Genomic DNA, 115343 nt, shown 5'->3' with positions numbered 1-115343 from the left:
TGTAGCTCGTGGCGCATGGAATACCTCTCTTCCCTCAATGAACCCCAGTACGAAGGTGTAGTCAATACCGAAGGACCTTCAATGATTATTGCAGGTGCCGGTTCGGGTAAAACGCGTGTGCTTACTTACCGAATCGCTTATTTGATTAAAGAGAAAGGTGTAGATCCGTTCAATATTTTGTCACTGACCTTTACCAACAAAGCGGCAAAGGAAATGCGTCACCGGATTGAACAAGTGGTCGGCAATGACGCGCGCAATCTTTGGATGGGCACCTTCCACTCCGTATTTGCACGAATCCTGAGGTCCGAAGCAGATAGACTAGGTTACCCTAGCAACTTTACCATATACGATGCGGATGATTCAAAATCACTAATCAAGACCATCGTTAAAGAATTTGGTCTTGATGATAAGGTTTATAAACCCAATGTGGTTTTCAATAGAATATCTGGTGCAAAGAACCGCCTCGTCTCATGGCAGGATTATTTAGCCAACCCACTTTATGAGGCAGATGATACTGCTGCGCAGAAACCTGAGATGGGCAGGATTTATAAAACCTATTGCCTAAGATGTTTTAAGGCAAATGCGATGGATTTTGATGACTTACTCTTCAATACCAATGTATTATTCAGAGATCATCTGGACGTTCTGAATAAGTATCAGCACAGGTTCAAATACGTTTTGGTCGATGAGTTTCAAGACACCAATGTTTCTCAATACCTAATTACCAAGAAATTATCGTCTGTTAGCCAGAATATCGCAGTGGTTGGTGATGATGCACAATCCATCTATGCCTTCCGTGGCGCCAACATTGAGAACATTCTCAATTTCGAGAAGGACTTTCCCGATCTGAAGGTGATCAAGCTGGAGCAAAACTATCGCTCTACTCAGAACATTGTTAATGCCGCCAACTCTGTTATTGCGCGGAACAAAGGTCAATTGAAGAAAACCGTCTGGACTTCCAATGATCAGGGGAATAGAATAGAGCTTATCAAGTCAGTTTCTGACAATGAAGAAGGCCGGTTTGTGTCATCTGCCATTTTTGAGCAGAAAAGTCAAAACGGCTATCAGAACAGGGATTTTGCTATTCTTTATAGAACCAATAGCCAGTCTAGAGCCATTGAAGAGGCTTTGAGAAAAGCTGGTATTCATTATAAGATTTTTGGTGGCCTTTCTTTCTATCAAAGAAAGGAAATCAAAGACCTCATGGGCTATCTACGATATGCCATGAACACGGAAGATGAGCAGTCCTTTAGGAGGATCATCAACCTGCCGAAGAGGGGTATTGGAACAACTTCGGTAGAAAAAATTGTAGTGGCTGCTTTCGAACATGACATTCCCCTTTGGGAAGTGCTCACCAATGTCGATGCCTTCTTGCCGGGAAGAGCAGCCAATGCGGTGAGAGATTTCGTGACCCTCATTAAGAGTTTCAAAATCTATGTTGAAAGCAAAGATGCTTATGAAGCTGCTAGTCATATCGCAAAAAATTCCGGTTTACTCAAAGAGCTCTATGAGGACAAAACTGTTGAGGGTCTCAATCGTTACGAAAACGTCCAGGAACTCTTAAATGCAATCAAAGAGTTTGTTGATACTCCAGAAGTGGAGGACAAAAGCCTTGGGGCCTTTCTTCAAGACATCGCTCTGCTTACCGATCAGGATAGCGATGATAAAGGCAACGATGACTATGTGTCGTTAATGACCATCCATTCATCCAAGGGGCTGGAATTCAAAAATGTATTCATTGTTGGGTTGGAAGAAGACCTCTTCCCCTCGCAAATGATGCTCAGTAGTAGGGACGACTTAGAGGAAGAAAGACGCCTTTTTTATGTAGCCATTACTAGAGCTAAAGAAAACTTATACTTCTCATACGCCTTATCGCGTTATCGTTATGGCAGACTGATCAATTCTGAGGCAAGCCGCTTTATCGAAGAAGTGGATCCAAGCTTTATTTTCGTGAATACAAGGTACGGAAGCCGAGAGCCTAAACTTGGGAGAAGCGATGGGCCTCCGGGCTTCAATTCAAGCTTTGCTCGGAATTTGATGGCAAAAAAGAAATCGGCTCCTAAAAAACCGATGCAATACCATAAACCCTCGGCCGATTTTAAACCCAGTGATACCTCTGGGTTGCAAGAAGGAATGAAGGTTGAACACCCCAAGTTTGGATTTGGCAAAGTGTCAAAAATGGACGTGGAAGGTGCTAATAAAAAAGCCAAGGTGATCTTTGAAGATTTTGGAGAGAAAACACTCCTGCTCACCTTTGCCAAGTTGAGAATCGTGGATTAGGATCGCTGTCATAGCCATCCTTTGAGATAATTATTGTTAATTTGACCTATACTTTAAGAATTAATGGGATTAGAATATAATACAGAAAGAACTGATGTAAGGCTGAAAGAATACGGTCGTAACATTCAGAAGCTAGTAGATCATATCAGAACTATTGAGGATACCGAGAAGAGAAGTGCATACGCACAGACGCTAACCGACCTCATGAAACAAATCAACCCGAACCTCAAAAGCGGTCAGGACAATGATCAAAAGGTATGGGATGACTTATACATCGTTTCCAATTTCGACCTTGAAATTGAAGCGCCTTTTCCAATGCCAGAAAAATCTGTGATCGGAAAAAAACCTCAGCGTATGGAGTATAAAAACTCCAAGATCAAGTACATGCACTATGGACGTAGTGTTGAACATATGATCGAGCAAACGATCAAAATGGAAGATCCTGAGACTAAGAAATCTGCTGTGATCCACATTGGCAGACTTATGAAAGGGTTTTATAACACTTGGAATAAGGACAATATCGATGATGAGATCATCCTAAAACAAATCAAGCAGCTTTCAAACAATGAGCTTGACATCGATATTGCTGAAGTAAAAGAGTTCGGTCTATTTGATAACAATATTCGTGAGAAAAGGCCTCAGAATAGAAGCAATAGAGATCGCGATAAGAGAAATAACAATCGTAGAAGAAACAATAACAGACGCAGAAACTAAATGTCCTCATTCGTCATTGAAGGTGGCACCAGGCTTTCAGGGGAAATAATTCCTCAAGGTGCCAAAAATGAAGCGCTTCAAATCCTATGCGCAGTTCTACTGACTTCTGAACCCATTACAATCAATAAAGTCCCTGATATCAGGGACGTCAATAAGCTCATTGAGCTATTGGCAGATTTGGGCGTTGAAGTTACCCACCTTGGTGGCGAAAGCTATAAGTTCTGTGCCAAAGATGTCAATATTGACTATCTGGAAACTCAAGAGTTTCGTACAAAGGCCTCTTCCCTTAGAGGCTCAATCATGATCCTCGGTCCATTGTTGGCTAGGTTTGGCAAGGGTAAAATCTCCAAACCCGGGGGCGATAAGATTGGACGAAGAAGACTTGATACGCACTTTTTGGGTTTTCAAAAACTGGGAGCACGTTTCCTTTATGAAGCAGAGACTGGCATGTACCATATCGATGCTTCTGATCTAAAAGGCACCTACATGCTCTTGGATGAGGCCTCAGTAACTGGTACGGCCAACATTTTAATGGCTGCTGTACTTGCCAAAGGCAAAACCACCATTTACAATGCCGCCTGTGAACCCTATCTGCAGCAACTTTCTAAAATGCTAAATAGGATGGGCGCCAAAATAACAGGCGTAGGTTCCAATCTATTACACATTGATGGTGTGGAGCAACTCTCTGGCACTGAGCACACCATGCTTCCAGACATGATTGAAATTGGTTCATTCATTGGTATGGCGGCAATGACTCAATCCGAAATCACCATCAAAGATTGTCAAATCAAAGAATTGGGCCTTATCCCTGAAACCTTTAGGAGACTTGGTGTACAAATGGAGTTCAGAGGGGATGATATTTACATTCCAGCGCAAGAGCACTATGAGATAGAAACGTTCATTGACGGATCAATTATGACTATTGCTGACTCAATTTGGCCAGGATTAACACCTGACCTTTTGAGTATAGTACTTGTCATGGCAACCCAAGCCAAAGGAACTGTCCTTGTTCACCAGAAGATGTTTGAAAGCAGACTTTTCTTTGTAGATAAACTCATTGATATGGGTGCTCAAATCATACTTTGCGATCCACACAGAGCTACCGTGATTGGACTTGACAGAATTCAAAAGCTGAAGGGTATTCGTATGACCTCCCCAGATATCAGAGCTGGTCAAGCGCTTCTAATTGCTGCCTTGTCTGCGGAAGGCACCAGTGTCATAGACAATGTAGAGCAAATCGATAGAGGTTATCAAAACATCGATGGTCGATTAAACGCACTTGGGGCTAAAATTGAGCGAATAGAATAAAAAGACGATGTCATGCGATTGAAAAGGCTATTAAAAAGTCAAAATCTCAAAGTATATATTATGGAGCTATTCATAGTGATACTGGGAATATCAATCGCGTATCAACTTAATATCGTCAACGAGCGAAGAATCAATAATCGGCTCGAGCTGAATGTTATAAAGAACTTAAACAAAGAAGTTCAAATCAACATTGCTGAATTTCAAAGCCTTGAGCGTTATCGGGAAAGAATAACCAAAGACGCTGAACGCCTGCTTCGGTTGCTTGACAAAGCACCGATCTCTATAGATAGCGCCAACGAATATGTGTTTCGTTTGGTGCAGACGTCCACTCCAGATCTCCAAAGGCAAGCAGCCAATTCATACTTAAGCAGTAATTATGGAGAGTCTAACACAGCACTAAAAAACGAATTCCTAAGCCTAGAGACATACCTTCAGGAGTTGCTCGAAATGTCCGATGGATATAGAATAAGGAAGGAACAGGACTACATGCGATATCTGAGAAACAGTGTTGACTTTGCTCGAAGAAAAGTGACAGACATTGAAATGATTAGAGCATTAGCCTTCAAAAATATCGTTTGGAACATGGTGGCCGATGAATATGAATTGAATAGGCTATACAATCAGGCATCAGCTCAGCTTTACAAGATCGACAGTCTGATTGATGAAATTCTTTTGCCTGTTGACAAATAGACTAGTCCAGATGTCAGATTTTGTAAAAACCGAAAGCTTAAGCATCTTTAGGGCCAGCTCAGTCGTCTTTAATTTAACTGGGCATATTAAATGGTAAAATTCGGCACTTCCAGACGACTCAAACGCAATGACATTTATACCTATCTGATGGAGATCTTCATCGTGATATTTGGTATTACAGCAGCCTACCAGCTTAACGTTTACTATGAGGATCAAAAAGACCTGAAGCTAGAAATGGCAGCTATCAAACGCGTAGCTGATGAAAATGCCAATAACATGCACGTGTTTGAAACCTTGATCGGTAGTAGAAAGAAACTGGAGGAGGATACAAGACAGCTAGCACGATTCTTATTTGTTGGAGAAGATCTCGAAGTAGATAGCATCTCACACTATCTGTTCGATATTAACAGAACACATAAACCCATCACACAGATGGAAGCGCTTAACTTCTATCTCAACTCTAATTACACCAACAAGAATTCTGATCTCAAAAGTGCCTTAATACAAATCAAAGCTTACTATTTAGAATTAAGAGACGTTGTAGACTACTACGTACGTATGAAGGAAAAGTACTACAGCGACTTTCTGGTGTCTGATGTGGACTTTGGAGAAGAAAAAATAATCTCTCTCGAGAAAATACAGAGTGTTGAGTTCAAAAATTTGGTAGTGAACCTCCTTTCGAATGAACTCGAACTTAACTCCCTTTTCGATCGGGTTTATGATCGAGCCATCACCCTCGATGAGCTTATAGATGAGAGGCTCAACTAACCAGCAAAGCCCACTCCCACCGTATTATTAGTGAACTCATCGATCAAGATGAAAGCTCCATTGGCTCTGTTCTTATTATAAGAGTCAACTAAAACAGGTTTTGAAGACCTCAGCGTTACCTGACCCACATCATTCAAATTAAGTTCGGTAGCAGTTTCGTCCTTGATAAGGTTAGATGTCTCTACCCGATAGTTGATACCCGAGACCTTTACCCTAGATTCATTGATGCCATGTTGAAGCTTGTATGTTTTACCATTTACCAATGGTGTGTTATCCATCCAACAGATATTAGAAACCAATTCCTTGGAGCCAATAAGCGCTTCATCTTTAACCAACATGTCTCCTCTGCTGACATCAATATCGCGATCTAGCCTGATTGTAACTGATTGGGTTGCTTCGGCATATTCAAGCGAGTCTTCGAACTGATCAATAGACTCAATTCTGGCTGTCAAGCCTGATGGTAAGGCCCTAACAGTATCTCCCTTTGAAAAGACACCACTGGCTACTTTTCCTGCATAACCTCTATAATCATGAAAGTCTTCAGATTTAGGTCGAATGACTAATTGTACTGGAAAACGGGCAGGTTTATTATTACTATCGGGGTGTACCTCAATGGACTCCAAGATATTCAGTAAGTGGTCACCTTTGTGCCAGCTCATTTGCTTGTTATGATTGGCTATGTTTTCCCCATGCAACGAACTTACTGGGATAAAGTCAATTGTGAGGTTTTCAAAGGTCTCGTTATCTAGCAATGCCTTGAAATCCTCAACTACCTCATTGAATCTCGCTTCACTATAATCGACCAAGTCCATTTTGTTCACACAGACTATCACTCTTGGCACCTTCAAAAGGTGAGAGATATAAAGGTGTCGATGTGTTTGTTCAGCAAGGCCGTTACGGGCGTCCACCAGTACAATGGAAACATCAGCATTAGAAGCTCCTGTTACCATATTGCGCGTGTATTCGACATGGCCAGGAGTATCGGCAATGATAAATTTTCTCCTCGGTGTAGAAAAGTATATGTGTGCCACATCAATGGTAATCCCCTGTTCTCTTTCTGCAACCAGGCCATCAGTAAGTAATGATAGATCGGTATAACCGAGCCCTTTTCTACGGCTACTTTCCTCAATAGCCAAGAGCTTATCTGTCGTAATCGAATTGGTCTCATAAAGAAGTCGACCAATTAATGTACTCTTTCCATCGTCTACGCTTCCTGCAGTAGCAATTCTTAAAACTTCCTTGTTCTTAGAAATAGCCATTGTTCTTCCTTTTTTCCATTGCTGCCTCTGAACGCTTATCATCAATTCTTGCGCCTCGTTCAGAAATTGTAGCGCTTAGTATTTCCTCAATTACCCTGTCTATATGCTTTGCTTCAGATTCCACAGCTGCGGTACAGGTCATATCACCTACCGTTCTGAATCGCACCACCTTTTTGCTCACTGCCTCATTATCAGATTTGTTGATAAAGGGAGAATCTGGCCAAATCATACCGTCACGCTCGAAGATATCACGCTCATGTGCATAGTAAATCGAAGGAATCTCAAGTCCCTCCTCTCTGATGTAGTTCCAAACGTCAATCTCAGTCCAGTTAGAGATTGGGAAAACGCGTACGTTCTCACCCACATTGATTCTGCCATTGAGCATATCAAAAAGTTCAGGCCGCTGTTTTTTTGAATCCCACTGACCGAAATCATCACGAACAGAAAAGATTCGTTCTTTAGCTCTAGCTTTTTCTTCGTCTCTTCTGGCTCCTCCAAGACATGCATCGAACTTCAATTCTTCAATGGCATCCAGTAAAGTCACCGTCTGGAGCGCATTTCGACTTGCATACTTTCCTGACTCTTCCTGTACCTTTTTCTGATCAATGGCATCTTGTACATAACGCACAATAAGTTCTAAACCCAACTCCTCTGCCAGACGATCTCTGAAAGCAATGGTCTCCGGAAAGTTATGACCGGTATCCACATGGAGCAGTGGAAATGGAATCTTACCAGGGTAAAAAGCCTTCTGAGCCAACCGCACTAGGGTGATAGAGTCCTTCCCTCCAGAAAACAGAATCGCAGGTCGCTCAAATTGTGCAGCTACCTCTCTCATGATATAGATTGCCTCATCTTCCAGTTCTCTTGGAAACTGGCCGTCAAATATTTTCATGCTTGTGTTGTTTAGACTTTAACTTGATGTAATCCACATTCTTTTTTGGAGGTCTCCCACCACCAACGCCCGGCACGAGCATCTTCTCCGGGTTCAATAGCTCTGGTGCACGGAGCACAACCGATGCTGATAAATCCTTGATCATGTAGCTTATTGTAGGGAACCTTATTTAACTTTAGGTACTCGATCATTTCATCATATGACCAATTGAGTAAGGGATTAAACTTGATGACCTGATTCCCTTCATCCCATTCAAGCATGTTGAAGGACTGTCGATTATCAGATTGCCCAGCACGTAATCCGGTAATCCATACCTTTGCACCTTTTAAAGCTCGCTTTAAAGGTTCTACTTTCCTTATATAGCAGCACTCCTTTCTATTCTCAATTGACTCGTAAAAGCTGTGCATACCTTTCTGAGAAGTCAGTCCTTCCACAGCTTGAGTATTCGGATAGTAGACCTTGATATGTTTTTTGTACCTCGACCTTGTCTGATCGATCAGATCGTAGGTCTCTTTAAAGAGTCTACCAGTATCTAAGGTGAAGACTTGGATGTTGAGATCATTTCGAAAAATTGAATCAGTAATCACTTGATCTTCCTGGCCAAAGGCCGAGGAGAACGCCACTTGACCTGAAAACATTTCAGCCAAAAAAGCCAGTGACTCGTTCAGAGGTTTTCCCTCAATTTCTTTGTTAAAAAAATCTAAATCCATTCCTACTTTCTGAGTTTTACGTTAGCCCATGCCCGCTCATGGAGATAATACAAGATCATTTTGGAGACTACTTCTACCGAACCGATCGATAGGGCCATTGCTACCTCACCTGTCACAAAATAAGCTATGAGCATGGTATCAATTGTACCTACAATACGCCAACTGATGGTTTTGGCGATGCTTTTCAGGTTACTATCACTCTTATTCGAGATAGTCTCAATCCTTCTGTTAATGGTCGTATCTAATAGCATATTTCGTCACGTCAATAGACTTACATTTGCAAATCTATGTATTCCCTACCTTTTTTGTAGACTAATAACGCAAAAAAAATCTATCGGTTCCTTAAAATGTCTTTAAGTGTCTTGTTTTCTAGAACTTTTAGGGTGTTGTCACGCACATCTGCCATAACACGATTTAAACCGCAGATCTCCTCCTGGCAGTTTTCGCACTTCTCATAATAGTTAAGGCTGACACAGGGTAACAAAGCGATTGGCCCGTCTAGGACTCGAATTACTTTTGCCAATGGAATCTCTTCGGCTGATTTTATCAGGTAGTATCCTCCCCCTTTTCCTTTCTTACTTCCCAATACACCAGACTTTTTAAGTTCAAGTAAGATGTTCTCCAAGAACTTTAATGAAATCTGCCGCTCTTGAGAAATCTCTGAAATTAGGATAGGCCCTTTGCTGTGATTTTCTGCCAGATAGGTCAAGGCATGAAAGGCATATTGGGTTTTTTTGCTTAGCAAATTCTGATCTTTTGTAATTCTAAGTTATTCAATTTTTCCAACAAAAAAGGAGCCGAAGCTCCTTAGATAAATTTCATTGATTGATCGCCTAGTAGTTATTCAACATAACTGGCATTACTAGCATCAAGATGTCCTCGCTTTCGTCCTTCTCTCCAGGTACGATTAGTCCGGCTCTATTCGGTGCAGACATCTGCAGCGTTATTGACTTAGAGTGTAGGTTACCCAACATCTCTACCAAAAACTTAGCGTTGAAGCCAATTTCCAGATCCTCACCTTCATGCTCACAAGCCAAAGTCTCTTTCGCTTCGTTAGAGAAATCTAAATCCTCTGCTGAAATCGTCAACTCACTGCCTGTAATCTTCAATCGGATTTGATGAGTGGTTTTGTTAGCGTAAATCGAAATCCTTTTCAATGAACCCAAGAACTCATTTCGATCGATGGTCATCTCAATCGGGTTCTCACTCGGGATTACATTCTCATAATCTGGGAATCGCTCATCGATCAAGCGGCAGATCATTTTAATATTATTGAAGTTGAAGTATGCATTTGATGCGTTGTACTCCAAGATCACATTTGAATTCTCTGATGGAAGAGTCGACTTCAACAGGTTCAATGCCTTTCTCGGTATAATGATCGACATTCCAGAATCGGTAGCGACATCCACTCTTCTGTATCTTACCAATCTGTGACCGTCTGTTGCCACAAAAGTCGTATTTGTATCATCTAGCTTAACAAAGACTCCAGTCATCGCGGGTCTTAGCTCATCGTTACTCGTTGCAAAAATCGAATTATTAATGGCGCTGCTCAAAACGTCTGTTGACATGTCCACAGAATAAGCATCAGTTACATCTGGCACTTTTGGAAAGTCGGTGGCGTTTTCACCAGCCAACTTATAGCGACCATTGTCAGAATTAATTTCGACACTATAAGTATCACCATCTATGCTGAAAGTCACCGGTTGCTCCGGTAAATTCTTTAGGGTATCCATCAAAATCCTCGCAGGAACCGCTATACTACCATTTTCCTTTGCTTCAACATCTATTTCAGTGATCATTGATGTCTGAAGATCAGAAGCTGTGATGGTCAAAAGCCCATCATTAATTTCGAATAAAAAGTTTTCTAAAATAGGTACCACAGGGTTGGTGGTAATTACTCCATTAATGTTAGAAAGTCGCTTGAGAAGCTCGGCTGAAGAAACAATAAACTTCATAAATGGTCGATTTTTGAGATGGTTTTATTAAGCGGATAAAATTAACAATAAAATCTATACATAGAACTTTATTACCCCTTTTTGAAGCGCCAACATGAGCTTCTTTTAATGTCAGCCGCGCTACCCATTCCAAAGCAATTCTTCACGTTTTACATTAAGATGGAACCTTTTGAATATTATTACCCTACTTAATTGGTAGGTTTTATATCCTTTTCATTTACTTTGCGTTCAATTCTTCGCATCAGGCAGATCAAATAGTATTAATTATGTCATTAAGCGTTTCAACTAAAGTCAGCAAGACAGCCAAAAAAGATATTCTCGAACTCCAAAGCAGGATTGATAAATTCAACAGAGGAGAAATCGAAGAGGACAAATTCAAACTGTTCCGACTAACCCGTGGGGTCTATGGGCAAAGGCAGCCAGGCGTACAAATGATTCGTATCAAATTGCCTTATGGCAAAGTCACGGCACAACAGCTCATTAAGATCGCGGATACGTCTGATAAGTATGCAACAGGTAACCTACACCTCACCACGCGGCAAGACATCCAGTTACATTACGTAAAGCTAGCCGATTCTCCAGCACTATGGTCGGAACTTGAAGAAGAGGATGTTACACTTCGGGAGGCCTGCGGCAATACTGTTCGAAATGTGACCGCATCACCAGATGCTGGTATCAACCCAAACGAACCTTTTGACATTAGCCCTTATGCGCATGCCTTAACCCACTACTTTCTGCGGAATCCAATCTGCCAGGACATGGGCCGAAAAGTAAAAATCGCTTTTGCCTCAGATGAAAAAGATACTGCCATGACCTATTTCCATGATGCGGGTTTTATTCCAAAACTAAAATATGAAGGCAATCAGAGCATACGTGGTTTCAAAGTAGTTATTGGAGGTGGTTTAGGCGCGCAGGCCATACCCGCTCAAACGGCCTATGAATTTCTCGAGGCTGATCAAATCATCCCTTTTACGGAGGCATTAATACGCGTATTTGATCGCTATGGAGAACGAGCTAACCGAAGCAAGGCTCGTATGAAATTCTTGCTCAAAAAGATAGGCTTTGAGCAGCTAATGGAACTCGTAGAAGCAGAAAGAAAAGCACTCGCTAATCAAAGCTTTGTCGTGGATGACGACTTGGTTCCTACGATTATACCTGAGGAAAAATCAGTACCGAAAGTAGAAATAGAAGACTGGGAAACCTTTGAAGACTGGAAACGGACCAATGTATTTGAGCAGAAGCAAAAGGACTACTTTGGTGTCTGGATTAGGGTACCTCTTGGAGACATCCATTCGAAATCGGCCAGGTCTCTTGCCAAACTGGTGAGACAATACGCAGCAGATGATATACGGGTCACGGCCAATCAAGGGCTTCTATTGAGGTATGTTAGGGCTGAATACCTACCCTGCATCTACAGAACCTTGTCTGAGCTAGACTTGAGCAAGCCTGGTTTCGACTCTACCCATGACATAACCGCTTGTCCGGGAAGCGATACCTGTAATCTAGCAGTGACAAACAGCACTGCCCTGACTACGAAACTAGAGGAGATGCTCAGCACAGAATTCAAGCACCTTATTGATGAGTCCTATATCAAGATCAAAATTAGTGGTTGTATGAATGCCTGCGGTCAGCATATGGCAGCCAACATTGGCTTTCATGGAAGTTCCATCAAGAATGGAGCTCTAGTCATTCCAGCAATGCAAGTAGTGATTGGTGGCGGACTCTCACCCACGGGAGAAGGATTTATAGCAGAGAAAGTGATCAAGATTCCTACTAAACGGATTCCGTCAGGTTTGGCCATGGTACTTCGGGAATATGAGGCCAAATCTGAAGCCGGTGAATACTTCAATGACTTTTATCAAAGACTCGGTAAAATACACTTCTACCATCTGCTCAAGCCGCTAGCCAATGTCCCTTCATTGGCTAGAGAAGATCATATGGACTGGGGAAAAACCGAAGACTTTATTCCGGAGATTGGTGTTGGTGAATGTGCCAGTGTGATGCTGGATGTAATCGGAACCATAATCGAAGAGTCTCAAGAGCGACTTGATTGGGCCAAGGAAGGATTGGAGCAAGCTGCTTGGGCCGATTCCATTTATAACAGCTATAGCAGTTTCGTGATTGGTGCAAAAGCTTTACTGCTCAGTGAAGACATCAAATGCAATACTCAGATCGGTATAATCGAGAGTTTTGAAGAACACTTTGGAGATCATGAATTCTTCAAACTAGCAGATGGATTCAAAGCATTTGTGCTAAGAATGAAAGTAGAGCAACCGAGCTCCGAATTTGCTCAGGGGTATTTCAAGGATGCAGGAGCATTTCTTGAGCGCGTCAGGTTATTCAGAGAGGTTCAATTAAAAGCATCTGACAACGAAGAAAAACTAGTGATCACAGACTTCTACAAAGCTTAAAATGAACACATACCCTAAACTCACCCTAGTGGGTGCCGGACCTGGAGACCCTGACTTGATCAGCTTGAAAGGTATAAAAGCCATTGCCGATGCCGATGCGATTCTCTATGATGACCTGGCAAGTAAGGAACTGCTCACCTATGCCAAGCCAAAGGTCGAGAAGATCTATGTAGGCAAGCGTGTGGGCAAGCACAGCCATACGCAAGATACAATCAACGAATTGATCGTGCATTTTGCCAAAGAAAAGGGGCATGTGGTCCGCCTAAAAGGTGGAGACCCATTCATTTTCGGTAGGGGTTATGAAGAGGTCGAGTATGTGAGAGATCACAATATCGAAACTGCCATAGTCCCTGGTATCAGCAGTGCTCATGCGGTACCCGCTTTACAGGGAATACCACTAACCAGTAGAGGTGTGAGTCAAAGTTATTGGGCAGTTACAGCCACCTCTAAGGACGGTACGATGACCAAAGACATAAGCCTCGCAGCACAATCCACCGCCACAGTAGTCATCTTGATGGGAACGAGGAAGCTTAAGGAAATCTGTGAGACATTCTCTGCATATGGTAAACAGGAAACTCCTGTTGCTATTATCCAAAACGGCACCATGGCAAATGAGAGAATAGTAATAGATACGGTCGACTCAATTTATGCTAAAGCAAAGGCAGAAAGCATATCTTCCCCCGCAGTGATCGTCATTGGTGAAACAGTGAGTCTGTCCGATATATCGTGGAAAGAACGCTTCAAGCTCAACCAATACTTTGGATAACATGGCCAACGAATTATACCCAGTATTTTTAAAAGTTCAACAATTCGACACGCTTATAGTCGGAGGTGGTGAGGTCGGACTTGAGAAACTCACATTCCTATTGAAGAGTAGCCCCAAGGCTAAGGTTACCCTTGTCGGAAAAGAAATTAAGACAGAGATCAAGTTGCTAGCTGCTAATCACGACCATGTTACGCTATTGGAACGTGAATTCTTCAATGAAGACCTGACCGGAATGCAAATGGTAATCATCGCCACTGAAGATCATGAAACCAATGTTAGCATAAGGAACGAGGCTAAGTCCAGAGACATCTTAGTTAATGTAGCAGACACACCTGACCTCTGTGATTTCTATTTGGGTAGTATTGTCACGAAAGGGGACTTGAAAATCGCCATTTCGACAAATGGAAAATCACCAACTATCGCCAAACGACTAAAACAGGCATTGAACGAGGCTCTACCACATGAGATGGATAGTCTTCTGCAGAATATGAGGGTGATTCGCGATCGGCTTGGTGGAAATTTTGGATTTAAAGTGAAAAAACTGAACCACATCACCCAATCCTTAGTTTCTCAAAGACAAAATGATAACCCTTGCCCTGAAGGTTGCCCTTTAGCACAAAAGGACTAATATTGACAACATGAAAGAAGTTACCGTTAAAGAACTTGAAGCTCTAAAATCATCTGGCACCGATTTTCAATTGATTGACGTGAGAGAACCCAATGAATTTGAGATTGCAGAAATCGGTGGTGAGTTAATCCCCATGAACTCAGTTCCACAAAACGTGGATAAGTTCTCTAAGGACAAGCAGGTGATTGTGCATTGCCGAAGTGGCAAACGTAGTGGCGATGTGATCAGCTGGCTAGAAGCAAATCACGGCTTCGAAAATCTCTATAACTTAAAAGGTGGCATTCTTGCTTGGGCAGATGAAATAGACCCTAGCGTTCAGAAATACTAGTCACTATCGCTCATAGAGAAACACCTCCGTAGAGGTGCCATTTCTCATTTGAAATGAGAAAGCCTTTTTCGCTTGCCAGCCTGGCAAATCAAAATCATGTGTGACGATTCTGGCCCCAGGTTTAAGCTCATTTTCGAGCTTCATAGATAGTGTGCCCAAAACCCCTCTATTCAGGTATAGGATGAAGACGTCACCCTTGCTAAAATCAAAGTCCATCATGTCTTCTTCAATGATCAGAATCTCATTGGTCAGCTCACTTTCCTTAATCTTATCATAGGCTAAGGCCAAAGCCTCCGGCAGTATTTCAAGGCCTATGCCCTTCGCTCCATACTGCTGATTTGCTCTAATAAGAGACATTGCATCACCGCAACCTAAATCGACAACGATATCTGTAGACTTCACTTCTGCCACTTTGAGTTTAAAATCAATTAAGTCAACAGGTGTTAATCCAAATATTTCGCGATTGACTGGTGTGTTTAACATCTTAGCTGGTATTAGCCGTTAGAAAACCTACTGTATTTCCGTTTCCGGAGAACTCCTCTTGCAACACCGAAAAGAACGATCAAGATGATCGGCCCGACCAAGTTGAGTACTTGCCAATAAGCTCTTTCGGCATTAACCTTTACCTTATTTAAAGGACGAATTTGAACTTCTTTGGCACGTGCGGTTATCAAACCGTTTTCATCGGTGAGATAGGTTAAGGCATTAAAGAGAAAGTCTTTGTTTGCGTATCGAACTTTGTCTCCTTCTTCCCGAAAGGGATTAAAGCCTAATTCCATTGGAGCACCATTCCTCAGGTCTAATTCATTCCGAATCATATCACCATCAGAAACTACAACGATCTTACCATCCTCACTTTCTCCTTTGAATCTAGCCTTTTCTTCATTCGACAACACACGGTTTTTGAAAAGCGAAGTGAAACTACCTTCCAATAGATAGGCGATCGGTTCTCTCCCATGGTCAAAACTAGCCGGGTCCGGCTGATTGGCGTAGTCTTCAAAGGCGACTCGGGCGGGAGCGGCCATTACTCTGGTGAAATCAGAAGTAAACATGAGAGGTGTCTTCTTGACTCCATCCGCTTTTACAGTATCTATGGTGCCGAAAGTTCTGGCGTAAACCGCATCCAGATTTTTTGTAATTGGGTGATCCGCAAAATCATTGACAGCGGCATAGAAAGGCCAAGGCAGATTGATAATATTCTGATTATCATCAACCACAACAGGGTATCGACCAAAATTCTGAATGTCTTGAACATAGTTCTTGTTCAGCCGAACACCATAGCGAAATAACATGTCGTCCAGACCTGTTTCAACAGGTAGCCCTAATGTCCCCGCCCCTGCGGCTCTTGCCATATCAGCATTCAAGGCATCAATCAAAAACAGGGCTTTACCACCATGCATGATGTATTGATCCAGCTTGAACTTATCGTCTCTTGAATATGCTTCCCGCGGTTTGGAGATGATTAATGCATCAAAACCTTTAATGCGATCTTGTGCCGATAAATCCACATACTCTAGGTCGAAATATTGGATCATCTCAGCATTGAATCCAGCGATATTCACAGAATCTAGTTCTTGATGCCCTCTCACCAGTCCGATCTTTTTTCGATCGACCTTAGCCAATCGCTGAATACCTACTGCTAGATTGAATTCTAAGTTTTCAATGGACTGGTTAATCGCTTCATCAGGGGTTAAGCCGATTTTTGCCCCATCAGAAAGCAGGATTGCACCTGCCTGATCATTGTAACTTATAATAACATAGGGGAAAATGAAGCGTCTTACCTGATTACCATTTTCATTAAAAATGGCCTGAGTCGGTGACAGTCTCAGTCGGCTGGTTAAGTAGTCGAAGTTTTCTTGCCGTTCCTGATCGGTTTCTGCATCATTAAAATCTGTGAAGAAATAATTGAGCTGACTACCCGACTTATTTTCAAACTCCTTTAGTGTCTGCACCAAAGACTTTTGTAATCTGAGATATTGTGAAGGCAAATCTCCTGCTAAAAGGATCTCGATGGAGAGCGGTTGGTCCAATTTCCTCAATAACTCACCTGTTGCAGGCTTTAAGGTGAAGCGCTTATCGGCCGTTAGATCTATCCTCAAATAGGCATTGGCTGCTGCAATATTGAAAACAAGAATGACGATTATACCAATCGCAAAACCTCTCAAAATCTTACTACGAATAGGTTTAAAAGAGAAAAGCCTTGTCGCCATTTTCAAATGGGTCAACAAAAGCACAATAGCCGCTACACTCACAAAATAAGCTACATTTCGGGTATCAATTAGTCCACGCCCCATGGCTTCGAAATGATAACTCAGACTTAATTCTTCTATCAAAGTGGACAACTGACCAGAGAACAAACCTGCTAAGGACTCTACCCCTGCAAACATGAAAAAGCAGAAGAAAACAGCGATAATAAAGGCAATGATTTGGTTTTCGCTAAGGGATGAAGCCAGTATACCGATCGCGGCAAATACACCTCCCAACAATATGAGTCCCAGATAAGAGCCAGCAATACCGGGCACGTCCAGGTTACCCACAGGATTACCCAACTCGGAAATAGAATAACAGTAAATAAGCGTTGGAAGAATCGAGAAGATCACCAAAGTAAATGCTGCGAGGAACTTGCCCATGATGATCTGAAAATCGGTCAAAGGCCTGGTCAACAACAGTTCGATAGTTCCCGTTTTGTTTTCTTCTGCCAGCATACGCATGGTAATGGCTGGAATCAGAAACATGAAAACGAAAGGCCCCATGGTGAAGAGGGTTTCCATATCCGCATAGCCATAGGTGAGGATACTGGTCTCTGGAAATACCCAGGTAAGTAAACCAATGCCTGTTAGAAAGACTCCTATGACCACATAAGCGATCAAGGAATTTAGAAACTGCCTGATCTCCTTTTTATAGATCGCCCACATCCGAAGTTTGGGTTAAGTTTCTAAATACTTGTTCCAGGTCCTTTTCTTGCTGTTGCATGCTCAGAATGACCCAGTCATTCTTTTTGGCCAACTCGAAGATTTTTGGCCTCAAATCTTCTTTCGAGGTATGTGTAATTTCAAAAGTGTTTTCGCTAATCGATTCTACCGATCCAAAAGCTTCGAACTCCTTTGCGTCAACTGATGACTGCAACTCTACTCTCAGCACTTGTTGACTTTCAGTAAGGTTCTCGACCGTATCATTTGCGACAATATTACCCTTATCGATAATGATCACGCGATTACAAAGTGCTTTGACTTCTTGCATGATGTGGGTCGAAAGGATAACCGTCTTGTTTTTGCTGATCTCCTTAATAAGATTTCGAATTTCAACCAGTTGGTTGGGATCCAAACCTGTTGTGGGTTCGTCCAAGATCAATACACTTGGGTCATGGATTAAGGCTTGTGCCAAACCTACGCGTTGACGATAGCCCTTACTCAGGGTTCCTATCTTCTTGTTTTGCTCGACAGTCAACCCACACAGTGAGACCATATCCGTAATGCGCTCTTTTAAAGCCGGACCTTTTAGGCCATGCAACTCTCCGATAAAGGCAAGGTATTCATGAACATACATATCCAAATAAAGTGGATTATGCTCAGGGAGATAGCCAATTTGCTTGCGTGCATTAACCGGGTTTTGGGTCACATCGATATCAGCCACTTGAACCGTTCCGCCAGATGGCGGAATAAAGCCAGTGGCTATCTTCATTGTCGTGGATTTACCAGCGCCATTGGGCCCCAGAAAGCCTAATATATCACCCGGATTTACTTCAAAAGAGATATCATTTACCGCTTTCTGACTTCCGTAAACCTTAGTGAGTTGGCTGACTTTGATGGACATTGAAAAATTAACGTATTGCCGACTTATTTATTGGGCCTGCCCTTTGGCATTAGTGGCCTAACCTCTACATCCACCACGTGGTAATTCGGATGAGTTTCAAGGCTCTGCAATATAGTCATTGCAATGTCTTCCGGACGCATCATATTTTCATTTGCATTGGCAAATTCTATGCTGTCAAAAAAGTTTGTATTGGTAGAACCAGGATATATGGTGGATACTTTGATACCGTGTTGTCGCAATTCCTTGAAAATGGACTGACCGATGCCCCTAACCGCATGTTTTGTGCCCACATAACCAGACATTGTCTCTACCCCGTTCGTTCCTGCGATAGACGCAATATTCACGATATGACCTTCTTGCGCTTCGATCATATCGGGTGCTACCATTTTTGTACAATAGAAGAGACCATGAACGTTCACATCAAACATAGCTTTCCAGTCTTCTACTTCCATCTCATGGATAAGTCCCTGAACACCAAAGCCAGCATTATTGATCAACACTGATGCATTCCCAAGCTTTTCTTTTGTCAACCTGAAAGAGCCTTGCACGTTCTCCCAATTGGCCACATCGGTACCAAAGAAGTGATAGTTTTCATGATCTATCTCGGGATTAGTTCTTCCCCAACCAGCTACCACCATTCCGGCATCGAGCAATACTTTGACCGTTTCCAATCCGATGCCTTTGCTTACACCAGTGACTATTGCGAGTTTTCCTTTTAATTCCATCTTACTTTAATACTTTTTGCTTGGTTTTGGTTCGGCATTTGAGGCAAGTTATACAGTTTTTTTAAGCCAGAGCAGTGCCTATCTCCACCCCCAGCCCCCGCCAGCGGGGGACATCATCAATTTCCTCTATTGCGGGAGGTGCCAGAATGACGGAGGGTGACTTAAAATCACCTTAAGAGTCTAAAACTTCATTACTGCTTTGCAACAAGCTCTTTGATAATTGTAGTCATTCCTTTTTCTGCCTTAAAAGCCGCTTCGAGTATCTTGCTGATCTCAGCTTTTTCAAGGTTATCCGGATCGCAAAGATCTGTGATGGCGGAAATAGCAAATACCGGAAGATCCATATGTCTCGCGACAATCACTTCCGGGATGGTAGACATACCCACGGCATCGCCACCAATTCGACCAATGAAGCGATACTCAGCTCTAGTTTCGAGGTTTGGCCCGCTCACTCCGGTGTAAACTCCTTCATGGCATCGTATATCATTGGCCTTCGCGATCTCCAAAGCCTCATCAATCATTTTTCTTTCATAAGGCTCACTCATATCTGGAAAACGGCCTCCGAAATCATCCAGATTAGCACCCGTCAATGGGTTTTCTTTGGTCAAATCGATATGATCTTCGATGATCATCAAATCGGCCACTTGATAGCTCAAATTGACTCCTCCAGCCGCATTGGAAACGAAGAGCTTCTCTATTCCCAGCTTCTTCATAACCCGAACCGGGAAGGTTACCTCCTTCATATCGTAGCCTTCGTAGTAGTGAAAACGTCCTTGCATCGCTACAACTTTTCGACCTGACAGTTTTCCGAAAATGAGTTTTCCGCTATGGCTCTCTACAGTCGATACCGGAAAGTTGGGAATGTTGGCGTACTCCAATTCTTGTTCTATCTGAATGTCATTTACCAAGGCACCCAGACCGGTTCCCAAAATAATTCCGAACTCAGGTTCATAGTTGCATTGTGATTTTATAAAGTCGACTGTTTGGTAAACCTTTTCAGTATAAGTCATAGCTAGAATATCAATGGAAGTCTATATCAGGTAAACAAATATGGCTTGTAAAGATGCAAAGTTTTTAAATCTTCTGAACCTTTCACAATCCAATTTGCTTTATATGTCGTGACATTTATCGATCAATTGAAATTTCGACAAATGCCCTTAATTTCGCAGCTAAATTGAAGCCATGATTACCATTGTAGTAGGAACTAATCGTAAGCATTCCAACAGCAGAAAAATTGCTGATTACTATCAAACCATCCTTGCGTCTAAGGGTGCTGAAAGCCAAGTAGTAGACTTAGTAGACCTTCCCGAAAATTTCCTAAGCAATGCCCTGTATGAAAACAATGGCAAGAATGAGGCTTTCAATGAAATTAGAGAGCAAGTACAATCTGCAGACAAGCTAGTGTTTATAGTTCCCGAGTATAATGGTTCCTTCCCTGGTATCCTTAAGACCTTTATTGATGGCCTGAAATATCCTGAGGGGGTTAGAGATAAGAAAGCAGCCCTAATTGGTGTTTCTTCTGGTGTTCAAGGGGGCGTATTTGCCATGTCTCACCTTACAGACATCTTCAACTATTTGGGCATGCATGTTTTAGCATTGAAGCCTAAGCTTGCTGGCATTGAAAGGAATTTTTCCGAGGGTAAAATCACGAATGACCTTTACAATCAGTTACTCGAACAGCAAGCAGAAAAACTGATTGAGTTTTAGGAATTATTTCAAAAACTCGGGCGCTTACAACTTCTCCTTTCTCCTTTGCATGCAAACTGCTTTTCAGCGCAAAAGCAGCACTCTCTTTTCTTATCGCGACAATAGGTTAAATACTTATCAAGTTAAGACCATTGCCATGAAAAGAAACGTCAATTTTTTAATAATCCTGATGCTAATAGCCATCGCATTTAGTTGTGAAAACGAGCCATTAAGCGACATTGACGACACGGATATAACAGAATCATTTGACTTCCATATTTCTAGCGAAGACCTGACAGGTATAATTGAATTACCTGAAGCCATTAAAGGGTCAGAGGTCGTCAACATCGAAGTTCTAAATGATCCAACAGGCGAATACGAAGTACTCACACAGACCTTCAGCTCACTATTGGAGCGGGGGGAAAACTACCATTACATCGTATATACAGCTCCTGATCTCAGTCCGGAAAGCGATGAGCTTATCATAGAATTGAAAACCTCGGATGGAGAAAAGACTCAGGTTTTAGCTAAGCCAGTAGTACTTGACCACAGCTGTTCAGGCCCATCTAACTATAATTTTGCCATTAAAAATTTCAGCTTCGATGTAAAAGCCGGTGATGTAATAGAGGTCCCTGCGGTTCAGGCTAGATATTCTTTGAGTGGCGGACAATTCTCCAGTATTCCCTGTGAATCTGTAATTGAAGAGTCTAATACCAATCCCATACCCAATAGAAGAAGTGAGCTAAGGCTTTACCCTATCGGAGAAAATCTTATTACCATACCTGATGGTCGCTGCTGTACATTTTTAGGACCAGGCCATAGTCCGAACATCGATATAAAACGGTACAATGCTGATGGCACAGAGCAAATCAGTTCTAGTTCAAACCCTAACGCTCCTGCCACACCCTTCAACTGGATATTCACAATTCCTGAAGGCAAAACAGGGACCTTTAGATTCTTGAAAAGGGAGGTAACCTGGAAAACAGAGGTTGAAGGAAGCCTAACAGGCCTGTCGGGTCAGAGGCTACCGAACTATACACCTGAATGGTATTCGAGGACACAATTCCACAGCTACAGCATTATCACATTTCATGTAAATAACTGATAATAAGCTCAAACCATTCTTTACCTAAAATGCATATGACTATTGAAGAGTAAGTATCAGAATGACATCTACCCTTCAAGGCCATTCTTCCACCCAAAAGTTTCCAATGAGCGGAAGCAGCGTTTTCCTGTAGCAAGCCGACTACTCCAATAACCAGCATCTTCATGTTGAAAAACCTAACCTACTTATTAGCCATAACAGCGACTCTAAGTATTCACTCTTGTGGAGATATAACACTTTCGGATGGTCCAGATCCAACTGAGTTCGAAGTGGACCAACTCTTTGAATTTCCTGTATCAAGCACAGACGGCACTGGAATCATTCAACTACCATTATTTTTTAATGGTGATAGTGTGAGCAGTTTTAAAGTAACCAATACTCCTAGAGGAAGTATCGAAGCCTACTCCTTCAAAATGAGTACTGATTTCAATAGGCCTCATCATCAATTCAGGCTAATCAAATACGTTATCCCAAATGAAACACCACCTGGCACACGACTAGAAGATGACGTTATATCCATTGAACTCACGACCCTAAATGGAAATATCTACAGACTAGGTGCAAAGCCAATAGTTGCCGATGCTTTCTGCGACCAAGGCAACAACAACTTTAGTCTGATTCTAAAAAACTATCACTATGAAGTAAAAAAAGGCCAAGTGAATGCCTTCAACATATTCAACGATATCACTTGTCAACCTGGAGTAACGCTAAGTATTGCTAGTGCAGGTAGTTATTGGGTGCAATTGGGTAATACTCCTTACAATCAATCCCACCCAGATCATTTGGACCGCGCTATTGCCCACGGACGATCAAACTATTTGGCAAACAACAATCAACTCACGGGTGTATGGTCAGAGCTTCCTGATAATCATTACGGTATGATAGTGCCTGACAATACACCTGTAGGTACAAACTTCCAGTTCGCCTACGCCATGTTTTTGCCAAAAAGAGCCCACCCCAATGATCCCCTTTACACTTTTTTTGATCAGTACGGATTTCTGGGATTAACGGAATGGGAGATCAGACTAGAATATGTTCAATACGGCATTATGACATTCACCGTAGTGGACTAAAAGAATGCAACAGAATAAAAATACTCGACAAATGTCAGAGACAAAGATGAATAATTGAAAGATGGAGCTCTAAGCCTAGAGCTCCTCATTTATTATTAAATGACCACTAAAACACTGATAAAAAAATGTCAAGCGGGCGATCCAAAGGCTCAGAAAAAGTTGTACGATTTGTACAGTGGAATGGTGATGTTCATCTGTAGCCGCTATACGAATGATTCGGAAAGTGCTAAGGATATTTTTCAAGAGGCGTTTATTCGAATCTTCGAGAGCATTGTCAATACAAAAAAGATTGACTCCCTGAAAAATTGGGTGTATACAATCGCAGTGAGGACCTCCATAGATGCACTCCGAAAGAAAAAATTGACTTTGGCCGAGCATAACGGTGATTATGATAATGTCAATACCCTTACCGATGACCACCTCGACATTCTAGACAAACTAGAATATCAAGAGATCATGGACGTGGTTAGAAACATGCCTGACGGGTATCGACTTGTCTTTAACCTCTATTTAGTGGAAGGTTATAGTCATAGGGAAATAGGTGAACTCCTAGATATATCTGAGAGCACCTCCCGATCACAATTGACAAGGAGTAAGCAATTACTGAAGAAATACTTAGAAGAGATTGGAGTAAGAGGATATGAGAAGGCAGTCTAAAATCAAGCTCTTAAGAGACATACTCTCGAAAAAGATTCGGAATAATTCTGAAGCACCACCAAGTGGTGCCTTTATGGAAATTCAGAAAAAGTTATCTACCAATTCCAGGTTGAAAGAAATTCTCAGTGAGAAATTTAAAAATAAATCCTCACGACCTCCGATAGGTGCATTTGAGGCGATTCAAACCGGTTTAAGCAACAATGGACAATCCCCGTTCTGGTCGAGATACAAGGTGCATACTGCAGTCGTCCTTTTGATTATTGTTTTGGTGAGTCTATTGGTCATACCGGGTGAACTAAGAACTAACTCACTATCAACATCCGATGATACGCTTTCTCCACCTCAAGCATTAGATGCATATGAAAAATCTCAATCAAAAAAGTATGGTACCACGTCAATGGATGTCGCAAAAGACAATACCTCATCAATTACGAATAAAGTAAAAAGGTCAACTCTAATGGTTGTAGAAGGAACTGATAAAACAGCTCTTCCAAGTATTGAATTAAACAACACTGATTTTAATGATGGACGAAGTAAAACTCAATTGACTTCTAAAATTTCGGTGGTTAACTCCCAAGCCAATAGCAATATTGGTCTTAGAGCAATCGTGACTCAAGGGCCAGGTGTAGACTTCAACAGAGGTATTCAAAAAGCCCAGATGAAACCTTATCGCGGAAGGGTCTCCATCCCCCCACTGTTTCTTGCCGATTGGAGCAAGGACTCTTCAGAGCATGTCACTTATTTTCAAAAAAGGATCAACAAGTTCTTTTTTGAAGTCCAACCACTCTACAATCAACTAATGATTGAAAATGGTACGGGTAGTGTATTAAAGTTATCGGACAATCAGCAGAACTTGTCCCAAAAACCAGGTTTCAAAGTTGGAGGTGGGGTATTACTACAACTTTCAGATAATCTAAGGTTGAAAACAGGCCTGTATTACCTACAATTTTCCAAGCAAATCGAATACAGCTTGTTTCGAAGTATTCAAGGTCTGGGTAATGGGCAGAATCCTTTGTTTTATTTTGAAGGCGATGTCAATGAATCAATAGAATCAAAGCTGATACTCGGGAACATCGGTTTCGAGCTAGACTTATACAAGAATCACTACATCGGAATAGAGTACGATGCAGGGTACTCAATCGGGTCAACCGAAACTCGAGCTTCCAATATTGGTCTCTATTTTAGCCTTGCTCAGTTCAAATTAGGTAACTTCAGATACATACTTGAACCTCATGTAAGCCATCCCTTAACATCAAGTAATGCCGATTTCTATAGCTTCCGATCCAATTTAGTTGGCTTCAGTTTAAAGGTTATTAGATAGTCATTGGTAAAGTTTCGGGGTATTTCAGCATATAATTTCATAGACCCTGAAACAAGTTCAGGGTGACGTCAGTCGGAGGAACCTGCACTATTTCTTCTCGAGTTTTTCCAATCTTTTCAAGAGATCATTTATCAGCTTATCCTGTTTCTTGATTCGTTTTTCCTGATCAATAGTATATAAAGTTAGTTCTTCAACTTTCTTTAATAGGTTCATGTTCATCTCAGATAGCTCTATTCCATTGAGCTCCATTTCTTTGGCTGAAGGTATTTCAGGCAGATGTCCTTTTTTAGCTATGAACGTCTTCACTTCATCTAGTGTTCTTAAGGTATAATTGTTGTCAAAGACATAGTCCGGTGGGTTTACAACCTGGACTTTCACTTTTTCTGCGAGAATATTACCATCAACGGTGAGCCCCCCATTAATACTCTGCAGACCATGACTATGTAGAACTTTTGCCCATGTGCCGTTTCCTTGAACATCAGTACTCCGAAAATACATAGTAGGGCTCTGATGGCTGTTTTTAATTGCAATCTGACCGTTATACCTATACTCATCATGGTTAGAACTATGATTCATATTAATACCCCAGAACCAATTACCATTGTTTGGCTCAGGAGCATTCACAGCATTATAGCTTTGGTAAAACCCACTCTTCCATAAATCATTCCAATCAGTAGTACTAACTGGATCATCCAAGACAATTGAATTACCTGTAAGATCTCCACCTACGGCAAGGTCACCACTTATTGTATGGCTGCCCACGCTATGTATCACCTTCGCCCAGACCCCTAATCCATTAACATCAGTGCTTCGAAAATACATAATTGGATTCTGATGGCTGTTTTTTATTGCAATCTGACCGTTATACCTATAGCCGCTATGATTACTACTATGGTTCATATTTAGCCCCCAAAACCAGTTTCCATTATTCGGCTCTGGCGAATTTGATATATTGTAGCTTTGATAAAATCCACTCTTCCAGAGAAGATTCCAATCTGCAGTTGTCACTGGGTCATCAAACTCTTGACCCAAGAGGATTTGAGGACTGATAACAATAATGAGGTAATAGAAATATTTCATAATGTGCTTGTTTAATTTTTCTTCTCCAATTTTTTAAGACGTTGCATTAAGTCCTTAATCATTACACTTTGTTTTTTGATTTTCTCATTTTGTATGTCAATTCGTTTTTTCTGATCAATAGTGTATAGTGTCAACTCTTCTACTTTTTTTAGTAGTGTAGCATCCATGGCTCCCAGGTCAAGCCCCTTTTCTTCCATTTCCTCTGCAGATGGTACTTCAGGAAGGTGTTGATTCTCTCTAATAAATGATGCTACCTCTGCCAAGGGTCTTAATTTAAAATTTGAAGCAAAGACATAGTCTGGCCAACCCGTTGCTTCTACTTTGACTTTTTTAGAACGGATAGTTCCATTGACTTCTAGTTTTTCGCCAGGAGTACTTGTACCTATTCCGACATTACCGTACGGCATTACCACTTTCCCACCGTATTGATCAAATTGGCTCAAGCCAATTACGATTTTATTACTCCAACCAGCTCCTAGAATTAAGTCCCGACCGGCTGCCATAAGGTACCCTTTCAAATCGTCTCCTTGACTCAAACTCACACCCCATGAACTCTGCTCGTTCGAATGCCTGATCTTAATTGTTGGTGCAGAAGAATTTACGAGTTCCAAAAGTTTGCCTGGAGTGGTAGTACCAATACCAACTCTCATGCTAGCAAAATTAAAAGTAGCCAACGCCCCTTTGCTTGTGTCTAAGTCTCCTGAAAAGGAGCTATATGGATAAACAAATAGTGAACCTCCATTCCAAGCACCAATTTTGGGACTGTTCACATCTGACCTCATCATTAAACCCCAATTATTCCCATTGTTGATATGTAAAAACGCTTCTTGACCAATTGGTCTAAAGGCCAGTTGACCATCGTCCGTTCCTGAGGAAACAATTCTAAACTTGTAACTCGCAGGGTCGACTCCAATTCCTACATTCCCATTATACTGAATTCCAGTCGAGGTGGTAGTCCATTGCGCAAAGCACGAAATGGAAACGAAGAGGAGAAAGGTTACTAATAATGGCTTTTTCATGTGAACTTATTTTTAATTATTCATTGATCTATTTGACTAATTAAATTAATGAATAAGAAAATCACACACTAACCCTTTATCAAGTTTGTGCCAATTTGTACTTCCCAAAAAAGATGTTCTGCCGTGCTCGATCGATCCGACCGCTCTAAGCGGTCGGATCGGTCAGTCTCTTCGGCTTCGCTCAGAGTAGGAAAGAGGAGTGGTTAGACTTTGAGAAGCCTAAGGAATGAATTAATCAGGAGATTGCTTCACTGCACCTGTCTGCTGACAGGCAGTCTCGCAATGACGAAGTGATACAACCCGCAATGAAGTATAAAAAAAGACAGCCCATGGCAGTAGGCTGTCTTAATCACATGTCTCTTTTAACCCGTAGGCTAAAAAAGTAATTAATCTACATTATCATGTAGAAACTTATTGTCTCCCATAATCTCATCATCATCATTGAGATTGAATCTAGAAACAGATCTTTCGGAGGACGGAAGGTTATCCGTCAACCTTACTTGCTTTCTTTGATAAGCTGGTATCTCGAGTTTTTCCTTAAAGTCACCCTGATCAATTTGCTGACCACTGGTACCCCTAAGTCTTTCCTCGCGAATTCTTGCTTGTTCCTGGAGCTTCACACGTTTCATTTCCAAGAAGTTCTTATTTCGTTCTTCTTGAAAATCATTATCCAAAGCCTGATTTCGCTCCTCAATTTCTGGCTCCTGAGGGGTTGCAGGAGGAAACTCTTCTATCTCGTACTTCTCTGCCAAGCGACTTAAGAAAGAGTATCCTGAGGTCATTTCTTCAGGCTCATCTTGAGGTTCTTCTTTTGCTTCAGGTTGAGGCTCCTCACTCTTGACTTCTTCCGTAGTGTCAAAAAGGAGTGTCTGCGATTCGTGTTTAGGTGAAAGGGAGTCATCGTGACTAGATTCAATCTCTTGATTGCTCTCAAGATCGATTACCTTTTTCCTTACAACGGTTTCTGCTTTGAGCTCTGGAGTCTCAAAACCTGTAGCAATAACTGTGACGCTGATGCTCTGGCCATGTTCCTGATCAATGCCATGCCCGAAAATAACCTCGGCATCATCACCAGCTTTTTCTTGAATGTATTCTGTAATTTCTGTCAACTCATCCATCTGTAGCTCGGCTTCCTCGCCTGAGACAATGGATAGTAATATTCGCTTAGCGCCATGGATATCTTTACTATTCAACAATGGAGAAGAGATAGCCATTTCTGCGGCACGCAGTGCCCGACCTTCGCCTTCTGCCAATGCAGATCCCATAACGGCTGCTCCGGCACCTTTCATCACTGTCTGAACATCCATAAAATCGACATTCACATAGCCTGGTACTGTAATAATCTCTGCGATACCCTTAGCTGCCGTAGTGAGTACATTGTCGGCTTCGCCAAATGCACTGCTAATCGGAAGGTTACCATGGATCTCTCTGAGCTTATCATTCAAAATGACCAGTACCGTATCACAATTCTCTTTCAATTCAGCAATACCCTGATTGGCCGCTGCTGTCTTTTTCTTTCCTTCAAAACTGAATGGAGCTGTTACGATACCTACCGTCAACAGGTCCATATCTTTGGCAATTTTAGCAATCACCGGTGCGGCACCCGTACCGGTACCTCCACCCATACCCGCTGTGATGAATACCATTTTGGTGTCATCACCGAGCATCTCTCTGATTTGATCTTTGCTTTCTATTGCCGCGTTTTTTCCTGTGTCAGGATTTGCACCTGCTCCAAGTCCTTCGGTAAGGCCTATTCCAATCTGTAACCTGTTTGGAATTGGACTACTTTTTAATGCCTGTGCATCTGTATTGCACACTACGAATTCCACATCTTTAATTCCTTGATTAAACATGTGATTTACTGCGTTGCTTCCGCCACCGCCAACGCCAATCACTTTGATAATTGACTTGTGGTGAGAAGGAAGCTCAAACATGTATGAATCTGCCATGATCTTTGTTTTTAAGTCGAAAGAGACAAGCCTCAAAGTTCAAGTCTCAATCTTAGTTTCTTTTTCTTCTTTGGTTTTGGATTAGGTTAGACGCCATGCCTTCTTTAGCCTCAATCCTTCAACCTTTCTACTTATTTCAATACTCGTTTTTATCATGAAAATCGTCCATGAGCAACCCTTTCGTACGATCGATTAGCTTACTGAAGAATTCGGAACCCTTCTTTTCACTTTTTGTCGGACGTTTTCCTGCACCATGACTTTCCATGTACCTGTTTTCTCTTTCATCGATCGCTCTGAAACCTGATAGTACCAGACCTACTGTGGTCGCATACATTGGGCTCTTGATTGCTTCGATTTTCGATTTCCCTAAATGCTCGTTTGGATAACCAATCCGAGCATCCATACCAGTCATATACTCAAACAGTTGTTTGATATACCCCAATTGAGAGCCACCACCAGTAATTACAATACCGCCAGCCAACTTGCTCCCATAACCTGAGGTTATGATTTCGGCATGTACTAATTCAATAATTTCTTCCATTCTAGCTTCAATAATGTGCGCTAGGTTACGGATCGAAATCTCCTTTGGAGGCCTATTTCTTAGCCCAGGGATCGATACAATCTCATTAGGGTTAGCCTCTTCAGCGATTGCTTTACCGAACTTAGTTTTTAACAGTTCTGCTTGGTTTTGCATCACTTTTAAACCTTCCTTGATATCGCTAGTAATAATATTACCACCGAAAGGAATTACTGCCGTGTGCCTGATAATGCTGTCATGAAATAGTGCCACATCAGTAGTACCACCTCCAATATCTACTAGACAAACGCCCGCTTCTTTCTCCTCGTCAGAGAGTACCGACATGCTTGATGCCAATGGCTCAAGAATCAAATCGTCAATCTCAAGGTTGGCACGCTTTACGCATTTGTTGATATTACGAATCGCATTTGTCTGTGCTGTGATCACATGAAAATCGGCTTCGAGTTTTACGCCCGACATACCAACGGGATCTTTGATACCATCTTCATAATCCACGATGTAGTCTTGTGGCATTACATGGATGATCTCACAACCCGGAGGCATTACGATTTTGTGAATATCATTGGTAAGTCGATTAATATCTTCGACCGTAATTTCATCATCTACTCTATCTCTGGTAATACTTCCATGGTGGATTGAGCTCTTGATGTGCTGACCGGCAATTCCGACATTAACCACATTGATTTCGATTCCTGACTGCTCGCTAGCTTCAGCAATCGCCTTCTCAATGGCCATTACGGTTTTGTCGATGTTGGTTACAATTCCTCGGATAACCCCGTCAGAAACGGCCTTACCCATCCCGAGTACCTCAAGTTTTCCGTACTCGTTTTTGGTACCTACAATGGCACAAATTTTCGTTGTTCCAATGTCGAGTCCTACTACAATTTTATCGTGTTGCATGGCATTAATTAGTCACAGATTATCTGGTCTTTGAAAGCAACATTTACCTTCTTCTGATAGGCATCCCATCCTTTTGTCGGTAGTATTTGCTTAAAAAATATTTCTAGTTTTTTGAATTTCTTTTCAACGTCTTCGATCTGCCCAAACTCCATTCTGAGCTTACCCACTTGCGGGTACATCACTACATATCCCTTACTATCGATATCTATCTGACCCACCTGCATGGTCCAGAATTTATTCGCGTTGATATAGTTGATCAGGTCATAGACTTTTACATCATACTCTCCCTCATGCACGTTGCTGAGCTTCATCATTTCATTGACATAAGCTCCGGTTACTACAGGCACTCTAGCGGTATACTTGCTGGACACAGGCAGTAAGTCTCCGTCTTCACCTACATAGGCATTATTACCTCTCGTTCCCATCAACCTAGCGATCGGCTTATTCTGTTTTGCTTTGACCACCAAGTGGCCCTTCAAATCGCGATATACCTCGGCATCTTTCACAAAGCTGTGTGACTCGATACGTCTTTCGATCGCCTTTAGGCTGACTCTACCGAACTGATCTCCCAGTATGGAGTCCCCTTCATTTTCCATGATCAGAGACATCACATCGTCTTCGTCTACAAAGAAATTTTCGAAGGCATTTTCGATCTCGACATCAATGTCATCGATTCGATATCCCAGCTCTCTCTTTTCGACAAAACTGATCATCAGAAAGAGTACTACGCATCCTCCTATGATTCCTGCAATTCTTAAAAATGTTTCTTTGGCTTTCATGACAGTGCGTTTTTAATGGGTTCAACTAATTTGTCAATATCACCTGCGCCAATCGTCAATAAGACCTCTGGCGTCCACTCATTTATCTGATCAATCAGATTTTCCTTACTCGTTTTTATTTTTTTGTCTGTGTTTATACCATCCAATAACATATCAGATGTAATGCCCTCGATGGGTAATTCTCTAGCTGGGTAGATATCCAATAGAATAACTTCATCGGCCAATGAAAGACTCCTTGAAAAGCCTTCGGCAAAGTCTCTCGTTCTGGTAAAAAGATGCGGCTGAAATACTGCCGTGATCTTCTTATTAGGGTATAAATCTCTTGCCGATCTTAACAGTGATTCAATTTCCACTGGATGATGCGCATAGTCATCGATGAAGGTGATCTCCTCGCTTTTAATAATGTATTCGAACCTTCGTTTCACCCCCTTATAAGAGCGAACTCCTTTTTTGAGGCTCTCATCATCAGCACCAAGTGATCGGCATACAGCAATGGCAGCAAGCATGTTTTCCACATTGTGGTAGCCCGGTACATTGAGTTGTATACCATCGATATCCCTTGAACCGTTTCGATAATCGAATACAAAGGCTGAACCTTCAATTCTTAGATTCTCCGAACGAACACCCCCTTCGGTCAAGCTGTATCCTGTATGACCTAGAATGGTTTTACCAACTAACTCTTGAGACAAGTCATTCTTGACGAACAAATGTCCATCTCTCTTAATCTGTTTGATAAAGTCTCTAAACGACTCCTTCAATGCATCTTTATCACCATAGATATCCAGATGATCTGCGTCTGCGGCTGTGACCACCGCTACATCAGGATGGAGTGTTAAGAAAGACCTATCGAATTCATCAGCTTCAATGACAGCTATACTTCCCGGCTTGTCATTGAGCACCATATTGGTTTCATAATTGGCAGAAATGCCTCCCAAGAAACCCGTACAATCAATTCCTGCTGTTTTAAGCAAGTGTACAATCATTGAAGATGTTGTGGTTTTACCATGCGTTCCTGCAACCGCAACACTCTTCATATTTTCGGTGATAACACCCAATACTTCAGATCTTTTGAGGACTTGATATTTGTTATCCTTTAGCCAATTGAGGCCAATATGTGATGATGGAATTGCTGGTGTATAAACCACCAAAACCCCTTCAGTAGATGCTTTGATTGACTTGTCAATAGCGTCCAGTGTATCTTCAAAAGATATGGATATCCCTTCCTCTGCTAGTTGATCCGTGAGTACAGTTCTTGTCTTGTCGTAACCAGACACAGCCCTGCCATTGTGCTTAAACCAACGGGCTAAAGCACTCATTCCGATCCCTCCGATCCCTACAAAATAGACGCTATGGATTTTGTCTAGGTTCACGCTATCAGTTTGACAATTTCTTCTACTATATCTTCAGCGGCATTGGGTTTAGCCATTGCCTTAATGTTCTTAATTAATCTATCCTTTTGGGCTTCGTCTCTAATGAGCTCTATCGCTCTCTGGATGAGTTTTTCTCTGGCCTCATTATCCTTCACCAAAACGGCCGCATCATTATCGACCATCGCCTTGGCGTTCTTAGACTGATGATCCTCTGCCACATTTGGTGATGGCACAAAAATCGTTGGCTTGCCTGCTATGCTCAGCTCTGACACTGACAATGCACCAGCTCTACTGACGACAACATCTGATGATGCGTATGCCAGGTCCATTTCCTTGAGAAATTCAAAGAGGTGAATTAGTCCATTATGCTCCGTCTTAGCCAGTTTCTCAGTCATCTCTTCGAAATAGAATCGACCGCATTGCCAGATCACCTGAATACCAGCGTCAATCAATTGAGGCAAACTCTCGATCATGCTATCATTGAGTGTTCTTGCACCGAGGCTTCCACCTAAAATCATTAGCACTGGCTTGTTATCATCGAGCTTAAAATGCGAAAGACCAGCGTTTCTCTTTCCAGACAAGTCTGTGATGTCCTTTCGTACCGGATTTCCTGTGACCACGAGTTTTCCAGCAGGGAAGAACTTCTCCATATTCGGATAGGCCACACATATTTTCTGCACGCGCTTTGCAAGTATTTTATTAGTCAAACCGGCATAGGAGTTCTGTTCCTGAATGACGGCCGGTACGCGCTTACGTGTCGCAACCCTAAGCAATGGGCCAGAGGCATAGCCGCCCACACCAATCACTGCATGCGGTTTGAATCTGCGAATGATTTTTGCACTCCTATTAAGGCTATTGATCACTTTGAATGGGAAAGAAAGATTATCCAGCGTCAGTTTTCTTTGAAGTCCGCTGATCCAAAGCCCCTGGATTTTGTAGCCAGCCTCAGGAACCTTCTGCATCTCCATCTTGCCCTGAGCTCCCACAAAGAGGATCTCGGTGTCTTCAAACCTTGACTTGAAGGCATTAGCAATGGCAATAGCCGGATAAATATGTCCGCCAGTCCCGCCTCCGCTGATGATGATTCGATATGGTTCTTTCTTTTCTATAATTATATGGCTCTTGCCGTATTTCTTAATTCTCCATTAATGGCAGACATATCTTCTTGCTCTCCACGGCTTACACTTAGGATAATCCCCAAGGAAAGTCCGGTAAAAAGTAGCGATGTGCCTCCCATACTAATCAGTGGTAATGTCTGCCCTGTTACAGGCCCTAAACCCACCACTACTCCAATATTTACAAGTGCCTGAATCACTATCGCGAAACTCAGGCCTGCTGATAAAAGTCCTCCAAATGCCCGGTCGCTATTAGCGACCACCCGCATACCCCGGTAGAGTAAAACCAGGTATAGAAATAGCACGAAGACCCCTCCAATAATTCCGTATTCTTCTATGATAATGGCAAAGACAAAATCCGAAAATGCCTCTGGCAAGAAGTTTCTCTGAACACTGTTTCCTGGCCCTTGGCCCAAGACACCACCTTTTGCAATAGCGATATAAGATTGCTCTACTTGATAAGGGACTTCACCGTTGAAGAAATTGGTCATTCGACTCATTCCTGTTCCGCCTCTTTGCCCAAATTGAATCGCCAATAGCCCAGCAAAGAAGCCAACTACAACAAGCATCGCTAAGTATTTCATTGGCACGCGACCGATGAATAGCAAAAGCATACAAGTCATAAATAGTAAGACTGCTGTGGAGATGTTGGTCATCGCAATGAGGCCACAAATACCTCCGCACCAAGCCAGTAATGGAATCAGAGATTCTTTTATATCATCAATCTTCTGTTGTCTCTTTGCCAACATTGTGGCCAAAGCAGCGATCAAGGCAAGTTTTGCCAAATCTGATGGTTGAAACTGAATACCAATGAATGGTAAATCGATCCACCTGTTCGCCTCATTAATCTTTGAACCATACTGCCATGCATATAAGAGTAGCGGTGCAGAAATTATGAGCGCATACTTTGTCAGCTTTGAATAATACCTGTAGTCAATTTTATGGGCCACCCACATGACCAGAAGTGAAAGGGCTACCATAAGTGTGTGACGAATTAGGTACTTCTCTGTGTTGCCATCCGCAAAACGGTAGGCCAAAGAGCCTGCAGCACTATAAACTACCAAAATACCAAACACAGAAAGGCAAATAACAACCAGCCAAATGACGGGATCGCCTTGGATGTGTTTGTCAGTCCATTCTTTGATTCGATGTATCATAATGCTAGCACCGCTTCTTTAAATTTTTCTCCTCTGTCCTCATAGTTCTTAAACAGGTCAAAACTTGAACATGCAGGAGACAGTAATACTGTATCTCCAGGCACGGCCAATTCTTTTGCCCATCTCACGGCTTTGATCAAATCATCAGTGGCTTTCACTATCGGCACGATGTTTTCAAATGAGGTTATGAGTTTCGAATTATCTTTTCCTAAACAGATCAAGGCTTTCACCTTTTCCTGTACCAAAGCCTCTACAAGGCTGTAATCATTTCCTTTATCTATACCTCCTGCAATCCATACAATTGGTGTATCGAAAGCATCGAGGGCGTATTTCACAGAATCTAGATTGGTTGCTTTTGAATCATTTATGTATTCGACCGACTCCAGGTTTCTCACTGGTTCAAGCCTATGTTCAGCATTTTTGAAGCTTTTGAGTCCTCTTAAAAGACTTGCCTCATCAACACCTGCAATCAGGGCAGCATTTCCAGCGGCCATTGCATTAAGGGCATTGTGTAGTCCCTTGATTGAGATATCTGCTCTGGGGGCAGATACCTCAATATCTAAAGGGACATAAAACAACCTATCATTTTGTATATGTGTTATCTCGGCAGCGTCTCCGCCAAGCGAAAAGGGATGTACATTCAAACCACGAGTGGCTTTTTTAATGTCGTCCCCGTACAGGGTTTCATCCAGCCAATAGACTGCATGACGTCCCAGGTGTATAAGGTGAAATATGCGCATCTTCGATGCGATATATTTTTGAAAGTCATTGTCATATCGATCCAGGTGATCTGGCGTGATATTTAACAAGACTCCTATTTCTAGTTTTAATTCATAGGTGTCATCGAGCTGAAAACTGCTCAATTCCAATACATACCAATCGTAATCCTCAGTTAATACCTGACGAGCGAAGCTCTTCCCAACATTTCCCGCTACGCCTACCTTGAATCCCGCTTCCTTCAGCAGATGGTATGTCAAAAGCGTTGTAGTCGTTTTGCCGTTGGTTCCGGTTATACCGATCAGCTTGGCATCTGTATATTTTCCAGCAAACTCTATTTCCGAAATGATCAAGTTGCCGTTTGATCTGAGCGCTTTGATTAAAGGAGCGCTTTCTGGAATTCCAGGGCTCTTCACCACCAAATCACTTTTCAGAACCCTCTCCTCAGAGTGTCTGCCTTCTTCAAATTCAATTCCTGCTTCCTTGAGTTCTGTTCTATGCTCATTTGCAATAGAACCGTAGTCTGAAACGAACACGTCATACCCTTTGGCTTTCCCTAAAAGGGCAGCTCCTATGCCGCTTTCTCCGGCTCCGAGTATGACTAATTTTCTATTCATTTCAATCCTTATTTTCTATCTCAATTTGAGTGTTGCAAGGGCTATAATGGCCAACAGAATTCCTATAATCCAAAATCGCGTTACAATCTTGGCTTCAGGGATTTCCATCTTTTGATAGTGGTGATGTAAAGGCGACATCTTGAAGATTCGTCTTCCTTCACCGTATTTCTTTTTTGTGTATTTGAAATAGCTCACCTGCATTACAACAGAGAGATTTTCTATCACGAAGATTCCGCATAACACAGGAATCAAAAGTTCTTTTCTAAGCACTAGTGCTAGCACTGCGATCACTCCCCCAAGAGACAGGCTGCCTGTATCGCCCATAAAGACTTGGGCCGGGTAAGAGTTGTACCATAGAAACCCTACACATGCCCCCACAAATGCGGTACAGAAGATCACCAACTCGCCTGAGTTTGGAATGAACATGACATTCAGATAATCCGAGAAAATCGCGTTACCTGATATATAAGCCAGAATGGCCAGAGCTAGTCCAATAATGGCTGAAGTTCCAGCAGCAAGGCCATCTATACCATCAGTAATGTTAGCTCCGTTAGAGATTGCCGTCACAAAGAAGATTACGATCAGTATGTAGATAGCTGCCGTTATCAGGTCATTCTCTGTTGGATTAAGTTTGCTATAATCAAGCTCATTATCCTTTACAAAAGGGATTGTAGTGGTCGTTGACTTAGCATCTGTATATGTTGGGATAACCTCTTCAGTCTGAGCGTCCGCAACAGTAACTTCATCGAATTCTCTTACTACCACAGCATCGCTGAAATAGAGCGTAGAACCGACTATGAGCCCGACAAGAATTTGACCTACAACTTTGAACTTTCCAGCGAGACCTGCCTTGTTCTTTCTAAAGACCTTGATATAATCATCTAGAAAGCCAATAGCTCCTAAAATGATTGTGGTACCTAAAAGGAGTATCACATAGATGTTTTCTAGCCGAGCAAACAAGAGGGTCGGAACTACAATCGCAGCAATGATGATCAGGCCACCCATTGTTGGGGTACCTTTCTTCTCCATTTGACCTGTCAAACCCAAGTCTCGAATAGACTCACCCACTTGCTTCTTTTGCAATAAGTTGATCAGCCTTTGACCAAAAACAATGGTGATCAACAGTGAAATGAGTGTAGCCATGCCGGCTCTGAAGGAGATGTACTGGAATACACCAGCTCCAATCAGGTCAAATTCTCTATCCAAATAGTCGAACAAGTAGTATAACATTAGTTCTGCTTGTGGATTAGGTTTAACATTTCACTCAAAATCTCACGATCGTCAAAATCCGATCGCTCTCCTTTTACTTCCTGGTAAGTCTCGTGTCCTTTTCCAGCTACGAGAATGATGTCTTTCGGCTCTGCCAAGGCAGCAGCGGTTTTAATGGCTTCCTTGCGATCTTCTATGACCAAAGTCTTTCTGTAGTTGGAAGGGGTAACACCTTCCTGCATATCTTTAATGATGGCCATAGGCTCCTCAAAACGAGGATTATCAGAAGTTAAAACCACTTTATCGCTCAGGTCACAGGCAATCTTTGCCATGATTGGACGCTTTACTGTATCCCTATTGCCACCGCATCCGACCACAGTAATTACTTTCTCGTTTCCTGTACGGAATGCTTTGATGGTCAAAAGCACGTTTTCCAAGGCATCTGGTGTATGCGCATAATCGACCAAAGCTGTTATCCCTGTTTCGGTAATGACTTGTTCAAACCTTCCGGGTGCTGGGTTTAGGTTTGATAACTCCTGAAGTACTTCAGATTCGTCTTCGCCCAATAGAATAGCTGTCCCAAGAACTGCTAAAAGATTATAGGCATTGAAATCGCCAATCAACTTGAACCAAACGTTCTGTCCATTGATATCCAATTCAAGTCCTTCGAGGGTATTAGATAGAATTCGTGCTTTATAATCAGCCAGACTCTTAATCGCATATTTATGCTTTGATGCCTTTGTGTTTTGAAGCATTACCATGCCTCTTTTATCATCAGCGTTGACTAATGAAAATGCACTCGATGATAATCCATCAAACAGTAATTTCTTCGCCTTGATGTATTCATCAAAGGTTTTGTGATAGTCCAAATGCTCGTGACTGAGATTGGTGAAAACAGCGCCTTCATATTGGAGACCGGCAATTCTACGCTGTACAATGGCATGAGAGCTAGACTCCATAAAACAATGGGTACAGCCTTTGACTACCATATTGGCCAACATTTTATTTAATGTAATGGCGTCAGGGGTAGTATGAGTAGCTGGAATTACCTCGTCATTAATCTTGTTCTCAACCGTTGAAAGTAAGCCGGTATTATACCCTAAACCTCTAAAGAGTTGGTATAATAGTGTAGCACAGGTGGTCTTACCATTGGTACCTGTAATGCCGACAAGTTTGAGCTTTTCAGAGGGGTTTCCATAGAAATTGGAAGCCATAACTCCAAGGGCTTCGGCTGAGTCGGCTACTTGAATCAAAGCGATGTCATCAATCGTTGTCTGAAGAAGCTGTTCACAGACTATTGCAACGGCTCCTTGGTCGATTGCTTTATCAATAAAATCGTGTCCATCTACCTGAGTTCCTGATACTGCAATAAATACACTTCCGACATCGACTTTACGAGAGTCAAAGGCAAGCTGAGTCACCTCGGTTTCCATATTACCGGCAACCGACTGTAACGATACTTTGTACAATATGTCCTTTAACTGTGGCATTAGCCTAGTTCTAATCTTATTTGTGCACCTTGACTTATTCGTCTACCGGCCGTAACAGATTGCTTGCGCACCCTGCCCGTGCCGGTAATCGAAACTTTTAACCCTAAATTTTCCAAGATGAATACTGCATCTCTCAATGTCATTCCCTGCACATTAGGCACAAGGTTCTCATTGTCATGATTCTCTTTCCAGATGATGGCGTTGTTGCTGACGCTTGATCTTACCCACTCGGTCTGAACATCTTCTCCAATGTGATTTGAAATACCCAGTAGGTTACACAGCTCATTGAGTTCCTCGAATTTTCCTGCTCTGATGAATGGAAATTTGCCTTCGCTCGCCAAGAGATTTGACTCGAAGGAATCATGGATTTCCAGATTCTGGGCGTAGATCATATCTGCGATCTCCTTGAAGACAGGGGCAGAGACATCTCCTCCAAATCGATTCCATCCGCTAGGACTATCGATGACTACAATACAACTATAGAGTGGATTCTCGGCCGGAAAGTAACCCGCAAAAGAAGCATAATACTTCTGTTTAGTATATCTACCGTTGATCAACTTCTGAGCCGTACCTGTTTTTCCAGCAATCTTATAAATGTCATTTTTAATATTCTTCGCTGTGCCTCGTTCCACAACGCCTTCTAACATCTGCCTTAACTTGGCCAAGGTTTCTTTAGAAGCAATTCTTTTATTCAACACCTTCGCCTCAAACACCTCTACTGGCCGATCGGCACGATTGATACTTTTAACCAAAATGGGTTGAATCATTTTGCCATCATTGGCGACAGCATTATATAAGGTTAGCGTTTGCAATGGCGTCAACTGTGTTTCATAACCCACCGACATCCATGGAAGACTAACATCGGACCAAGTTGGGTCATCCGTATTCTTTATATAAGGAACGCCCTCTCCCATTAACTGGAAGTCCAAGGGTTTACCAAAGCCAGTCCCCTTAATAATGTCTATAAACTCTTGTGGGTTATCACCAAAACTCTCTTCAACCAAGCGTGCAGTACCTACATTAGAAGACTTAATAAATACATCTTCCACGCTAAGCATGCCATATCCGCCCCTATGCGCATTGGCATCCGTCATTACACGATCACTGAATTCAAAAGTACCTTCACCCGTATCAATAGAATCAGTTAATTCGACTTTGCCTGCCTCCAGCAAGGCGAGCATTGATGCTAGTTTAAAAGTAGAACCTGGATCATTGTTCTCTGCGACCGCAAAATTCTTATTCTCTGCATAAGTACCCCTTGAAGTTCTCTTGAGGTTTGAAATGGCTTTGATCTCACCGGTCTTGACCTCCATCAACACCACAGTACCATAAGCTGCATTGTATTTGGTTACAGTTTTTAGAAGTGCATTTTGGGCAACATCCTGAAGGTTGACATCGATAGTGGTATGCACATCATAACCATCGATGGGACTAATGTCTGAAGACGCGTTTACAGGCATCCAGTTGTTTCCTGCTACTTTCTGAAATAGACCTTCACCTGACTTTCCGGCCAGATAGCGATTAAAACTTCTTTCTATACCTACACCTACATTGTCACGCAAATACCCCACTGTTCTTCCAGCAAGGTTTTGAAATGGATTGTGTCTCTTATCTTCCTTATTGAAAATTACGCCACCCTTCATTCTACCCAAATTGAAAATGGGCCACTGCTCTAGCATTTCCTTTTCCTGATAATCAAGTTGGCGGGTATTGAGAACTAGGTATTGTCTCTTGGACTGTCGAGCTTCCGAGATCTTCTTCTGATAGTAGTCTGAAGAATGATCTCGGAAAAATGCCGACAATAGGTGTGAAAGGGAGTCTAAATTAGACGTAAATATCTCTTCGTCAACAACTGACGGATCGAATGCTAGTTTATAGAAAGGCAGTGATGTAGCGAGCAGATCATTTCCGCTTGCATAAATATTGCCTCTCGTTGCTTTTATCTTTCGGTAGTCAAGACTAAAGGTCTCAGCCTTCTCTCTCCAAGCATCTCCTTCGATTACCTGGATATCTACCAATCGGTAGACTACGGCCAAAACAAATAGCACAGCCACCAAAAAAGCTATGCGGACCCTGAGTAATATGGATTTCTTAATATTCATTGCCTTCTACAATGATTTTAGCCGGTGGCTCCATACTCTCCTCTAAACCAAGCGCTTTTACCTTCTTGGCTACTTCTGACTGCTTACTACTGTACATGTAGTTCGCTTCCAGCGTGGTCACGTTTGCTCTAAGGTCTTCGACTTCGTCTTCCAACTTATCGATTTGCCTCACAGTACGTTCTGCATAGTGGTTGTTCCAAACATAGAACACACCCAGCAATACCGTGAAAGCCACCTTAGGCAGGTGCTTAACAGGAAGTTGTGAATTCCAAGACTGGCTTAGCTTGAGCTTTGCAGACAAGAAGCCGAAGAACCCTCTGCCCTTGGGCTTTTCGTTTTCTCTGACTCTAAATCTGTTTTCAGCCATCTTTATATTCGCTCAGCTATCCGGAGTTTCGCACTCCTGGATCTACTGTTAGCTTTTAACTCCTGTTGATTCGGTTGTATTAGTTTTCTATTCACAGCCCTCAAGGGCTTTATTTCGTTTCCGAAAAAATCTTTCTCTACATCACCAAAAAATTTCCCTTTGTTAATGAAGTTTTTCACCATCCGATCTTCAAGCGAGTGATAACTCATCACCACTAGCCTACCTTCTGGTTTGAGCATTTCGGCCGACTGTGTTAAAAAGTCTTCCAAAGCACCCATTTCATCATTAACCTCTATTCGCAATGCCTGAAATACCTGAGCGTAATATTTATTCTCTCTACCTCTTGGCGCATACTTTTCGAGCAATGCAATTAAGTCGAAGGTGGTTTTGAATGACTCCGAAAACCGTTCTGAAACGATTGCCGCAGCCAGTGTTTTGGCATTTTTCACTTCACCATAAATTCCCAGAATACGATGAAGCTCTTTCTCTCCGTAAGTATTGACTATCGTTGCCGCAGTCAACTCACTTCCTCTATCCATCCTCATGTCGAGCGCTGCATCTCCGCGGATTGAAAACCCACGTGATACTTCATCGATCTGATGTGACGAAATGCCTAAATCAGCCAAAATACCATCAACTTTGTTGACACCGTACAACTTCAAATACCGTCTTAGGTGTCGAAAATTGGCTTGTATAAATGTGAAAGAACGATTCTCTATTTTTGAGGCATTTGCCTTAGCATCATCATCCTGGTCAAAGCTCAAAAGCCTGCCCGTACCAGATATATGCTTCAACATTTCAATGGAATGACCCCCGCCTCCAAAGGTCACATCTACATAAATTCCGTCAGGTTTGATTGCCAGCCCTTCGATGCATTCCTGCAACATTACCGGCACGTGATATTCAGCCATTCTCTTTAGTCATCAGCCAAGTATTTTTCGGCCAACTGAGAATACTCTGAAGCATCATTGATGAGGTTTTCTTCGTACAGGTCTGGATTCCAGATTTCAACTCTATTTCCCAACCCTACTAGCACAACTTCTTTAGTCAAATCAGCATATTCCAGCATACGCTTCTGAATATTGATCCTTCCAGCACTATCTAACTCTACTTCTGCATTCCCTCTAAAAAAACTGCGCTGAAATTTTCGATACTCTTCATTGAATTCACTCAACGACCGAACACGATTGATAATCTTTTTATACTCGATCATAGGATACAAAATCAAGCACGACTCAAAACCTCGCCTTAAGACGAGCTCTTGATTAGCTACATCAGGTAATGCCGCCTTCACCTTTGCAGGTAAAGCCAACCTTCCTTTTGCATCTAGCTTACAGTCATATTCTCCAGTAAAAAAAGACATTACACACCTGAACTAATACAAAGATAGAAAAACTCTCCACATTGCCCCACTCTTTTCCACTTTTTCACACTTTTTCTTAAAAATGCCGATTTATCGTCAAAAAGGCAAATATTTCTAACAAACAAACAGCAGTAGCCTTTGGAACCAATTGATCTTTAATTCATTGATTATCAATTACTTGTATTAAATACCGTTTTTGAAAATTATCTCAAGGTTGAAAAATGTATAAAAGTGGAGTGAAGTGTGATAAGATTTTTAAATTCCATCCTTTTACTGACTTTCAGTGTCCAATTATCGATTGAACTCAAGAATATTAGACCAAACTAATTGCCAAACCCGTTTAATCACTAGTTTCGCACTAAGCCAATAATTATGAAAAAAGTATTCCTATCCTTATTTGTTTCTACTGCCCTTTTGATGGGCTGTGATGCCACTGATGATGTCAATACAGAAGTAGGCACTGTCGCCATGTACATCATTGACTACACATCCAATGAGCTACAGTTTGGGTCGACTTTAAACGTGGCTAAGGTCTCTTCTCAAGTGACCACATTACCCGTTTCTGCCAGCTTAACACAGCCGACCAATGACCTCAATGGCGCAGTAAGTTTGGTGCTTAATACTACTGGTGATCAGCTGTTTGATGGCGAACTCTCGGAAGAAGGAACGTCTCGCATATTCGCACCGGTGTTACTCCCCCCTGGTGACTTCTTTAGATTAGACAACACAATTCCTTTCCCAACCCAATTGGACGTGCTTGACATTGAGGGGCCTTACAATACTTCTTTTGAAACGAATTGGCAAGCCATTGACGACTTGAGCCTTACGCAGATATTTCTTGATCAAGGCGCCTTGTTTGGTCGTTATTTATACCAGCCGTCACCTAATGTCAGCGAGCAATGGAAGTGGGTGATCATTCTCTATGTGCCTTAGCACTGAGTTAAAAAATTAGAATTTCTTCAGCATCCCAGTAAGGTGACTCTTGAATCGGGTTGTCTAATTATTAGAAAGAAGTACAAACATAGGTTTGGTCTTTTTTCATACAACTAAACTACAAACTAGTCTGAAGCGCTCGCTGGATTCCAGCGAGTGTTCCTTTTTTAAGGGCTGTCTATTTGGATCTCTCGATGGTGAATTTGACAAGCTGACCTAGAGAAGTTCTGTAGTCAGAATCAGGAAACTCATTGAGAATTTGTGTGGATTTATTATAAAAGTCATGCATTACTGACTCAGCGTATTCTATTCCTCCCGAAGTCTTGACATGGTCAATCACTTCCTGAATCTTCTTTTGGTTTTGGCTATTACTTTTGACAATTCTCTTAATCCTTCGCTTTTCGGTTCCAGTGGATTGTTGCAATGCATAGATCAAAGGCAAAGTCATTTTCTTCTCTTTGATGTCAATTCCTAACGGTTTGCCAATCTCATGCGATCCATAGTCAAATAAGTCATCCTTGATTTGAAACGCCATACCAACCTGAAGGCCGAACTCTTTCATACGCATTATGATGTCCTTATCTTGACCCGCGGAAGCAGCACCCACAGCACAGCAAGAAGCGATCAGAGATGCAGTTTTCTGCTTAATCACCTCGTAGTATAAGTCTTCAGTGATATCAAGACTCCTTGCCTTCGCCATTTGCAATAACTCACCTTCGCTCATTTCACGAACAGCTTCAGAAACGATCTTCAGTAAATCATAATCCTCGTGATCCACTGATAACAAAAGACCTCGGGACAATAAGTAGTCACCTACCAAAACTGCAATCTTATTTTTCCAAAGTGCATTAATTGAAAAGAACCCTCTTCTAAAATTCGAATCATCCACAACATCATCATGAACCAGACTAGCAGTATGCAAAAGTTCTATCAGAGAGGCCCCTCGATAAGTTCTATCCGTAATGTTACCACAGGTTCCTGAGGATAAAAAAACGAACATCGGACGCATTTGCTTTCCCTTGCGCTTCACGATGTAGCTCATTATTTTATCAATCAGAAATACTTTGCTTTTCATTAATGACCTGAATTTCTCTTCAAATTCAATCATTTCAGAAGCTACTGGGGCTTGTATTTCTTTCAGTTTCAGTGCCATTCGGACTAGGTGCTACAATATTAACAGGTAATGCAGCAACACCAAAAACATAAGTGTAAAATCGGTTCATTGGCCTTTTTTAGCCAACTAGTTTGACACTTTATTTAATCGAGATGTTTAGTCTTTTTTGAGAAATCTCAGTTGTAATTCCAAAGCTATATAAGCGTGCCTGCCAATATGGCTGACTTCTGGGCTGGACCAATTATAGGTAAACTTGAATGTTGCGTTTCTGGAGCTTGATGCAAACCCTACCCTAAGATGCCTGACCCACGGACGTGAAGTTTCAGTATGCGGTGCATTATCATTCCAAATGGAGCCATCGATGGTAATATTATGCGCAACGTACTGAAGGCCGTAACCTAAGAAAATGTAGTTATGCCTTGGCGTTTGATCACTACCTCTTCCAATTAGCGCATTGGTAAATGCAGAATTTCGTAACCACTGCAACTTGCCAAGCCTTATATCAACTCTTTGCATGGCATGTGTGAACCCGCTACCTAAGGAAAAAGACGAACTGGAAATTAAATCCAGAACACCCGGAGTCAACACTATTTGCCGGTCAAACTCCCCCTTAAAATCAATAATGAATTCGTTTGGTATTTGATACTCCCAACCTCTAGGTGCTGGAAAGCCAACGGCATTGTGATACCATTCTTGAAAACCCTGACCACCAGAGGCCTTTCCAATCAAACCAAACTCTAGTCCAATGGACCTTCGAGTTGTCTTCTTTCTGTAGGTTGTATAGCTCACAGACCCTGAAAGTATCCCTGCATAAGGACGATGAAACTCTTCAAAATCACTTATCAATAAATCTTGAGGGGTATAAATCCTGTGGGCCACACCTACGTCAAAAACTCGTTTGGTGGAATCCTGGCCAGAGGTCAATTTTGGTACCCAACGATAATTGAAAATCAGCCCATTCGAATAATACCGATCGCTGTCATTTAGTAGGTAGAAGTCATTGTCATTACGCAATGAATACTCACTATTCATCAGGCTGTCTTGAGCGTACAACTGAGTAGATAAGAATAGTGAAAGAAAAAGAAGAAAACCCCTCAAATACATATATTCACGACTTGGGGCAAAAATGATTAAAATTTGACTCAATTACGATCCTCATTTTAGAAATGAATCAAAAATCAAAACTTGAAGACCTTCTGACTAAGCGTAAGGAACAAGGATCCTTCAGAAACTTGGGTACTATACCATATGATAAGGTCGACTTCTCCTCAAACGATTACCTGGGCCTTGCTAGATCTAAGGATCTAAAGAGCATTATTGTTGAGCAATACAATCAATCCAATCACCTGAATGGCTCCACTGGTTCCAGGCTTCTGACAGGTAATAAGGAGGTGACAGAGGAATGCGAGAGGGATCTTGCCAAACTCTTTGGGGTTGAACAGACTACTCTTTTCAATTCGGGTTACATGGCCAATCTGGCCCTTTTTTCCACTTTACCACAGCGGGGAGATACTATTGTCTATGATGAATATTCGCATGCTTGTATTAAAGATGGTTGTCGACTAAGTCTGGCTAGTAGAAGGTCCTTCAAACACAATGACCTTCTTGATCTAGAGAAAAAGTTAAAAGTTGCCGAAGGAGAAGTGTACGTTGCCTGTGAATCGGTTTACTCCATGGATGGAGATCAGGCACCTCTTGAAGCACTGGCTAAGCTAGCCAACACCTACGGGGCCAAACTTATTGTTGATGAAGCGCATAGCACAGGCGTGTTTGGAGTTAATGGTTCAGGCCTAGTCGCTGAATTAGGGCTTCAAAACAGCGTTTTTGCAGTGATCTACACTTTCGGCAAAGCCGTGGGTATTCATGGCGCTTGTATAGCAGGCGATAGTAGTTTAAAAGAATTCATCACCAATTTCAGCAGACCATTTATCTACACTACGGCTCCCAGTCCGTTCGAGATTATTTCTATACAGTCAGCTTTTAAGTATTTGAGGAATCACCCCAGCCTGAGTCTTAATCTGCATAGCAAAATAGAGGACTTCAACCGTCAGCTTCCACAGTTTGCGAGCCCATCTGCTATTAAGTCAGTGATTATTGGAGGGAATAAAAAAACCAAGTCGATCGCTTCTCAACTTCAAGGTAAGGGCTTCGATATTCGGCCAATTCTCAGCCCGACAGTCAAAGAAGGCTCAGAAAGACTAAGGGTTTGTCTCCATACATTTAACACAGAAGAAGAAATTGACTTAATTTGTCACCTCTTGAAGAATTCGCTGGGTTAAACGTTTCTTAAATCCACTATCTTTAAGATGCTATTTGGATGGAAGCGATCTCACCAGACTACGTAAAGAAAAAATACGAACCTATCGTTCGTGGAGGCATCAATGAGTGGCCAGTCGTTGCCCTTAGTAGAAACCGAGAAGAATTCATTGAAGAAGTAGCTACCGAAAGCATTAGGCGCATCAAAGACGCTGCCCCAACGCGTGATGCACTAATCGAAGAGTTAGAAACCACAGTTTTCCGAGAAAAACTTCGAATTAAAAGAAATCCTTGGGCGGTTGACCCCGAAGATGATGGCGACTTTCTCAAACTCGTCAAAGAGAGGCTACTAGAGGTCTCTCAAAGCGATGACAACGAGGAAAAAGATGAAAAACTCGATGAAATTCTCGAAGAGATTGTAACCCGCTATGCCAGTGAGATTGCTGGCAACTTCAAGAAGTCTCGTTATCGGATGGCCCGATCTATCGTAACCTTTGGCTTTGCCAGATTGCTCAATGCTTCACGTGCCAGAGGTTTCTGGTCAATTTTCAGTACACAGTATACGCTTCAAGATAAAATCAATATCACTGGAGAAGTAGATCAACTGAGAACCCTAGCAAAAAAGGGTACTATTGTAATGGTCCCTACTCATTTCAGTAATCTCGACTCAATTCTAATTGGTTGGGTTATCAATGCATTGGGTTTGCCTGCATTTATCTATGGTGCTGGGCTCAACCTTTTCAACATTAAGATCATTTCGTATTTCTTGAATAGCCTTGGCGCCTATAAGGTCGATCGAAGAAAGAAGAACATGCTCTATCTAGAGACTTTGAAGTCTTATTCGAGTCTAGCGATGCAAAGAGGCTGCCATAGTCTTTTCTTCCCAGGAGGAACCAGATCAAGATCTGGCAAAATTGAAAAACGTCTCAAGCTGGGACTCCTTAGTACTGCGATCGAAGCGCAACGGGTCAATTATCAAAAAGGTAAAAGGGATTCGCTTGAAAAAATCTTTGTTGTTCCGGTCACATTGAACTATAACTTCGTATTAGAAGCTCCTAGTTTAATCCGTCAATTCCTTAGGCTTCAGGGTCAGGAGCGATATTATGTAGAGAATGACGAGTATTCTACCTCATATAAAATTTCGGCATTTCTAGTAAAGTTCTTTACAAAAGGATCTGACATATCGGTTTCCATAGGTAAGGCCATGGATGTACTGGGCAACTACGTTGATGAACAAGGGGAGAGCTATGATAAGAATGGAAGAGTTATTGACACACAAGAATACTTTACGCTTGATGGCAAGGTAATCTCTCAGAACGAGCAACGGGAGGACGAATACACTCGAATGCTCAGCGAACGAATTGTTGAAGAGTTTCACCGCATCAATAAGGTTTTTGCCAGCCATCTGGTGGCGTTCACGGCCTTTGTCATCTTCAAAAAGAAATTTAGAAAACTTGATCTTTACAACCTCCTGAGACTACCAGAGGAAGACCTAGTGATTGACTATGAAGAGTTTAAGGCTTCATTTGAAGGTGTATTGAGAAAAGTACATAACCTGTACAATGAAGGTAAAGTCAATATATCACCTTACCTTACGGGAGACCCAGATCGGATTATCAAGCATGGTTTGAAAAATGTGGGCATGTACCACTCTAAGCGTCCGCTTGTAAGAAACCGAGCTGGAGATATCACGACTCAGGATTTAAATTTACTATTCTATTATCACAACAGGCTTGACGGCTATGAACTCGAAAAGTATGTCTGATAAAGTAGTTGGTGTCTTAGGGGCTGGCAGTTTTGGAACGGCCGTAGCCAATATTCTTGCTAGGAATAGCAAAGTGTTGCTATATGCCCGAAACCCTTCTAGTGCTTCAGAAATTCAGGAATCGAGAAAGTCAGCAGGCCAAGAGCTTTCTGACAATATCACTGCCACACATAACCTTGAGGAAGTTGCGCAACGGTGCAATGTTATCTTTCCTGTGGTGCCTTCTTCTAACTTTAGAGAGCTGATACTGCAACTAGCACCTCATCTCAGGCCTTACCACATGATGATTCATGGTACTAAAGGGCTCGACCTTCAAATACCTGAGGTGAAGGGTCCGAATTTTGTCCTTGGCAAAGAGCATGTGTCGACTATGAGCGAGATTATCAGAAAGGAAACAGTTGTCGTTCGCGTAGGATGCATGGCTGGTCCTAACTTAGCCTCAGAACTATCTACAGGGCATCCTGCTGCTACGGTAATTGCCTCTCCCTTTACAGAAGTCATTCAAGAAGGCAAGGCGCTTTTACGATCAGAGAACTTTCAGGTGTATGGCAATGCCGATTTGAGGGGTGTAGAGCTGTGCGGAATTCTTAAAAATATTATCGCGATTGCCTCCGGAATTCTTTCTGGCTTAGGTATGGGAGAGAATTCTCGAGGTCTTTTGGTAAGTAGAGGTCTGGTTGAAATGATATATCTGGGCCAGGCCCTTGGTGGAGAAATATCATCTTTTGTAGGGCTGGCTGGTATAGGTGACCTCGTAGCCACCACAACCAGCACAAACAGTAGAAACTTCACCCTTGGCTTCAAAATAGCTGAAGGCAAAAGCCTGGATCAAGCACTTGATGAAATGGATGAGGTTGCTGAGGGTATCAATACGATCAAAATCGTGAAACAACTGGCAGATAGCCAAGGACTCAAACCTTTAATTACTGAGACCCTCCACAAGATTTTGTTTGATGGCATGACCCCAGAAAATGGCGTCAACTTTCTCATGCGTCATCAAGCGAATATCGATATTGACTTCCTATAGTTTTTCCATTGCCTCAAGCCTTTGAAGCAAGGTTGGGTGGGAATAGTGGACTTTCACGTACAAAGGATGTGGTGTTAAATTACTCAAAGAAGAAACCGAGAGTCTTTTTAAGGCATCCATTAATGGCTTAGCATCATATGTCCCCGCTGCGTAGGCATCGGCCTCATACTCATTCTTTCTACTGAGCAAATTCATGAGGAAACCTGTCAATCGGGAGATGGGTGTATAAAGTAAGGCAAAGGCTATGAAATTGATATGAATTGCTAGGTCCTCAGCACCCAAAGCGGCAGACAAATCCAGATTAAAGATTAACAAGGACATAACATAGAAGGTTACCCCCATTTGAAAGATACTCAACACTAGGCCCATGACGATATGCTTCTTCTTAAAGTGGCCCACTTCATGCGCCAATACGGCCACCAATTCTTCATGAGAATGGTCATTGATCAAAGTGTCATACAACACGATTTTCTTCTTTTTGCCTAATCCTGAGAAAAATGCATTCGCCTTGCTTGATCGTTTTGATCCGTCAATCACAAAGATATTATCCAATGGGAAGGACACTTTTTGAGCATAAGCATTAATCTTATCCTTTAATTCCCCGTCTTCCAAAGGCGTTAGCTTATTGAAAAGAGGAAGAATAAGAGAGGTGTAAAAAAGGTTCATGAACAGTATAAAACCAGTAACCAACATTAGAGCGTAAATCCAAAAATCCTCACCTAACTCATTCACGATCCACAAGAGAGCATAACCCAAAAGCCCTCCTATGATTATTGCCAATAAATAGCCCTTGATTTTATCCATGACAAAGGTTTTCAAAGTCATTTTGTTAAAGCCAAAACGCTCTTCTATAACAAAAGTCGAATAATAGGAGAACGGAAGGTTAATGATGTCAGAAAGGACAAAGAGGATTCCAAAAAATGCCAGTGCCTTTAATATCGGGTCTGTAACATAGGGCGTCAGAAAGCTATCGAGATAGCCAAAGCCCCCAAAATATAAGACTGCCAAAGTGAGTAAGGTACTGAAAGCTGAAGTCCAGAAACCAAAGCGAGATCTGGTCTTCTGATAGGCCTGCGATTTGGCATACTCATCTTCTTTATAAATCCCTTTTAATTTTTCAGGGATTTCCGCTTTGCTGTGTTTTTGATTGATAAAATCAAGAGCTTGATCGAAGATATAGTCAAGAACCACAATACCAATAATCAGGTACAGTAACTGCTCAGAAGTGATCATTGCGTCTAGTTTTTAGGACACGGAATCCTCCACCTACTGCGTGGTGTGATTTGAGGCTTATTAAAATCGAGGACATACGACAGTGAGAATTCATGCGCACCTCCGGCATCTATGGATAAATCCGATAGTGTATAATCGAAGCTGTAACCGATATTAAAGTTATTGGTGGTGACTCCTAATGTAAAAATCAGGGCTTCGTTATTAGGGAAGTTCTCAAAGGTGTTAAATGGAACACCTCGGTATTGAATACCAAAGTTTATGGGTTCTAGGTGTATAAAAGCCCCTATATCTAATTGAGTAAAAGGACCTTGTGACTTGTATTGAAAAACCGGAGTAATACTTCTTTCGGCATAGGTATAGGTCAAATCTTTTCTAAGGGGCCCTCTACCAAGAGATATCTTATATCCGCCATGAACCGTAAATCGCTGTGGCAATGGACTCGTCTCATTAATCAGTGACTGATTAGGTTCTGTAATGTGCTGTAAAGCAACTCCTAAAAATAAATTCCTAGAATAGAACATACCTCCTACGCTGATATCTCCAAAACTCACTTGAAGGTCTTGTCCAATAATTGACGGATCGGTGATGGTCGGATCGATATCTCCACTCACCGGATCAATTTGATTTGCAAAAACCAAATCCTGGAAACCAGCACTCCTATTAAACAAGCTATATTGAATCCCAGGTCTAAACATCAGATTATCTCCCAACTGGAGTTGATAGGCATAGCTAAAACCGATGCTTGTAGACCTTAAACCTTCTCTCCCCTCTCTATCTGTAGTCAGGATCAGGCCTATTCCACTGTTGTATTTTTCTACAAAGTGATCGGCATAAAACGAGAATGTCTCAAAAGAAGCATCGAGATTAGGCCACTGGCTTCTATAGTTTACTCCAAACCGGGTGAACTGGGATGCACCGGTAAAAGCCGGATTGATATATAAAGGAGCTGCATAGAACTGAGAAAATTGCGGGTCTTGTGCTTTCAACTCCATTGAAGCACAAATGGCAAACAAGCCTATCATTAAAGAACAAATTCTTCTCATCTATCTTTTAAACAATTAAACCCCTAACGACCCTTGCGCCAATATATTTCGTTGGCAAAAATTGAAGAATCTATTTATTCAGACAACGTTTCCTCAAAGAAGTTTTCCGTTATCTTAGGGCTTCTTATATAAGGCGTTGAATATAATAAAAACTGAGCCAAACGCGTAATAAGGGTATCGATTTACCTTGGTGTTTACCAGAAAGAAAGAATTATCGTGCACAGAAAGCTAAAGGTTGTACTACTACTCACTTGTATTCTTGTTTCCCTAGTGGCCAAGGGGCAAGATTTCACCCGAAACAACTGGTATTTTTCTGGTGACAATCAGGCGTTGATCTTTGGGAAAGGTCCTGCTGCGCGACCAACATTAAGCCCAGGAAAAGTCCCACAAAACAATATTGGTGAAAAAGTTACCGCCACCGACCCCACTTCTGGCGACTTAATCTTCTATTCTGACGGTATCAATATCTATGATGCCACCAATCAGGTAATGCAAAATGGCAATGGTATTCTGACGGACCCAAATGGAATTCAGGCCATGAGTACCAGTCCGGTACCTGGCGCTGGAAACGAAAACCTCTACTACCTATTTCACAAAAATGCCACTGGAGAGATCAGATATACGGTTATTGATCGCAGTGTACAAGGAAATAGAACAGATGGACCACCTGCCGGAGAAGTTATCAGTATAGGTAAAAATATAGCTTCTGGTATTACCTCCAGAGGTAATGGAATGATCACGATCGGATCAAGGGACATGACTCAGTTTTGGTTGGTTTCGCAGAACTCTAGTTCTGGAGCCATTGAAATACACAGTATTCCAGAGCCAAATGGAACATTCACAATGGTTGATGATTTAACATTGACAACCCCGATTGAAGCCCTTCACTTTGCCTATCACCAATTGAGTGGCCAGATTGCCATTGTCCCATCGAACAATTCAAATATTCAGATCATACGGTTCACCGAAACGGGCCAATCCATTGATTTTGAAAGAATATTGCTCAACACTTTCGTTCCGGGTAATACCTTTGGCGGCTCCGCAGGTTGGTCGGCAACAGGTCAGTACCTCTATTTTAGTCGAAACACTGCGACCAATGGCAATGTCTACCGGTTTAACATGCGCGACATTCGGGATGATGCTCCCTTAGATACCCTCCTTAGCAACCCGGTCGATGAGAGTATGAGTTTGTTGCTGGCACCAGACAGCACAATTTATCACATTTATAGAGACACACCGGGCGGAAGTCGCTTTCTGGCAAGAGTAAACGAACCAGACAGTGCCATTGCATTAGTTGACTATGAAAGTGCTCTCTTTAACGGTGCTGATGTCAATTCAAATTATTTTAGCCAATTCAGCCCAGAGGCGGAAATAACGCCTTTGGTCACAGCGGTGCTTCCCGCAGGCGATCTTTGTATGAACAATCCGGTTCAGTTCTTCCCAATGATTGAGCCTTCCACTGCAATCCCTACAGAGTATTTCTGGGAGTTTCAGCCCTTTGGATTGACCTCCACGGAACAGGCCCCCATCATGTCCTTTGAGGAAGCCGGACTGTTGTCCGCAACACTGTCTGTAACCATCAATGGCGAAACCGTTCGATCGAATACGGTAATGCGACAAATCCTTGAAAATGATCTGCAAGTACAATTACCAGATACCACAATTTGTGAGGGCGAAACACTCGAACTGAATGCAGAACCAGAACAAGGAGGTCAGGGACAACAAGGTGGCGCCTCAGGTGGCCCATTTGAATATCTCTGGAGTACTGGCGAAACTACCTCAACGATCAACGTAACTGAAGCAGGCGATTATTGGGTGGTGATTACTCCCACTACGGGCTGTCCGATATACGCAGAAGCACAAGTAGATGTATATGCAGATGAAAGTACTACTGCCAATATCTGGTATTTCGGTGATGGTGCAGGAATTGACTTTAACGAGGAAGATGGGCTGGACCCACCTCCCCGGAGTATTACCACACCTCATGCTATGAATGCACCGGCCGGTACCTCGACCATATCAGATGCCAATGGTGATGTACTCTTCTACACCAATGGCTCTAGGGTTTGGAACCGTGAGAATAATGTAATGCCTAATGGTACTGAAATAGGTGGAGATAGTACCTCAACCCAAGCGGTGATTATCGTTCCCTTTATAGATGATGATACACAGTACTATCTGTTTACAACCAAGGAGGTCTATGGTGATAACACCTTTGAGGTCAAGTTCAGTGTAGTGGATATGAAAGAGGACAATGGCCGTGGAGATGTTGTCATCAAAGATCAAATATTATTCACCAGAAGCACCGAAAAGATAGTTGCACTAGATGGTGGTGGTGGTTCATGGCTGCTAGTCCATGAATATGGAAATAATACCTTCCGAACCTACCCAATTACAGGAGCAGGTATTGGAGCACCAATTATTTCCTCAGCCGGTGCGGTACACTCATTCAATGACCCTTTAAGTGGTCAGGCGGGCATGAAGTTCTCTGCTGACGGTGAGCGCGTGGCAGTAGCCTTGATTGAAGGAACAGAAGACTATGTGGAACTCTTTGACTTTGACCCCATTCTGGGGGAAATAGTGGATTTCGAATATCGCATTGATCTCAATGAAGGTGGCGGAGGAAATGATCAGGTCTATGATGTTCATTTCTCACAAGGAGGTGCAAAACTCTTTGTCACCATGAACAACAGAAATACTGGAGCTCCTGGTGGACGAGTACTTGAGTATCGAGTGGATAGTCTCTCTACCCCTGCGACAAGATTAGCATCTAAGGCCGACATCTCTGATGGTCTGAACATGAATGTCAACTTTGGGCAAATGCAGACAGGCCCTGATGGCCAAATATATATGGCCGTTGAAACACCAGGCAATCCAGCTGGATCTGCGTTTGTTAGTTCGATTTCAGCGATAGATGATACTTTGTTTGTTTCTCCATTGAACCCACAGGCAGTACTCTTGACAACAGGTAATTCCAGACTTGGCTTGCCAAATTTTGTGCAAAACAATGCCAACCCACAAATGGACCCTTCTATGTCAGCACCAGATCTGACTTGTGTGGAAGAGCGAATCGAGATGACCAGTTCAGGTACTTCCGATATTGATGAATTTTTATGGTCTATCACAAACCAAGCAGACAATTCTACAGTGTTCAGCGCTGTCGGAATGGATACGGCTTATACTTTTCCGCAGGGACAATCGGGGCTTTTCAATATCTCTGTCAACATTTTTAATCGATGCGGCTTTGACACCACCATAGTTCAAGAGATTCAGGTGCTGGATATACCAGCCCCTCCTACCGTACCGCAGGCCATTTCTGTCTGCGAAGGAGATACCGCACCTTTGGATGCAATAATGGGACAACCAGATGACCCCAACCTCATTTTCGAATGGACGAATAGTCAAGGTGCAGTGGTCAGTACCACCAGAAATTTTGTCGTGACACAACCTGAAATCTATACGGTGACTATTACAAACATTGCAGGTTGTAGTAGCACCGCCCAGATATTTGCAGGACCACCCTTTGAAATAGATTTACCAGATGATGCCATCGTATGTCAGGATGCAGAACTGATATTGGATTCTAATGTTACCGCCAACAACTACATCTGGTCCGTTATAAATCCGGGCGGTAGTATCACAGGCCCTCTGGATAATGACAGGCGAGCCACTGTGGATACTAGTGTGCCTGGACTCTACACCTATGTTGTATCCATAGAAGACCCTATAACCCCTGGATGTTTTGTGAATGACTCCACCAGAGTCACAGTAAACCCTCTGGCTCAGGCTACTTTGGGAACAGTGATTAATGCCACATGTGGAAGCAGCGATGGTAGTTTTGAGTTTGCTATCACTACATCAGGAAACTACTCCTACGTGGTGACTGGAAATGCTTCTGGCAATGTAGCTCAAGGCAGTAATCTCTCAGGACCTGGTATTGAAACGGTAACTGGGCTAGGTCCAGATGTGTACTCTGTTCTGATTACGGATAATAGTAGTGGTTGTACCAATACACTCGATGGAATAGAAGTTCAGAATGACGGGGCAGGTTTCACCATCGCCAATGTGGCGGTGACCAATGCAGACTGCATAAATGCCACTGGTGATATGACCGTAACACTAAGTGCTGATGTTTTCCCTATCACCTACACCTTGACCAATACCGCAGATGGCACAAGCATAACAGGCGGTGCTGCCGCAGCACTTCCGACTACTACCTTTGATTTTCAAATTACTGGACTAACAGGTAGTACTTATGACCTTGCCGTAGTCGCAGGGGGATGTACACAAACTCAGGCAGGTATTGTGGTAGACACACCGCTTCCTGTTGATCTGACCACAGAACCCTTTGTAGAAATTTGTGGTTCAACAGCACCTTTAACGGCTAGCTCTACCACCGCAGGTGCAACCTTCAGTTGGACTGGTCCGAATGGTTTTACCGATACAGGTGATAATGTAAATGCTCCAGAAAGTGGCACTTATACGGTTACAGCATCTGCTCCAGGCAGCTGTGATGTTACGGAAACTGTCGTGGTTGACCTGACAGTACAACCCATCATTCAGATTAACGAAGTGGGAGATGTATGTACTGGTGAAATCACGCTTCAGGCTGAGGTGACTAATCCTGAGGCAGGAACAACATATGTTTACAACTGGGATACTGGTGCGAACACACAATCTATCACAGTAAATACCAGTGGTACTTATAATGTCACGGTTCGTCCAGCAGACAACTTGACTTGTACCGAAACAGCCAGTATTGTTGTAACAATTCCAGAAGAAATCGAGGCTACGGTATCTTCTACACCGGCTTGTAATGACGGATCTACCATTACACTGACAGTAGATGTGCTGACCGGTAATCCGAATTCATTTACATGGACTCGAGATGGGCAGGCAATTTCTCAGAGTGGCCCAGTAATCAATATTACTGACCCGGATGGTCAGGGTAGTTATACAGTTCGGATTTCAGATGGTACCTGCTTTATTGAAAGAAGTATTGAAATCAGAAGACAAACGGTTCCCCCAGGTATTCTACCTGACGTTGGGCTCTATTGCCCGACTAGGGCTACACAAGACATTCTACTTGCAGGTAGAGGATTTGAGACTTACGAATGGACCAGAGATGGCGTGTCATTTCCTGATGCTGGTCAAACTTTGACCATTCCTGGACCGGGCTTATTCGAAGTAACCATGACCACAGCGACCGGTTGTATTCAGATAGATCAAGTGAGAGTCATCGAGAGTTGTGATCCTCGAGTAGTAGCGCCTAATGCCTTTGCACCTTCTAGCAATCCACCGAACAATGTATTCTCTGTCGTACCCAATGACTTTGTAGACAACTTTGAAATCTTTATCTATTCCAGATGGGGTGAACTTATCTTCCAAAGTACTACGCTAGAATTTCAATGGAATGGTGTTTTCAATGGGGAGGTTGTTCCGCTGGGCACTTATCCTTACATCATGAGGTTCACTTCAAGGTTCGAACCAGAGCGAGGCACATTCGAGCAATCGGGCGCTGTCACTGTAGTTCGCTGATTCAAGAAGGAATTAAAAAAGAAAGGCAAGTCCTCTGAACTTGCCTTTCTTTTTTTTGATAGGGGCTAATTGTTAGTCTTCCAATGCGGCTACTCCCGGTAAAACTTTACCTTCCATATACTCCAGAAGTGCCCCTCCACCAGTAGAAACATAAGACACATCATTGCCGTAACCCAATTGGTTAACTGCCGCAGCAGAGTCTCCTCCTCCGATTAAGGAGAACCCTCCATTTTTGGTGGCTTCAACAATTGCCTCAGCGACTGCCTTAGTGCCGTTAGCAAAATTGTCCATCTCAAAAACACCCATTGGTCCATTCCAAAGAATGGTTTTTGATTCTTTCACCACACGAGAAAATACTTCTGCAGCTTGTGGTCCGATATCAAGACCCATCCAGCCATTTTCGATCGCGTTGTTCATGCTGATCGCAGTATTGGCCTCATTGCTAAAGTTATCAGCCACCACAGAATCAATAGGAAGTTCAAGGTTTACACCCAAATCCTTAGCCTTCTTGATTAGAGACAAAGCCAAATCAAGCTTATCTTCCTCTACTAAAGAATTTCCAATATTTCCACCCATTGCTTTGAAGAAGGTATAAGACATTCCTCCACCGATAATCAGGTTATCGACTCTTTCCAGCAATTGCTCTATGATCAAGATTTTATCAGATATTTTGGCCCCTCCCATAATGGCGGTTAGCGGCTTTTCTCCTGACTCGAGTACTTTTTGTGCGTTCTCGATTTCAGCTTGCATAACATAACCGCAGCCTTTGTTTTCGAAAAACTGAGCGATGATGGAAGTTGAAGCATGTGCTCTATGCGCTGTTCCAAAGGCATCATTGATATAGATATCACCGTGATCGGCCAGTGACTTGGCAAAATTCAGATCTCCCTTTGTCTCTTCTTTATAGAATCTCAGGTTTTCCAGAAGTAAGACTTCTCCGCCCTTTAGTTTCGAAGAAATCTCCTTACCCGCTGAGCCGATACAGTCATCAGCAAACTTCACATCCGTCTCAAAAACATCTGAGAGATGTGAAACGAGGTGTTTTAAAGAGAATTTATTTTCTGGTCCTTCCTTCGGCCTTCCCAGGTGAGACATTAAAACCACAGCGCCTCCATCGGCCAATATCTTCTTGATGGTAGGCGTAGCAGCCTTTATTCTTGTATGGTCAGTAATTTCAAAGCTGTCATTCAATGGAACATTAAAGTCTACCCTGATCAATGCTCTTTTTCCTTTGAAATCGAAATCGTTAATGGTCTTCATTATTTATTCTTTAGCGGTTGCGCGTCTGATTCTATCGTTGATGGCCCTTCCTAGGCCAATATTAGGTACAAAATTCGTTACTATCGTGCTGATATCAATTCTTTGATCAAGTGCTCTGAGGCCGGTAAACAATCGCCTTGCGGCCTCATTCATATCTCCCGTCTCAGATAAGATAAATTGTTTGTCAGGGTCAATATGATCCAAAGGCTTATCAAATACGAGCGCCCCTATTCTCGACAAATCTTCAACTGGCTGAAGGTTAAAAGCATCTAAAAGGACAATCTCCGTTTTTGGAGCATAATGACTCTTTAGCATCCCTGGAGCATCAGGTTTTGAGCTCGAATGTATATTGACTTCTACAGAGCCAATTACTCCTTCAATTTCTTCAACAGACAGCCCTCCTAATCTCAGCACTTTAGGTGTAGTCCCTTCGAAACTTACTATTGTGGATTCTATTCCTACTTCTGAGTCACCCCCATCTAGAATATAATCCACTTCACTTCCTAGCTGCTGATTTACATGTTCAGCAGTGGTGGGGCTTACGTATCCAAATGGGTTTGCACTTGGGGCAGCGAGAGGGAAATCAATTTCTTTCAATAATTTCTGCGTCAACTCATGTGCAGGAACACGAATGGCAACTGTGTCCAAACCGGAGGTCACCAAGTCCGGAATGATCGGTTTACGCTTGAGTAATATTGTTAATGGCCCTGGCCAAAAACGGGAGGCTAGGATCTCTGCGGGTTCGGGCACTTCTATCACCAAATCTCTTGCCTTATCAAGACTCGAAGTGTGCACGATCAATGGATCAAATGATGGTCGTTGTTTAGCCTTGAATATCTTGGTGACCACATTGTCATCCAGAGCATTTCCTGCCAGACCATAGACGGTCTCTGTTGGAATGGCCACTAGGCCTCCAGATCCTAGAACCTCTTTCGCATGGTTTATATCTTGGCCAATATCAGCCATTATTGAGCGCAGTTCTGTCCAATAGCTTCGCTGGCCCCTTCAAAATTGAAGGACTGAGCACTAAAGAGGTATTGACAACCTTCAGGTTTATTATCCTGTGCTAATTCAGCCAAGCCAAGCCAATAATAGGCCTCACCATACTCTGGCTGCATCTCAATAGCCTTCTTTAGATCGTAGATAGCATCTTCTGGATTATTGATTCTAAGCTCAGCCTTGCCTTTATTCAGGTATAACAAGGCATTGTTCGGCTCTATTTCCAAGGCGAATTGAAAATCAAAGAGGGCCCTGTCGAATTCCTGATATTTGAATAGAATCGCCCCTCGGTTGATATAGGCATCAACAATGTCAGGTTGTATGTTGATCACATAGTCGTAATCTAGCATTGCTTCATTGTCTCGACCAAGCAATCGGAAGGCATTCCCTCGATTAAAAAAAGCACGATAGTTAGTAGTATCAGTGTTAATCGCTGTTCCGAAAATTGTAATGGCCTCATCCAATTGACCCAACCTGAGCAAGGCCACCCCTTTTGCATTTAGAGCAGAATAGTTCTGTGGGTAACTATCCAATAATTCGTTAAAAGTCTTGATTGCCTCTGCATACTTGTTTTCATCCATCAAGGACCGTCCTTGGGTTAATAGTTCTTCCTCTGAAGGTGAACAACCCATGACAAATAAGGTGATAATCAATAGGAATTGAAGGCTTAGTCTTTTCTGCATCGTCCTGCTTTAAGGCTGCAAAGATAAAGCAAGCTTACTACACCTGAAAGGGTTATTGTCTTGTTAAAAGTACCCGCCTTACGGTATTCTGTCTGAGGTGAGTTATTCTGATCAAATATACACCGTCAGGCACTGGATTTCCTCTGGTGTTGGTCCCGTCCCAGAAAAACTCATTCTCCCCAATAAAGCCCAAACCACTCGAAATGGTCCTAATCTGGTTTCCTGAGGAATCATAAATTCTTATCAACACAAAATTGGTCTGAGGAAGATTTACTCGAACTGTGACCAAATCGCTGAACGGGTTTGGAAAAATTGCATCAACTTCGAAGCGATCCGAACCGCTGACTGGTTCTGGTGGCACCACATTACTTATTCTGGAAGTAAACATCCCTCTACCATGTGTAGCAGCCACTATTTTCCCATCTACCCTCCTATAATCTACCATGTTAACCACCGCATTACCTATTCCCTCTGCCGATTCGATCGTCCAGTTTGTTGACTGACCGTTGATCAGGGTAGTGCTATAGAGGCCAGTACTTGTAGCGGCCATATACAGTTTGGAGTCATCATTAATTGGCACAATGGTTACCCATCTTACCGAAGGTCCATTCCCCTCTCCCGATGGATTTTCTTCCAAATTGCCTGAAACATCTTCAAAGCTTTGCCCACCATCGGTAGACCTAAAAATGCTAGGAATACCATAGTTAGAGAACGAGACCAATATTTCATCCGCGTTGGTCGGATCAATGGCTACCGACCTGATATACCCATCTCTTGGGAATGTGGTTCCTGTGATGTCTTCCACTTCATAGACCTCTGTGCTTGCATCAGTGATTTTAAACAATCGGCCATTCGAGGTGCCATAGTAAACGATGTTCTCAGGTGTAGTTGATACTTGTACAGCGGTGATGGTACCATCCGAAAGCTCCGTTTTGTCTAAGCGAGACCAGTTCGTTGAAGTAGTAGTTTGAGACCCCGTCAAGATTTGAGATAAGTTTCTGTTTCTCCAAAGAAAATCGCCTCCTGCCAAATACATCCGGTTCGAATTGTTGGGGTCAAGCGTATATGGATTGATAAATTGGTAAGGCTGCGAAGGATCCGTACCAGCTCCAATAGGATCAACTCTTGCAAACGAAATGATATTGAAATTTTGATTTAGCGATAGCCTGAAAATTCTTGAGTTCTGAAAGGACATATAATAAAACACTCCAATTGGGGTCGAAGCAGCAAAAGCACCATCACCACCTATCACTCGGGTACCGTTGTCAAATGAATTGATGGCAGTGTTCCTCGTTAATATGCTCCCATTGTCTTGTGTACCTCCAATCACAAAATCATCAGGCGGGTATTTACTGAATATCCCTGTATAGAATTGGGTGGTCACAAAGCCGTTATTCAAAGAGGTATACGTAACCTCGGTGGCGCGGCTATCTTCTGTAACAAATATTCCCCCATCATTGAAGGAGATCATTCTATCGGGGTTAGAAGGTGAGAAGATTACGCCATGCTGGTCGGGGTGATGATTTGGATAAATGCTTGCCCCATTATCTTCTGGATCATAGCCCCCAATCCATGTAATATTATTACTGGTAGAAAAAGCATCTGTAGACCTATAGATATTAGTTCCTCCTAAGAAAACAACGTTCGGATCAGTTGGGTGAACTGACACGAACATATCATAGGAACCTTGTGAGTCATACGCCTCAATATTATTAGATCCATCCGGAATATTAGTCGACAGGTTGATCAACTGCCTTGACACCAGGTTGTATCTAAAAAGTGCATAGTCTGGACCCTGATCAGCTATGAAATAAAGAATATTAGGATCAGATTGGGATGAACCAATTTCGATTCTTCGAGAATTACTGTTTGACAGGTTGAGCAATAAGGTCCAATTAATACCATCCACGGAAGAATAGACCCCAGCCTGAGGCGCACCAACCGTTGCCAAATTAGTGACATTGCTCAGAGATGCTATTAGCACATTATCAGCTGTTCGGTGTATATCCGTATAAAAAATTGCCGAAACATCATTCAGATCTCCGTCTACAGGAAAATTGAGCAGATCGTTACCCAGTACCGTTGTCCAGGTTTGACCTCCATCAGTCGACCTAACAATGCCTCCGTAAATGGCAGCCAATACTTCATCATCTGCGCCATTAGGATTGGTGGTAATATCCCAAACATATTGGAATGGTGAATTAAATAGCCCAGGTGAATTTGACTGAGTTGACGCGAGTGGTCTCCAGGAAACCCCATTATCAATTGATTTATAAATACCATTTCCGCGAAAAGGAGCTCCTGGCGCACGGGTAGAATTACCTACAAGTTCGCCAGTACCGTAGTACCAAATGTCCTCTTGCCCAGCCTTAATATTTTGGGTAATCGCAGAGACACTTTGTATCTCTTCGGCCAGAGAAGTCCTGATCCAGTTTTCTCCCTGATCAGTAGATCGCCAGGTACCTCCTGAAACTCCACCAGCGATCAAGGTGTTTTCATCCCTGATGTCCATTACAACAGCTCTTGTTCTACCTCCAAAATTATTCGGGCCTACCTGGCTCCAGTTGAGAGACTGAAGGGCACTGCTTCCTCCACTATTGCTTCTTTGAAAACGCTGACCATTCAGCAGTTGGTTTTGGTAGTTTTTAGCTGCAAAACTCAATTCCTTGGACCTAATATCTACAGGTATTTCACCTGTTTTAGGATTGGCAAGCAATTGACGTTCGTACTCGGTCCTCGACTGCCTATCTTCTCTACCTTCGATTTCAGATTTTTCATTTTCGATAATCGGAGCTATGGCAACCTCTTGATGGGTAGGTATAAAACTCCAGATGATGGCAAAAAGGACATAGAAGAGTACTGTAATCAGTAAGTAGTTCTGCCGCTTTAGGTTACTCATAAGTTTAAATATAACGCATGAATGGACTAAGGTATCACACTCCCAATCACATTTTTGTCCTTATTGTTTCACATTTATTGATCATTCTCAAAATAGAGTCGTTGCCACTGCATAAAGCCGGTATGGCTTCAAAGCCTTTCCATGCAACATCCATTGATTCGTGATTCCTTTGAATAGGTTCGCTGGTGTCTCCAACAAACAAGAACCTTACATCGTAATGATCATGTTCTGGAACGCCCTTTCTTTCCGGAATGGTATGAATATCAATGTCAAAAATCTTCTTTGAATAGAACTTGGCCAGTTTCAAACCAGATTCTTCTTCCAACTCCTTTTGGGCGACAAGTCTTAGGTCTTCGACACCATCGGCATGCCCTCCTAATTGAAGCCATTTATCCAACTTAGCGTGGTGTAGCAAAAGTCCTTGTTCGAACGCTTCATCCACCACCCAAGCCGAAGCCGTGAAGTGGGCATGAAGCAAGCTTCTCTCAAAGCAGTTGGGGTAGGTCAGCAAATCAATCATTCGCTCACGAAAACCATCCTCCACCTCGAACGGACTATTATAAGCGTCTAATTCCTGTCTTAAAAGTCGTCTAGCCTCAGACGCCATCCGATATCACGATGTTTGCCTTATTCACTTTACCCTTGGACAATTCGCTGATAACCTCCCCTCCATCTGAATTGTCCATGTCACCTTTACGAACGATGACATAGTATGATTTTGTCTCTAGATTCTTGAAGGTCACTCTTCCTTTACTATCCGTGAGCTTATAAGGCTGCACCGGGTTGACTTCTTTGTTGTAGTCTGCCTCGCTCGCATAAAGGGTTACCTTGGCATCCTTGACCACATTACCTAGATCATTGAGCACTGTAATCTTCAATTTAGTGGAGAAAACTTGTGCTGATGCTTCTTGCGTATTCGCCATTGCCAAGCAAGAAATGAAGGCTAATAAGATCAATCTTTTCATGTTTCTATGGGTTTGAACAGCTGTTCTATTAATTCTGAAAATGGTTTTGCTTTTGTGTATAATCTATCTTGGTAGACATTGGCCATCAACTTTAAGTAACTTGGCTTTCGGTCTATCTCTGTTTTCTCTATTAAAATATTTCCATACTTCTGATCGCTGACACCATCCTCAACCTCAGTGAGTGGCTTCAGATACCATTTTTCTATGGTTTCTTCATAGGTATCCTTGTCTAGTACTCTTCGATCTCCCTGTGCCAATTTATAACCTTGCTCCAAGCCTCTGTCTTTTAAGAAATCAAATACATGGCTAAAGGTCTCCTTGCTGAATTCCTTGTTAAAGCTAATGGCGAATCCATTGGCGTACTGTGAATCCAAGAGGTGTACTTCTACAGCAGAAACTATGCCCTGTTTCTTCATGAAGTATGCTCGCTCAATATCGGCCAGAAGGCTTTTGGCATCTTCGGTTTTCTTCCATCTTTCGAAGCCTAAAACTTCTTGATCAGACCTCTTGAGCACTTCATGGATAAACGCAGTTTTTGGGCTTTGTTTACTAAACAGTTTATCTACAATGTTGTCGAAGAAACTCATGGTGTAAATGTATGAATTATCAGCAGCCCATGAGGCCTAATGATGAGTTCTTGAGATAATTAAATGCCCAAAATCATCGTAATGGATATCTCCATGATCGATTAGTGCGGCCAAGAGGTCCAGAAATAATTCCTTATCCTTAGGCATTAGGACCTCCACCAACTTCTCCTCATTTAATTGATCAGACTGATGTAGCTTTTCTAGGATTTGTGTTTTGTAATGTTGTCGCTCCTTTTCATCATCACGGTGCTTCGCATTCTCAATACAGTTGTCACAAATTCCGCACTGACCATAATCTTCTTCTCCAAAGTACGATAGTAGGAGTTCAGTTCTACATCGCTTTCGTTCATGAACATAGGCAATGACTGACTCCATTTTAGCCAATTTGAGCCTTCGTTTTGCTTCGAGGGCTTTCTGATCGATTGGCAATTTTTCAATTTGCTGCTTTGGCATCAAATAGGTCAGCTGGGGTTGGTCTTTCTGTTTTTGATAATCTACTATTTCTCGCTCGGCCAGCGACTTCAATAAATCACGCACTTGATCGGTCGAAGAACCCAAGAGGGCTGCCATGTTGGTTTCCTGGATTTGGATGCTTTGATGATAGAGCTCCCCACCATATAGGCGCAAGAGTCCTTTAACAATGGGATCAAAACCAGAATTTGAAACCTGAAACTCATACATCTTTCGCTGATCGAGTAAAAACATCAATCGGGAAGGACTGAAAAAGGCTTCCGTTAAGTGGATCAGGCCATGTTCTTGCAAAGCCTTCAAAGCATTAAACACCTCTAGTGGATGCCGGTCGAAGCGCTTTGAGAATTCTTGAAAATCAAAATCAAAACTCGTCTCGGGATGGCTTCCATTGGCCAACTGAAAATGGTTACCGAGCATCTGATAGACATCTTTGATCAACTCTATACCTGGTAAGGACTGCTCAGTTTTCTTTCTGAGGTCATCAATATCCTTTTGGTTGGCGATGATCAAGGCAAAGGCTTTTCGTTCATCTCTTCCAGCTCTCCCTGCCTCTTGATAGTAGGATTCCAGATTACCTGGCAAATCCATATGAGCTACTAAACGTACATCTGCCTTATCAATACCCATACCGAAAGCGTTGGTAGAAACCACAACGCGCGTACGGTTATGAATCCAATCTTCTTGCCTTTGGCTTCGCTCTTGATGAGTAAGGCCAGCATGATAAAAATCTGCTGATATGCCCTGCTTGCTTAACATTAAAGCGATTTCCTTGGCATGCCTTCGAGTGGACACATATACCACTGATGAACCGCCTACTCTATTCAGTGCTTCCAGTAACTTTCGCTCTTTGTGCTCTTCGAAACGAACCGAATAAGACAGGTTTGCTCTGGCGAAACTCTTTGTGAAGACTTTTGGCTTTTTGAAGGCCAGTTTGTCTTGAATATCCTTTCTAACCTTTGGTGTGGCTGTAGCGGTGAGTGCCATCACCGGAGTATCAGGTAAAAGCTCACGAATTTTTTCAATTTCTAAATAGGCTGGCCGGAAATCATAACCCCATTGTGAAATACAATGGGCCTCGTCCACTGCAATCATGGAAATACCACGAGTTTCATACACTCTTTTGATTCTGGCCTGAAATATCTCTGTCTTTAAGCGTTCTGGGGAACAGTAAAGAAATTTCAGGTCTGAATTCACTGCATTATCCAAAGCATGATCAATCTCCCTTTTCGACTGTCCGGCATGAAGTGCAATTGCCGAAATTCCACGTTCCTTTAATTGATAGACCTGATCTTTCATTAAAGCGATCAAAGGCGATATGACTAAGCAAAGGCCATCTTTCGCCATGGCAGGCACTTGAAAGCAAATAGATTTTCCACCTCCGGTTGGTAACAGCGCTAAGGTATCATGACCATCAAGTATTGACAGAATGATATCCTCTTGCAAGGTCCTGAAGGTGTTGAAACCCCAGTAATGCTTAAGTATATCAATCGGTTGGTCCATGAATCAATTCTTGAACTTTTATTGCTGTTTATTCAGGAAATTGGCTATCCCTTTTTGACAATCCTCTGTGGCTCTGGCCAGCGCATTTTGTTCGGCTGCGTAGTTCAGTCCATCTTCCAGACTCATGGCTTGCACTTGGGCGATCATTTGTTTGGTAGCTGCCATGGATTGACCGGAGTTCTTTCTAGCTAGTTTTGAGGCGAAGGTCTTTACTCTTTCTTCCAATTCTTCGGGTGCAACCACTTCATTCACCATGCCCAGGTCTTTTGCTTTTTGAGCATCGATTAGCTCCCCTGAAAGCAGTAGACTTTTGGACTTACCCTCCCCGATCTTTCTTAACAAGAACACCATAACAATGGCCGGAATAAACCCAATCCTTACCTCGGTGTAACCGAATTTCGCATGCGGTGCAGCAAAGGAAAAATCACACACTGCTGCTAGTCCGCTTCCACCTGCAATGGCATGGCCTTGGATACTGGCAATAACTACTTTAGGATGAGTATAGATTTGATAGAAGAGTTCTTTGAGGTGGTTTGAATCTGCAAGGTTTTCTTCATAGGTGTTTTGCTGTAACTCTTGTAAATAGGCCAGGTCAGCTCCAGCACAAAATGCATCTCCTGCCGCAGCCAATACAATTACTTTGGCCTCAGTGTCTTGAGCAGCCTGTGCAAAAGCTTCCTTAAGTTCTGTGACTACTTTTGCATTTAGAGCATTCCGTTTTTCTGGTCTGTTTAATGTGATGGTAGCGATTTGATCAGCTACGGCATAGGTCACAAATTCTTGTTCTTCCATTGTCTACTATAATATCCGTCTTGACGAACTGAATGATACTTTACTTTCAATTGCCCTGCTTGTTCCACTAGCTTCTGATCGGTATACCAACTGTTACTGGGGTCAATAATGAGTTCATCAAATTCAATCCTACCATCCAGTTCTTCTAGATTCTGCAGAACATCTTTCCCTAAAATTAACCAATCTACTTCAATGGGAGTCGATGATTCTATGCCACTCAACACATTTCTATCCAAACAAAGAATACGCAGTCTATCAAAGCTGATCAGACGTCCCAGAGGAGTGGAAACCATCGTTAATTCAAAACCATCATCAGCAACTTTTTCCGTACTTCCTGAAAGTAGTCTTTTGGGGTGCAGGAGAAAACGCTGCCTTTCGGTATCAGATAAAAACAAAGAGTCCGAAATCATGTGAGATTTAAAGCCACTTCGAAAGTCCATCACCTGACTTCCTGAGACCGCCATAACACTGAACTCCTTAGTAGAGGCAAATTTAGAAAAGTGCCATAACTGAGATACTACAAATAGCAGAGACAAGCCTAGGCCATACTTCAAGTAGACCAACCTTTTCCTATCAAAAAATAAGATTACACAAGTCAATAGGCCGTAAATAAGCCAAGTGTCTAGAATCGATATATAGATGCCTTTGGCCGTACTACCTGGTAATTGACTCACCCAAAATACCAAGCCGTTTACAAGCAAGATGAACTCAGTAACCAGCCAACCCAGTACTGCCGCTAAAGGCGAAATGAATGAAGTGATCAATAACAGAAGGCCTGAAATTAAGATGATGAAAGCAGCAGGAATAATGAAGAGGTTCGAAAGCAAGAAGTAAGATGGGAACTGGTGAAAGTAAAGTATACTCAATGGTGCTGTGGCCAGTTGAGCTGCAATGGACACACAGGTAATTGCCCAAACCTTATCCAATAACCAATGATTGACTTCTATGAGCGCATATAATCTTGGCTGTAAATAAACGATCCCAAAAACTGCCAAATAGCTCAACTGGAAGCCTACACTCATGATCAGATAAGGATTATATAGCAATAGTGCCAATGCCGAAGCGGCCAGGGTATTATAAATATTAGTGTGTCGTGAGAGGGCCTGCCCCACTGAAATAAAGCTGAACATAGTTACCGCCCTAAGCACAGATGGAGATAGCCCTGTGAGCAGTGCATAGCACCAGAGTGTTAGGATACTAATGGCTGCCAACCACCATTTGTATTTTGGCTTGGAGAGTCCAAGCCGCTTAAGCAACAGAAAAATGATCGCGTAGATAATTCCTACATGCAGACCAGAGACGGCTAGTACGTGCATGGCACCGGTAGCCGAAAATGCCTGAATGACGTCATCCTGAAGATCATCCTTAACTCCTAACACCAATGCAAGTACAATTCCTCTGGCGCTTTCTTCAGTAATGAGCGAATTGATGATTTTCACGCTCTCATTTCTAAGAAAATTGGCTTTGCTTACAAACCAGTTCGTAGGTCTGTGACCAATAACACTGAACCGATCTCTGATAAAGTGCTGATGATGAATTCTGTTGTAGACTAAGTAACCACGATAATCAAACTCCCCAGGGTTGGCTGGTGGAAGGGTTTTGGCGGGCTTTCCTTCAACAAAAAGTAAGTCTCCATAGCTGAGACTTTCTCCTTTAAGTGTGTCCAAGTAAGCATTGACTATTCCATCGGCAGTTCGCCAGGCCCCATCCACTAAGACCTTGTAAACCTCAAGTTGACAATTCACACTCTTTGCCTTGACTTGGGGAGGTCCTGACACGACAGCCTTATAAGCTTGGATAGCTTCTGGTTGATTTAACAAATGATCTGGCTTGGACTCGCCCTTGTAGTAAGAAAGGCGTTGAGTACCCAATCCAAAGAGCATAAAAAAAGCCAGGCTAGCTAATATAGACTGGTATCTGAAAGTACTTCTTATTGTCAGAAGGCTATAGGCGACAAGAGCCAATATCAGGACATACCATGGAATAAATACCGAATCTCCCAAATAATGAAAGCCGACAATACCTAAGGCAAAGCTAAATGTAAGTCTTAAGAGAGGGTAAGTAGAAAAATCAATCAATTTAAATTAACTAATATCACATTAGATAATTTAAACTAAATAATACTTACTTCAAAGTGTCTTCTTCATCAGAAAGTGCTTAATACCTGCTTCCATAAACATTTCGCCTTCTTTCTGGAAGCCATATCTCGCATAAAGCGGCATGGCATCAACCTGGGCATGCAAGTAGAGTAGCGTTCCCGGTTCGATCGTAGTTTCAATTTGGCCCAGTGCGGTCTGCACTAAGCGTTTCCCGACCCCATTGCCACGGTGTTCTTTAAGGACGGCAAAGCGTTCTAGCTTCACGCCTTTATCTGTAGTACGGTAACGGCTGGTGCCTACAGGTTCTCCAGAGATATAGGCTATAAAATGAATTGACTCATCGTCAAAGCCGTCAAATTCCTCCTCCGGAGGGCATTCCTGCTCATCAATGAATACTACTTCTCTTACCTTAAAAGCTTCTTTTAGCTCTTGGTCAGTCTCAACTTTTTTTACTCTTATCACTTTTCGGTTGTTCTTTGTCGTATGCGTTTATAATATCTTTTACCAGCTTATGTCGCACCACATCTTTAGTGGTTAATTCAACGGTGGCTATCCCCTTTACGTTACTTAACAGTCTGACAGACTCAGACAGTCCCGACTTTTGATGGTGGGGTAAATCCACCTGCGAGCGATCACCAGTCACAATCACCTTAGAGTTTGGCCCCATTCTGGTCAGGAACATCTTCATTTGCATGGCCGTGGTGTTCTGCGCCTCATCCAACAACACAAAGGCATTGTTCAATGTCCGTCCACGCATGTAAGCCAAAGGAGCTATTTCGATGATATTATGCTCCTGATAATTCTTGAGCTTTTCCATGGGGATCATATCTCCCAAGGCATCATAAATAGGCCTTAAATAAGGATCGATTTTCTCCTGAAGATCGCCTGGAAGAAAGCCAAGGTTTTCACCAGCTTCCACAGCAGGACGCGTAATGATAATCTTCTGTACCTCTTTGTTCTTCAAAGCACGCACGGCCATGGCCACAGAAATAAAGGTTTTCCCTGATCCAGCTGGTCCTATCGCAAAAACCAAATCATTATCCTTAACTGCCTTAACCAAGGCACGTTGATTGGCTGTTTTTGGTTTGATACCTGCACCCCTGGTTCCATATACCAAGGTATCATCACTGCTATCTGCAGCCATATATTCCGACTCACGCTTAATATAAGCCTCCACATTATCGCGGGTAATCTTTCCGTATTTATGATAGTGTTGTATCAGGGCATGAATCACGTCATTGATTTGAATGATCTCCGATGCATTCCCTTTTATTAGAATTTCATTTCCACGAGACACAATTTTGCTCTTGGGAAATGCTGAGGCTACCTCCTTTATATTTCGATTCCCAACACCGAGGAAATCTACCATAGCCATGTTTTCAAGTGTGATGAGCTTTTCTACCAATAGTAAGAAGCGATTTTAGTGATTGCCTAGGCTTAAAATTTCAATAATTTTGTCTGCGTCTAAATTATAGAATAAACGCCAATAGTCGTTCATGACCCTTATCACTTTTACATCAGATTTTGGCTTAAGTGACCATTACGTGGCGTTTACAAAGGCGGGCATCCTAAAAGCGTACCCTGAGGCGCAGATTATCGACATCAGCCATCAGGTCAAGCCTTTCGATCTAGCACACATGTCTCATGTGTTACAATCGACTTTTCGTGAGTTTCCCAAAGGAACAATTCACTTGATCGGCAACGAGAGTAATCAAAAACCCGCCTCTTACATCATTGCTCTTATAGAAGAACATGTTTTTGTAGGTGCCAATAATGGTGTGATGAGTTTAGTTAGTGAAAAGGCTCCAACCGAAATCTACGAGATTAGCCTGGAAGCTGACGAAGGCTTTTCCAAGCTTTCAACCATTACCGCCAAATTAGCCATGGGAGAATCGGCTGGATCATTTGGTGGGCCTTGCGAAAACTTTGTTCAATATATGGCGCGAAAAGCGCGTGCTACCAAGAAGGAAATTGCCGGCCATGTTATTCATGTGGATCATTACGGCAACCTAATGACCAATATTGAAAGGACCGACTTTGATATCCTAAGTCGAAATAGGTCTTATCGGATCACTTTTGGCAGGGATGTCGCTAACCAGGTCAACAGTCAAATTTCCGATGTCGAACCAGGAGAAGTTTTCTTCACCTTTAATTCCAACGGCCGATTAATGCTGGGTATCAATCAAGGCCATGGCGCTCAACTATTAGGACTGGAATATGATAGTCCTATCATCATACAATTTGAAGACTGATGCTAATTCGAGTGGTTCGTATGACCTTTAGGGCGGAAGAAAGACAGAACTTTCTTAGTCTCTTCGATCAAAAGAAGGAAAAAATCAGGCATTTTCCTGGCTGTAGCCATTTGGAACTTCTCGAAGATTACAATGACCCCAACGTATTTTCTACTTACAGTTATTGGGAAGATGAAAGTGCCCTGAATGCTTATAGACACTCAGATTTGTTTGCCGAAGTATGGGCGAATACGAAGAACAAGTTTGCCGCAAAACCGATCGCTTTTTCGCTGAAAAAATTCATCCAAGTCGATTGATATTTTCGTGGCTTGGCTTGTTGGATAATCAAAAATCTTTATCCATTTTTGCACACCCAATTCAGAAATGCCCAGGTGGCGGTCCCGAACTTTCGGGAGGTAGACCGTTACTAAAGCATGACACTAGCCCAGGTGGCGGCCCCGAAACTTCGGGGGGTAGACCGCTAATCAGGCAAGAACACCAGCCCAGGTGGCGGAATTGGTAGACGCGTTGGTCTCAAACACCAATGCCTTCGGGCGTGCCGGTTCGACTCCGGCCCTGGGTACCAAATGACAAAAGCTCCACATCGTGGGGCTTTTTTCGTTGGTACTGGTCGGAGGAGAAGTCCTGTCTGCCGACAGGCAGGCTATCCCGATGAAGCTTGGCTGCGGCAAGCAGGCAAAGCGGATATCGGGAACTCCGGCCCTGGGTACAAAATCGCTAAAAGCTCTTCGCCAAGAGGGGCTTTTTTATTGGTAAGCTTTTTGTTAACTATTCCGAAAAGGTAGACTAAGAATCAGTTTATTATAAGAATAAGTGTACAGTTCTTAATTTTACCTCTATTATCAAGCAAAAGTTAAAATATCTAATCAACACAAAATGAAAAAAACATTCCTACTTGCCCTGTTGGCATCAACCACTTTATTGTTTTCTGGCTGTGCCAGTATTTTTAGTAAGAGCAATTACCCGATAAGCATTAACAGTAATCCAGCTTCTTCAATCTCTGTGACCAATTCTAAAGGCATGGAGATTTACAAAGGCCAAACTCCTGCTACAGTCAACCTGAAAGCTGGAGATGGTTTCTTCAAAAGAGCGACATACCAAGTAAAGTTTTCAGCACCTGGTTATGACGAAAAAATAGTGCCAGTAATGTTCAAAGTTGACGGCTGGTACTGGGGAAACATACTCATTGGAGGTGTAATCGGAATGCTCATTGTGGATCCAGCAACAGGAGCCATGTATAAGCTGGAGAACGACTTCATCAACGAGACACTCACTAGAACCGTTGCAGATACTGACGCAGGAGGCCTAAAGGTCTATGGCATTGAAGAAATACCAGAAAGCTGGAAAGCGCATTTAGTCCAACTCAAGTAATTATTCGCGAAGTAGAAATAGACTAAAGGCTTCGTAAGGGGCCTTTAGTCTTACTATTGTTATTAGCTATGAGCGAAAAATGCTCGAGCATTAGAACTTGTTGCATTTAACAACTCGGAATTACATAAAACAGGCTGGAGCGCTATGCCTTTAAGTTCCTTTTATACTGACTAGTTGCAATAAAATAAGGAACGAACTACAGAAAGGCTGATTAGAGAGGTGTATGAAAATATTTAAGAATGGTTGGAAATCATAAAATCATGGCGCACCTAATTCTAATTCCCTTCATTCTTTTGATGGGTTGTGTGAACAGCACCAATAAAGAGAAATCATCTGTTGAGCAGAGCAGCGAGTTGTCTGTAAGGAATGCTCATTCTATGGCTTATCATGCCAAAGACTCCCTCACATACCTTTTTGGCGGAGCCGACCAAGAGCAAGTGCTATCAGATTTATGGGTCATGGAAGATACTGATTGGCGGAAAATTGAAACAAATGATGGCCCTCAACCAAGAACTTTTGCTCCACTAATCTATGACAGCGAAAATGACCGGCTCATTCTGTTTGGAGGTAGCAAAGTCTTATTCGGAAAGACTACTGACCCTCAAAACCTTCTGAATGACACCTGGCAATTCAAGAATAAGCAATGGGGAAAACTCATTACAAATAATGCCCCATCACCGAGAGCTGAGGCTGTAATGGTATATGACGAAAGTCGAAATACAGTAGTCCTATTTGGTGGCTACAACATTCAAGACGGTAAGTATATTAAGCTGAATGATACATGGGAATTCCATGACAATGATTGGCATATGATTTCAACCGCAGGTCCATCTGAACGACATGGTATTTCTATGGCCTATGGTCCTGAAGACAAATCCGTTATTCTCTTTGGAGGCAGTACCATTGATAAACAATATGGCGAATCCGGTGGCGAAACCTGGCAATGGAATGGCGAAGCATGGGTCAAGCTTGAAATTAGTCAACCGCCAGGAGTGTTTAATGCACCCATGGTTTATGACGAAGCAGAGGGAAAATTCATACGCTTCGGTGGATGGAATGGTAAATCAAGGATTGATGAAACCTGGTCGTTCCTCAATAATGAATGGAATAAGATTGAAATGAGTATTAGTCCATCACCAAGAAACCACAGCGCCATGGTCTATGATGAAAAACAAAAAAGAACAGTGCTATTTGGCGGTCATGATGGAGAAAATGTATTTGGAGACACTTGGATATACGCTGATCGCAAATGGAAAAGAATCTCAGAATCCAGACCTATTATGAGAGTAAAGAATGGACATTAAGCCCTGCCCCAAATATGGATAAGAGAACAGAAAAAATTCGAGAAATCTTTGAGAACTCATGGAATGAGACGATCAAGATGTATGATGACTTGCTATCATATGATCAGTGGAAGTTTCTAGCCGAACTTCGCTGTTTCTTAGATGAACTTCAGAACTCAGGATTCAACAATGAATTCAGAATTGGAACATCAGTCAACAGACTTATATTTTCACGATCTGTGGATCACGGTTTGAGAGTTGACCAAAAGCAAATATTGATTGAACCATATTCTAATGGAAAGTATGATATAAAATTCTTTGATTTCTCATCTCCTGGAGACGTCATACGAATCTATGACGAGTTCACAACAGATAAACTTACTGGCAACAAACGCCTTCTGAACAACCTGAATAAATTAAGGAATACTCTTGTAGACTAACACGATATAATCCGTGTTTGACTCTACCTAATAATCACAATCTTCCCAAAACCATTATCAAAGGCTTTGTCTTTTGAGGTGGAGCGCCTACCCAGACTGCTACCATTGCTATGTTGGATTTGCACGCGATAGAGATAGGTACCATTAGCCAGTAAATCGCCAAATTCATCGCGTCCATCCCAGGCATACTCAGAAACATTGTTTCCAATACGCAGTGGCCCCAATTCATCCTGAGTAATTTCCCTTACCAGTTTTCCAGATACCGTGAAGATTTGAATCTTGATCTGATCGGGAATTTCGCTTCCTGTCAGGGTAAAAACAAAGCGGGTGCTTGTGGAGAATGGATTCGGATAAGGATAGAAATGCGTGACTGTAGACTCATTCACTACCTCAAAATTAATCTCATAAGGCCCAATACCGGCCTGGTTTCCTGAAGCATCCGTAGCATTCACCTGAAACAAATATTGACCATCTGCAAATTCATCGGGTTGATATGCTACTCTGAAATTCGAGTTTTCCGAGGCCGGTGTAAAGGTTACTCCAGGGTCAGAAAAGCTGATACGCTGAGGCTCACATCCGCTTTCACAAATTTCGGTCAGCGTCATTTCCACACCGAGGGTATCCGTTTTGAAGATGAAATTGTTATTGTCCCGTAATTCAATCTCAATCAGCGGTGTTGGCGAAATCACATCACCATCGACTATATATACTCCATCGAAGGTCACGTCCATGGAAGGACTCACCTCATCTCTGATCACGTTGAAAAAGGACTCCAATCGAATTACATTGTTATTTGTGAACTGTTCGATCTCATCTCCAAGATTGATCACCACTTCTAAGTCATTCAGGCCAATACGACCCGCTGTAGTGATCGGTAAATCAAAGGCCACCGTCTGACCTGCAGCTACCGGAGGTATCTGTGCAGTTTCAGTAGTCTCCTCATTAGATGTTTGATTGGTAAGAGTATATCTAATGTTCAGATTATCCTGGAAGTCATATTCGGAAATATTAGTAAACTGGAATGCTGCACTGAAAGGCTCTCCCTCCTCTAATTCGATATCCTGATTGCGATCGTTCTGTAGTGTTATAATTCCCTCAGGAACACCCTGGTAACTTACCGACCACTGATCCAACTGGGCAGGAGTAGCTGAAACTCTATCCACCATATTGACATAAAGCCTTACAAAAGGATATTGATTAGGATCAATGCTACTCAGGTCTACTTCATCCACACTGTTAACAGTAAACAGCGTCACTTCCGTACCATCCAATTGTCGACCTCTTACTTCAAACTCCACTTCGTCTTCAGCCGGGTCTGTAATAATACTCTTTATCAACCTTCCCCACTGACTGACTGGGCCAATTACCGGTGAGAACACCGTTCCACTATCGGTGCTCGCGTTTATGGTTGTTGAAAAATTAATTTCTGTGGTTGATGCATCTGGTTCGGCCCCTGCAGGTACTCCTTGAATAAAATCAGCACTTCCCTGGGCAGCTCCCTTAGTCCCAAAAATGATCAAAGGATCACTGTCTGAGGAAATAGTATTCAATGCAAAAGTCGAGACTCCAACTCTGCCGAAATCAGCTTTTGTTTCATCATCCCAATTACCAAATAGGGCAGATCCAATTGTAAAGAAGAGCACTCTATCTCCATCATCCATCCCATTGATGTATTGACGGAGAAGTCTCTGATCGCCTGTTGTATTGACATCACTGAACATGGCTGGAGTAAACCTATTGATAAACTGAGGTGTCACCCCACAGTTCAATGGATCTTGCGTTTCAAACTCTTGCCCTGGTGTTTGCAAGATCAAGTAGGGCCTACCACTATCTTTATTAAAGGCTATGGCATTAATAGAATTGGTGGCACAAAAGCGATTAGGTTCATTGCTAAACAATGAGAAACCATCGATTTCTATGGTAACATCCAATGGCCTTCCTCCTGAAGGGTGGTTATCACCAAATGTAGCCACGTCTATTGTAGTTGAGGTTCCCGCAAAAATCCAGGAGTCTTGATCCTCTCTTTTACTGAGAGATGATAGGCTAAGTTCTTCAAACTGATCAAACTCAGTCTGTGCCCAGCCTTCTGTTCCGTTTTCAATAAATGTAAATGTGGAATTCGTCCAAGGCTGGGGGTCATCTGCTAACTCTTCTTCAAAAATACTTCTCCAATAATAGCGTATCGTGTCATTGACAGTGGCCGGAAGTAATTCAACATCCCAGGTTGCCAATCCTTTCCCCGTTAAGGTTGTCGTTTGCAGGTAGGGACTGTCAAAGGTATTCACAGTATCAAGTTGCACCCTGAATGTCTTGTCATTTACTTTTAGGTCTGATGACTGAAGCACCAAACTAATATCTGTCTCACTAATGGTAGAAAAGTTGGCTGGAGCAGTATTAAAAGTACCAGACGCTGTAAAGAAGAAAACACTTTCGGCCGTATTGTTTAATTCACTTCCTTCATCCACTTTGTTTTCCAGATCAAGGAAAACCTCAAACTTATTTTCGCCAAAGACATCTAAGCCTTGATTACTTATCTCATAGTAGACGGTATCTCTGTTTCTAATTGCGGGTACTTCTATTTCGGGTAACTCCAAGACCCTGCCATCAGAAAGTGTTCTTCTAACGGTTACTGTAACAGGTTCTGTAGTAGTTCTTCCCGCATTGTTAATGACAACACCAAGGTTAAAAAACTGTGTAGTAGATGTAATCGGTCTACCATCTATTGATTCTCTGAAAATATCTTCTTCACGAACGATATAATCCACTTTATCATGCGCAAAAACCTGAAGCGCTGGATCACCCTGAAGCACGGTCTGTTCTACCGCTGCAAAATCCGCTTCATCAGGCAAAAAGCCATTGAGCTGCCTTAAGATGGTCTGTTGTTGAATCTTACCGATCGACTGCGTCATATAGAGCGTATCCGACATAACCTCATAGAAGTTTTCGGTATACTCTTCCAAGACATTTGGAATCCCGACATCACTATGCGCTAGAAAATTAACCGCTCCTTTATCTTGAGCACCAATCCAGTTTTCTCCAAAAGATGAAAAGAAGAATATCTCACCTCCACGACAGCCATTGACTATAAACACCGGGTATCGACCTTTATTATCATAACCTGAATTAGGATCCGTTACATTTCCGATATCGATATCTGTGAACCTGGCAGAAGAATGACCAAAAAAAGTAACAAAGCCAGTTCCTTTATTGATTTGCTCAGAGATATTGAAGTTTTGAACAGCATTGTTATTACTTTTTGAAAGGTTAGTCACTGCCGCTCCCAAATAATCATCTTCTACAACATCTTTAAACTTGTCAATGAAGAACCTGAATCGATTCAGCTCATTAGTATTCAAGCCGCCACTGAGCTGAATGAAATTCTTTGTCCAGGGAGAGTCCTTCAAAGTGGCTTCCTTCTCCTTCGCTTTGTCAAGATAGTATGCCACATTCGCTGGTTCCGTAACCGAAAGTCTTCCTACCGGGAAAGCTGGAAAGTGTGCTCTGCCATCAAGTGCTTCCACATACATAATATCAGAACCTGGAGCCCCCATGGTCGGCACTAATTCTCTTCTGGATGTCGCCAGTGGATCGGATAAGCGCTGAGACCTAATGTCTACCCTGCTTGATTTACCAATGATGAACAGATATTCGGGAACACCTTGTGCGTAAGCCGAAACCATAAACCTGCGTATCGCTAAAGGAGTAAATTCTCCATATCCAAACTCGTCATACAAGTCAGGGGCATCGGCATAAAGCACGTTAAAAGTCCCCCCTTCCACTGATGATCTATAATCTACATAGGCTTGAACAGGGTCATCATACAAGCCCTCAACCGGTTGCTTCAAATAGGGGTGGGAAATAATATAATAGTTGTAAGGAGAAAGGTTCTGGAATTTGAAAGTTACCGGTTCAACACTAGGCTCGACAATACCATCTGCTCTTTTTAAGAAGAGCGTTTTTCCATTAGCATCATTTGTCACTCCGGCAGTAAAAGTATTCGCTGCAAGCTGTCCTGAAATTCTCTTGGGACTCCGATAATCAGAAATATCATAAAGCCTGACATCCCCATCAACATTAGATATGGAAACACCCTGATTTCCTGTTGCCGGATTCAGATAAACCCGCTTGTCCTGAGACTGGGCATCTATCTGCTGTGGGTATTTTAAAGTGATAAAACCAACTGCTATTCTATCATCAATTTGAACATTGGGGTCACCAGAACCAAGAACCTCCACCCTGACAATAACTCGGCCGTTGGCTACGTCACTCCACTCTATTTGAGTGTTCACGGTTCCGAAATTGCTATAAAGTATCTCAACATCTCTCCTTACCAGTCTCAGATTATCCGTATCAGGTCCGACATAAACAGAGGCTCTGTGCTGCACATTATTGAAGCCAACAATTTGCACAGTCAGCTGAGGTTTACCCTGACTTTCATCTTGTAAGTTGATTCCATTCAAGGCTACGTCAAGAAAATTCAGGTCTCTGGACAAGCCAAAGTCATTGTACATAATTTCACGGCTCATAAACATTTGACCTCGATCGTAAAGTGATCTTTTGACTTCTCCTGTTGGATTACCGATATCGTAGTATTGTCCAAAACTGAATTTGTTGGTTTGCACATTCAATATCTCTTCAGTATGAAGACTCACTTGAGTCAAAGGGCTTGGGTCAATATTCACTTCTTCCATTCTTAAGCCTGGCAGACTTGATTCGGTCAAAAAGAATGAAGTAGTATCAGAAAAGAGGTTGTAGTACTTGTGAATTTGATCGGCCGCTCGATAAAATAATTCTGTGTCTTGAGTACCGTCATTTCGTCTACCGTAAAATTCGATAAAGTCACTGCCATCGAGCACACCATCACCACCATCTTCTATATGTATTGCCACCTCATTTCCTCTATGGAAAAGCTGAAGGTTAGCCAAATTCAAAGTATTTAGGTCAATGCCAGCAGTCTGCAAAGCGGCTGGTGTTAGGCGATGGATATCATCGGAGCCTGTCTTGATTTTAAAATAGGTCTGATTATAGTCGATCCACTCGTTCCCTTGACGCTGCGCCACTACAGCGATATTCACGGTTAACAGAAGGAGAAAAAGTAAAAGCTTAGTTCTCATCTTTCGCCTCCCTCTTTTTAACCCTTCTTTTGTTACGAGCATAAATACCTGGCAGCGCTTCTAACGAATATCGAATAGAAAAAACATGTGAATACGGAGATTCAGCTACGTTTCCAATATCCGTAAGGGCATAGTCGATCGTGAAGTCGTCCAGTTTCACCCCCATACCCATATTAGGCTGAAAGCTCCAAAAAGTGGATTCTGAACTGGCATCGCCTGTCGAAAAGTCTTTCACCCTTTGAAAGTTGCCAAAACCCATTCTAAGGAAGAACTTATTTTCATACCCGAACTCAAAGCCCATCTGCGGATCGAGCGAAGACAACTTACTTGACACCAACACGTTTCTGCGACCATCAAATGTGAATACGAGATCGGCAGAGGCCAGCATACTAATTTTGTCCGAAAGCGTGAAAGTTCGAGATGCACCAAAAATCATTTTCGGCAAGGTCAACTCGAGGGTATTACTAGGCAGTGAATTGTTGGTTTGACTGAAGGAAGACCTTAGAGCTTCCTTATCAATGGACCATGCATTAAATGTGGTAGAGATGTCTCGAATCATTAAGCCAAAATCCCAATCATTGAAACGATACTTAGCGGATAAATCCAGACCAAAGCCCCAAGCTGTTGCAAACGCACCAATTTTCCTTCTGATTACTTTGAAACTCGTACCGAAGGTAAGTCCACCGCCTTCGACAAAGTCCTCACCCCCAATGAAACTCACACCCCTGGCATAGGACAGAATAAAAGCTACATCTGATGTACTGAAAAACTGAATCCGGCTGTAGTCAATTCTACCCTGATCATCAAAAAGCAATCTCGTATCTGGAATATCATCTATCCCCAATCGGATTATGGCAAGCCCTAAGTGGCTGTCCGTATCAATGGCCATGGCTGCACCGACATAATCGTAATTGGCTACTCCGGCAAAGTAAGCCGCATGCTGAAAGGCAAATTGATAGCGATATTCAATATCTGTGAGAGCAGCGGGGTTCCAATAGGCAGCAGTAACGTCATCAACCACAGAGGTCATGGCATTTGACATTCCGAGTGCTCGTGCTCCCACCCCAATAGAGAGAAATTCATTACTGTACTTTGGCGTAGTTTGGGCCAAAGTATCAAACGGGTGAAATAAAATAGGGATGAGTAGTGCCCCCCAGAAAACTCGAAATAATGATCTCAAAACTGCATTTATCAGCACTAGTACACTTCAAAAATAATTATACCTACTCTATCAAACGAATTTTCTCTTACAACTTATTGAAACGACTACTTTTTAACATAAAAGGGTCATTTCGCTATCATTAAGACCGATTTACCGAGCTCCTCGGAACAATAATACACTACAAGGTAATATTTTTTATATAGTACTATGCAACACATAGTACCTTTTTTCGTATGTTTGCATTACAAGGTCAACATCTTAAAAGAAAAACAAGATGAATTTAGAAAACACTCAGGTGCAAATGCGGAAGGGAATCCTCGAATTCTGCATTCTGAACATTATTTCCAGAGGTGAAGTGTATGCATCGGATATGCTAGAAGAACTGACCTCCGCCAAAATCATGGTGGTGGAAGGGACGCTCTATCCTTTGCTCACAAGGTTGCGGAAGGCCGGTTTGGTCGACTATAAGTGGGTAGAATCAAATTCGGGACCACCGAGAAAGTACTACACCATTACAAATTCTGGACAAGAGTTTTTATCAAGTCTCGGCAGCACTTGGCAAGAACTCGTCACTTCAACTTCTCAAATCATCTCAAATACTAAGTAAGCGGTCATGAAAAAGAACATAAGCATAAACATAAGCGGCATCATCTTCCACATAGAAGAAGACGGTTATGATAGATTTAAAAAATATCTAGACTCCATCAATCGATACTTCGCTTCTTATGAAGACAGTGAAGAAATTATAGCCGACATAGAAAGCCGTATAGCAGAGCTCTTCTTAGAGAAACTTGATGAGAATAAGCAAGTCATATCCAATGACGATGTAAATGCACTCATTAGCACCATGGGTCAAATCTCGGATTTCGAGGCCATGGAAGAAGAAGCGGACTTTGCTCAAGCTGACAATAATGAGCCTAAAGCGAAAAGCGGTTCGAAAAAGAAAACGTCTGAAAAGAAACGTGCGCAGAGATCTGACGATGCTCCTCGAAGATTTGAGAGAGACACTAGTAATCAGCTAATAGGCGGTGTTGCCTCTGGTCTGGCGCACTATTTCAATATTGATTCCATTTGGGTCAGAATTCTTTTCATCGTATTTCTACCTACAGGCTTATCGCTATTCGCTTATGTAATTTTATGGATAGTGATTCCAGGAAATGACAACCTGGTTATTAACGAAAATGTAAAGAAACTCTATCGAGATCCTGATGATAGGGTACTTGGCGGTGTAGCCTCCGGTTTGGCAAACTATTTTAGAACGGATGCCATAGTTTTCCGGATAATCTTCATCGTACTCACCTTCGGGGGAGTCGGCATCTTATCATACATTATCCTTTGGATCATTGCTCCAAAGGCTAATTCGCTTACAGACAAAATGCAGATGAAAGGTCAAAAAGTGACCCTTTCAAACATTGACTCCAACATTAAGAAAACCAAAGAGGAAAACCTTAATCCAAAAGATGAGAATACTTTCACTACGGTATTATTATTCCCTTTCCGTTTGGTTGGAAGAATATTCAGTGCACTGGGCAAAGCACTCGCGCCACTCATGCTCTTCATTGTAGCGGCTGTGAGAATTTTCACCGGAGGTATTATTCTAATTGTTGGTCTTTCTGTAATGTTCTCCTTGTTGGTTACTGCTGGAGTATTAATGGGACTTTATAATGGAGATTGGTTCTTCTATGGAGACGAGTTTACTTACTTCCCTTACGAAGTCTTTACCAATACTTTCCCTGAGTTGGGCGTACTCTTTGTACTTACGGCCATATTCATTCCATTCCTCTATGTCTTCATTGCAGGTATCACCATCATCGCGAAAAGAAGAGTGATGAGCAGTTCTGTTGGCTGGAGTATTCTGGGCATCTGGATGATAGCCGTTGTAGGTTCTTTTGCTTTGATCCCAAATGTCATTAGAGACTTTAGAGATGAAGGCTACTATGAGGAATCTGAAGTAATCAGCATGGAGGCTGATACCCTCTTGCTTGACATCAATGTGATCACCAATAGAGGTTATGACTCTCGCAGATACCGAAGTGATACTCAATATGAATGGGAATCAGAATTCACAGATCTGGATTTAATTGCCAGTAGAGACGGTGAATTCAGCATCAAAAAGAGATTTCATGCCAGAGGCAGAAACATAAGAGATGCAGAAATGAATGCTCAGGATGTTAGTTACAACTACACTGTGGAGGGTTCAAAGATCACTTTTGATTCTGAGCTCACTTTCGATGATAGAGCAGAATTCAGGTTCCAGGAAGCAGACGTCACCCTATACATTCCGAAAAATGTTCCATTCAAACTGGAAAGGGATATGAGCTTGATTCTACATCATTTCAGCTATCGCTATTCATGGTTCCAAATCTACCGGAACACCTGGATGTTCAACGATAATGGAAGGTTAGAATGCCTTACTTGTGAAGCAACAGGTACAAACCAAAGATCCAGAAGTAGCAACAGTAGCTATAGTCGTTCACTGAATGTGGAAGCCTTTTCCAAAATCGAAATTTGGGACAACATGGACGCAAGCTTTGCCATAGACGATCAATATTCGGTTAGTATCGAAGGGCCACAATCTAAAGTCGAGAGAATATTGGGGAGCGTGACTAGTGACAAGCTTGTTATCGATGAAGACGGAACCGGTGGTAATTGGTCAAATGTAAAAGTATATATCACAGCTCCGACCATGGACCGAATTACATTGAAGAATGGTGCCAAACTAACGATGGAAGCGAAAGACATTCCTTATCTGGAGGTCAGGACTGATGAAGATTCCAGGTTCTCAATAGATGGATCGCTGGATAAACTCGACCTAAAAATCATGGGTGAGTCCCGTGTCGACATGTCCGCCACGGTCGATAAGCTAGAGGCACTTGTTGTAAAGAAGGCGAGACTCTACGGATACGAGGCCATCATCAGAGAGGCTGAAGTTGAGACAGGGTCTGAGGCCAGAGTCAGAATCAATGTCAGCGATTATCTGAAAATTCGTGCACTTGGTTTTTCATCTATTCGCTACAAAGGAAATCCTGAAGTAGATATAGAAGAAGAGGGCAACTCAGCAACCATTAGCAAATACTAACCCAAAGGTCATGATTAATGGAGGTGAGAGCATTCTTGCCTCCATCCTTTTACCCATTAAACCGTCATTAAGTATTACTTTTATATAGGGATGCAGCCTTTAGAGAAAAAAAATCTCTATTAGGGTGCAACCCATTTTATCATTCATACATCTACCCTGTGTAGTCAACCAAAAAATGCTTCAAATCAAAAGGTCAAAATCTGAAGAGAAGCTTCTCGAAGAATGCCGTAAAGGCGACAGAAAAGCGCAGCGGGATCTGTACGAAAAGTACTCATCCATGATGTTCGCTGTATGCCGTAGGTATATCAGCGACAGCTCTGAGGCAGAAGATGTTTTGGTTTGCGGATTCACGAAAGTGTTTACCAAAATCGACCAGTTTAAATCAGAAGGAAGTTTTGAAGGCTGGATTCGAAGAATAATGGTCAATGAAGCACTCTCCTACATCCGCAAGAATAAGAGCATGTATTTGGAGGTTGAGATTGAAAAAGCTGAAAGAGAACCTGATTACCGTCAGATTCAGGATCAGCTAGAGGTGGAAGATCTACAAAAGTTAATAGATCGACTCCCCTCAGGTTATAAGACCGTTTTCAATTTATATGCCATAGAAGGCTTTTCACACAAGGAAATAGCAGAAAAGTTGGGAGTAAGTGAGAACACTTCGAAGTCTCAACTAAGTAGAGCAAGAGGACACCTACAAAGACTCTTGATCGAAGCTGAAGAATATTTGAATGATAAAAGAGTAAGATATGAAGGGTAACAAAATCGATGAATTATTCCAGAAAGGACTTTCATCCAATAAAATAAGCGCACCTTCAACCGCTTGGGACCAGATTGAAACCCAACTCCCTACTAAGTCTAAGAAAGGCATTTATTTCTGGGTTAGCATAGCTGCTTCCATCCTATTGGTTTTCGCTTTTGGCTGGATCATGATTAATAAATCTGACAGCGAAGTGAGCACCAAGAACGCGCTCAGTCAGAAGACTGAAGTCAAAGAAGAGGCTAATAAGAATGGTCAAGAGGCTCCAGGGGAAGCAAAGCCTGCAATCTTGACACCTGAAGAGCTTAAACCTCAGGAACTGGTAGCTGAAGCAACGGCTACTCCTGAAGTAAAAGAGGATGAGTCCAAAGTGACTCAAATTCAAGAAGAGACTGATGAAGTAGTGCCTGCTATTACATTGTCTGTAGCCAATGAGGAGTCAATAGTTGCGCGCGAATTTATGGAACTTAAGATGATCGAAGTTCCGAAAAGACTTGCTCCGAAATTCTATATCTCCGAGCGCATGGCTCAAATGAGCCTAATGATCGATCCATCTATCGATTTAGATTCATTCATAAAAAGCAATCAAGTGGTTGCCGATTTACCTCAGAAAAAGAAACGCTTTAGTTTACTCAGTGGACTAGTCACTGTGGCCAAAGGTGTGAATAGCGGAAAGATCGGTTTATCAGAAATGAGAAAGTCCAAGAATGACTTCTTCAATAACGACCTTAAGTATGGTAGTGCTGAAGGAGAAGATGATGAAGATCTGGACGATGATCTCGACAACGAGGATGACAATCTCGACAAAAAGTAATCAATAACTCAAAATCTATAAAAATGAAAACTATCTCTAAACTAGCCATGGTGCTAATGCTGGTCACATTATGCCTTAGTCAAGTCAATGCACAAGATTTGGCGGCCAATTCTCATCTCGAACGTCTTGCGGTATTATCCGAAGTGAACGAGTGGAAAACGGAAGACCTTTATAAGGAAGAAGTACAAAACCGTTACAAGGACGACATCTCGATTACCAGAAGAAGTCGTAGAAGTAGACGTATCAACGGCTTTTGGGACCGCGAGTGGGGAATCGACAAATACTACCCTAGAAGAGGAACCGAAAATTTCGTCAACGTTTACTTGGGGCTGAACAATTACCTTCAGGATGACGAATTACCCAATAGCAACTCTCTATTGAGTCTTCAACCCTTATCATCATGGTACGCAGGAGTGAACTTTGACAACGTAACACACGTGTTCGGTCCACTTTACCTAGACTGGGGTGCCGGTGTAAGTATCCAAGATTTTAGCTTCGAAAATACCAGAGTAAGAGTCCTTAAGGGAGCAAACGACATCACGTTTACCGAAGACACGAATGTTTCGGGTAGAAAGAGTAAGCTCAGCATGAGTCACATCAATCTCCACTTTGTACCTACCATATCATTTGGTCGATACAGAGCCTTTAGAATAGGTTTAGGTGGATATGCCGGCTATAGAATCGGGGCTCATGCTAAGTACAAATACGATGATGCTGAAGGAGATAAGCAAAAAGAAAAAATCAAGGACAACTGGTTCATTAACCCATTCAGATATGGTGTTAGAGCTACAGTGGGTTGGGACTTTTTCGACCTTTTTTTCAACTATGATCTAACAGAATTATTCGAAGATGATGTGAATGCCCCAAGGCTAAACCCTGTCACTTTCGGAGTAATATTTTAAACAACAGTTCAATAACTCAAAACGATTAGACCCGTTGGCCTGGTGCTCATACCAGACGTAAGAGCATCAGCCAACCAAGGTCAGGTCTGATCGACAAAATTCAAACATATATGAAACACGTATACAGAATACTACTGATTTGCGCCATAGTAGGGTTTTCAGCTCAAACCGCTGACGCCCAATGGCGCTGGGGAAGATACAATGACTTCGAGCGACTCGATACCATTGTGAGCATTCCTAAGTACAAAAGCAACAGCTTATATATTTCAGACAATGACTTCTATCTCAGATTTGGCTTTTTAGGCATTGAACTTGAAATAGAAGATGATTGGGACAGAGATTGGAGAAGTAGAAGAAGAAGATCAAGAAATGTCGAATATTATGAGCAACACGATCATGGTACTTTAAAAGGATTAAACTTTGAGTATGGCCTAGCCAACTTCCTGGATGACGGAGAATTCCCTTCATCAAGTGATCTTTATCAGGTAAAGCCTATAGGCTCAACTTTTGTGGGCATAGGCTGGAACCGTATTTCATATGTTTCAGGCTTACTATACCTTGACTGGGGTGGTGGCCTCACTTGGTATAACTACAAGTTTGAGAACGCTGCAACACGTCTTGATCCAAATGGAGGGCAACTCAATTTTGTAGAAGATCTGACAATCAATAGTGCCATTAAGAGTAAGTTGAAAGTCACTTATCTAAGTTTTACAGCGGTACCAATGTTCGACTTCGGTAGAGGAAAAAGACTCGTCAGAGTCTATGAAGAAGATGATGTGAGAATAGCAGCAAGTACTAGAAGAGGATTCCGAATTGGCGTGGGACCTTATGTTGGTCTGCGGCTAAGCAACAAGGCCAAATATATCTTTAAAGATGATGACGGCAGAGACAAAGTCAAGGACAAAGGAGGCTTCTTTATAAATGATTTTAGGTATGGTATGAGATTGCAAATTGGTATTGATGGCTTTGATATGTTCGTCAACTATGACATGAACGAACTTTTCGAAGATGGTCGCGGACCTCAACTGAACCCAGTCAGTATTGGTGTGATCTTCTAAATTACTAGACACTCTTCAAAAAAGGCTTCAACATATATATGTTGAAGCCTTTTTTATTTGGGCGTGCCTGATTTCAGCATCCAATCCTTTTCGTCACCTTTCAGGCCAAAGAACTTCACGAAGTAACGCTCGCTAGGTCGGTTAGATGTGATGAGCAATAGAAACACTGTAAACACCAGCGCATAGACCATGTCGCCTTTTTCGTATAAACCATAGGCACCTATACCAGCACCAAGGGCCCACATCAAATTTCTATAGATAATAGGCTTACGGACGGCAGACATCTTTGCGTCTAATTCCTGCGTTTTATCCAAAGCCCTTAGGATATCTCTTTTCCAGGTGGCCGTTGTTCTCATTAGAATATAACCAATACCGATGGCCATTACACTATGAAACATGACGTCAGTGTTTTCGAAGAATGTAGCCCTCAGCCCACCTACCTTCTCTTTTTCTAAAAAAACCCAACCGAAAGCGATCAATGGCAATACCAGAAAAAGGTATATGATCGATTCTAATGATTTTATAAACTTTGTTTTGTCGAAATCGGAGTCTCTCAGTTTCATATATTTAGTCAATATTGTTCAAAACAATAATTTGCTAACGAACGTTAGTATGTTTACCTTTGGATGAATGGAAATTCTAGTCAAAAAGAATCGAAAGCAGCAGATCGAGGAAAAGGCTACAACCCTTTTTAGAGAAAGAGGTTATGCGGCCACTTCCATGAGAGATCTTGCTCAAGTACTCGGTATAGAAGCTGCTAGTCTCTATTCTCACATCAAATCTAAAGAAGAAATTCTTCAAAAAATATGTTTTCGCATGGCGGATGAATTTTTTGAGGCATGGAAAAGTGTTGAGTCAGAGCAAAACAGTGCATCGGCCAAAATGAATAAGGCTGCCATAGCGCATGTAAAGGTGATTACTAAAAACACCGATGCATCGGCAGTATTCTTTAATGAATGGCGGCATCTGAGTGAGCCTTATTTAAGCGATTTCCTAGCGATGCGCGATGACTATGAAGGCAGATTTATTCAAATCATAAAAGATGGTATTGCTTCGGGCGAGTTCGAAGTGGTAGACGAAAAATTTACAATGCTTGCCATTCTGTCCTCTCTCAACTGGACACATAATTGGTACAAACCAGAGGGTTCTCTTACACCAGAAGAAGTAGGTGTTAAACTCTCTAATTTAGTTTTAAACGGCTTAAAAAAATAAGATATGTACGGAGGTGGAAACGTATTCGAAACGATGAAAGCCACGGCCTTGGCCGAGGAAGATCCGATCAAATTAGCTGAATTTGAAGCTAGAATTGATCGGGGAGAAAAAATTGAACCAACCGACTGGATGCCGCAGCTCTATAGAAAGCAGCTCATCCGCATGATTGAGCAACACGCTCACTCTGAAATCATAGGTGCGCTACCGGAGGGAACTTGGATTACAAGAGCTCCTGGATTCAAAAGAAAACTGGCCCTTATGGCCAAAGTGCAAGATGAGGTCGGTCATGCACAATTGCTTTATTCTGCGGCTGAAACACTCGGCAAACCAAGGGAACAAATGATTGAAGATTTGATTTCAGGTAAATCAAAGTATTCAAACATATTTAACTATCCGGCATTCACGTGGGCTGATTCATGCTTCATTTCGTGGTTAGTAGACGCAGGAGCAATCGTTAATCAATTGGCTAACTCTAAAGGGAGTTATGGACCTTATTGCCGAGCCTTAGAGCGTATCTGTGCCGAAGAGTCCTTTCACCTAAAATACGGACACCACTGTGTGATCCACCTAGCTACAGGTACAAAAAAGCAGCGTGAAATGATGCAAGCCGCTGTCAACAGATGGTGGGCGCCTATGATGCACTTCTTCGGCCCATCGGACAAAATTTCTGTTCACTCAGAGATTTTAATGCGCTGGAAAGTAAAAATGGCGTCTAATGACGAGTGTCGTCAGCAGTTCCTAGACATGTACGTACCTAAAATTTGGGAACTTGGTTTAACCATTCCGGATGAGAACCTGAAAAAGAATGAAGCCACAGGTATGTGGGAATTTACCGAGCCTGACTGGGAAGAGTTCAAAAGAGTCATTAATGGTGATGGCCCTTGCAACAAGGAACGTCTTGCCGTAAGAAGGATGGCCGAAGAGAGAGGTAGATGGGTGAGACAAGCGTTATTGGCTCCTCAGGCAAAATATGTTACTCCACTAGCATAATCACGGATGTTAAAATCACTCGACCCAAGAGTTAACAGGTTGTCCCTGCCAGAAGAGTTCGAAACTCCAATGGCTAGCAAAGAGCAATTGGATCAGTTTGAAACTTATCAAGCCTTTGTACAGACTAAGGAAGGTAAACCTTTTGAACATGCCGGAATTGTGCATGCTCCCAATGAAGAAATGGCATTCCTTTTTGCTAAAGAGCAATTTAGTAGAAGAGGCATGTTCTGTAATGCACTCTGCGTGGTTAAAACAGAATTAATTCAGGTGTCAAATTTCACTGATAACCAACAAGATATCTATGATACTTTTGAAGGTCAGTATTCAGGCGATACTTCTGAATCGTTTGAGGTATTTCATCTTTTAAAACGCGGGAAACAGCATAAATACATTGGTAATGTACAGGCCAAGGATTTTGAAGATGGCTTGCTAGCAGCCAAGGAGACATACCCAAGGAGTAAACCGGTATTCAACGTATGGATTACCAAATCTGAGAACATTTTGATGTCTGACGAAGAAGATGTAGACATCTGGAATACGCTGAAGGAAAAGAAATACCGCGATGCTATTGACTATAGAGCAGCGGATAAGATCAAAGCATTTAAAGAAGAACAAGCTCAAGGATGAACCAGGAAGCAATCAAAGACTTATTGTACAAGATGGCCGATGATCAGTTGATCCTTGGCCATAGAAATTCTGAGTGGACAGGTTTTGGCCCACTTTTAGAAGAGGATATTGCCTTCTCATCAATGGCGCAAGATAAAGTGGGCCAAAGCTGGCAGCTTTATAAGATCTTGAACGAGCTGGGTGAATCTGACCCTGATACGGTAGCATTCATGAGGAATGCGGAACAGTTCCATAACTCGCAGTTCGTAGAACTTCCGAATGGCGAGTATGACTTCAGCTTAATTAGGCATTTTCTGTTTGACACTGCCGAACTGATCCGTTTCCAGATGTTGGCGGATTCAAGTTTTGAGCCATTAGCCAACTTGGCAAAGAAAATCAAAGGCGAAACCAAATACCATAGCATGCATGCTAAGATTTGGATCAAGCAATTAGGTTCGGCTACGGAAGAAAGTATTTCAAGACTTCAGAATTCATTGGTAGAAGCGATGCCCTATGCTTTAGGCTTGTTCGAACCTTCAAAGTTTGAGCAGGATTTGATCGACTCCAGAGTCTTTGCTGGAGAAGAAGCCCTCAAGGGCCAATGGAAGAATGCAGTAATTGATGTAATCTCTGAAACGAGTTTGACACTTCCCAATATGGAAAGCCTCACTCCTGTCTTTGGTGGCCGTTATGGCGACCATTCCGAGCATCTTCAACCTCTACTGGACGAAATGTCTGAGGTATTTAAAGTAGATCCAACCGCTGACTGGTAATTGAATATGGAAACTCAGGGTCTTACAAAGGGAATTATCAAAGAATGGCTGGATGAGGTCAAAGACCCGGAAATCCCTGTACTTTCCTTAAATGACCTTGGAGTCATTACGGGTATTGACATTGATTCAAAGGGCAAGGTTACAGTGGATATGACACCCACCTTTACGGGCTGCCCAGCCATGGATGTCATGAAGCAAGATGTCCTAGATGTCTTGGAAAAAAGAGGCGTTACAGACTATGATGTGAACATCTCTTTCGAAACACAATGGAACTCAAATATGATTTCTGAAAAGGGTAGAAAGGCATTAAAAGACTTTGGATTAGCACCTCCACCACAGCATGACATGATTGTGGATATTGACATTATTGAGCGGGCAAGTTGCCCTCATTGTGGGAGCGAGAATACGGAAATGAAAACTCCTTTTGGCCCTACGCTATGCAGATCAATGCACTACTGTCACAACTGCCTGCAGGCTTTTGAACAGTTCAAACCCCTCTAGGTACCAAAGAAATAGATTAAGGCGTCATCAAGTAGTGGTTGCCAATTTCTCCAATTGTGCCCTTCATCCACCTCTATATATTTAAACTCGTACTTCTTGAGTTCTAAACTTTCTTTGAGTCTTCTCGCATGTACTTCGGTATCATTTTTCGAGCCAGTGCTCAGAAATATTTTTACTGGCAAAGGTTTTCTCATTTCATAGTATCGATAAATGTCTGGCACAGGATGTAAGGCCGGAGACTGGATACCGAGCATATGAAAAACATCTGAACCCTTAGCACCGAAATAAGTGGCATTGAGGCCCCCAAAAGAAAGACCCATAATCCCTCGATCCACCTGGCGATCGCTCACCTTATAGGCTTCTTCAATATGAGGTACGAGCTCCTTTCGATAGAAATCTACATAATTGTCATAACCTAAAAATTGCTTATTCCTTCGGTTGTCCTTCAGGTTATGTGGGTCCCTATTATCTACAAACACTGCCACAATAGGCTTGATCTTGCCCTGTGTAATTAAGAAATCAATCTCTTCGTGCATTCTCCCACTCTCGATATACCACTGACCATCAGTCAAGTAAATAACTGGCAAATCCGAGAGCTCATCATAATTGGGTGGTGTATATACCCTATACCACAAGTCGTAGTCAAGCACCCTGCTGGAGATAATTTGGTTATTACTAAGCGTTCCTTGAAGCTCAAATGACTTCGCATGTGATACCGAAAAAATGAAAAGCAGAATGACGATCAGATAGTTCTTCATGATGGAAAAGAACGAGCAAAGAGACTATTGGTTGCGTCTTACACCTTTCTCCAGAGGGAGTCTACGAAGTACTGATTAGAATCAACAAAGTTTTGAACAATCTCAAACCCTGCTTCCGAAGCATATGCTTCAATCATTTTTCGGGAGTACTTCTGGGAAACCTCTGTATGGATTGCCTCCCATGCATCGAAAGAAAATGACTCATCCAAAGCCTCAATATAGACCGTCTGGGCTTTCTTTGAAACAATATGACTTTTGGTTTCTCCCGTAAGTGGATCATAGGTTGGGAAATGATCGAAATCATCAATGTTGAAGTCGGCACCCAGATCATTGTTAATTCTAGTTAGCAGGTTAAGATTGAATGCCTTGGTCACCCCCTCCTTATCGTTGTAAGCGCATAATATCTTTTGAGGGTTCTTCATCAAATCAAAACCTATCAAGAGCATGTCTCCAGAGGAAAGGTTTTCTCCAACATGAGTTAAAAAATCAACTCCAGCGGCTCTATCAAAGTTTCCAATATTGGAACCTAGAAATAAGACTACTTCTTTTGAGGTATCATTCGCTGCAAGGGCTTCAAGTGCTGAAAAATACTCCCCTACTATAGGCTCTACCTTTAAAGAAGGTAGCTCTCCCTTAAGGTCATCCTTCAGTTGTTCAAGTACGCTTCCAGAAATATCTATGGGCGAATAGGTAAATGGAACTCCTTCATTCAGGAAGTGCGCTAGTAAAACTTTAGTCTTTGTGCCATCACCCGCGCCTAACTCTACCAATCGAAAACCTTCATCTTCTCCTAAGAACGCCTTTAAAATTTCCTCTTTTTGGCGAACGAAAATTTCGAACTCTGCACGTGTTAGATAATATTCATCAAGGTCCATGATCTTTTGGAACAGGGCATCCCCTGTTTCATCATAGAAATACATAGAAGGTAAGGTCTTCGGTGACGACTGAAGTCCCGATTTGATATCTATTGCAAAGGCATTTAATGCCTCTTTGGTCTCGCTCATACTATAATGTCTCCGCTAGTCTTAGGCCTGTGAACTGCCAACGTAAATGTGGATGGAAAAAGTTTCGATAAGTAGGTCTTATGTGATTTTTCATGGTAGCATAGGATCCTCCTCGAAGAACCATTTGGTTGATCATAAATTTACCGTTATACTCCCCAAGCGCACCCTCTACTTTCTGATAAAATGGATAAGGTTGGTAAGCACTGTTGGTCCACTCCCATACGTCCCCATAGAACTGATGATCACTACCAACACGCGGCATCGGCCTGAAGTGTCTCTTATCTAAAAAATTAGCAGAATCGGGTATTTCGGCTTGATACTTTTTACAAGCAACTTCCCATTCAAATTCGGTTGGAAGTCTTTTTCCTTTCCACTTAGAAAAAGCATCCGCCTCATAGAAATTGATATGTGTGATAGGCTCATTTGGGTTTACCTCTTCCAAACCTGCGAGGGTATAGTGCTTCCAAACGCCATCTTCTTTAAACCAATAGAAAGGAGCTTTGATAGTTTCTTTTTTGGCCCACTCAAAGCCTTCCATTAACCAGTGATTATGGTTTTCATAGCCTCCTGCTTCAATGAATTCGATAAACTCTCCCGCAGTGACAAGCCTATCCAATATCTGATATTCATGAAGAAAAACTTTATGCTTACCTTCTTCATTATCGAAATGGAAATCATCTCCTTCATACCCGATGTCATAAAGCCCTTCGGGAACTTTGAGGTATTTCTCGTCCAATTTTGGTTCTATTTCAGAACTATTGAAAGCCTTGTAAGTAGGAAAAAGTGGGTTTATACCTAGTATATGTTTGATATCATAGACTAACAGCTCTTGGTGTTGCTGCTCATGATGGATTCCAATAGTCAACACATCCGATAAGGCTTCGTCCAATTGACAATCCTGGAGGAAGTGCCTCATATGCTCATCGACATACTTACGGTATGCCATTATTTCATTCACCCACGGTCTGGTCAATGCACCTCTTTCAGACCTTACCCAACGATCTCCTTCCGTTTCATAATAGCTATTGAAAAGAAAATGGTAGTCTTTGTCAAAAAGTTTATAGTCTTTGAGGTGACTCTTCAAAATAAAGTTCTCAAAAAACCAGGTAGTGTGGGCCAAATGCCATTTCGGAGGGCTAACATCAACCACCGGTTGGACTACAAAATCCTCAGGTTGAAGAGGTTCACATATCTCTTCAGTCATCCGCCTCACTTCCAGATATTGTGTTAGGAGTGCATCGTTGTTTATTGTAATCTGCTCCTTCAGCTTCATTTTTATGATTTAATGAAAATCTGCCTAAAAGGCAAAGGTCAATTGTTATGCCTTAGACATCTATATGGCGAATGTGTTACAACTTTGGGGACAAAAAAACCCGAAGAATATCTTCGGGTTTGAAATCTTTTGAAACTAGCCAATCTCTATGACCACATCATCTGTCAGTGGATGACTCACACAAGGGAGAACATATCCCTCATTGATCTCGGCCTCGGATAAACCTTCATCCTCATCCATTTTAACCTTACCAGACAGGCATTTTCCTCTACAGGCTGTACATAGTCCGCTTTGACATGAGAAAGGGAGATCCACATCCTCGTCTAAACCTTTTTCCAGAATAGTCTCATCTGGCTCTACCGTATACTTGTACTCATCACCATCATAGATCACAGTGATTTCTCTAGCCACAAGCTCTCCGTCATTGGCATTATCTTCTTTAGCACTATCAGCAGCTGAAACAAAGCTTTCTTTTCTAACCTGGTTATCAGGAACACCTAGAGCAGAAAGGGATGATAGGGTCAAATCCATCATAGGGGTGGGTCCACAGATGAAGAATTCTGCATTACTCACATCAACTCCTTTCAGAACATTCCCAATAATCTCTTGGCTCAAATAACCCTCATGGCATTCAAATTCATCGGTAATTGCTTCAAGGACATGAACAACGTCAAACCTGACATCAGCACTCATCTCTTTGATAGCTTCATTGAATATAATGCTCTCTTTATTTCTATTGGCATAGACCAAAGTCACTTTTGAATTTGGCTCTTGATCTAGCGTTGACTTCGCGATCGACATGAGGGGAGTTATTCCACTTCCTCCTCCAAAAAGAACTATATGCCTATTATTCTCGCTAGCAAATTCTGTGGTGAAATTGCCGTTCGGCTCCATTAGCTTTATTGTGTCACCAGTACTGATCGAATCGTTTAAATAATTTGAAACAACTCCTCCTTCAACTCTCTTAACCGCAACAGCCGGGTATGCATCAGTATATGGTGATGAACAAAGCGAATAAGCCCTTCTTTCTTCTTTACCGTTGACATTGACAATTACAGTTAAAAACTGACCAGATTTATAGGAAAGTGTTTCACCTTCAGGTTGTTCGAAGTGAATACTCATCGCATCTTCGGTCTCACGAATTACCTCTTTCACTTTTAGGTTTAAAAAGCCAGTTTTCACTTCAGAAACCTTGTTTTCCTTCTTCTTAAATAAGCCAAATGCCATAGTCTCAATGCTAAAATTCGAATACTCTTTGCTTAACCATTCAGAGCAAGTATTAGTTTATAATTGCTCCATTTTTTGATCACGCAAAAGTAAGGACTATATCACAAGAAACGAAGTGATCTTAAGAGCATTAGCTGCTTTTAGAGATAGCACTACACCATTCATTTTGTATCTTTGGCCTTTCTCAGAAACGAATCGGATTTAATGGAATTAAATAGTCTAACGGCAATCTCACCAGTAGATGGAAGATACCGCAGAGTTACAACCAACCTAGGTGCTTATTTTTCAGAATTTGCTCTTATAAAATATCGAGTAGAAGTAGAAATCGAATATTTCATCGCGCTATGCGAAATACCTCTACCTCAATTGGAAGGTGTGGATCAGGGCCTTTTCGATGCATTGAGAAATATCTACAGGGATTTTTCAGAAGCGGATGCTAATTCCATCAAAGAGATTGAAAAAACTACCAACCATGATGTTAAGGCGGTTGAGTACTTTATTAAAGAGAAATTCGATCAGTTGGGCCTGAGTGATTTCAAAGAGTTTATTCATTTTGGGTTGACCTCTCAAGACATTAATAATACTTCTGTTCCATTGACATTGAAGAGAGGCTTACATGAAGTCATTGAGCCTGCCCTTTTAGAGGTCAATGACCTTATCAAGAATATGAGTCAACAATGGGCCTCAGTTTCTATGCTGGCAAAAACCCATGGACAGCCTGCTTCACCTACAAGGCTGGGTAAGGAAATGGAGGTTTTCAGTGCGCGGATTGATGAGCAGTTGGTTCAACTTGGTGACGTTCCCTTTGCTGCGAAATTTGGTGGCGCGACAGGCAATTTTAATGCGCACCATGTAGCCTATCCGAATAAAAATTGGATTGAATTTGGGGATCATTTCGTGAGTGAATACTTAGGTTTAAAACGAAGCCACCCAACGACACAAATTGAGCACTATGATCATTTAGCCGCATTGTTTGATGCGTTGAAGCGGATCAATACTATATTGATAGACTTCTCTCGAGATGTCTGGCAATATGTATCAATGAACTACTTTAAGCAGAAGATCAAAGCAGGTGAAATCGGATCTTCGGCCATGCCTCATAAAGTCAATCCTATAGACTTTGAAAATGCCGAAGGTAACTTTGGCGTTGCGAATGCACTATTTGAACACCTTTCGGCAAAGCTGCCTATATCTAGACTTCAAAGAGACCTGACAGACTCTACAGTACTTAGAAATGTAGGGGTACCGCTCGGCCACACTTTAATCGCTCTCAAGTCATTAGTAAAGGGTATCAACAAACTTGAACTCAATCAAGCCGCGATTGATGCAGATTTAGAAGATAACTGGGCGGTAGTGGCCGAGGCAATTCAGACCATTCTTAGACGTGAAGGCTATCCAAAACCATATGAAGCGTTGAAGGGCCTTACTAGGAAGAACACCAAGGTGACTGAGCCTACCATTAAGGAGTTCATTGAAACCCTCAATGTATCTGAGAATATCAAAAAGGAACTCAGGGCAATCAGCCCTTTCAATTATACAGGGCAATAAAAAAGGTCCTCCCGAAATTCGGAAGGACCTTTTCTTTCTGTTGGTCTCTTATTTCTCCTGAATTCTCTCCACCATTGAATCTGATTTGGGATCATACTCTAACAGTGGGTTATATAGTAATTTACCCTCTTTGAAGTCGTATAAGGTCAGCGTTCTCAGTTGATAATAGGCATCCCAATATTGTCTCAACGCATCAATGTAATTTCTAATCGCTGAATCTTTTGTATCCCTAGCATTATTCAAGTCAAGTATACCAACCTTACCCGCCAGATAACGACCATTTGTTACCTCAAAACCTCTTTGGGCAATCTCTTGTCGTTTTAAGGAAATTTGAATCTGACTCAAGATTTGATCAAAATTACGTACTGCAGTTGCAATAGTCTGCTCAAAAGTCACTTGCTCCTGCTGGATATTGAACTCAGTCAAGTTTAGTCTTTCTCTTGCCTGATTCATTCTAGCTTTATTTCTTCCTCCATCGAGAATAGGTAGAAAGAAATTTAAGCTTACTCTAGATCCTCCGGCCAAGTTACTTCCATCATATACTCCACTGAGCTGTGCTGTTTGAGCACTGACATAACCATAACTCGCATTAAGGGTTGCACTAAAACGAGCTGCCCTTGCGTCTGCGATCCCTCTTTGGGCTTCCAACCTTCTTACTTTAAAGTCTAAGTATTCCTCGCGGTTCTCTTTTGCATATCTCAAAGCCTCTTCATAATCAACCTGAAACTCAGGTGCATCAGCAGGTGGAACTAACTCAATTTCCACATCATCCGTCAAACCAATGAAGTTTCTCAAATCAAGTGTGTTCGATTGAACATTCAATTTCGCCTGAGCAGCATTACTCTGTGCTGTAATCAAGTTTAATTCCGCATTCAACACTTCATCTTCAGTTGTTGTACCAATGTTATATCTACCTTGCTGAATCTTATTAATAGTATCATTGGCAGACCTATTCTGTTCTGCTATTTCAAGATTCTTTTGCTCAATCAACAACTGAAAAAACAAGCTAGCAGCTCTTCTGGAAGCATCCTCAATATCTTGAACATAGGCTCTCTTAGATTGCTCATAATTTAATGGCTCAATTTTCCTGTCCCATTTAAATGGGTTTACGGCAAAAAGCGGTTGAGATATTGTAATCCCAACAGGGTCACCTTGAAACCTAGTCGTCTCAGAACCCTCTAGATAATTATCAAATCTAGAAACATTTGATTCAAATGAAACTGTAGTGTTAGTCCAGGGTAAGACTTGTTGTAAACCTAAACTCAACTGTGAATTATTCTGATTGACATTTCTAAAAGCAACCGTACCATCATTCTGAGTTATCGCATCTGCGCGGTTAGTATAACTTGGGACAGTTCCTCTTAACAAAAGTTGAGGCTTCAGTCCAGCCTTAAAAACCCTGTAACTCCAATAATCTAAATTCCTTCGAGTTTCAGCGAGTTGAGCACTTTGAGAGTTAGCCTTAGCAAGTTCGATGACTTCATCTAGCGTTAGTACTCTTTTTTGTTGAGCAAATGATATTTGAGATAGGCAAAAAATTGCCAGTGATAGAAAAATGACCTTCTTCATATATCTAGTATTATTCGTGTCTTAATGATGTAATAGGATCCTGCTCTGCGGCACGTTTGGCCGGAGTAATTCCAAAAATTAGTCCTACGGTGGCTGCTACTCCAAACGATATTAGGATGGACATAAAGCTGATCTGAGTCGGGAAGTCTGCCAGGCTTGAAACGGCATAGGCCAAACCAACCCCGAGTATAACACCCACAATTCCTCCTGTCACAGAAATCACTACAGCCTCAAAAAGAAACTGCATAATGATATCGTTCTTCTTTGCTCCTATGGAAAGCCTCAGTCCAATTTCCTTAATTCGTTCAAGTACAGAGGCCAACATGATATTCATGATACCAATACCTCCTACGAGCAAGGATATAGCTGCAATTGCAGCCAATACGATGTTAAAAATATTTTGAGTTCTCTGTTGTTGCTTTAACAACAGTTCTGGAATTGATATCTCAAAGTCTACAACTCCATAATGCCTTCTCTCCAGCATTCGGGCCATTACGTCTGCAGTAGGGCTCAACTTTTCAGACTCACTCACCTGAACCACTAGTCTATCAATCTGATGATAATTGCTTGGCTTATCATCGTCTGAAGTTGTCGTAGTTGTAATGGAAAAGCCTCCTCTACCACCAAATCTAAAGCTTGTGCCGAAATTCTTTTTAAGACCAGAACCTGTTACTAGGTCCCTGTTAATATATCTTATGAGCACCGTCTGGATAGGCGTGTACACATCCATGTTATAGTCCCTGATTCCTAAGTTAGAAATCGCTTTTTCAGAGATATATCTTTCCTTTAAAACTCCGATCACCTCAAGCCATTGGCTACCAACTTTAATCTTTTTACCAATAGGATTCTCTCTTGCAAAAAACTTTGATTGAATAGCTTTACCTATAATACATACCGGGGCACCTTTTTCCAGCTGTTTCTCTGAGAACATTTTACCCTCATACAGCTCGAAATTTGCCACTTCAAAATAGCTAGGTTCAACACCAACCAATTTTGATGATCTCCTTATCCCGTTTTTGATGATATAGGTTTCTAAGAGTATCTCGGGGCTCATCTTTTTAATGCCAGGAATACTCTTCTTAATACTCTCTACGTCAAGTAGCTTAAGTCCCGGAGAAAATTTGTTAGCATCTTCCTCTTCTTCGCCAAGTGACTGCTCTACTTGCTCAACCATTGGTTGAACAATAATATTATTCACGCCCACCAATTCTATCTGCTCCAGAATTTCGGATTGTGCACCATTACCTATGGCCAACATGGCAATTACAGCGGCTACTCCAAAAATTATACCCAGCGCTGTCAGGAGCGACCGAACCTTATTGGCAATCACCGCTTCCATAGCGATATAAAAGTTGGACAATAAACTCTTCTTATTCATGCTCAAGAGTCTAGATTAATTGTTTGGCTGTCCTGATCTTGCGGCACCGCCTCTGGCTGCACCACCACCTCTTTGACCTCCACGGCCACCACGAAAATTCTTAACCGCTTCTAGAGCCTCTTCAGGAGTTTTCACTCCTTGCTTCTTTAGTATATCGATTATTCTGGGATTCATCGGAGAACCATCAGGCATTAACCATTCACCTTCACCGTTAAGCAATTGCTCTGGTGCTGACTCATACTTCTGCATTCTTTTTCCATCTAGCTGAGCTAAGAGCTTAGGCTCTTTTCCCTCCGCAGAGGCTGGCAAAGACATGTGAATCATTTCACCTTCCTCTACACCTAACATGATGACTGCCTCATTACTATTGGTTTGGCCTACTTGAACCTCTTGCAGGGCTCCACCCTTCTTCACTACGTAGTTGATGGAGTCATTGTAGACATGAAGACATTCCAGAGGTAAATAGACAACGCTATCTAATTTCTGAGTTACAATGACATTACTTGTGGTCATTGCTGGTCTCAGGTCGCCATCTCGTTCATTCAATCTTACAACTACCTCAAATACCTTTGCATCAGAGTTAGGGTTTTGCTGACCTACTCTCGCTACACGAAGCACTCTACCCGATAGCTGTTTCTCTGGAAAAGCATCTAAACCAATAGATACCGGCTGATTTGGTTTCACTTTTCTAATATCAACTTCATTGATAAAAGTAGTTGAAATCATGCTAGACAAATCAGGAAGTTCTGCAACATTCGGAGAGTAAGGACTAATTGAAGAGCCTTCAATAATTCTGTCTCCTCCAAATCCACCTTTGGTGTAAATCACCATACCATCTTGCGGAGCAAGAATAGTAAAGTCATTGATCAGCCTCTGCATTCTGTCATACCTAGTCTGTACACGCTTAAGGTCTGCAGTAGCCTCGATTAACTTAGATTTGGCTTGCTCTATTTTTAAACCATAGTTCTCAATAGCACGCATTTTATCGCGCTTCAATTTCTCTAGTTCATTCTCATATTTCTTGATTGTTGCTGGCGGCTCATACTGAGATTGCTCTAGCTGAAGCTGCTTCTCTTCAATATTGTAATCAAGGTTGATTAGTTTATCTCGCTCAGCGCTCAAGGTTAATGCCGTATCAATTTTAGCATTGTCATACTCAGCGGTCTCAGCATCCAACCTGTCTTTTTCAGCCTGAATCTTGTCATAGAGTTCCCCCGGATCAAGTTGAGCAACAAATTCACCAGCACTCACTTGCGTGCCTTCTGCTACTAACCTTTGAACGGTCATTGTCCTGATACCAAAATCCCGAGCGGAAGCCGGACCAATAATTTTTGTCGATCTTTCAGCCGACAATTCACCGGTCGTAGTTACTTCAACTGTAAACTCACCTCTTTCGGCCATAGCATAAAGCGATGTAGTTTCTTCAGCTTTCGAAGGATTAAAAATCTGCACAGCCGCAATGATTACCACTACTATGACGACACCAAAAATGATTAACTTATTTCTCATGATTGTTTAATTAAACGCTATATCTTTTAAACGCTTTGCGAAATTATACTTTATAAAATTCTCTTTCTCTCCGTCCAAAAAAGTTTGAAACCTCTGAAATAATCAATAACTACCCCAATAGTTATAAACTCCTCTAATCCAGTCTGTAAACCCTTACCTATTGTAAATGTTTAACGACAGACGGAAAAATCCATACTTATTTAGATGTTTTGAAAGGGCCCAGCGTTTAATCCGATTCTTTGATTTATAAGAACGGCAAATAGACAAGACCATAAGGTTAATCATAATGTAGATGGTCAGAAATACTTAACAATGGATTTCTATCTTTGTCGAAATTTTATTCATGAAAAAGCTCATCAGCTTCATGTTGAGGAACGTTCCTCGCAAGTATCTTCAGTACTTCAGCCACTACGGGCTTAGGTTTATTAGCCTTTTCATGAGAGGAAATAAGGTCGAATGCCCTATTTGTGAGATATCATATCGGGAATTTCTTCCTTACGGACGTCTAAACCCCAGACCTAATGCTCTGTGTCCAGACTCCCTATCTTTAGAAAGACATCGCCTCATGTGGCTTTACCTCAAAGAGAGGACAAATTTCTTTACAGAGGACCTTAAACTTTTACACATAGCACCAGAGCTATGTTTTATCAAGAAGTTTAAATCCATGCAGAATATCGATTATACATCGGCTGACCTCGAGTCTCCTCTTGCTGATGTCAAAATGGATGTTCATGACATCCCCTTTGAAGACAATACATTCAACGTGGTTTTCTGCAATCACGTAATGGAACATGTAGAGGATGACATCAAAGCAATGAGTGAAATTCATAGGGTTCTAAAGCCTGGTGGTTGGGCGATTATCCAGTCTCCACAAGATTATAGCAGAGATACCACCTTAGAAGATCCTACAATTACGGACCCAAAAGAAAGAGAACGCATTTACTGGCAAGATGATCATGTGCGCTTATTTGGGCTAGATTATGGAAAACGGTTAGAAAAAGCTGGCTTTAATGTCACTGAAGACAGGTTTGTCATGGAGCTACCAAGGGAAAAGGTCGATCGGTATGCCCTACCCGCTAATGAGATTATTTATTTCTGCGCGAAGGGCTGATTGCCCCTGGGACTAAGCTTTTCGGAAATCATACCCATGCCATAAGCAAACAATTGAATAAAGGAGGTCACCAAGCTCATTAGTGCGACTTTCAGGCTTTTGGTCTTAGTCAGGGCATGGATTAATATCAAAAGGAAAAATGTCGACAACACAGCTGCGCCTAACCTAAAGAGATCATAACTCCACATAATCGTACTTAACCATATTCCCAAACCTGCGGTAAAAAGTGCCGGCAACAGATGAATGGGTTTTAACTCACCAGGAAAGAACCTGTTTACATTGATCCTGGCTCTCCCAAAAAAGTGAAGTTGTTTGTAAAACTGAGAAAGACTGGTTCGCCTCTTATGGTAAACATAGGCATCTTCAATAAGGGCGGTGGAGAATCCTTCATTGATAATTCTAATGCTAAACTCAATATCCTCTCCCATTCTGGTCAGTTTATACCCTTTAGTGACTTCATAGACCTGCTTGGAGATACCCATGTTAAAACTTCTTGGGTGAAATCGGCCAACATGCTTTTTATTTCCTCGAATGCCGCCAGTGGTAAAAGGAGATGTCATTGAATAACTGATGGCCTTTTGTAAATCTGTAAATGACTCATGCGCTGCATCTGGTCCTCCGAAAGCATCGACTTTATTTTCTTCTAGAAATTTCTCAACTGTTTCAAAATATGAAGATGGAATCAAACAGTCAGAGTCGAAAACCACCAAGTAGTCTCCTCTAGCCTTATCAAAGCCGTAATTTCTAGTAAATCCTTGCCCTGAATTCTCCTTAAAATAGTAGTGAATATCCAGTGTACTGCTAAAGTTATTCACAACCTTATCACAAGTTTCTCTAGATCCGTCTTCAATAATTAGGACTTCAAAATTCTTGAAAGTTTGGGCAGTGAGTGACTCTAGAAGTTCTCTTACTTCATCGGGTCGATTATAGACTGGAATTATAATCGAATAGAAATTCATTGATCCAAGCCAATGGTCTCATCAAAAATATAGTCGTTCCTCTTGTGAGAGTTCATGACCATCATTTCACCCACAAATCCTGCTAGAAAGAGTTGCACCCCAACAATTATAGCGGCAATGGCTAAGAAGAACAGCGGCTGCTCAACAATATCGCGATAGTCACCTGTCTTAAGGATGTAAATGGCCCTGACCTTCTCCCACGTAATTCCCAAAACAAAAACAAAGCCTAGAAGAAAGGACATTGTGCCCAATGAACCAAAGAAGTGCATTGGACGCTTCTTGTACCTAGAGACAAATGAAATAGATAGGAGGTCTAAAAAGCCATAAATAAACCGTTCAATACCAAACTTAGTTTGACCATACTTTCGGGCTCTATGCTCAACGACTTTTTCACCAATTTTAGTGAATCCATTCCGCTTTGCGATCACTGGTATATAACGGTGCATTTCGCCATAGATATCCAGCGTCTTAACCAGCTTTTGGTCATACGCCTTTAAACCACAATTGAAATCATGAAGCTTTATACCGGAAAGTATTCTGGTCACACCATTAAACAACTTAGAGGGAATGGTCTTGGTTATTGGGTCATAACGCTTCTTCTTCCAACCAGAAACCAAGTGTTTTCCTGACTTGACCATTTCGAACAAATCAGGAATTTCATCAGGGCTATCCTGTAAATCCGCATCCATAGTAATAACAACTTCACCTTCGGCATGCTTAAAGCCTACATTCAAGGCCGCGGACTTGCCATAGTTTCTGTTGAATTTAATAGCCTTGATCGGATGCTCTTGAGCTAGCGTTTGCACTACTTCCCAAGAGCCATCAGTACTGCCATCATCCACCATTAGCACCTCATAAAGAAAGCCATGCGTTTTCATCACACGGCTTATCCAATCAATGAGTTCTGGTAGTGATTCCTCTTCGTTATAAAGCGGTATTACTATAGATATTTGTGTCAATTTCTAAAAATCTTCAGCCTCGTTTTTATTCACTGCAGAAACTATCGAACCCCAGATTAGCCCACCGAGCAGTACAAATACAATACCCAAAACTAAGGTAATCTCTGGATTTGATATGCCTGCTGAAAAGCCCGACATTTGTTCTATTTGCTCCTCCGACATTCCTTGTTCTCTCCAGCTGTCTTCAACTGCCTGTTGAATGCGTTGCATTACAGTGTCATCAATGAACTTAACGTATACATAGTTCACTACGTTTCGGATCACTCCTGCGATCAGTGCAGCGACCATACTTATCCTAAAGCCCTCGCCAAAGGTCATAAAACCACCATTATTAGTCTTAAACTCCTTGGTAGCCAATGCATACATAACCACGGCTATCACAATGTTCACAACAGGCCACCACGAAGCTTGTAATTCAAGTAATAGCGGAATTAAATTGATTACTGTGGCTACAAGACCATAAATCAATCCCCATTTTTTGGCCACCTGGCCTGTAGTTATTTGTTCTTCCATCTTAGTTTAATTAAGGTTGACGACTTGAAAAATACTTATTTTCTGCAAGTTTACCTACTTAAGGTCTATCACCTCTTCTTTTTTACTTAAGTGAATAATTGACAGGATTAACGATAGATTTTAGGCTTGGCGTGTTCTCAATACAATCGAAAAGATCGGGGTCAAGAAAATTCCAAAAATCAGCTTCTTCAAAAATGAATCAAAAATTAGGCTCGATTTGGTGATTTTGTCCAGAGAAGCCAGTTGTTCTGCAAAGTAGATCTCAGGATCGCTTTCTACTCCCTGCAAAATCATGTCCTTTCTCAACTCCATATCCGATTTAGCAGTCTCAATAAACATATTCAAGAAGTCGGGCTCTATCCACTGCATAAATACCAGGTAGAATATGGCAAACACAAATGCGATAGTACTATAGCAAATAAAACCAAGGCTCATCCCATGATAGAACCTCAGTTCACCATTATTATAATTAGACCTAAAATCTTTGATAGAAAGGAAAGAGAACAATCCAACGATCAAGATATCAAGCATAAAGGAAATCAGGTTTCTCCAAGGCTCTTGATCCAAATAGAAGAAAACCAGAAATGCCACAATGGCCATTAGCCCTCCTGCCAGTCCATACCGAAATGAAAGCCTGGGTATTATCGGATTAATCTTCATAATTATTGAGATGAAGCTCTCCTTTGTTTATGGTTCCAATGACGACCCCTTCCAGCGTATTACCGAAAACAGGTGAAGCCACTGATTTGGAATTATTGGTCTGAGAATTGAATGTCCAATGCTTCTTTGGACTAAAAAGTGTTAAGCAGGCATCTGCCCCTTCCTCAATTTTGGGTACTTCAATGCCCAAAATCTCTCTCGGATTCGAAGTGAAGTTACTCATCACTTGATCCAACTTATCTCCTAAGATAGCGCTTATGACACTATAGAAGGATTGTTGATTAGCCGAACCAAAGTCGGCTAAATCGAATTCAAGTTTCTTACCCTCTTCATCATGAGGGTTGTGATCGCTTACAACTGCATCGATAGTGCCGTCCAAAACTGCCTCAATAAGGGCCTGACGATCTTCTTCCAATCGATAAGGTGGATTGACTTTCAGGTTTGTGTCATAGTCTTCAAGATCCTGCTCGGTGAATTTCAGATAGTTCACACCTACATCGCAGGTTACTTTTAGGCCATCAGCCTTTGCTGCCTTAATCAATTCTACACTTTCCTTTGTTGAGACCAAGCTAAAGTGAATCTTTCCCCCTGCATAGTCGAGTAATTTCAAGTCTCTCTGAATCATCACAGATTCAGAAAGTGCAGGCATCCCTTTGAGGCCCAGCACCGTGCTAACTTGCCCTTCATTCATATGCCCAAAGGCAGTCAGGTGTTGATCTTCCGGCCTGTTAATCAATAGTCCATCAAATTTCTGTAGGTATTGAAGGGCTTTCAATAAGATGTCGGTATGCCATATTGTTTTTAGGCCATCGGAAAAAGCTATTGCCCCGGCATGATGTAAATCAATCATCTCCGTTAACTCCTTACCTTGACAATCAATGGTGACTGCCGCAATGGGGTGAAGGTTTACTGGAGAAAGTTTATTGTGTTTTTGATAGTATGAAACTCCATTCTTAGTGTTAACCACTGGATTGGTGTTTGGCAAGAGGGCTACATCAGTAAATCCTCCTGACAAAGCTGTCCTCGTACCACTATCAATATCCTCTTTATGCTCAAAACCTGGATCATTATAATGAGCCCTCATATCGAACCAACCGATGCTCAATTTCAAACCATCAGCGGAAATCACCTGACCATCAAATTCAATACGATCTGCGATCCGATGGATCTTGCCGTTTGAGATTAATACGTCCTTTGTGGATTTGTGAAGTGGAGAATCAGGGTGCAGAATTTCAGCAGCACGAATCAAAAATTCCATGCTACAAATATCGGATTAATATTATTTCTAAAAAAAGAAAAAGCAATGCTCCTAACAAGGCATACTTCCAAAGCGGAATTCCATCTATACCAGCCCTAATTTCTTCCTTAACTGACTGACTTCCATCACTATTCAATAATGTAACACTAGGCGCAGCACTAAGTTCCTCGAGATAATCGAAGTCAATGCTATGTATATCCGACTCCTCTTTGGGTAAATTGAAAGCTAAAGTGCCTACATTCTGATCATTAAGTACCAAATCATAATGTCCAGCCGATATTTGATCTTTTGGAATTTCCATAATCAACCTATTCTCTTCCTGACGTTGATCGGGGATTAATAGCACATCACCTCTTCTCAATTCATAAATATCACTCCTATCTTGACCGTTCATCGGATAAATAATCGTTTCATCATCAGTACTATAATACAAATTCGACAAATTGGCTTTGCTCCCAAGTGCAAGTTTGTAGAGAACCGGAACAAAAAGCGCATGATTCGGAAATGACGTCAGATCTGAATCAAAGCTGCTGGCAAAGAAAAATAAGCTGCCATTACTCAATACCTTAGATAAGAAAGACCTCCCATTCTTAAAGCTTAAATAAGGAAGTTCTTCATTAACTAGCCTAAACAAGACCCTTGCATTTGGCATCTCAAGGTTTTCAGAGTTTTCGACAAATACCCCCTCGAAAAACGGATTTTCATAGTCTGGCACCTCTAAATCGACTCGTTGCTGAGTTCCTCTAACAACGCCCAGTCCCAGTCTATTCAGCTCATTAGGGTTTGATTGTCTTGCTGGTACTATAAGCACTGTCTTACCCCCATCAATTGAATTAGAAATAGCATTGGAAAGCTGATTTGTATAAGTCGCTAGTTGGTTGATGAGTATAAAATCGGCCGATTCAATTTTCTGATTATCTAAAGCGTTCGCGTTAACCCTTTCAAATTGAAATAACTCATTGTCTTCGAAAAGAGCAGAAATAAATGAGGGAGTGTTGGATTGGTAAATTTCTAAAACTCGGATTTTATCCAACTGATTGATCGCTAAATAATAATCATTGTCAAAGGCCAACCCAGGGTCATCGAGTGTAATCCTGATCTTATCCATCCCTTGATCTACACTGGGAATTTCAAAATCATAACTAGCCAAAAGATCACCTTCAAAATTAACCTGGCTGGTTCCAGAAAGCCGATCATCGATGTACAGCTTTAAATTAACTTGATCAATACTTCGATCATTTCTTCTTAGCTGGATTCTTAAAAGATTTGTCACGCTGCCAGACAAAAAGGTATTTTGGAGATACACACTATCGACATAGATATTACTGTATTCTGAACCAGCAACTGGCACTAGAAAGTAGTTATTGGCTGTATCGGTTCTCAGCAGTTCTAAACCTGTGTTATCCTGAAAATCGGATACAAAGTAAATGTCTCCACTTATGCCCTGGCCAGTCTGTCTATTAGAAATTTCTAGAAAGCTACGGTCAACACCGACTTGTTTGATTTCTGTCAGATTATCGGTCAAAGAAGACTTGGTAAATTCTGTGGCTATTGAATTGCTATAGCTGTTTTCTATGAATCTAAATACAGTACCATCCGGATAGGCATTCACCAAATCCTGTGTAAGACTATATGCATTATCAAACGCAGTTTGCGCCCCATCTCCCCTCACAGAAAGACTCAAAGAGTTGTCCAAATAAACGAGCACTTCATCCTGTAAACTCAAATCATTCTTTTGATTCTTGTAAACAGGCCGGGCAAAAGTCAGTACTAGGAGAATCACACCGAGAATCCTTGAAATGAGTATTAATAACTCTACCGGTTTCCTTTTTGCAGAACTCTCTTCTTTTACTCGCTTTAGAAGTGAAGTATTCGAGAATTCAATCTTTTTTACTCTTCTAAGATTAAAGAGATGAATGATTATGGGAATTGATATCGCAAGGAGCCCCCATAGTAAAGTGGGGTTAAGAAAATTGATTACTGCGAGCATTAGAAACTGGAAAGTCTTTGAGATTCAACTCTAAAGACATAACTACGTAATTTAAGTAACTTTATGTTCAAGAATTTGCGAAAATTCTTTGAATGGAAGGCTTATCCATGATTCATGAGTTTTTTTCGGAAGGCACAAGCCCATAATGCTCGCCTGCTTTTTATCAATTTTACATTCTGGCTGTTGATCACTCTAATCTCAGCTACACAGCTCTATGTACGCTTTCAAAATAGTTATGAGGGTGGCTGGCCAAATTTTGTTTGGCGCCAATCAGTAGTTTGGATGGGCTGGGCGGTCCTCACTCCCTTTATATTTAGTTTGGTCAGCCGGGTTCGAAGCACGAATCGTTTGAAAAACGGGATGATTCACTTTGGCTATGCCATAGGTTTCACGCTAGTATATACGATTATACTTAGCACCCTTAGCAAGCTTTTCTTTAGCCCGGAAACGAGCATTTTTGAGTTTCTCCAAGCGAATTTGACCACAGGGACAGCGGCCAACTTGTTGGTCTACCTTCTCATTGCTGCCTTCAGTATGCTGATCATCTACTATCAGAAGGCCAAATTGAATAAAGAGCGCCAACACGAGCTGGACCTCGAAGTACAATCATTGGAAAAACAGCTCTTATCGGCTCAATTAGATACTTTAAAAGCACAGATTCAACCCCATTTTCTATTTAACTCTTTACACTCTATAGCCTCATTAATACGAAAGAATGAGCTAGAACTTGCTACGGAGACTATTGCCACCTTAAGTGATTTGTTAAGAGCCACGCTCAAAAATCAAGAAAAAAATCTCATTAGTCTGGAGGAAGAAATGGAACTCATAGCCAAATATCTTGAAGTAGAAAAAATTAGATTCGGTGATACCCTAAGGGTGAAGTTTCATCTGGATGAAAAAGCGAAAAGTACACAAATCCCTGCCTTCATTTCACAGCCAATTGTAGAAAATTGTTTTAAACATGCGTTCCATTCAATGGACAATGCTTCTTTAAAAATATCTGCAGTACTGGATGAAGATTATCTATCCCTTAACATTGAGGATAACGGTACGGATCTTTCTGAAAACACGGGAAAACTGTCAATTAATGGAATGGGCATCAAGAATGTCCGACAAAGGCTTCAAACCATTTACAATGGCTCCGCAAGCTTTTCTTTGTCAAAGAGTGCTAATGGTTGTACTCTTGCTAAGTTTGAAATTCCAATAAAGTCAGAATTGCATGAGTGAGTTCTACTATAAAGTATTCATAGTGGATGATGAGCCACTAGCAATTGATTCCATCAAGATATTGTTGGAGAAAGTTGAGGACTGTGAAATCATCGGTACCGCATCGAACGGCAAAGATGCTCTGAGTCACATCTTGACCCAAAGTCCGCACATCGTATTTATGGATATTCAAATGCCACATTTACTTGGAACCGAAGTGGTAGAACAACTGATGGGGCACGCGAATACTTTCTTTATTTTCGTCACCGCATTTGATGATCAAGCCATCAAAGCCTTCGAACTAAATGCCGTGGATTACCTACTAAAACCCTATACCGATCAAAGGTTTTACCAGAGCCTTAATAAGGCTAAAGCCCATTGTCGATCAAATGCTCTCAATCACATTATTGACTCTACTAGCTTTAGTACAAACGTTTCAAACAAACAGTATAGAACTGAAATTGCCATAAAGTCGGTAGGGAAAATCGAATTGGTACCCTTATCAGAAGTTATCTTCCTTAACGCTTCAGGTAACTATATTGAGGTCAATACCAATGGAGAAAAGTTTCTGAAACGTGGGACGATTAGCCAAATAGAGAGTGAATTGGATCCAGAAGTCTTCGTCCGAATCCATAGGTCGACCATTGTTAAAAAATCTGAAATTAAGGAGCTACAGAACTATTTCAATGGAGAATATATGGTCATACTAAAAACTGGCCATCAACTCAAGCTTAGCAGATCCTACAAAAATGCGTTAAAAGCTATTGTTGCGCTGGATTAACATCGTCTCACTTAGATAAGGCATTTTATCCCCACCTACTAACGGACCAACCCTTTTTCATAACACTCCCATCCTTTCCTAGTAAACCTTGAGAAACAATTATCACTATGCTCAAACATTTACTAAGCCTCTTATTTCTAGGTATACTAATTCAATCAAACGCACAAAATTTCAGCATCGACAATGAACATACCGCGGTCACTTCTAAGGTTCAAAGATTCGGATCTGTGGATGTTCTTGGTCGTTTTAATACAGTTAAAGGGACCATCACCTATGATCAAGACCCTTCAAAAATCGCGGCCGATGTCATTATTTCAGTCGAGAGTTATACTAGCAATAGTACAGGTGGGGAACAAGCTGTCAAGAGTCCCGCGTTTTTAGACGCTGCCAATTACACTGAAATTCGTTTCAAAAATCAATCTGTAACAAAACAAGAAGATCAATTCATCATGAAGGGTCAACTGACAATTCATGGAACCACCAATACTGTTGAGTTCCCTTTCAAAATTATAGGCCCTGCAAAAGACCCTAGAGGTCTGAATACCATGGCGGTATTTGCAACGTTGACCATCAATCGGCACGACTATGGTGTTACATTTGATAGAAAACTTCCGAACGGAAAGCCTCTTATAGGTAACGATGTAAGAATTGAGTTAAACGTACTCGCTGTAGAAGAATGATTACTTCATTCTTCCAGTTACTTCTTGCTCTGGTTTTGTTCCAATCCTCTGGATCGGCCAAGACCTATGAAATTAATTCTTTCAATACCCAAATATCATTTAGTGCTAAGCACTTTGGTGTTTTGAATGTCAGAGGAAAGTTCACTGAGTTCAAGGGTTCAATCGTTATAAATGGTGATTTGGTGGAAAATGTTTTTGTAGAAATAAATGCCAATACTATTAATACTGGCAACAAAAATCGTGATAGGAGCTTAAAGACAGATGTATTTCTCAACCCTGAGGCCTATCCTATCATCCGCTTTCAATCGACCGAAAATAAAGACAAGGGCGAGATTAAAGGCATTTTAAGCATCAAGGACTCTTCCAACATCGCAATATTGGCTTATGATACTCAAAGAGAGGATAAATTATTGATTCTCTCTGGAGATTGCTCTATCAAAAGAGATGATTTCAATTTAGATTTTGGCACGATGGACGATCTTGTCTCAAATGAAGTAAAAATAGAAGTATCAATCCGTTTGACTCTATAAATACGGGTAATTCAAGTCCATAAAAAAACCCTTATCTGTTATGGATAAGGGTTTTTAATAAAAATCTGGCGACTACTTACTCTCCCACCGGTAAAGGCAGTACCATCAGCGCAAGTGGGCTTAACTTCTCTGTTCGGAAAGGGAAGAGGTGGACCCCACCGCTATAATCACCATAAAATCTTAACTGTAGTTTTAAGGGGTAAGGATTAAGTCTTAAGGCTCACCTTAAATCTTTATCCTTATACCTTATCACTAACAGTGACATATTAATTGTAAGAGTATCACACAAAAAAGTGTTTGGCGCCACCTACTGAACAAGTCAGTAGGTGGCCTACGGAAAGTTTACGGGTAATTAGTACTGCTCGGCTTTGACATTCCTGCCTTTACACCTGCAGCCTATCAACGTCATCATCTATAACGTCCCTTATAAAGAAGTCTCATCTTGAGGGGAGTTTCGCACTTAGATGCTTTCAGCGCTTATCTCTTCCCAACGTAGCTACTCAGCGGTGCACCTGGCGGCACAACTGATACACCAGCGGTTAGTCCATCTCGGTCCTCTCGTACTAAAGACAGGTCCTCTCAAACTTCTTACGCCCACAACAGATAGAGACCGAACTGTCTCACGACGTTCTGAACCCAGCTCGCGTGCCACTTTAATGGGCGAACAGCCCAACCCTTGGGACCTTCTCCAGCCCCAGGATGTGACGAGCCGACATCGAGGTGCCAAACCTCCCCGTCGATATGAGCTCTTGGGGGAGATCAGCCTGTTATCCCCAGAGTACCTTTTATCCTTTGAGCGATGGCCCTTCCATGCGGAACCACCGGATCACTATATCCGTCTTTCGACCCTGATCGGCTTGTAGGCCTCACAGTCAAGCACCCTTATGCTATTGCGCTCTGCGTACGGTTACCAAGCGTACTGAGGGTACCTTTGAAAGCCTCCGTTACTCTTTTGGAGGCGACCACCCCAGTCAAACTACCCACCACACACTGTCTCCGCATTCGCGGATTAGGCATCAGATAAATAAAGGGCGGTATTTCACCAACGACTCCACCACACCTAGCGATGCAGCTTCAAAGTCTCCCGCCTATCCTACACATCATTTACCCAATACCAATGTGAAGCTATAGTAAAGGTTCATGGGGTCTTTTCGTCCCGTTGCGGGTAAGCGGCATCTTCACCGCTACTACAATTTCACCGAGCTCGTGGCTGAGACAGTGCCCAGATCGTTACACCATTCGTGCAGGTCGGAACTTACCCGACAAGGAATTTCGCTACCTTAGGACCGTTATAGTTACGGCCGCCGTTTACTGGGGCTTCAGTTCAATGCTTCTCCAAAAGGATAACATCCCCCCTTAACCTTCCAGCACCGGGCAGGTGTCAGGCCTTATACTTTATCTTTCGATTTCGCAAAGCCATGTGTTTTTGCTAAACAGTCGCCTGGGCCTATTCACTGCGGCTTCTCCGACAAGTCGGAGGAAGCGCCCCTTCTCCCGAAGTTACAGGGCCATTTTGCCTAGTTCCTTAGCCACGGATCACTCGAGCACCTCAGGATTCTCTCCTTGACTACCTGTGTCGGTTTGCGGTACGGGCACCATATACATATGCTTAGAGGTTTTTCTTGGAAGTCTGATTAGGATCACTATCCACGCTGCCGAAGCATTGTGGTACTATCGGGTTCATCAAGCCGTGCGGATTTGCCTACACAGCCTATAACTACACCCTTTAACGAACTATTCCGTCAGTCCGCGGATCTTTCACTACTCCGTCACCCCATCGCTGAATACGGTGGTATTGGAATATTAACCAATTGTCCATCGACTACACCATTCGGTTTCGCCTTAGGTCCCGACTAACCCTGATCCGATTAGCGTTGATCAGGAAACCTTAGTCTATCGGTGGGCGGGTTTCTCACCCGCCTTATCGTTACTTATGCCTACATTTGCTTTTCTATACGCTCCACAATCCATCACCAGATTGCTTCATCGCAGAATAGAATGCTCCCCTACCCAGTATAAATACTGCCTTAGCTTCGGTACTATACTTAATGCCCGATCATCATCGATGCCCTGTCGCTCGACCAGTGAGCT

General features: G+C 42.0%; 99 protein-coding genes, 1 tRNA gene and 2 rRNA genes (1 of these 102 running past the window's edge). 42 read left to right on the top strand and 60 right to left on the bottom strand.

Going from position 1 to position 115343, the window contains the following annotated elements; genetic code table 11:
• The first annotated feature begins 15 nt into the window (after window positions 1-15).
• From BFP97_RS19165 to BFP97_RS19145, 5 genes are all read left to right on the top strand, one after another.
• Window positions 16-2280 carry an ATP-dependent helicase gene (locus BFP97_RS19165; protein WP_069843963.1) on the top strand — a complete coding sequence of 755 codons (2265 nt, stop codon included), beginning with the start codon at window positions 16-18 and terminating at the stop codon, window positions 2278-2280.
• Window positions 2281-2343: 63 nt separating this feature from the next.
• Window positions 2344-2994 carry a DUF4290 domain-containing protein gene (locus BFP97_RS19160; protein WP_069843962.1) on the top strand — a complete coding sequence of 217 codons (651 nt, stop codon included), beginning with the start codon at window positions 2344-2346 and terminating at the stop codon, window positions 2992-2994.
• Window positions 2995-4302 carry a UDP-N-acetylglucosamine 1-carboxyvinyltransferase gene (gene murA / locus BFP97_RS19155; protein ID WP_069843961.1) on the top strand — a complete coding sequence of 436 codons (1308 nt, stop codon included), beginning with the start codon at window positions 2995-2997 and terminating at the stop codon, window positions 4300-4302.
• A 60-nt stretch (window positions 4303-4362) separates the two neighbouring features.
• The gene (locus tag BFP97_RS19150) at window positions 4363-4992 is read left to right on the top strand and encodes a hypothetical protein (RefSeq protein WP_139135380.1); all 630 of its coding nucleotides are present in this window, start codon (window positions 4363-4365) and stop codon (window positions 4990-4992) included.
• Between the two features lie 90 nt (window positions 4993-5082).
• On the top strand, window positions 5083-5760 hold the full coding sequence (locus BFP97_RS19145) for a hypothetical protein (RefSeq protein WP_069843959.1): 678 nt from the start codon (window positions 5083-5085) through the stop codon (window positions 5758-5760).
• Here BFP97_RS19145 and BFP97_RS19140 read toward each other — a convergent pair.
• The 6 genes from BFP97_RS19140 to dnaN all read right to left on the bottom strand — a co-directional run bounded on the left by BFP97_RS19140 (window position 5757) and on the right by dnaN (window position 10576).
• Window positions 5757-7019 carry a sulfate adenylyltransferase subunit 1 gene (locus BFP97_RS19140; protein ID WP_069843958.1) on the bottom strand — a complete coding sequence of 421 codons (1263 nt, stop codon included), beginning with the start codon at window positions 7017-7019 and terminating at the stop codon, window positions 5757-5759. The genes BFP97_RS19145 and BFP97_RS19140 overlap by 4 nt on opposite strands.
• A complete protein-coding gene (cysD, locus tag BFP97_RS19135; protein ID WP_069843957.1) occupies window positions 7006-7911 on the bottom strand; it encodes a sulfate adenylyltransferase subunit CysD in 906 nt (301 codons plus the stop codon). The genes BFP97_RS19140 and cysD overlap by 14 nt, the downstream gene beginning before the upstream one ends.
• A gap of 11 nt (window positions 7912-7922) precedes the next feature.
• Complete coding sequence (locus BFP97_RS19130; RefSeq protein ID WP_069843956.1) at window positions 7923-8621, bottom strand: phosphoadenylyl-sulfate reductase; 699 nt, start codon at window positions 8619-8621, stop codon at window positions 7923-7925.
• Window positions 8622-8623: 2 nt separating this feature from the next.
• On the bottom strand, window positions 8624-8872 hold the full coding sequence (locus tag BFP97_RS19125; protein WP_069843955.1) for a DUF2061 domain-containing protein: 249 nt from the start codon (window positions 8870-8872) through the stop codon (window positions 8624-8626).
• Between the two features lie 80 nt (window positions 8873-8952).
• Window positions 8953-9366: an RrF2 family transcriptional regulator gene (locus BFP97_RS19120; protein WP_069843954.1), complete on the bottom strand. Its 414-nt coding sequence runs from the start codon at window positions 9364-9366 to the stop codon at window positions 8953-8955.
• Between the two features lie 88 nt (window positions 9367-9454).
• Complete coding sequence (dnaN, locus tag BFP97_RS19115; RefSeq protein WP_069843953.1) at window positions 9455-10576, bottom strand: DNA polymerase III subunit beta; 1122 nt, start codon at window positions 10574-10576, stop codon at window positions 9455-9457.
• Between the two features lie 266 nt (window positions 10577-10842).
• Here dnaN and BFP97_RS19110 point away from each other — a divergent pair, with 266 nt between their 5' ends.
• From BFP97_RS19110 to BFP97_RS19095, 4 genes are read left to right on the top strand one after another with little or no spacing between them, the layout of a single operon-like run.
• Complete coding sequence (locus tag BFP97_RS19110) at window positions 10843-12987, top strand: nitrite/sulfite reductase (protein WP_069843952.1); 2145 nt, start codon at window positions 10843-10845, stop codon at window positions 12985-12987.
• Window position 12988: 1 nt separating this feature from the next.
• On the top strand, window positions 12989-13753 hold the full coding sequence (gene cobA, locus BFP97_RS19105) for a uroporphyrinogen-III C-methyltransferase (RefSeq protein ID WP_069843951.1): 765 nt from the start codon (window positions 12989-12991) through the stop codon (window positions 13751-13753).
• Between the two features lies 1 nt (window position 13754).
• On the top strand, window positions 13755-14381 hold the full coding sequence (locus BFP97_RS19100; RefSeq protein ID WP_069843950.1) for a bifunctional precorrin-2 dehydrogenase/sirohydrochlorin ferrochelatase: 627 nt from the start codon (window positions 13755-13757) through the stop codon (window positions 14379-14381).
• A gap of 10 nt (window positions 14382-14391) precedes the next feature.
• Window positions 14392-14709: a rhodanese-like domain-containing protein gene (locus tag BFP97_RS19095; RefSeq protein ID WP_069843949.1), complete on the top strand. Its 318-nt coding sequence runs from the start codon at window positions 14392-14394 to the stop codon at window positions 14707-14709.
• A 3-nt stretch (window positions 14710-14712) separates the two neighbouring features.
• On the opposite strand, the gene BFP97_RS19090 is transcribed toward BFP97_RS19095, so the two are convergent.
• From BFP97_RS19090 to BFP97_RS19070, 5 genes are all read right to left on the bottom strand, one after another.
• Window positions 14713-15192, bottom strand: a complete 480-nt coding sequence (locus BFP97_RS19090) for an SAM-dependent methyltransferase (RefSeq protein WP_069843948.1) — start codon at window positions 15190-15192, stop codon at window positions 14713-14715.
• Window positions 15193-15203: 11 nt separating this feature from the next.
• Window positions 15204-17624 carry a gliding motility-associated ABC transporter substrate-binding protein GldG gene (gene gldG / locus BFP97_RS19085; protein ID WP_083262667.1) on the bottom strand — a complete coding sequence of 807 codons (2421 nt, stop codon included), beginning with the start codon at window positions 17622-17624 and terminating at the stop codon, window positions 15204-15206.
• A complete protein-coding gene (gene gldA, locus BFP97_RS19080; RefSeq protein WP_069843947.1) occupies window positions 17608-18522 on the bottom strand; it encodes a gliding motility-associated ABC transporter ATP-binding subunit GldA in 915 nt (304 codons plus the stop codon). The genes gldG and gldA overlap by 17 nt, the downstream gene beginning before the upstream one ends.
• A 23-nt stretch (window positions 18523-18545) precedes the next feature.
• Entirely contained in the window at window positions 18546-19247 is a 702-nt protein-coding gene (locus BFP97_RS19075; RefSeq protein ID WP_069843946.1) for an SDR family oxidoreductase, read from the bottom strand.
• Between the two features lie 191 nt (window positions 19248-19438).
• On the bottom strand, window positions 19439-20257 hold the full coding sequence (locus tag BFP97_RS19070) for a purine-nucleoside phosphorylase (RefSeq protein WP_069843945.1): 819 nt from the start codon (window positions 20255-20257) through the stop codon (window positions 19439-19441).
• Window positions 20258-20429: 172 nt separating this feature from the next.
• Between BFP97_RS19070 and BFP97_RS19065 the strand changes: the two genes are divergently transcribed.
• The 5 genes from BFP97_RS19065 to BFP97_RS19040 all read left to right on the top strand — a co-directional run bounded on the left by BFP97_RS19065 (window position 20430) and on the right by BFP97_RS19040 (window position 25089).
• Window positions 20430-20954, top strand: a complete 525-nt coding sequence (locus BFP97_RS19065) for an NADPH-dependent FMN reductase (protein ID WP_069843944.1) — start codon at window positions 20430-20432, stop codon at window positions 20952-20954.
• 136 nt (window positions 20955-21090) lie between these two features.
• Window positions 21091-22038 carry a hypothetical protein gene (locus BFP97_RS19060; protein WP_139135379.1) on the top strand — a complete coding sequence of 316 codons (948 nt, stop codon included), beginning with the start codon at window positions 21091-21093 and terminating at the stop codon, window positions 22036-22038.
• 164 nt (window positions 22039-22202) lie between these two features.
• A complete protein-coding gene (locus tag BFP97_RS19050; protein WP_139135378.1) occupies window positions 22203-23111 on the top strand; it encodes a hypothetical protein in 909 nt (302 codons plus the stop codon).
• A 99-nt stretch (window positions 23112-23210) separates the two neighbouring features.
• The gene (locus BFP97_RS19045; protein WP_069843940.1) at window positions 23211-23768 is read left to right on the top strand and encodes an RNA polymerase sigma factor; all 558 of its coding nucleotides are present in this window, start codon (window positions 23211-23213) and stop codon (window positions 23766-23768) included.
• Entirely contained in the window at window positions 23752-25089 is a 1338-nt protein-coding gene (locus BFP97_RS19040; RefSeq protein ID WP_069843939.1) for a hypothetical protein, read from the top strand. Before BFP97_RS19045 ends, BFP97_RS19040 begins: the two co-directional genes overlap by 17 nt.
• Before the next feature lie 87 nt (window positions 25090-25176).
• Here the strand turns inward: BFP97_RS19040 and BFP97_RS19035 are convergent, their stop codons facing one another.
• The 15 genes from BFP97_RS19035 to mraZ all read right to left on the bottom strand — a co-directional run bounded on the left by BFP97_RS19035 (window position 25177) and on the right by mraZ (window position 42861).
• On the bottom strand, window positions 25177-26169 hold the full coding sequence (locus tag BFP97_RS19035; RefSeq protein WP_069843938.1) for a pyocin knob domain-containing protein: 993 nt from the start codon (window positions 26167-26169) through the stop codon (window positions 25177-25179).
• An 11-nt stretch (window positions 26170-26180) separates the two neighbouring features.
• Window positions 26181-27188 (bottom strand): hypothetical protein, encoded by a 1008-nt coding sequence (locus tag BFP97_RS19030; protein WP_069843937.1) that lies wholly within the window; start codon window positions 27186-27188, stop codon window positions 26181-26183.
• Between the two features lie 386 nt (window positions 27189-27574).
• A complete protein-coding gene (gene ftsZ, locus BFP97_RS19025; protein ID WP_069843936.1) occupies window positions 27575-29137 on the bottom strand; it encodes a cell division protein FtsZ in 1563 nt (520 codons plus the stop codon).
• 136 nt (window positions 29138-29273) lie between these two features.
• Complete coding sequence (ftsA, locus tag BFP97_RS19020) at window positions 29274-30575, bottom strand: cell division protein FtsA (protein WP_069843935.1); 1302 nt, start codon at window positions 30573-30575, stop codon at window positions 29274-29276.
• 8 nt (window positions 30576-30583) lie between these two features.
• On the bottom strand, window positions 30584-31354 hold the full coding sequence (locus tag BFP97_RS19015; protein WP_069843934.1) for a cell division protein FtsQ/DivIB: 771 nt from the start codon (window positions 31352-31354) through the stop codon (window positions 30584-30586).
• On the bottom strand, window positions 31351-32724 hold the full coding sequence (gene murC / locus BFP97_RS19010) for a UDP-N-acetylmuramate--L-alanine ligase (RefSeq protein WP_083262666.1): 1374 nt from the start codon (window positions 32722-32724) through the stop codon (window positions 31351-31353). The genes BFP97_RS19015 and murC overlap by 4 nt, the downstream gene beginning before the upstream one ends.
• Complete coding sequence (murG, locus tag BFP97_RS19005; RefSeq protein WP_083262665.1) at window positions 32721-33833, bottom strand: undecaprenyldiphospho-muramoylpentapeptide beta-N-acetylglucosaminyltransferase; 1113 nt, start codon at window positions 33831-33833, stop codon at window positions 32721-32723. Before murG ends, murC begins: the two co-directional genes overlap by 4 nt.
• Window positions 33834-33835: 2 nt before the next feature.
• Entirely contained in the window at window positions 33836-34996 is a 1161-nt protein-coding gene (locus BFP97_RS19000) for an FtsW/RodA/SpoVE family cell cycle protein (protein WP_069843931.1), read from the bottom strand.
• Window positions 34993-36330, bottom strand: a complete 1338-nt coding sequence (gene murD / locus BFP97_RS18995; protein WP_069843930.1) for a UDP-N-acetylmuramoyl-L-alanine--D-glutamate ligase — start codon at window positions 36328-36330, stop codon at window positions 34993-34995. Before murD ends, BFP97_RS19000 begins: the two co-directional genes overlap by 4 nt.
• A gap of 15 nt (window positions 36331-36345) precedes the next feature.
• A complete protein-coding gene (gene mraY / locus BFP97_RS18990; protein ID WP_069843929.1) occupies window positions 36346-37560 on the bottom strand; it encodes a phospho-N-acetylmuramoyl-pentapeptide-transferase in 1215 nt (404 codons plus the stop codon).
• Window positions 37560-39029, bottom strand: coding sequence for a UDP-N-acetylmuramoyl-L-alanyl-D-glutamate--2,6-diaminopimelate ligase (locus tag BFP97_RS18985; protein ID WP_069843928.1), 1470 nt, complete (start codon window positions 39027-39029; stop codon window positions 37560-37562). Before BFP97_RS18985 ends, mraY begins: the two co-directional genes overlap by 1 nt.
• Window positions 39029-41131: a penicillin-binding protein gene (locus BFP97_RS18980; RefSeq protein ID WP_069843927.1), complete on the bottom strand. Its 2103-nt coding sequence runs from the start codon at window positions 41129-41131 to the stop codon at window positions 39029-39031. Before BFP97_RS18980 ends, BFP97_RS18985 begins: the two co-directional genes overlap by 1 nt.
• Entirely contained in the window at window positions 41121-41498 is a 378-nt protein-coding gene (locus BFP97_RS18975; protein ID WP_069843926.1) for an FtsL-like putative cell division protein, read from the bottom strand. The genes BFP97_RS18980 and BFP97_RS18975 overlap by 11 nt, the downstream gene beginning before the upstream one ends.
• Window positions 41499-41500: 2 nt before the next feature.
• Window positions 41501-42409, bottom strand: coding sequence for a 16S rRNA (cytosine(1402)-N(4))-methyltransferase RsmH (gene rsmH / locus BFP97_RS18970; protein WP_069843925.1), 909 nt, complete (start codon window positions 42407-42409; stop codon window positions 41501-41503).
• 5 nt (window positions 42410-42414) lie between these two features.
• Complete coding sequence (gene mraZ, locus BFP97_RS18965; protein WP_069843924.1) at window positions 42415-42861, bottom strand: division/cell wall cluster transcriptional repressor MraZ; 447 nt, start codon at window positions 42859-42861, stop codon at window positions 42415-42417.
• Window positions 42862-43233: 372 nt separating this feature from the next.
• Here mraZ and BFP97_RS18960 point away from each other — a divergent pair, with 372 nt between their 5' ends.
• On the top strand, window positions 43234-43794 hold the full coding sequence (locus BFP97_RS18960) for a hypothetical protein (protein WP_139135377.1): 561 nt from the start codon (window positions 43234-43236) through the stop codon (window positions 43792-43794).
• A 178-nt stretch (window positions 43795-43972) separates the two neighbouring features.
• On the opposite strand, the gene BFP97_RS18955 is transcribed toward BFP97_RS18960, so the two are convergent.
• A complete protein-coding gene (locus BFP97_RS18955; protein WP_069843922.1) occupies window positions 43973-44947 on the bottom strand; it encodes a polyprenyl synthetase family protein in 975 nt (324 codons plus the stop codon).
• Window positions 44948-45064: 117 nt separating this feature from the next.
• Window positions 45065-46054 (bottom strand): lipid A deacylase LpxR family protein, encoded by a 990-nt coding sequence (locus BFP97_RS18950; RefSeq protein ID WP_139135376.1) that lies wholly within the window; start codon window positions 46052-46054, stop codon window positions 45065-45067.
• Window positions 46055-46074: 20 nt separating this feature from the next.
• Here BFP97_RS18950 and BFP97_RS18945 point away from each other — a divergent pair, with 20 nt between their 5' ends.
• From BFP97_RS18945 to BFP97_RS18935, 3 genes are read left to right on the top strand one after another with little or no spacing between them, the layout of a single operon-like run.
• Window positions 46075-47187 carry an aminotransferase class I/II-fold pyridoxal phosphate-dependent enzyme gene (locus BFP97_RS18945; RefSeq protein WP_069843920.1) on the top strand — a complete coding sequence of 371 codons (1113 nt, stop codon included), beginning with the start codon at window positions 46075-46077 and terminating at the stop codon, window positions 47185-47187.
• A 47-nt stretch (window positions 47188-47234) separates the two neighbouring features.
• Window positions 47235-48929, top strand: a complete 1695-nt coding sequence (locus tag BFP97_RS18940) for a 1-acyl-sn-glycerol-3-phosphate acyltransferase (RefSeq protein WP_069844395.1) — start codon at window positions 47235-47237, stop codon at window positions 48927-48929.
• Window positions 48922-49956 (top strand): NAD(P)H-dependent glycerol-3-phosphate dehydrogenase, encoded by a 1035-nt coding sequence (locus BFP97_RS18935; protein ID WP_255399521.1) that lies wholly within the window; start codon window positions 48922-48924, stop codon window positions 49954-49956. The genes BFP97_RS18940 and BFP97_RS18935 overlap by 8 nt, the downstream gene beginning before the upstream one ends.
• On the opposite strand, the gene BFP97_RS18930 is transcribed toward BFP97_RS18935, so the two are convergent.
• Window positions 49951-51189 (bottom strand): M48 family metallopeptidase, encoded by a 1239-nt coding sequence (locus BFP97_RS18930; protein WP_317039345.1) that lies wholly within the window; start codon window positions 51187-51189, stop codon window positions 49951-49953. The two genes, BFP97_RS18935 and BFP97_RS18930, sit on opposite strands and share 6 nt — an antisense overlap.
• Before the next feature lie 5 nt (window positions 51190-51194).
• Window positions 51195-52232 carry a type IX secretion system membrane protein PorP/SprF gene (locus tag BFP97_RS18925; RefSeq protein ID WP_083262664.1) on the bottom strand — a complete coding sequence of 346 codons (1038 nt, stop codon included), beginning with the start codon at window positions 52230-52232 and terminating at the stop codon, window positions 51195-51197.
• Between the two features lie 216 nt (window positions 52233-52448).
• Between BFP97_RS18925 and BFP97_RS18920 the strand changes: the two genes are divergently transcribed.
• Window positions 52449-57770: a gliding motility-associated C-terminal domain-containing protein gene (locus tag BFP97_RS18920; protein WP_069843917.1), complete on the top strand. Its 5322-nt coding sequence runs from the start codon at window positions 52449-52451 to the stop codon at window positions 57768-57770.
• Window positions 57771-57842: 72 nt separating this feature from the next.
• Here the strand turns inward: BFP97_RS18920 and BFP97_RS18915 are convergent, their stop codons facing one another.
• From BFP97_RS18915 to BFP97_RS18860, 12 genes are read right to left on the bottom strand one after another with little or no spacing between them, the layout of a single operon-like run.
• Window positions 57843-59030, bottom strand: coding sequence for a phosphoglycerate kinase (locus BFP97_RS18915; protein WP_069843916.1), 1188 nt, complete (start codon window positions 59028-59030; stop codon window positions 57843-57845).
• A 3-nt stretch (window positions 59031-59033) separates the two neighbouring features.
• A complete protein-coding gene (locus BFP97_RS18910) occupies window positions 59034-59996 on the bottom strand; it encodes an L-threonylcarbamoyladenylate synthase (protein WP_069843915.1) in 963 nt (320 codons plus the stop codon).
• The gene (locus tag BFP97_RS18905; protein WP_069843914.1) at window positions 59996-60712 is read right to left on the bottom strand and encodes a tetratricopeptide repeat protein; all 717 of its coding nucleotides are present in this window, start codon (window positions 60710-60712) and stop codon (window positions 59996-59998) included. Before BFP97_RS18905 ends, BFP97_RS18910 begins: the two co-directional genes overlap by 1 nt.
• A gap of 52 nt (window positions 60713-60764) precedes the next feature.
• Window positions 60765-63611, bottom strand: a complete 2847-nt coding sequence (locus BFP97_RS18900) for a FlgD immunoglobulin-like domain containing protein (protein ID WP_069843913.1) — start codon at window positions 63609-63611, stop codon at window positions 60765-60767.
• Between the two features lie 46 nt (window positions 63612-63657).
• A complete protein-coding gene (locus BFP97_RS18895) occupies window positions 63658-64218 on the bottom strand; it encodes an NUDIX hydrolase (protein ID WP_069843912.1) in 561 nt (186 codons plus the stop codon).
• Entirely contained in the window at window positions 64208-64576 is a 369-nt protein-coding gene (locus tag BFP97_RS18890; protein ID WP_083262663.1) for a carboxypeptidase-like regulatory domain-containing protein, read from the bottom strand. Before BFP97_RS18890 ends, BFP97_RS18895 begins: the two co-directional genes overlap by 11 nt.
• Complete coding sequence (locus BFP97_RS18885; RefSeq protein WP_069843911.1) at window positions 64573-65163, bottom strand: hypothetical protein; 591 nt, start codon at window positions 65161-65163, stop codon at window positions 64573-64575. The genes BFP97_RS18890 and BFP97_RS18885 overlap by 4 nt, the downstream gene beginning before the upstream one ends.
• Window positions 65164-65199: 36 nt before the next feature.
• Window positions 65200-67134, bottom strand: coding sequence for an ATP-dependent DNA helicase RecQ (locus BFP97_RS18880; protein WP_069843910.1), 1935 nt, complete (start codon window positions 67132-67134; stop codon window positions 65200-65202).
• 18 nt (window positions 67135-67152) lie between these two features.
• The gene (locus BFP97_RS18875) at window positions 67153-67926 is read right to left on the bottom strand and encodes an enoyl-CoA hydratase/isomerase family protein (protein ID WP_069843909.1); all 774 of its coding nucleotides are present in this window, start codon (window positions 67924-67926) and stop codon (window positions 67153-67155) included.
• Window positions 67905-70004 (bottom strand): ComEC/Rec2 family competence protein, encoded by a 2100-nt coding sequence (locus BFP97_RS18870; protein ID WP_069843908.1) that lies wholly within the window; start codon window positions 70002-70004, stop codon window positions 67905-67907. Before BFP97_RS18870 ends, BFP97_RS18875 begins: the two co-directional genes overlap by 22 nt.
• 51 nt (window positions 70005-70055) lie before the next feature.
• Complete coding sequence (locus BFP97_RS18865; RefSeq protein ID WP_069843907.1) at window positions 70056-70487, bottom strand: GNAT family N-acetyltransferase; 432 nt, start codon at window positions 70485-70487, stop codon at window positions 70056-70058.
• The gene (locus BFP97_RS18860; RefSeq protein WP_069843906.1) at window positions 70465-71430 is read right to left on the bottom strand and encodes a PhoH family protein; all 966 of its coding nucleotides are present in this window, start codon (window positions 71428-71430) and stop codon (window positions 70465-70467) included. The genes BFP97_RS18865 and BFP97_RS18860 overlap by 23 nt, the downstream gene beginning before the upstream one ends.
• 91 nt (window positions 71431-71521) lie before the next feature.
• Between BFP97_RS18860 and BFP97_RS18855 the strand changes: the two genes are divergently transcribed.
• The 6 genes from BFP97_RS18855 to BFP97_RS18830 all read left to right on the top strand — a co-directional run bounded on the left by BFP97_RS18855 (window position 71522) and on the right by BFP97_RS18830 (window position 75371).
• Window positions 71522-72277, top strand: a complete 756-nt coding sequence (locus BFP97_RS18855; protein WP_069843905.1) for an S-adenosyl-l-methionine hydroxide adenosyltransferase family protein — start codon at window positions 71522-71524, stop codon at window positions 72275-72277.
• The gene (locus tag BFP97_RS18850) at window positions 72277-72573 is read left to right on the top strand and encodes a putative quinol monooxygenase (RefSeq protein ID WP_069843904.1); all 297 of its coding nucleotides are present in this window, start codon (window positions 72277-72279) and stop codon (window positions 72571-72573) included. Before BFP97_RS18855 ends, BFP97_RS18850 begins: the two co-directional genes overlap by 1 nt.
• Before the next feature lie 184 nt (window positions 72574-72757).
• Window positions 72758-72842, top strand: a tRNA-Leu gene (locus BFP97_RS18845).
• A gap of 311 nt (window positions 72843-73153) precedes the next feature.
• A complete protein-coding gene (locus BFP97_RS18840) occupies window positions 73154-73648 on the top strand; it encodes a hypothetical protein (protein WP_069843903.1) in 495 nt (164 codons plus the stop codon).
• 260 nt (window positions 73649-73908) lie between these two features.
• The gene (locus BFP97_RS18835; protein WP_170827512.1) at window positions 73909-74952 is read left to right on the top strand and encodes a kelch repeat-containing protein; all 1044 of its coding nucleotides are present in this window, start codon (window positions 73909-73911) and stop codon (window positions 74950-74952) included.
• Window positions 74898-75371, top strand: a complete 474-nt coding sequence (locus BFP97_RS18830; protein ID WP_069843901.1) for a hypothetical protein — start codon at window positions 74898-74900, stop codon at window positions 75369-75371. The genes BFP97_RS18835 and BFP97_RS18830 overlap by 55 nt, the downstream gene beginning before the upstream one ends.
• A gap of 23 nt (window positions 75372-75394) precedes the next feature.
• Here BFP97_RS18830 and BFP97_RS18825 read toward each other — a convergent pair whose 3' ends face one another.
• Window positions 75395-80485: a C25 family cysteine peptidase gene (locus tag BFP97_RS18825; protein WP_170827511.1), complete on the bottom strand. Its 5091-nt coding sequence runs from the start codon at window positions 80483-80485 to the stop codon at window positions 75395-75397.
• Window positions 80475-81665 (bottom strand): PorV/PorQ family protein, encoded by a 1191-nt coding sequence (locus tag BFP97_RS18820; protein WP_255399518.1) that lies wholly within the window; start codon window positions 81663-81665, stop codon window positions 80475-80477. Before BFP97_RS18820 ends, BFP97_RS18825 begins: the two co-directional genes overlap by 11 nt.
• 256 nt (window positions 81666-81921) lie before the next feature.
• On the opposite strand from BFP97_RS18820, the gene BFP97_RS18815 reads away from it, so the two are divergent.
• From BFP97_RS18815 to BFP97_RS18790, 6 genes are all read left to right on the top strand, one after another.
• The gene (locus BFP97_RS18815; protein ID WP_069843898.1) at window positions 81922-82254 is read left to right on the top strand and encodes a PadR family transcriptional regulator; all 333 of its coding nucleotides are present in this window, start codon (window positions 81922-81924) and stop codon (window positions 82252-82254) included.
• Between the two features lie 6 nt (window positions 82255-82260).
• Window positions 82261-84726, top strand: coding sequence for a PspC domain-containing protein (locus tag BFP97_RS18810; protein ID WP_069843897.1), 2466 nt, complete (start codon window positions 82261-82263; stop codon window positions 84724-84726).
• Between the two features lie 175 nt (window positions 84727-84901).
• Window positions 84902-85483: an RNA polymerase sigma factor gene (locus tag BFP97_RS18805; protein WP_069843896.1), complete on the top strand. Its 582-nt coding sequence runs from the start codon at window positions 84902-84904 to the stop codon at window positions 85481-85483.
• Complete coding sequence (locus BFP97_RS18800; RefSeq protein WP_069843895.1) at window positions 85473-86297, top strand: hypothetical protein; 825 nt, start codon at window positions 85473-85475, stop codon at window positions 86295-86297. The genes BFP97_RS18805 and BFP97_RS18800 overlap by 11 nt, the downstream gene beginning before the upstream one ends.
• A gap of 23 nt (window positions 86298-86320) precedes the next feature.
• Entirely contained in the window at window positions 86321-87199 is an 879-nt protein-coding gene (locus BFP97_RS18795) for an outer membrane beta-barrel protein (protein WP_069843894.1), read from the top strand.
• A 110-nt stretch (window positions 87200-87309) separates the two neighbouring features.
• Entirely contained in the window at window positions 87310-88257 is a 948-nt protein-coding gene (locus BFP97_RS18790) for a hypothetical protein (protein ID WP_069843893.1), read from the top strand.
• 53 nt (window positions 88258-88310) lie between these two features.
• Here the strand turns inward: BFP97_RS18790 and BFP97_RS18785 are convergent, their stop codons facing one another.
• Entirely contained in the window at window positions 88311-88820 is a 510-nt protein-coding gene (locus BFP97_RS18785; protein ID WP_069843892.1) for a hypothetical protein, read from the bottom strand.
• Window positions 88821-88887: 67 nt separating this feature from the next.
• Here BFP97_RS18785 and BFP97_RS18780 point away from each other — a divergent pair, with 67 nt between their 5' ends.
• Genes BFP97_RS18780 through paaD form a run of 5 tightly spaced genes read left to right on the top strand, consistent with a single transcriptional unit; the run spans window position 88888 to window position 92339 of the window.
• Complete coding sequence (locus BFP97_RS18780) at window positions 88888-89469, top strand: TetR/AcrR family transcriptional regulator (RefSeq protein WP_069843891.1); 582 nt, start codon at window positions 88888-88890, stop codon at window positions 89467-89469.
• A gap of 3 nt (window positions 89470-89472) precedes the next feature.
• Window positions 89473-90459 carry a 1,2-phenylacetyl-CoA epoxidase subunit PaaA gene (gene paaA / locus BFP97_RS18775; RefSeq protein WP_069843890.1) on the top strand — a complete coding sequence of 329 codons (987 nt, stop codon included), beginning with the start codon at window positions 89473-89475 and terminating at the stop codon, window positions 90457-90459.
• Window positions 90460-90465: 6 nt separating this feature from the next.
• Window positions 90466-91086: a phenylacetic acid degradation b gene (locus BFP97_RS18770; protein WP_069843889.1), complete on the top strand. Its 621-nt coding sequence runs from the start codon at window positions 90466-90468 to the stop codon at window positions 91084-91086.
• On the top strand, window positions 91083-91838 hold the full coding sequence (paaC, locus tag BFP97_RS18765; protein WP_069843888.1) for a 1,2-phenylacetyl-CoA epoxidase subunit PaaC: 756 nt from the start codon (window positions 91083-91085) through the stop codon (window positions 91836-91838). Before BFP97_RS18770 ends, paaC begins: the two co-directional genes overlap by 4 nt.
• 6 nt (window positions 91839-91844) lie before the next feature.
• Entirely contained in the window at window positions 91845-92339 is a 495-nt protein-coding gene (paaD, locus tag BFP97_RS18760) for a 1,2-phenylacetyl-CoA epoxidase subunit PaaD (protein ID WP_069843887.1), read from the top strand.
• Here paaD and BFP97_RS18755 read toward each other — a convergent pair.
• The 4 genes from BFP97_RS18755 to BFP97_RS18740 form a co-directional block, all read right to left on the bottom strand.
• Window positions 92336-93097: an alpha/beta hydrolase gene (locus BFP97_RS18755; RefSeq protein ID WP_069843886.1), complete on the bottom strand. Its 762-nt coding sequence runs from the start codon at window positions 93095-93097 to the stop codon at window positions 92336-92338. The two genes, paaD and BFP97_RS18755, sit on opposite strands and share 4 nt — an antisense overlap.
• A 38-nt stretch (window positions 93098-93135) precedes the next feature.
• Entirely contained in the window at window positions 93136-94101 is a 966-nt protein-coding gene (egtD, locus tag BFP97_RS18750; RefSeq protein WP_069843885.1) for an L-histidine N(alpha)-methyltransferase, read from the bottom strand.
• Between the two features lies 1 nt (window position 94102).
• Window positions 94103-95374: an ergothioneine biosynthesis protein EgtB gene (gene egtB / locus BFP97_RS18745; RefSeq protein WP_069843884.1), complete on the bottom strand. Its 1272-nt coding sequence runs from the start codon at window positions 95372-95374 to the stop codon at window positions 94103-94105.
• 135 nt (window positions 95375-95509) lie between these two features.
• Window positions 95510-96601 (bottom strand): ferredoxin--NADP reductase, encoded by a 1092-nt coding sequence (locus tag BFP97_RS18740; protein WP_069843883.1) that lies wholly within the window; start codon window positions 96599-96601, stop codon window positions 95510-95512.
• Between the two features lie 204 nt (window positions 96602-96805).
• Here BFP97_RS18740 and purB point away from each other — a divergent pair, with 204 nt between their 5' ends.
• A complete protein-coding gene (purB, locus tag BFP97_RS18735) occupies window positions 96806-98149 on the top strand; it encodes an adenylosuccinate lyase (protein WP_069843882.1) in 1344 nt (447 codons plus the stop codon).
• Window positions 98150-98197: 48 nt separating this feature from the next.
• Here purB and BFP97_RS18730 read toward each other — a convergent pair whose 3' ends face one another.
• From BFP97_RS18730 to BFP97_RS18720, 3 genes are read right to left on the bottom strand one after another with little or no spacing between them, the layout of a single operon-like run.
• Window positions 98198-99718 carry a TolC family protein gene (locus BFP97_RS18730; protein WP_069843881.1) on the bottom strand — a complete coding sequence of 507 codons (1521 nt, stop codon included), beginning with the start codon at window positions 99716-99718 and terminating at the stop codon, window positions 98198-98200.
• Window positions 99719-99728: 10 nt separating this feature from the next.
• The gene (locus BFP97_RS18725) at window positions 99729-101096 is read right to left on the bottom strand and encodes an ABC transporter permease (RefSeq protein WP_069843880.1); all 1368 of its coding nucleotides are present in this window, start codon (window positions 101094-101096) and stop codon (window positions 99729-99731) included.
• A gap of 15 nt (window positions 101097-101111) precedes the next feature.
• A complete protein-coding gene (locus BFP97_RS18720) occupies window positions 101112-102605 on the bottom strand; it encodes an efflux RND transporter periplasmic adaptor subunit (RefSeq protein ID WP_069843879.1) in 1494 nt (497 codons plus the stop codon).
• Between the two features lie 343 nt (window positions 102606-102948).
• Here BFP97_RS18720 and BFP97_RS18715 point away from each other — a divergent pair, with 343 nt between their 5' ends.
• A complete protein-coding gene (locus BFP97_RS18715) occupies window positions 102949-103716 on the top strand; it encodes a class I SAM-dependent methyltransferase (protein WP_069843878.1) in 768 nt (255 codons plus the stop codon).
• On the opposite strand, the gene BFP97_RS18710 is transcribed toward BFP97_RS18715, so the two are convergent.
• The 6 genes from BFP97_RS18710 to BFP97_RS18685 all read right to left on the bottom strand — a co-directional run bounded on the left by BFP97_RS18710 (window position 103695) and on the right by BFP97_RS18685 (window position 110055).
• Entirely contained in the window at window positions 103695-104675 is a 981-nt protein-coding gene (locus BFP97_RS18710; protein WP_069843877.1) for a glycosyltransferase, read from the bottom strand. The genes BFP97_RS18715 and BFP97_RS18710 overlap by 22 nt on opposite strands.
• Window positions 104672-105634, bottom strand: a complete 963-nt coding sequence (locus BFP97_RS18705; protein ID WP_069843876.1) for a glycosyltransferase family 2 protein — start codon at window positions 105632-105634, stop codon at window positions 104672-104674. The genes BFP97_RS18710 and BFP97_RS18705 overlap by 4 nt, the downstream gene beginning before the upstream one ends.
• A gap of 3 nt (window positions 105635-105637) precedes the next feature.
• Complete coding sequence (locus tag BFP97_RS18700) at window positions 105638-106147, bottom strand: DUF4199 domain-containing protein (protein WP_069843875.1); 510 nt, start codon at window positions 106145-106147, stop codon at window positions 105638-105640.
• A gap of 120 nt (window positions 106148-106267) precedes the next feature.
• The gene (locus BFP97_RS18695; RefSeq protein ID WP_069843874.1) at window positions 106268-106807 is read right to left on the bottom strand and encodes a DUF4199 domain-containing protein; all 540 of its coding nucleotides are present in this window, start codon (window positions 106805-106807) and stop codon (window positions 106268-106270) included.
• Entirely contained in the window at window positions 106797-108065 is a 1269-nt protein-coding gene (locus tag BFP97_RS18690; protein WP_069843873.1) for a dihydroorotase, read from the bottom strand. The genes BFP97_RS18695 and BFP97_RS18690 overlap by 11 nt, the downstream gene beginning before the upstream one ends.
• A 1-nt stretch (window position 108066) precedes the next feature.
• On the bottom strand, window positions 108067-110055 hold the full coding sequence (locus BFP97_RS18685; RefSeq protein WP_069843872.1) for a BatA domain-containing protein: 1989 nt from the start codon (window positions 110053-110055) through the stop codon (window positions 108067-108069).
• Window positions 110056-110169: 114 nt separating this feature from the next.
• Between BFP97_RS18685 and BFP97_RS18680 the strand changes: the two genes are divergently transcribed.
• From BFP97_RS18680 to BFP97_RS18665, 4 genes are all read left to right on the top strand, one after another.
• Window positions 110170-111282 carry a sensor histidine kinase gene (locus BFP97_RS18680; protein WP_069843871.1) on the top strand — a complete coding sequence of 371 codons (1113 nt, stop codon included), beginning with the start codon at window positions 110170-110172 and terminating at the stop codon, window positions 111280-111282.
• On the top strand, window positions 111275-112042 hold the full coding sequence (locus tag BFP97_RS18675) for a LytR/AlgR family response regulator transcription factor (RefSeq protein WP_069843870.1): 768 nt from the start codon (window positions 111275-111277) through the stop codon (window positions 112040-112042). The genes BFP97_RS18680 and BFP97_RS18675 overlap by 8 nt, the downstream gene beginning before the upstream one ends.
• A 107-nt stretch (window positions 112043-112149) precedes the next feature.
• Entirely contained in the window at window positions 112150-112722 is a 573-nt protein-coding gene (locus BFP97_RS18670; protein WP_069843869.1) for a YceI family protein, read from the top strand.
• The gene (locus tag BFP97_RS18665) at window positions 112719-113252 is read left to right on the top strand and encodes a YceI family protein (RefSeq protein WP_069843868.1); all 534 of its coding nucleotides are present in this window, start codon (window positions 112719-112721) and stop codon (window positions 113250-113252) included. Before BFP97_RS18670 ends, BFP97_RS18665 begins: the two co-directional genes overlap by 4 nt.
• Window positions 113253-113315: 63 nt before the next feature.
• On the opposite strand, the gene rrf is transcribed toward BFP97_RS18665, so the two are convergent.
• Both rrf and BFP97_RS18655 read right to left on the bottom strand, forming a co-directional pair.
• Window positions 113316-113427 (bottom strand): 5S ribosomal RNA (rrf, locus tag BFP97_RS18660).
• Between the two features lie 157 nt (window positions 113428-113584).
• Window positions 113585-115343, bottom strand: a 23S ribosomal RNA gene (locus BFP97_RS18655); it runs 1132 nt beyond the window's last position.

Source organism: Roseivirga sp. 4D4, from assembly GCF_001747095.1.
Classification (GTDB): domain Bacteria; phylum Bacteroidota; class Bacteroidia; order Cytophagales; family Cyclobacteriaceae; genus Roseivirga.
Note: the sequence above shows the minus strand (reverse complement) of the source record. Positions and strands in the feature narration are given on the sequence as shown.

Coding starts and splice junctions, on each gene's coding strand:
- BFP97_RS19165 (WP_069843963.1), top strand. CDS start 16: ATGGAATACCTCTCTTCCCTCAATGAACCCCAGTACGAAGGTGTAGTC.
- BFP97_RS19160 (WP_069843962.1), top strand. CDS start 2,344: ATGGGATTAGAATATAATACAGAAAGAACTGATGTAAGGCTGAAAGAA.
- murA (WP_069843961.1), top strand. CDS start 2,995: ATGTCCTCATTCGTCATTGAAGGTGGCACCAGGCTTTCAGGGGAAATA.
- BFP97_RS19150 (WP_139135380.1), top strand. CDS start 4,363: ATGGAGCTATTCATAGTGATACTGGGAATATCAATCGCGTATCAACTT.
- BFP97_RS19145 (WP_069843959.1), top strand. CDS start 5,083: ATGGTAAAATTCGGCACTTCCAGACGACTCAAACGCAATGACATTTAT.
- BFP97_RS19140 (WP_069843958.1), bottom strand. CDS start 7,019: ATGGCTATTTCTAAGAACAAGGAAGTTTTAAGAATTGCTACTGCAGGA.
- cysD (WP_069843957.1), bottom strand. CDS start 7,911: ATGAAAATATTTGACGGCCAGTTTCCAAGAGAACTGGAAGATGAGGCA.
- BFP97_RS19130 (WP_069843956.1), bottom strand. CDS start 8,621: ATGGATTTAGATTTTTTTAACAAAGAAATTGAGGGAAAACCTCTGAAC.
- BFP97_RS19125 (WP_069843955.1), bottom strand. CDS start 8,872: ATGCTATTAGATACGACCATTAACAGAAGGATTGAGACTATCTCGAAT.
- dnaN (WP_069843953.1), bottom strand. CDS start 10,576: ATGAAGTTTATTGTTTCTTCAGCCGAGCTTCTCAAGCGACTTTCTAAC.
- BFP97_RS19110 (WP_069843952.1), top strand. CDS start 10,843: ATGTCATTAAGCGTTTCAACTAAAGTCAGCAAGACAGCCAAAAAAGAT.
- cobA (WP_069843951.1), top strand. CDS start 12,989: ATGAACACATACCCTAAACTCACCCTAGTGGGTGCCGGACCTGGAGAC.
- BFP97_RS19100 (WP_069843950.1), top strand. CDS start 13,755: ATGGCCAACGAATTATACCCAGTATTTTTAAAAGTTCAACAATTCGAC.
- BFP97_RS19095 (WP_069843949.1), top strand. CDS start 14,392: ATGAAAGAAGTTACCGTTAAAGAACTTGAAGCTCTAAAATCATCTGGC.
- BFP97_RS19090 (WP_069843948.1), bottom strand. CDS start 15,192: ATGTTAAACACACCAGTCAATCGCGAAATATTTGGATTAACACCTGTT.
- gldG (WP_083262667.1), bottom strand. CDS start 17,624: ATGTGGGCGATCTATAAAAAGGAGATCAGGCAGTTTCTAAATTCCTTG.
- gldA (WP_069843947.1), bottom strand. CDS start 18,522: ATGTCCATCAAAGTCAGCCAACTCACTAAGGTTTACGGAAGTCAGAAA.
- BFP97_RS19075 (WP_069843946.1), bottom strand. CDS start 19,247: ATGGAATTAAAAGGAAAACTCGCAATAGTCACTGGTGTAAGCAAAGGC.
- BFP97_RS19070 (WP_069843945.1), bottom strand. CDS start 20,257: ATGACTTATACTGAAAAGGTTTACCAAACAGTCGACTTTATAAAATCA.
- BFP97_RS19065 (WP_069843944.1), top strand. CDS start 20,430: ATGATTACCATTGTAGTAGGAACTAATCGTAAGCATTCCAACAGCAGA.
- BFP97_RS19060 (WP_139135379.1), top strand. CDS start 21,091: ATGAAAAGAAACGTCAATTTTTTAATAATCCTGATGCTAATAGCCATC.
- BFP97_RS19050 (WP_139135378.1), top strand. CDS start 22,203: ATGTTGAAAAACCTAACCTACTTATTAGCCATAACAGCGACTCTAAGT.
- BFP97_RS19045 (WP_069843940.1), top strand. CDS start 23,211: ATGACCACTAAAACACTGATAAAAAAATGTCAAGCGGGCGATCCAAAG.
- BFP97_RS19040 (WP_069843939.1), top strand. CDS start 23,752: ATGAGAAGGCAGTCTAAAATCAAGCTCTTAAGAGACATACTCTCGAAA.
- BFP97_RS19035 (WP_069843938.1), bottom strand. CDS start 26,169: ATGAAATATTTCTATTACCTCATTATTGTTATCAGTCCTCAAATCCTC.
- BFP97_RS19030 (WP_069843937.1), bottom strand. CDS start 27,188: ATGAAAAAGCCATTATTAGTAACCTTTCTCCTCTTCGTTTCCATTTCG.
- ftsZ (WP_069843936.1), bottom strand. CDS start 29,137: ATGGCAGATTCATACATGTTTGAGCTTCCTTCTCACCACAAGTCAATT.
- ftsA (WP_069843935.1), bottom strand. CDS start 30,575: ATGCAACACGATAAAATTGTAGTAGGACTCGACATTGGAACAACGAAA.
- BFP97_RS19015 (WP_069843934.1), bottom strand. CDS start 31,354: ATGAAAGCCAAAGAAACATTTTTAAGAATTGCAGGAATCATAGGAGGA.
- BFP97_RS19000 (WP_069843931.1), bottom strand. CDS start 34,996: ATGATACATCGAATCAAAGAATGGACTGACAAACACATCCAAGGCGAT.
- murD (WP_069843930.1), bottom strand. CDS start 36,330: ATGAATAGAAAATTAGTCATACTCGGAGCCGGAGAAAGCGGCATAGGA.
- mraY (WP_069843929.1), bottom strand. CDS start 37,560: ATGTTATACTACTTGTTCGACTATTTGGATAGAGAATTTGACCTGATT.
- BFP97_RS18985 (WP_069843928.1), bottom strand. CDS start 39,029: ATGCCACAGTTAAAGGACATATTGTACAAAGTATCGTTACAGTCGGTT.
- BFP97_RS18980 (WP_069843927.1), bottom strand. CDS start 41,131: ATGAATATTAAGAAATCCATATTACTCAGGGTCCGCATAGCTTTTTTG.
- BFP97_RS18975 (WP_069843926.1), bottom strand. CDS start 41,498: ATGGCTGAAAACAGATTTAGAGTCAGAGAAAACGAAAAGCCCAAGGGC.
- rsmH (WP_069843925.1), bottom strand. CDS start 42,409: ATGGCTGAATATCACGTGCCGGTAATGTTGCAGGAATGCATCGAAGGG.
- mraZ (WP_069843924.1), bottom strand. CDS start 42,861: ATGTCTTTTTTTACTGGAGAATATGACTGTAAGCTAGATGCAAAAGGA.
- BFP97_RS18960 (WP_139135377.1), top strand. CDS start 43,234: ATGAAAAAAGTATTCCTATCCTTATTTGTTTCTACTGCCCTTTTGATG.
- BFP97_RS18955 (WP_069843922.1), bottom strand. CDS start 44,947: ATGGCACTGAAACTGAAAGAAATACAAGCCCCAGTAGCTTCTGAAATG.
- BFP97_RS18945 (WP_069843920.1), top strand. CDS start 46,075: ATGAATCAAAAATCAAAACTTGAAGACCTTCTGACTAAGCGTAAGGAA.
- BFP97_RS18935 (WP_255399521.1), top strand. CDS start 48,922: ATGTCTGATAAAGTAGTTGGTGTCTTAGGGGCTGGCAGTTTTGGAACG.
- BFP97_RS18930 (WP_317039345.1), bottom strand. CDS start 51,189: ATGATCACTTCTGAGCAGTTACTGTACCTGATTATTGGTATTGTGGTT.
- BFP97_RS18925 (WP_083262664.1), bottom strand. CDS start 52,232: ATGAGAAGAATTTGTTCTTTAATGATAGGCTTGTTTGCCATTTGTGCT.
- BFP97_RS18915 (WP_069843916.1), bottom strand. CDS start 59,030: ATGAAGACCATTAACGATTTCGATTTCAAAGGAAAAAGAGCATTGATC.
- BFP97_RS18910 (WP_069843915.1), bottom strand. CDS start 59,996: ATGGCTGATATTGGCCAAGATATAAACCATGCGAAAGAGGTTCTAGGA.
- BFP97_RS18905 (WP_069843914.1), bottom strand. CDS start 60,712: ATGCAGAAAAGACTAAGCCTTCAATTCCTATTGATTATCACCTTATTT.
- BFP97_RS18900 (WP_069843913.1), bottom strand. CDS start 63,611: ATGAGTAACCTAAAGCGGCAGAACTACTTACTGATTACAGTACTCTTC.
- BFP97_RS18895 (WP_069843912.1), bottom strand. CDS start 64,218: ATGGCGTCTGAGGCTAGACGACTTTTAAGACAGGAATTAGACGCTTAT.
- BFP97_RS18890 (WP_083262663.1), bottom strand. CDS start 64,576: ATGAAAAGATTGATCTTATTAGCCTTCATTTCTTGCTTGGCAATGGCG.
- BFP97_RS18885 (WP_069843911.1), bottom strand. CDS start 65,163: ATGAGTTTCTTCGACAACATTGTAGATAAACTGTTTAGTAAACAAAGC.
- BFP97_RS18880 (WP_069843910.1), bottom strand. CDS start 67,134: ATGGACCAACCGATTGATATACTTAAGCATTACTGGGGTTTCAACACC.
- BFP97_RS18875 (WP_069843909.1), bottom strand. CDS start 67,926: ATGGAAGAACAAGAATTTGTGACCTATGCCGTAGCTGATCAAATCGCT.
- BFP97_RS18855 (WP_069843905.1), top strand. CDS start 71,522: ATGACCCTTATCACTTTTACATCAGATTTTGGCTTAAGTGACCATTAC.
- BFP97_RS18850 (WP_069843904.1), top strand. CDS start 72,277: ATGCTAATTCGAGTGGTTCGTATGACCTTTAGGGCGGAAGAAAGACAG.
- BFP97_RS18840 (WP_069843903.1), top strand. CDS start 73,154: ATGAAAAAAACATTCCTACTTGCCCTGTTGGCATCAACCACTTTATTG.
- BFP97_RS18835 (WP_170827512.1), top strand. CDS start 73,909: ATGGCGCACCTAATTCTAATTCCCTTCATTCTTTTGATGGGTTGTGTG.
- BFP97_RS18830 (WP_069843901.1), top strand. CDS start 74,898: ATGGAAAAGAATCTCAGAATCCAGACCTATTATGAGAGTAAAGAATGG.
- BFP97_RS18825 (WP_170827511.1), bottom strand. CDS start 80,485: ATGAGAACTAAGCTTTTACTTTTTCTCCTTCTGTTAACCGTGAATATC.
- BFP97_RS18815 (WP_069843898.1), top strand. CDS start 81,922: ATGAATTTAGAAAACACTCAGGTGCAAATGCGGAAGGGAATCCTCGAA.
- BFP97_RS18810 (WP_069843897.1), top strand. CDS start 82,261: ATGAAAAAGAACATAAGCATAAACATAAGCGGCATCATCTTCCACATA.
- BFP97_RS18805 (WP_069843896.1), top strand. CDS start 84,902: ATGCTTCAAATCAAAAGGTCAAAATCTGAAGAGAAGCTTCTCGAAGAA.
- BFP97_RS18800 (WP_069843895.1), top strand. CDS start 85,473: ATGAAGGGTAACAAAATCGATGAATTATTCCAGAAAGGACTTTCATCC.
- BFP97_RS18795 (WP_069843894.1), top strand. CDS start 86,321: ATGAAAACTATCTCTAAACTAGCCATGGTGCTAATGCTGGTCACATTA.
- BFP97_RS18790 (WP_069843893.1), top strand. CDS start 87,310: ATGAAACACGTATACAGAATACTACTGATTTGCGCCATAGTAGGGTTT.
- BFP97_RS18785 (WP_069843892.1), bottom strand. CDS start 88,820: ATGAAACTGAGAGACTCCGATTTCGACAAAACAAAGTTTATAAAATCA.
- BFP97_RS18780 (WP_069843891.1), top strand. CDS start 88,888: ATGGAAATTCTAGTCAAAAAGAATCGAAAGCAGCAGATCGAGGAAAAG.
- paaA (WP_069843890.1), top strand. CDS start 89,473: ATGTACGGAGGTGGAAACGTATTCGAAACGATGAAAGCCACGGCCTTG.
- BFP97_RS18770 (WP_069843889.1), top strand. CDS start 90,466: ATGTTAAAATCACTCGACCCAAGAGTTAACAGGTTGTCCCTGCCAGAA.
- paaC (WP_069843888.1), top strand. CDS start 91,083: ATGAACCAGGAAGCAATCAAAGACTTATTGTACAAGATGGCCGATGAT.
- paaD (WP_069843887.1), top strand. CDS start 91,845: ATGGAAACTCAGGGTCTTACAAAGGGAATTATCAAAGAATGGCTGGAT.
- BFP97_RS18755 (WP_069843886.1), bottom strand. CDS start 93,097: ATGAAGAACTATCTGATCGTCATTCTGCTTTTCATTTTTTCGGTATCA.
- egtD (WP_069843885.1), bottom strand. CDS start 94,101: ATGAGCGAGACCAAAGAGGCATTAAATGCCTTTGCAATAGATATCAAA.
- egtB (WP_069843884.1), bottom strand. CDS start 95,374: ATGAAGCTGAAGGAGCAGATTACAATAAACAACGATGCACTCCTAACA.
- BFP97_RS18740 (WP_069843883.1), bottom strand. CDS start 96,601: ATGGCATTTGGCTTATTTAAGAAGAAGGAAAACAAGGTTTCTGAAGTG.
- purB (WP_069843882.1), top strand. CDS start 96,806: ATGGAATTAAATAGTCTAACGGCAATCTCACCAGTAGATGGAAGATAC.
- BFP97_RS18730 (WP_069843881.1), bottom strand. CDS start 99,718: ATGAAGAAGGTCATTTTTCTATCACTGGCAATTTTTTGCCTATCTCAA.
- BFP97_RS18725 (WP_069843880.1), bottom strand. CDS start 101,096: ATGAATAAGAAGAGTTTATTGTCCAACTTTTATATCGCTATGGAAGCG.
- BFP97_RS18720 (WP_069843879.1), bottom strand. CDS start 102,605: ATGAGAAATAAGTTAATCATTTTTGGTGTCGTCATAGTAGTGGTAATC.
- BFP97_RS18715 (WP_069843878.1), top strand. CDS start 102,949: ATGAAAAAGCTCATCAGCTTCATGTTGAGGAACGTTCCTCGCAAGTAT.
- BFP97_RS18710 (WP_069843877.1), bottom strand. CDS start 104,675: ATGAATTTCTATTCGATTATAATTCCAGTCTATAATCGACCCGATGAA.
- BFP97_RS18700 (WP_069843875.1), bottom strand. CDS start 106,147: ATGGAAGAACAAATAACTACAGGCCAGGTGGCCAAAAAATGGGGATTG.
- BFP97_RS18695 (WP_069843874.1), bottom strand. CDS start 106,807: ATGAAGATTAATCCGATAATACCCAGGCTTTCATTTCGGTATGGACTG.
- BFP97_RS18690 (WP_069843873.1), bottom strand. CDS start 108,065: ATGGAATTTTTGATTCGTGCTGCTGAAATTCTGCACCCTGATTCTCCA.
- BFP97_RS18685 (WP_069843872.1), bottom strand. CDS start 110,055: ATGCTCGCAGTAATCAATTTTCTTAACCCCACTTTACTATGGGGGCTC.
- BFP97_RS18680 (WP_069843871.1), top strand. CDS start 110,170: ATGAGTTTTTTTCGGAAGGCACAAGCCCATAATGCTCGCCTGCTTTTT.
- BFP97_RS18675 (WP_069843870.1), top strand. CDS start 111,275: ATGAGTGAGTTCTACTATAAAGTATTCATAGTGGATGATGAGCCACTA.
- BFP97_RS18670 (WP_069843869.1), top strand. CDS start 112,150: ATGCTCAAACATTTACTAAGCCTCTTATTTCTAGGTATACTAATTCAA.
- BFP97_RS18665 (WP_069843868.1), top strand. CDS start 112,719: ATGATTACTTCATTCTTCCAGTTACTTCTTGCTCTGGTTTTGTTCCAA.